Genomic DNA, 99751 nt, shown 5'->3' on the forward strand with positions numbered 1-99751 from the left:
CACACCAGCAAGGTTCTGGACAGCTACAACAGCCCGGACAAGGGCGGAAACGTCGACATCGTGGCGACGGCCGAGGCCGGAGCGCCGGAGCAGATAGTGGACAATCCAGGGTCGACCCTCAACAGGTTCGCCGTGCCGCCGGGCTGGCTCGTCCGCGGCCTCTGGATTACCGGCCCGCAGGGACCACTAGGCACCAACGAGTTCAAGGTGACCAGCCAGTACGGCGACGAGCCATACCTCGGGGTCGAGGAGGACCCGGTCCAGCGGCTCCGGAAGATCCTCGACGTCGGGCTGCACAAGCGCTACGTCCTGCTGTATCGCGTGACGACCTTCACCTTCCCCGACGCCGAGGGCCGGGACGTTGTTCGGGCCGACGTGTTCCTCGCCGACCTGGAAGAGGGCGACCTGCCCTGCCAGTTGGTCGCGGACGGCTCTCGTTACGGCACGAGCGGTGGACCGGTGGGCTGGGTCTCGCTCACCCCGTACGAAGACATGCAAACCAGTCTTCAGATCCACATCAGCGACAAGCTGAGGTCCCTGACCCGCCCCTGACTTCCGACGCGGCTGACCAGGGCCACCGCGCGCCGTCGGGAGGGGACCCTTCTGTTTCTGCAGAACAGGTCACTGCGCGATCCCCGGCAGCGCCTCAAACGGTAGGGGTGGCCGCATGGTCGAGATGGGGGCCAGCGTCAGTGCGTCCCAACGCTCAGCAGGACAGGCTCGAGGCTATTCGCATTCGTGTCTGGAGGAACTCATGTCAGGTTCAGAAGGCTTTGTCAGTCGACGCGCTGTGCTTCGTGGCGCTGCCGTCGGTGTAGTGGGAGCCGGGCTGGCGTCGGCCCAGGCGGCGTACGCGGGCAACGGGTCGGCTGCTGGCCTGCTAGGCGAGGATGCGGTGGACGCCGTGGCCTCTGGGCTGGACCGTGACCTGATCGAGTTGCGCCGTGACATCCACCGGCACCCGGAGACCCCGGGCCAGGAGCAGCGGACCGCAGAGGTGGTGGCCCAGCGACTTCGCGCGGCCGGCCTCGACGTCACCACGGGTGTCGGCGGCCATGGGGTCGTGGGAGTCCTCAGCGGTGCCCGTCATGGCCGGACGGTCGCCTACCGGTCGGACATGGACGCGGTACCGCCGAGCGATCAGGTGGGAGGTGGCACGCAAGCGGCTCACCTGTGTGGGCACGATATGCACACGGCTGTGGGCGTGGGTGTCGCGGAGGTCCTGGCGCGTCTGCGCAACCGGCTCGCGGGCACGGTGGTGTTCGTTTTCCAACCTGCCGAGGAGACGCTCACCGGTGCCGCCGCGATGCTCGACGATGGCGTGTTCGCCCGAGTCCGTCCATCGGAGATCCATGCCATGCACTGCGGTCCTTTCCCGGTCGGCCAGTTCGTTGTCACGCCCGGGTTCGGACTTCCTGGCCAGGACCGCGGCGTCATCACGCTCGTGGGGCGTGATGCGACGGCGCGGGCGCGACGGCTCGCCGCCGAGATCGGCGGGCTCAGCACCGTGTCCCGCCCAGCGACCTCCGAGGACCTCGAACGGCTCGTGGCCGACATCCAGGCACCTGACGGGCCGTTGGCCGAGTTCGTCTTCATGCAGGCCCAGGTCTCCGAAGCCGAAGGCCGGGCCGAGGTGCGGTTGTCGTACCGTTGCTGGCCGGAGGACCGGCACATCGCCATCCGCGAGGACATCCGTCGACTCGCAAGCTCCGACGGCCAGGCATCGGTGGCGTTTCCGAACGACCCGTTTCCCGCCATGGTCTGTCCCGAGCGGGAAGGCCAGGCCCTGAAGCGGTACCTCCGACAGGCAGCAGGGCGCGACCGGGTGCGGACGTTGCATGCCGCGATCCCGTTCAGCGGCGAGGACTTCGCGCTGTTCCTGGACCGGCTTCCTGGCACGTACACCTTTCTCGGCGTCCGTGCGCCCGGCGCCGCCATCGAAACGAGTTATCCGCATTTCGGCGCCTTCGACCCGGACGAGCGGGCCATCGGCCACGGCGTCCGCGCGATGGCGGGTTGGCTCGCTCGGCGCACCCGCTAGCGGCGCACGGACGACCCCGCCAACGCGGCCCGGGTCCTGCTGCGCGCCGAACGCATCGCACCCGCTGAGATTCGCCACCGGCCACCGGTCAGCGGCACGGAATCTGGTTGCCCAGTTCACCCTCGACCCGGACGCCCCGCGGACGATCACGCAGCTCGCCATCGGCCTCGGGCGCTGTGAGCGTGATGGTCTACCCCAGATGGTTAGGCCAACCGGCCGCGCCGTGAATCGGTAATCAGGAAGCCGACACGGCGGAAGCGCGCATTGCTGCGGCCAGCCACTCGTACGGGAACCGCTCCGGCGGCAGGTTGTTCACGACGGTGACCAGCTCCATGTACCGGTCGAACGGCCCCTCCTGCTCCGGCGGCGTGCGGTCCCACTCCGCGCCCTTCAGCATCTGGTCGGCGGCGTACGGCCTGCCGGACCTCGGTGTCCCGGACCAGTTCGGCCAGCTCGATCCACGCCTCCAACTGGGCCGCGGTGGGATGGTCGGGCAGCTCCGGTCGGGCCGCCCGCCACCACTCGACCATCCGCTCCGGTGGCTCCCAGCCGGCGGAGACCTCGGTCCAGAACTCGTCGATGAGCCGGTCGCGTTCCTCGTCCGACATGCCGACCAGTTTGTGCATCAGCGTGACCTGCTCGGCCGTGGAATCCTGCCGCAGGATGGCCGACAGCACCGCGCGCCGGCTGCGCAGCCGTGCCTCCTGCCGTTCCAGCAGGGCCAGGTGGGTGGTGGCCAGTTCGCGCAGCGTCGCCTCGCCGGCCAGCACCCGTCGGATCTCGTCCAGGCCCGCGTCGAGTTCCCGTAGCGTCCGGACCAGTTCCAGCCGGGCGATGGCCGACACGTCGTACAGACGGTGGCCGGCCGGGGTGCTGGCGGCCGGCGTGACGACACCGGCGTCCGCGTAGTACCGGACGGCGCTGACGCTCAGGCCGGTCCGCCGGGCGACATCCCCGATGGCGTACAGCTCGTTCCTGTCCACGACGCCCACTATGCGATCTCAAGCGGCTTGAGATGCAAGCCCGTCGCGCGAGCGGCATGGTCCCGGTGGAGCGCGACGGCCGGCCTTTCGCCGGCGGATCAGGGGACGATCACCACGCCGCCGCGTACGCCGCCTTGGGCCAACCGCTCGTGGGCGGTCGCCGCGTCGGCGAAGGGGTACACGTCAGCGACCCGGAGCGGGATGAAGCCGCTGGTGACGAGTTTGACCAGTTCGCCCAGCCGGGTTCCGTCCGGTAGCACCTCCAGCGCGAAGGTCCGGATTCCGCGCACCGGCTCCGGGCGAAGCGGGGGTGACGCGGCCACGTAGCCGCCGCCGTCCCGAATGAGGTCCAGCAGCGAGGAGCCGATCACCGCCAGGTCGATGACCGCGTCGAACGTCCCCGTCGGATCGTCGGTGCGCGACAGGAACGCCGCGCCCAGCGACTCGACGAACTCGCGGTCGTCGGCTCCGGCGAGTCCGGTGGCGTGCAGACCGGCCGCCCGGGCCAGCGCCAGAACGAAACCACCGACCTGCCCGGCGGCACCGGTGACGAGCACTGTCGAACCTGCCGGGAGCGCGAGCAGGTCGAGTGCCTGGGCGGCGGCGAGGCCATTGGTCGGCAGGGTCGCCGCTTCGGTGGCGGGGACGCCGGCGGGCGCGGAGGTCAGCCAGGTGGCGTCGAGGACTACGTACTCGGCGTGGGCGCCGACAGTGGTTTGCAGCCAGGGCGAGAAGCCGATGACCTCGTCGCCGATCGTGAACTCCTGAACCGATGGGCCGACCGCGTCGACGGTGCCGGCGACGTCCCAGCCGGGCGTGTACGGCAGACCGGTCGGCAAGGGGGCAGGGAACCGACCGGAGCGGACCATCAGATCGACCGGATGGACAACTGACGCCGCGACCCGCACCCGCACCTGCCCCGGCCCGGGCTCGGGCACCGGCACGTCGGCCACGTGCAGGACCTCCGGCCCTCCGAACTTGTCGTAGCTGACTGCCCGCATCGTCGTCTCCTTCGTGGGATTTCGTGATCACCACGACGGTACGAATCGTCGGCACTGTGAGAAAGTAGGTACCTTAAAGTGCCTAGGGCGCCGAAGGAGTGAAGAATGGCGACGTCGACCGCAGCGCAACGCCGCGAGCAGGCCAAACGCGACTACGACGCGTTCCTGGAACAGTGCCCGACCCGTGAGCTGCTGAGCAGGCTCACCGACAAGTGGGTCGCCCTGGTGATCCCAGCGCTCGTCGACGGCCCGCGGCGGCACGGCGAGCTCGCCCAGCGCATCGCCGGTGTCAGCCAGAAGATGCTCACCCAGACCCTGCGCACCCTGGAGCGCGACGGCCTGGTCACCCGCACGGTCACTGCCTCGGTGCCGGTCCGCGTCGACTACGAGCTCACCCCGCTCGGCCACGAGCTGTTCCCGGTCATGATCGCGATCAAGAACTGGGCCGAGACGCACATGGACCGCGTCTTCGAAGCCCGGACCCGATACGACGAACGCCCCTGAAACCGACGGCGCCGATCACTTCAGATATCGCCGCCGCCCGCCGTTGTGCGCAAGAGGTCCGGGAGCTCATGCCGGACGCCGAACAGGACGCGATGCTCCGCCAGGCGAACACTCGCGGGCCCGGCGTAGCCGGAGATCAGAGAAGGTGGGTACGGAGGAAGTCGAGTTCCAGGGGGAGCAGGCGCTCGGCGGTGCCGTTCGCGGCCATGTGGGTGGCACCGGTCAACGGCAGCACGGAGTGCGGTCGGCTGGTGGCCAGCAGAGCCGCGGAGAGCCGCAGGGTGTGCGCGGCCACCACGTTGTCGTCGGCCAGGCCGTGCACCAGCAGCAACGGCCGGGCCTGGTCCGGGGCGGTGACCGGCTCGGCGGCCATCTCGACCAGTGAGTGGTGCGCGTAGACCTCCACCCCGTCGTCCGGCAGACCGAGATAGCGCTCGGTGTACGCGGTGTCGTACAGCGCCCAGTCGGTCACCGGGGCGCCCGCGATCCCGCACCGGAACAGCTCCGGGTGGCGCAGCACCGCGAGCCCGGCCAGCCACCCCCCGAACGACCAGCCGCGAACCCCCACCCGACCCAGGTCCAGGTCGGGGTGCTTGCCGGCGAGTGCGGTCAGCGCGTCGATCTGGTCGGTCAGGATCACGTCGGCCATCCGCCGGTGGATCGCCTTCTCGAACGACGGCGCCACCCCCGGCGTACCCCGGTTGTCGATGGTCACCACCGCGAACCCGGCGTCGGCCCACCACTGCCGCTCCAGCCAGGCAGCCCGGGCGGCCACCACCTCCTGGTGCCCCGGGCCGCCGTAGATGTCCAGCAGCACCGGCAGCCGCCGGCCCGTCACGTGGTTGTCCGGGTAGAGCACCGCCGCCGGCAGCCGCCGGTCGGTCACCCGCTCCAGCAGCGGCAACGGCGAGTACGGAGGGGTGGCCGCGAACGACCGCAGCTCGGCCAGCTCCTGATCGCCGCGACGCACCGTCCAGCGCACCCCGGCATGGTCCAGCGACGCGACACCGACCGCCAGCACGTCGCCGCCCACCGCTGCGGTGTACCAGCCGGAGTCGGTGGTGAGCCGGCGCGCGTCCACCCCGCCGCCGATCGTCGTCCGGACCCGGAACAGGTGTCGCTCGCTCGGCTCGCCGTCGCTCGCCTCGACCAGCAGATCCGCCGGGCCGGGGCCGTTCGGCAGCCGACCCACCACCCGTCGCACGTACAGCGAGGGCGGCGTGAGCAGGGTGCCGTCGGCGAACAGGCACCGCGCGTCGTACCCGTCGTGGGCCAGCTCGCCGCCGACCAGCACCCGGCCGTCCGGCAGGTGTGCCGGCGTGCCGGCGATGGGCTCCACCCAGCGCGGGTCGGCCAGCTCGGCGTGCACCTGCGTCTCACCGGTCCGCGGGTCCACCGCCAGCACCAGCCCGTGCTGCTGCGAGCGGCGCAGCACGGTGATCAGCGGGCTGCCCTCGCCCCAGCTGACCGCCGTCAGGTACGGGTAGGTCTCCCGGTCCCAGTGCACGTCGACCCAGCCGTCGTCCAGGTCCAGCAGGTGCAGGCTGACCTCCGCGTTCGGCCCACCCGACCGGGGGTACGCGACGGCGGTCGGCGGGGTGGTCGGCTCGGCCGGGTCGTGCAGGTGCCAGCGGTCCAGCCGGGACTCGTCGACCCGGGCGGCGAGGATCGAACGACCGTCCGGCGCCCACCAGTAGCCCCGGAACCGGCCGAACTCCTCGGCCGCGATGTGCTCGGCCAGACCCCAGCTCACCCCGGCGTCCTCGCCGGCCAGCAGGGTGTCGGTGCCGTCGGACTCGATCACCCGCAGCTCGCCCCGGCGGACACCCTCGGCCGCGTCGGTGACGTACGCCAGGCGCTGCCCGGTCGGGTCCGGTCGTGGGTCCAGCACCGGGCCGAGAGCCGCCACCTCCACCACGTCGCCGTGGACCAGGTCCGCCCGGAACAGCCGGCCGGCCAGCGCGAACACCGCAACCCGGCCGGCGGCGTCCAGCGCGTACGAGCCGATGCCCGAGGCGCTGAGCCGCAGCCGCTCGCGCAGGGCACGCTCACCGGGGGAGAGCGAGCGGGGGTTGTCGGCGTCGCCGAGCAGGGTGGCCGGGTCGGCGACCAGCCGCTCCTCGGCGGTGGCCACGTCCAGCAGCCAGAGCGCGTCCGCCGGGTCCTCGGGGCCGGCGGAGCGCAGGAAGATCACCCGGGAGCCGTCCTCGGCCACGGAGACAGCACGCGGTGCGCCGTGGCTGAACCGGCGGGTGCGGGCGGCCAGCTCCGGAAAGTCCACAGGCCAAATCGTAGAGCCGTGCCGGGCGTGATGTGGCCGACCTGGGCGGACGCGTCAGCGACTCCCGGGCGGAACCGCCGGTTAGAGTGACCGTCGTGACGACGTTGCCCGACCGCCGCCTGCTGCTGGTCCACGCGCACCCCGACGACGAGTCGATCGGCACCGGCTCGACGATGGCCCACTACGCCGCCGCCGGTGCGCACGTCACGCTGGTGACCTGCACCCTCGGCGAGGAGGGTGAGATCCACGTCCCGGCGCTGGCGCAGCTCGCCGCCGCCGAGGCCGACCAGCTCGGTGGGTACCGGATCACCGAGTTGGCCGCCGCCTGTGCCGCGCTCGGCGTCAGCGACCACCGCTTCCTCGGCGGCGCCGGCCGCTACCGCGACTCGGGGATGATGGGGCTCGCCACCAACGAGCACCCCCGCGCCTTCTGGCAGGCCGACCTCGACGAGGCCGCCGGGCACCTGGTGGAGATCATGCGGGAGGTACGCCCGCAGGTGCTCGTCACGTACGACCCCAACGGCTTCTACGGCCACCCCGATCACATCCAGGCGCACCGGGTGGCGATGCGCGCCGTCGAGCTTGCCGCCGTCGAGGGCTGCGCCCCGCTCAAGGTCTACTGGACGGCCCTGCCGCTCAGCGTGCTGGAAGCCGGCATGACGCACTTCGCCGAATCCTCGGACAACCCGTTCGCCGGCATCGAGGACCTCGCCGACCTGCCCTTCGGTACTCCGGACGACCAGATCGCCGCCCGGATCGACGCCACCGACCAGCACACGGCCAAGGAGGCCGCGATGCGGGCGCACGCCACCCAGATCCCGGCGACCTCGTGGCTCTACTCGATCGCCGGCAACTTCGGGGGCGAGTTCATGGGCGTGGAGTTCTTCACGCTCGCAGTCGGTGAGAAGGGGCCGGGCGCTGGCCCGTACGGCTGGGAGGACGACCTCTTCGCCGGGCTGCCCGAGGCCACCGCCCCCGACCGCTCCCCGGTCGCCGCGGCCGGTTCCCGGTGACCCTGCCCGCCGCGCCGGTGTCGGTCGTGGAACACCAGGACACCCCGCCTCCGGCGGGGCCACCGCCGCGACTGCTGGACCTTGGCCTGCGCATTGCCGGCGCGATCGTCGTGGTGGTGGCCGGCGTGCTGACCGGGGTGCTGGAGCTGTTGTTCGCCACGGCCCGCGTCGGCGGGCAGTTGATCGGCGTGTCGGTGCTGCTCGCCGTCGGCGCCAACATCGCGCTGAGCTGGTTCGCGCACGAGGTCGTCGGCCGCCGGTGGGCGGTGGCGCTGCCCGCGGTGCCGTGGTTCGCGCTGATGGCGGTGGCCGCCGTCCGCACCACCGAGGGCGATCTGTTGCTGGCCGGTGACAACTGGGTCGGCCTGGCCATGATCGTGGCCGGCGCGATGACCTTCGCGGTGATGGGCTTCCGGCAGATCCTCGCGCCGCCCGCACTCGGAGGCTGATGACGCCACCCAGGTACGGGTGGTAGATATTCCTGCCAGAGATGCGGCCCCGCAACGGGGCGTACGGCAGGAGGTCGTGCGATGGACAGACGGTGGCGTGACGTCGGAGTGCTCGCGGGGGCGCTGTTCGCGGTCAACGTGGTCGCCCGGCTGGTCATCCGGCTCGGCTTCGACGGTGACGACACCGCCGCCGACCGGGTGTCGCTGGCGATGTTCGCGGTGATCGGGCTGATCCTGGCCGTGGTCGCCTTCCGCTGGGGCCGCCGCCGACCGCTGGGCGACTGGGCGGCCGACACGGCGGTTGTGATCCTGGTGGCGATGGCGCTGACCGTGCTGGTCGGGCCGCTGCTCGTCGGCCACAACCCGTTCGCCGGCGGTGCGGGCACGTTCTTCGCCCAGATCTGGCTCTACCTGCTCGCCAGCGGCGCCGGCGTGCTGGCCGGGTACCTGGTCCTCACCGCGCTCGGGCGTGACTACCGCTCCCAGCAGCTCAAGCGGTACGCCGAGGTCAAGGCCGCCAAGCCGCGCCGGGTCGTCCGCCGCTGAGCGGCCCTCGACGGGCCGGCCACCCAGCGGGGTCAGTGCGGGGCGACGCGCGTCAGGTAGGTGTGGTGGGTGGTGAAGCCGAGCCGCTGGTAGAGCGCCACCGCGGCGGTGTTGCGCTGCTCGACCTGGAGGAACGCGTGGGTCGCGCCCAGCGCCGCGCCCCAGTCGGCCAGCGCGGCGATCACCGCCTGCGCCAACCCCTGCCGGCGCGCCGCCGGCAGCACCTCGATCAGGCTGAGCCCGAGCCAGCGGCCCTGCCCCGTCACCGTGCCCCGGCCGATCGCCACCAGCGTGCCGTCGGCGGCGTACGCGTGGGCGAAGCGGACCTCGTCCACGGCGGTGAGCACATGCCGGGCGGCGTCCGGGAGGCCGCCCTTGCGGCCGGCCGCGACGGCCAGCCACGCGTCCGACGGCGCGGCGACCAGCTCGATGCTGGTTCCGGCGGCCGCTGACCCCGTAGCGGCGATCCCCGCCCCCGCAGCGGGGCGGGCGGCCAGGGGGAGTGGCGCGGTCTGCACGAGCGTGGGCGGGCGGCTGCCCCAGCCCCGGTCGTCCAGCTCGGCGCCGACCGGCGCGGCGAGCGGCAGCGGTGTGTTGATCATCGCAGGCTGGCCGTGCGCGGCGTACCAGCGCTCGACCGCGTCCACCGCCGCCGGCAGCGGCCGGTCCGGGTCGCCGATCGGCAGGGCCGAGTTGGCCCGACCGGTCCAGCCGTCGGCCGTCCGGAGCAGCCAGTCGCCGAGCCGGTCCCGCGTCGGTGCCGGCCAGGCCTCGTCGGCGGCGCGCTCCAGCGCCACCACGGCGGCGGCGGTCGGCCGGCGGGTCGGCGGCACGCGCTTGGCCCGGTGCACCTGCGTGACCGGAACCCGCAGCGGACCCTGCGCCGTGGCCAGCGTGAGATGAGTCTCGCTCAGCTCCACCAGCTCGCCCAGGGCGTCGGAGAAGAGCGGGCGGCCTTCGCGAATCCCCACAATCCGGCGGACCACGATCCGGTGTCCCACATCCTGCTGTCGGAGCACGATCGACCCCCTCCCCGGCGAGATACTAGGCTCTTACCGTCGCGGGAGATCGCGGCGTGTCTTGCGGAGGAGAAGACCGGTGACCTACATCATCGCCGAGCCGTGCGTGGATGTGCTCGACAAGGCATGCATCGAGGAGTGCCCGGTCGACTGCATTTACGAGGGCAACCGGATGCTCTACATCCACCCCGACGAGTGCGTCGACTGTGGTGCCTGTGAGCCCGTCTGCCCCGTGGAGGCGATCTTCTACGAGGACGACGTCCCGGAGCAGTGGAAGGACTACACCGGCGCCAACTACGAGTTCTTCGAGGACCTGGGCTCGCCCGGGGGCGCCTCGAAGATCGGCAAGGTCGAGAAGGACGCGACCTTCGTCGCCGCGCAGCCGCCGCGCGGCGAGGGCCACTGAACCGGCCCGCGCCGGTCTCGTCGCGGCTGCCCGAGTTCACCTGGGACACCCTGGACGCCGCGGCCACGCTGGCCGCGGCGCATCCGGAGGGCCTGATCAACCTCTCCATGGGCACGCCGGTCGACCCGGTTCCCGAGGTGATCCGGCAGGCGCTCGCCGACGCGTCCGACGCCCCCGGCTACCCGCTGACCGCCGGCACGCCCGCACTGCGGGACGCGATCGCCGCGTGGGTCGCCCGGGCCTGTGGCGCGGGGGTCGATGGCCTCGGCGTGTTGCCGACCATCGGCTCCAAGGAGCTGGTGGCCTGGCTGCCCACCCTGCTCGGCATCGGCCCGGACGACGTGGTGGTGGTGCCGTCGGTCGCGTACCCCACCTACGAGGACGGCGCCCGGCTGGCCGGCGCCACCGTCGTCCGCGCCGACTCGCTCACCGCGGTCGGGCCGACCCCCCGCGTACGGCTGGTCTGGGTCAACTCGCCCGGCAACCCGACCGGTCGGGTGCTGCCCGCGGCGCACCTGCGCAAGGTGGTCGACTGGGCACGGGAGCGTGGCGCGGTGGTCGCCAGCGACGAGTGCTACCTGCCGCTCGGCTGGTCGGCCGAACCGGTCTCGGTGCTGTCCCCGGAGGTCTGCGGCGGCAGCTACGACGGGGTTCTCGCCGTGCACTCGCTCTCCAAGCGGTCCAACCTCGCCGGCTACCGGGCCGGCTTCGTGGCCGGCGACCCGGCGCTCGTCGCCGAGCTGCTGAAGGTCCGCAAGCACGCCGGCATGATCGTCCCCGCGCCGGTGCAGGCCGCCATGGTGGCCGCGTTGCAGGACGAACGGCACGCCGACGAGCAGCGGGAGCGCTACCGCGCGAGGCGTTCGGTGCTCACCGACGCGTTCACCGGTGCCGGCTTCAGGGTCGAGCACTCGGAGGCCGGTCTCTACCTCTGGCTCACCCGCGGTGAGGACTGCTGGCAGACGGTCGACTGGCTGGCCCGACGCGGCATCCTGGTCGCCGCGGGCGTCTTCTACGGACCCACCGCCCGCCAGCACGTCCGGGTGGCGCTGACCGAGTCCGACGAGCACGTCGCCGCGGTCGCCGGCCGGCTGCGGGCCTGACCCCGGGCGGCCCGGCGATGACCGACGGCGTGACCGGGCGGTACGCCGGAGTGCGGGCGGCCGTGGTCGGCACCGGCCTGATCGGCGGTTCGCTGCTGCTGCGGCTGGCCGACGCCGGCCTGGACGTGGCCGGTTGGGATCCGGACCCGGCGACCCGCGAGCAGGCCACTGCCCGCGGCGTGACGGCCCCGGCCACGATCGAGCAGGCCGTGGCCGGCCGGGACGTGGTCTTCCTCTGCGGCCCGCTGCCCACGCTGCCCGGGACGCTGGCCCGGGTGGCCGCCGTGACCGCGCCCGGCTGCGTGCTCACCGACGTCGGCAGCACCAAGGTCGAGGTGGCCGAGGCCGCCGCCCGGCTCGGGCTCACCGACCGATTCGTGCCCGGGCACCCGATGGCCGGCGCGGAGTCCGCCGGCCTGACCGCCGCCGTCGCGGACCTGCTGGCCGGTGCCGCCTGGGTGCTGTGCCCGGCGCCCGGCGCCGCGACGGGCGCGTTCCGGTGGCTGACCGGGCTGCTGGTGGAGCTGTTCGCCGCCCGGGTGGTGCCGATGTCCGCACCGGCCCACGACTCGGCGGCGGCGCTCGCCTCACACGTGCCGCATCTGCTCGCCGGTGCGCTCGCCGGGGCGGTGCAGCGGGCGCCGCTGCGCGACGCGGTGCTGGCGCTGGCCGCGGGCAGCTTCCGGGACGGCACCCGCGTCGCGGGCACACCGGCGGAGCGGACCGCGAACATGCTGCTCGGCAACCGGGACCGGGTGCTGCACGAGCTGGCCGAGGTCCGGATGTTCCTGGATGAGCTGGCCGACGCACTGACCGCCGGAGACGCCGACGCGCTCACCGCCCGGTACGCGGAGGCCCGCGCGGCCCGGTCGACGCTGCTCGACCGGCGCTTCTCCGCACAGAGCCGCGAGTTCCCCGCCGGCGGCGATCGTGCCGCCGAGGTGACCTGGCTACGCGGGCTGGGCGACGACGGCGGGCACCTGACCGGGTGCCGGGTCGGCCCGGACGTCGTCGCCTACACGGCATGGCTTCCCGTGGCTGGCTAGGGTGAGGGACATGGCGGTCGACGGTCCGGTGGTGCAGGTGCGCGGCGAGGCGTACCGGGAGGTGCCGCCCGAGCTGGCCCGTTTCGCGGTCACCGCGACGGCCCGGGACCGGGACCGGGAGGCGACCCTGACCCGGCTCGCCGAGCGGGCCGCCGCGATCCGGGTGCTGCTGGAGGGCGCCGGGCCGGTGGTGGCCCGGCGGGAGACCGGTGACCTGCGGGTCCGGCCGGAGACGCGGCGCTCGGGCGAGCGGGTGGTGGCCTGGCACGGCAGCGTCACCACCACGGTCACCGTCACCGACTTCACCGCCCTCGGCGAGCTGATGCTCCGGCTGGCCGACCAGGACCAGGTCGAGGTGGCCGGTCCCTGGTGGGAGCTGCGCCCGGACAGCCCCTCGCACCGCGAGGCGCGGCACGCCGCGATCAGCGACGCGATGCTGCGCGCCCGGGAGTACGCGGAGGCGCTCGGCGCCCGGGTCACCTCGCTGATCGAGCTGGCCGACGCCGGTCCGGGCGACCGACCGATGTTCGCCCGCGCGGCGTACGCCGGGGATGCGGGTGGCGGCCCACCGGAGCTGGAGTTGGATCCGCAGCCGCAGACCGTCCAGGCGGCCGTGCGGGCCAGGTTCACCATCAGCGACCCGGTTCTGAGCTGATGCCGCCAGCCCGGGTGCTGTCGATCGACGAGTTGGTGGCCCGCGCGCGGTCGTTGGCCGAGGGCGGGCCGCGACAACTGCTCGGCATCGCCGGGGCACCGGGCGCCGGGAAGTCGACGCTGGCCGAGCAGATCGTGGCGGCGGTGGGCCCGAGCGCCCGGCTGGTGCCGATGGACGGCTTCCACCTGTCGCAGTCGCAGCTGCTCCGGCTGGGCCGCGCGGACCGCAAGGGCGCGGCGGACACCTTCGACGCCAACGGGTACGTCTCGCTGCTGCGCCGGTTGCACCGGCTGGAGCCGACCTCGGTCTACGCGCCGGAGTTCCGCCGGGAGCTGGAGGAGCCGGTGGCCGGGTCGATCGAGGTGCCACCGTCGGTCCGGCTGGTGGTGACGGAGGGCAACTACCTGCTGCTGCCGGACGACCCGTGGCAGGAGGTCGGGCAGTTGCTGCACGAGGTGTGGTTCCTCGACCTGGACGCCGAGGTGCGACAGCGTCGGCTGACCGCCCGGCACGAGGCGTTCGGGCGGTCGCCGGAGGAGGCGCGCGCGTGGGCGCTGGGCACCGACGAGGCCAACGCCGCCCTGGTCACCGGCACCGCCGACCGGGCCGACCTGGTGGTCCGGCTGCCCGAGCCGCCGCCGGTCTGAACGGAGCCGCGGCGGATCAGTCGAGCTGACGCACCGCCCGGGCCGGGTTGCCGACCGCGACCACGTTGGCCGGCAGGTCCCGGGTGACCACTGCGCCGGCGCCGACGACCGTGTTCGCGCCGATCGTCACCCCGGCCAGCACGATCGCGCCGCCGCCGAGCCAGACGTTGTCGCCGATGGTGATCGGCTTGGCCGCCTCCCACTTGTCGCGGCGCGGGCCGGGCTCCACCGGGTGGGTCGGGGTGAGCAGCTGCACGTTCGGTCCGACCTGGACGTCCGCGCCGAGGGTGATCGTGGCGACGTCCAGGAAGACCGCGTTGTAGTTGACGAAGCTGCGTGGCCCGACACGGATCTGCCAGCCGTAGTCGCAGTAGAACGGTGGCCGGACCCAGGTGCCCTCGCCCACCTCGCCGAGCAGGTCGCGCAGCGCCGCGAGTCGAGCCGCCTCGTCCGCCGGGGGGCTGGTGTTGAAGCGTTCCATGAGCCGGGCGGCCCGGCCCAGATCAGCGATGATCTCGGGATCGTCGGCCAGGTAGGGCTCGCCGGCGAGCATGCGGTCCTTCATGAAGGTCACCGCTCGATCATGCCGGCCCGGGGCCAACAAGGTTGTTTAGTTCGTCATATTTGCGGGCTTCCATCCGCATACTCGGTATGCAATCCTGACGGTTGTCAATGTGGTTCCTGTGGTAACGACGCTCCACCGAGGAGGATCCGTTGCACCACGCAAGAAGAATCGCCACACTCGGCCTCGTGTCCGTACTGGCGCTCTCGGCGCCGGTCCCCGCCGCTGCCTCCGCCGCCGCGCCCGCTACGCCGGGCCGGGCGGACCTGCCGACCCGCCCGGCCGCCCCCGGCGGACCCATCGCCGACCGATCGGCCACGGTCACCCTGATCACCGGCGACCGGGTGACGGTCACCGCGTCCGGTGCCGCCGTCCAACCGGGCGCCGGCCGGGAGGACGTACGGTTCCTCGTCCGACGCGAGCGGGGCCACCTCTCGGTGACGCCGCAGGACGCGTTGCCGCTGCTCCGCTCCGGCCGGGTGGACCGGCGGCTCTTCGACGTCACCGCGCTGGTCGAGGCGCGCTACGACGACGCCCACCGTGACACCCTGCCGCTGCTGGTCTCGTACGGCTCGGCGGGCACCGCCCGGAGTGCCCCGGGCACGCTGCCCGGCGCGCGGGTCACCCGCGAGCTGCCGGCGATCCGCGGCGCGGCCCTGAGCACGGGCAAGTCCTCCCTGGGCGCGGTCTGGGCGACGGTCACCACCGGCCCCGGCGCCGCCCGGCTCGGCGCGGCGGGGGGCGTCGAGCGGATCTGGCTGGACGGTCGCCGCCGGGTGACTCTCGACCACAGCGTGCCGCAGATCGGCGCGCCCACCGCCTGGTCGGCCGGGTTCACCGGCAAGGGCGTGTCCGTCGCGGTGCTGGACACGGGCGTCGACGCGAGCCATCCCGACCTGGCCGGCAAGGTGGCCGAGGCGCGCAACTTCACCGAGGTCCCCGACGGCCGGGACGTGATCGGTCACGGCACCCACGTGGCCTCGACCATCGCCGGCAGCGGCGCGGCCTCTGACGGCCGGTACCGGGGCGTCGCGCCGGACGCGACCCTGCTCGACGGCAAGGTCTGCGAGGACACCGGCTGCAGCGACTCGGCGATCCTCGCCGGCATGCAGTGGGCCGCGGTGGAAAAGAAGGCCGCGGTGGTCAACATGAGCCTCAGTGGCTGGGACACCCCCGAGGTCGATCCGTTGGAGGAGGCGGTGCAGACCTTGACGGCGCAGACCGGCACGCTCTTCGTGACCGCCGCCGGCAACGACGGCGCGGACGGATCGGTCGGCTCGCCGGCCAGCGCTGACGCCGCGCTCGCCGTTGGCGCGGTGGACCGCGATGACGAACTCGCCGACTTCTCCAGCCGGGGCCCCCGGGTCGGCGACGACGCGCTGAAGCCGGACATCACCGCGCCCGGCGTCGACATCGTCGCCGCACGCGCCGCCAATGGTGTGATCGGCGAGCCGGTGGGGGAGCGCTACGTCACGCTCTCCGGCACCTCCATGGCCACTCCCCACGTGGCCGGGTCGGCGGCGCTGCTGGCCCAGCAGCATCCGGGCTGGCGGGCCGACCGGCTCAAGGCCACCCTGATGGCCGCCGCGAAGCCGCACGCGACGCAGACCGCCTACCAGCAGGGCGCCGGGCGGGTCGACGCCGCCCGCGCGATCACGCAGACGGTCAGCACCGATCCGGTGAGCGTCTCGTTCGGTCGCACCCTCTGGCCGCACGGCGACGACACCCCGATCACCCGCACGGTGACCTGGCGCAACGACGGTCCGGCCCCGGTCACCGTGGACCTGAGCATCGAGGGCGCCGGCCCCGGCGGTCGCGCGCTGCCGGCCGGCCTGTTCCAGTTGGGCGCCAACCAACTCACCCTGCCGGCGGGCGGCACGGCCGCCACGACCGTCACCACGGACACCCGGCTCGGCGACGCCGACGGTTACTGGACCGGGCGGATCGTGGCCCGGTCGGGTGCGGCGGTCGCGGTCACCCCGCTGGCCGTGAACCGGGAGGTGGAGAGCTACACGCTCACCGTGGAGCACCTGAACCGCGCCGGCGCGCGCACCGCGGACCACTGGACCCTCCTGCTCGGGATGGACACCTTTGGCTCCTGGGACCTCGTCAGTTCCGACGGGGTGGCCACCGTGCGGGTGCCCAAGGGGCGCTACGGCCTGAGCGGCCTCGTCTTCGAGCCCGGTCCGGATGATGAGCAGCGCGGGATGTCCCTGTTGATGCAGCCCGAAGTCACCATCGAGCGGGACACGCGGATCGTCGTGGACGCCCGCCGGGCCAAGCCGGTGCGGACGACCGTTCCGGACCGGACCGCCGTCCCACAACTGATCGATCTCAGCGGCAACTTCAACGCCGACGACGGCAGTGGGTACGGGGTCGGGCTCTGGGCGGACACGTTCACCGGCCTGACCAGCGGTCAGCTCGGCAAGCCGATCTCCGCCGACCGGTTCGTCGCCACCGTCAGCAGCCAGTGGACCAGGTCGGACCCGGCCAACAGCCCGTACCTGTACGCGCTGGCCGAAGCGATCCCTGGCCGGATGCCCACCGGGTTCGTCCGTGACTACACCCGACGGGACCTGGCCACCGTCGTGCACCGGTTCCGCGGCGGCTACCCGGGCATGGAGGCCGAGCGGATCGTGTACCCCGCGCTGGGGTACAACGTCGGCGGCTCTGCTCTGGTCCTGCCCACCGTCGTGCCCGGTCAGCGGGTCGAGTACTACAACACCAAGGGCGTGAAGTGGGAATCCGAGATCTACTTCGGAACGGTGGACGAGGACGGGTGGTTGATCCCGCAGGCAGCGCTCTTCTCCACCCCCACCGCGTACCGGGCCGGGCGGACGGTGCAGGAGATCTGGAACCAGGCGCCGTACTCGCCGTCCTTCCCGGACCCGCGCTGGCCGCACCAGAGCGTCAGCCGGGTCGGCGACACCATCGTGGTCGACGTGCCGATATTCAGCGACGCGGCCGGGCACCCGGGCGGCTCACTGAGCGACAGCGAGCACACCAAGCTCTGGCGCGACGGCAAGCTGGTCGGCGAGAGCGAGTACGCCGGCTACGGGGAGTTCACCGTGCCGCCGGGTAGGGCGGACTACCGCCTCGTCACGTCGTCGAAGCGAAGCTTCACCGACCTGAGCACCGAGGTGGAATCCAGCTGGACCTTCCGGTCGGGGCACGTCGCCGGTGAGACGCCGGCCCGACTGCCTCTGTCGGCGATCCGCTTCGCTCCGCCGTTGCGGGTCGACAACAGCGCTCCGGCCGGTCAGGGCTTCGTCGTCCCGGTGCGAGTGCAGCGGCAACCCGGCGCGCCGGCCGCCCGGGTGGAGAAGCTCGCTGTCGACGTCTCCTACGACGGCGGGAAGAGCTGGGGCAAGGCGAAGCTGGTCCGCACCTCCACCGACGGCTGGTCGGCCCTGTTGCAGCATCCGGCTGGCACCGGCTACGTGTCGCTGCGGGCCACCGCCCGGGACACCGCCGGCAACACGGTGACCCAACAGATCATCCAGGCGTACCGGCTGCGCTGAGGCGTACCCCGTCCGGGTCCGCGGCGCGGTGCCGCGGACCCGGCTGGGCCGTCAGTCGTTGGCGTGCAGCGCGGCGTTCAGCTCGATGCCCCGCCCGGTGCGCGGCCGGGCCTCCAGCGCGCCGGTCACGGAGTTGCGCCAGAACAGCAGGCCGTCGACGCCGGACAGCTCCCGGGCCTTGACCACCCGGCCGTCCGGCAGAGAGATCTTGGAGGCGGCGGTGATGTAGCAGCCCGCCTCGACCACGCAGTCGTCGCCGAGGGAGATGCCGACACCGGCGTTCGCGCCGATCAGGCTCCGCTCGCCGATGCTCACCTTCTCGGTGCCGCCACCGGAGAGCGTGCCCATGATCGAGGCGCCACCGCCGACGTCGGAGCCGTCGCCGACCAGCACGCCCTGCACGATCCGCCCCTCCACCATCGAGGTGCCCACGGTGCCGGCGTTGAAGTTGACGAAGCCCTCGTGCATCACGGTGGTGCCGGCGGCCAGGTGGGCGCCGAGGCGGACCCGGTCGGCGTCGGCGATCCGCACACCGGAGGGGACCACGTAGTCGGTCATGCGGGGGAACTTGTCCACCCCGTACACCGCCAGATGGCGACCGGCGGCCCGCTCGATCACCCGCAGCTCGTCCACCCGCTCCGGGGGGCACGGCCCGGCGGAGGTCCAGGCCACGTTGGCCAGCTTGCCGAAGATGCCGTCCAGGTTGAGCTGGTTGGGCCGGACCAGACGGTGCGAGAGCAGGTGCAACCGGAGGTACGCGTCCGGGGCGTCCTTGATCGGGTCGTCCAGTGAGCCGATCACGGTGACCACCTGCACGGTACGCAAGCCGGGCAGCGGCCGGTCGCCGAGCGCGGCCGGCGGCAGGTCCAGCACGTCCGCCTTGTCCTCACCGGCGACCAGCGGCAGCTCACCCAGGCCCAGCTTGCCGGTCGGGTACCAGGTGTCGAGCACCTGTTCGTCTGCGGTGACGGTGGCAAGGCCGATGCCCCAGGCGGAATCTGCGGACGTCACTGTGTCACCTTTCGGTCGCGGCCGGGCCGGCCTCTGCTCACGACTTAGGGGCTCGCGAACTCACCGCCCGCGCTCGCCTCCGAGGCACGCACGCTCACTCTTCGCGCTGCCAGACCTGAAGGTACCGTGCGAACCATGGAGAACCCGCTGACCCCCGAGGTCCTCGCCGATCCGGTGGCGCTGACCCGCGCACTGGTTGACATAGAGTCCGTGTCCCTCAACGAGAAGGCGATCGCCGACTGCGTCGAAGAGGTGCTGCGGGGCGTACCGCACCTGACCACCCACCGGCACGGCAACACGGTGATGGCGCGCACCGACCTGGGTCGGTCGCAGCGCGTCGTGCTGGCCGGGCACCTGGACACGGTGCCGCTGAACAACAACTTCCCGTCGACCATGCGCGGCGACCTGATGTACGGCTGCGGCACCTCCGACATGAAGTCCGGTGTCGCGTACGCCCTGCACCTCGCGGTGACGCTGCCCGATCCGCGCTACGACGTGACGTACTTCTTCTACGAGGCCGAGGAGATCGAGTCGAAGTACAACGGGCTGAACCTGGTCGGCCAGGCGTACCCGGAGTGGCTGGAGGCGGACTTCGCGGTGCTGCTGGAGCCCACGTACGGCATCGTCGAGGCGGGCTGTCAGGGCACGATGCGGGCCATCGTGACGACCACGGGGGAGCGGGCTCACGCGGCGCGCTCCTGGCACGGGGTGAACGCGATCCACGCCGCCGGTGAGGTGCTGCGGCGGCTCCAGGCGTACGAGGGGCGCCGGGTCACCATCGAGGGGTGCGACTACCGCGAGGGTCTGAACGCGGTCCGGATCACCGGCGGCGTCGCGGGGAACGTGATCCCGGACCACTGCGAGATCGAGGTCAACTACCGGTACGCCCCGGATCGCGACCCGGCGGCGGCGGAGGCGCACCTGCGGGAGGTCTTCGCGGGATTCGAGCTGGCCGTGACCGACGCGGCGGCCGGCGCGGCCCCGGGGCTGGAGGCGGCCCCGGCGAAGGAGTTCCTGGCGGCGGTCGGCGCGGCGCCGATCGGCAAGCTGGGATGGACGGACGTGGCCCGGTTCGCGGCCATGGGCATCCCGGCGCTGAACTTCGGCCCGGGAGACCCGAACCTGGCCCACCACAAGGACGAGCACGTCGAGATCACCAAGATCCGTGACGGCGCCGCAACCCTGCACCGCTGGCTGGCCCCGGCCTGATCCCGCTCCCGGTGATCAAGAGGTTTGCGTCAGCCGGGCCCGTTGTCGGCGACGCAAACCTCTTGATCAGCTCCGGAGGGTGCGGGGGCGGCGAGGGGCGGGTCCAGTTGGCGGGTGCGGCGGCGCTCCGCCACCACGTCTCGGATCCGTCGCTGCATCTGGCGACGGATCCGGATCATCTCGCTGTTGCTGATCACGCTGTCTCCTCCCCCGAAGGCGCGCGCCCGGGCATACCCGGTATGTGAATAGTAAGACGTACGGGGAAGCCGATTAGTTGCCCAAGATCTCAAACTATTTCTCGGCGTCCCCGCCCCGGCCACCCGACAGGTGCCGCTCCACTACGGTTGCTCCATGAGCCAGAGCAACCGGCGGGAGGCCGGCCGCGGTCCGGGACAGGAGCGGCACCGGGGCGCCGTCACGCTCCGCCGGGGAGCCATCCCGAGCAGCACAGCCGATCAGCGGCTGCTCGACTCCAGCGGGCGGGGCGACTGGAAGACCAGGGACGCCTGGCGGGCGCTGCGCATCCTCTCCGAGTTCGTCGAGGGGTTCGACACCCTCGCCGACCTGCCTCCCGCGGTGAGCGTCTTCGGCTCCGCGCGCAGCGGCCCGGACACCGCCGAGTGCCGGTTGGCCGAGGAGTTGGGCGGCGCGCTGGCCCGGGCCGGCTACGCGGTGATCACCGGAGGTGGGCCGGGGGTGATGGAGGCCGCCAACCGGGGCGCCAGCGAGGCCGGCGGGCTCTCCGTCGGGCTCGGCATCGAGCTGCCGTTCGAGCAGGGCATCAACGAATGGGTCGACCTGGCCATCGACTTCCGCTACTTCTTCGCCCGCAAGACCATGTTCGTGAAATACGCGCAGGCGTTCGTCGTGCTGCCCGGTGGGTTCGGCACCATGGACGAGCTCTTCGAGGCGCTCACCCTGGTGCAGACCGGCAAGGTCACCCGGTTCCCGGTGGTGCTGATGGGGGTCGCCTACTGGCAGGGGCTGCTCGACTGGCTACGCGACACGATGGCTGCCGACGGCAAGATCGGCCCGGTCGACCTGGAGCTGATCTGCCTCACCGACGACGTCAACGCGGCGGTCCGGCACATCGTCGAGTCCGAGGCGGCGCTCTCCGCCGAGCAGGAGGCGGTCCGCGACGAGGCCCTCGCCCGTACCGCCGCCGACCAGCAGACCGCCGCCGAGCAGGCGGCCGAGCAGACGCGGGAGGGCTGATGGCGGCCATCTGCGTCTTCTGCGCCTCCTCCCGCACCCTCGACCAGCGCTGGCTGGACCTGGCCACCGAGACCGGTGCCGAGCTGGCCCGGCGCGGGCACACGCTGGTCAGCGGCGGCGGCTGTGTCGGCATGATGGGCGCGGTCGCGGACGGCGCCCGGTCCGCCGGCGGGCGCACGCTGGGCGTGATCCCGCAGGCGCTGGTCGACCTGGAGGTCGCCGACCTGCGCTCGGACGAGCTGCTGGTGACCGACTCGATGGCCAGCCGCAAGACCCTCATGATCGACAAGTCGGACGCGTTCCTCGCCCTGCCCGGCGGGCTCGGCACCCTGGACGAGCTGTTCGAGGTCTGGACGACCGCCACTCTCACCCTGCACACCAAACCGATGGTGCTGGTCGACACCGACGGCTTCTACCGGCCGCTGCTGGACTGGCTCGGCACGCTCGCCGACCAGCACTTCCTCAAACCGGCCGGCCTCGACCTCCTCACCGTGGCCGACTCCATCCCCGCCGCCCTGCGGGCACTGGAGTCCCGCCTAACCTGACCCCGCACCCTCCGGCCTCCGGCCGACCCACCGGTCGACCATGAACGTGGCAGCGCCGCCGTCGGCGTGTCGCACCGCCAACCTCATGATCGATGGAGGTGGATGGGGTGGAGTGGTGGGACGGGTTCGGTGTCGTATGGGCGTGATGGGATGAGCTGATGCAGGCGTACCGGTTGGTGCGGCGGTCCGGGGGGCCGGCGCGGGGGGACGGGGACGCGCAGACCGGCGGCACCGTGGCCGCCGGTGGCGTCGACGTGCCCGACGGCGGTGCGGCGGTCGGCAGCCGTGACGACGAGCGCGCAACCGAGGCCCGGGTCGGCGGGGCCGGCCGGCGGGTCGATCCGGCGCAGGCGCAGGTGGTCGGGCACACCGACGGGCCGATGCTGGTGTTCGGCGGTCCGGGCACCGGCAAGACCAGCACGCTGGTCGAGGCCGTCGCCGCCCGGGTTGCCGAGGGGGTCGACCCCGAACGGATCCTGGTGCTCACCTTCGGCCGCCGAGGAGCCACCGCCCTGCGCCAGCGGATCGAGGCGCGGGTGGCGCAGGACGGCCACCGTGTGCTGCGCGAGCCGCTGGTCCGCACCTTCCCGGCGTACGCCTTCGGGCTGCTCCGCCGGGCCGCCGCCGAGCGTGGCGAACCGTCGCCCCGCCTGCTCACCGGCCCCGAGCAGGATCTGATCATCCGTGAGCTGCTGGACGTGGTGGGTGAGGAGCCCGAGGACGACCCGGTCGGCTGGCCGACCGATCTGCGCCCTGCCCTGCGGACCAGGGCCTTCGCCGGCCAGCTGCGCGACCTGCTCATGCGCGCCGCCGAACGCGGCGTGGGCCCGGTCGACCTGGCCCGGCTGGGCGAAAAGCTCGGCCGCGCCGACTGGCCGGCGGCCGCCCGGTTCCTCCGGGAGTACGTCGCGGTGCTCGCGCTGCGCGACGTCAGCAACCGCGGCTCGATCGCGTACGACCCGGCCGAGCTGGTCCGGGCCGCCACCGGGCTGCTGCGCGACGACGAGGAGCTGCTGGCCGCCGAGCGTCGCCGGCTCGCCCACGTGTACGTCGACGAGCTGGCCGACACCGACCCCGCCCAGCTCGAACTGCTCTCGGTGATCGCCGGTGGGGGCAAGTCGCTGGTCGCCTTCGCCGACCCGGATTCCTCGACGTACGCCTTCCGGGGCGCCGATCCGGCCGGCGTGACCACCTTTCCGCACCGGTTCCGGACGGCCTCCGGGGCGCCGGCCGCGCAGGTGCTGCTGACCACCTCCTACCGCGCCGGCCCGGGCCTGCTCGCCGCGATCGCCCGGCTGGGCCGCCGGCTGCGGGGGCCGGCGGCGCACCGCCGGCTGCATCCCCTGCCGGACGCCCCGACCGGCGTGGTCGAGGTGCACACGTTCCGCTCGGCGACCAGCGAGGCCGCCTGGCTGGCCCACGCGCTGCGCTCCGCCCACCTGCTCGACGGCGTGCCCTGGTCGCGCATGGCGGTGCTCGTGCGGTCGACCGCGTTGCAGCTGCCCAGCCTGCAACGGGCACTGCACGCGGCCGGCGTGCCCACCGTGGTGCACGGTGAGGACCTGCCGCTGCATCTGCAGCCGGCGGTGGCACCCCTGCTGCTTCTGCTGCGCTGCGCCCTGGAACCGGACCGCCTGGACGAGGAGGCGGCGGTCGCGCTGCTGCACTCGCCGCTCGGCGGGGCCGATCCGCTGGCCGAGCGGCGGCTGCGGCAGGGCCTCCGCGCGTTGGCGCTGGCCGGCGGTGACCGGCGCCCGTCCGGGGAGCTGATCGTCGAGGCGTTGCGTGACCCGGCCGAGCTGGCCGACATCGACCGGCGCTGGGCGGAGCCGGCGCAGGCGGTGGCCGGGCTGCTGGCCACCGCCCGGGACACCGCCGCCCGTCCCGGGGCGACCGCCGAGGACGTGCTCTGGGCCGTCTGGCAGGCCAGCGGGCTGGCCGAACGGTGGGCCGGCGCCATCGGGCAGGCGCCGCCGGCGGCCGGTGAGGGTGATCTGGCCCGACGGCGACGGGCCGAGGCGGCCGACCGTGACCTGGACGCGGTGCTGGTTCTCTTCGACGCGGCGGCCCGGTTCACCGACCGGCTTCCCGGCGCCCGCACCGAGGTCTTCCTCGACCACGTGCTGGGCCAGGACCTGCCGGCGGACACCATCGCCCCGACCGCCGACCGGGGCGCGGCCGTCCGGCTGCTCACCGCACACGCCGCGAAGGGTCTGGAGTGGGACCTGGTCGCGGTCGCCGGGGTGCAGGAGGGCATCTGGCCGGACCTGCGCCTGCGCGGCAGCCTGCTCGGCTCGGAGCGCCTGGTCGACGTGCTGGCCGGCCGTTCCGTCGGCGGCGCGACCGTCGCGAACGTGGTGGGTCAGACCTCCGCGCTGCTCGACGAGGAACGCCGCCTCTTCCACGTGGCCGTCAGCCGGGCCCGGCACCGGCTGCTGGTCACCGCCGTGGCGTCGGCGGCGGTCGGCGGCGACGACCACGAGGAACAGCCGAGCCGCTTCCTCCACGAGCTGGGTCCCACCGCGCCGCCGAGCCCACCGGGCGGCACCGGGCCGGTCGACCCGCCCACACCACCCGGGCCCCGCACCGGCCCGCCGACCAGCGGTCCCACCGACGACGGCAGCCCGGCCGCGCCACCCACCGGCGACGGCACCCCCGGCGCCGCGCCCACCAACGGCGGGTCGGCCGAGGTGAAGACCGCCGATGCGGCGGCGGGGGAGGACGGCGAGCCGGCCCGGCCCGGTGCGCTGCCGGTCACCCGGCCACCCCGGGCGCTCACCCTGCCGGCGCTGGTGGCCGAGCTGCGTACCGCGATCACCGACCCGAATGCGCCGGCGGCCCGGCGGCGCGCCGCGGCCACCGAGCTGGCTCGCCTCGCCGCCGCCGGCGTGCCCGGCGCGCACCCCGACGACTGGTGGGGGCTGCGGGCGCTCTCCGACGACCGTCCACTGGTCGATGAGGGTGAACCGGTGCGGGTCACCCCGTCGGCCATGGAGAGCGCGCTGCGGTGCAGCCTGCGCTGGCTGCTGGAACGGCACGGCGGCAGCGGCCCGACCAGCACCGCCCAGGGGGTGGGCAATCTGGTGCACGCCGCCGCGATGCTCGCCGAGGACGCCAGCGCCGACCGGGGCGCACTGCTCGACTACGTGGCCGCGCGGTTCGACGCGATCGAGTTGGCGGCCCGGTGGATGGCCGGCCCGGAGCGGGAGCGCGCCGAGGCGATGGTCGACAAGCTGCTGCGCTGGCTGGCGACCAACCCGCGCCGGCTGCTCGCCATCGAGCACGAGTTCGCGGTCCGCCTGGACGACCCGCACCGGCCCGTCGACCTGACCGGTCGGGTCGACCGGCTGGAGGTCGACGACGACGGGCGGCTGGTGGTGATCGACCTCAAGACCGGCAAGTCCACCGCGGTCACCGGCACCGACCTGGCCGAGCACCCCCAGCTGGGCGCGTACCAGGCGGCGGTGGAGGCGGGGGCGTTCGCCGAGTTCGGCGACGAGTCCGGCGGCGCCGCGCTGGTGCAGCTCGGCACGTCGGCCAAGGACGCCCGGGAGCAGAACCAGCCGGCGGTCGGCGAGGGACCGGCGGCAGGCTGGGCGACCGCGCTGGTCCGGCGGACCGCCGATACGATGGCAGCCGCCACGTTCGCCGCGGTGGCCAACTCGAAGTGCCGGGTCTGCCCGGTGCGCACCAGCTGCCCGGTCTCCGGGCAGGGGCGCCAGGTCGTCGAACCGCCGACCACCCGGAGCTCCCGTGAGGGCGAGGAGTGAGCGTGCGATTCGCGCAGTCACGAACGACGTCGCCGTGAGCGCGAGGTGTATGCCGGTCCTGCGCGCCCCGCAGCCGCGAGCCGAGGCGGCGCCGTGACCCAACCCACGCTCTTCGGCACCGGTCCCGCGCCGGCGCCCCGACTCGCCGACGCCGGCCCCCGCTACACCCCGGTGGAACTGGCCAAGCTGCTGCGGTTGCCGGCGCCCACCCGGGAGCAGGCCGCCATCATCGCCGCGCCGGTGGAGCCGCTGCTGGTGGTCGCCGGGGCCGGGTCCGGCAAGACCGAGACGATGGCCGCGCGGGTGGTGTGGCTGGTGGCCAACTCGTACGTGCGCCCGGAGCAGATCCTCGGGCTGACGTTCACCCGTAAGGCGGCCGGCGAGCTGGCCCACCGGGTACGGACCCGGCTCGACCAGCTGATCCGCCGCCTCGGCCGGCAGGGCCGGGACCCGCTGGACGATCCGCTGGCCGGCGAGCCCACCGTCTCCACGTACCACTCGTACGCCGGGCGGATCGTCACCGAGCACGGGCTGCGGGCGGGCTACGAGCCGTCCACCCGGCTGCTCACCGAGGCGTCCCGCTGGCAGCTGGTCGACCTGCTGGTGCGTAACTACGACGGCGACATGTCCGAGGTGGACCGGATGCCGAGCACCATCACCGACGCGGTGCTGGCGCTCGCCGGGGAGCTGGACGAGCATCTGGTCGCCCCGGACGAGCTGGCGGCCTGGACCGGACGGTTCTTCGCCGAGGTGCAGTCCCGGCCGGGACGGGTCTACGCCGACGTGCGCAAGGCGCTCGCCCTGCAACAGACCCGGCTGCGCCTGCTGCCGCTGGTGCGGGCGTACGCCCGGCGCAAGGAGGACTTCGAGGCGATGGACTTCGCCGACCAGCTCGCCCGGGCGGCCCGGGTCGCCCGGGACCACCCGGCGGTCGGCGAGATCGAGCGGGACCGCTTCCGGGTGGTGCTGCTCGACGAGTACCAGGACACTAGCCACGCCCAGGTGGTGCTGCTCAACGCGCTGTTCGGCGGCGGGCACCCGGTGACGGCGGTGGGGGACCCGTGCCAGTCGATCTACGGCTGGAGGGGGGCCAGCGCGGGCACCCTGGACCGGTTCCCGACCGAGTTCGCCCGGGCCGACGGCGAGCCGGCCGTGGCGCTCGGGCTCACCACCAGCTGGCGCAACCGGCCGGAGATCCTCCGGGTGGCGAACGCGCTGTCCACCCCGCTGCGCGCGGCCGGCGCCCGGGTGCCGGAGCTGCGCTCCGCGCTGACGGTCCGGGACCCGATTCCGCACCGCAGCCCGGGTGGGGCCGCGGGTGGCACCGTGCACTGCGCGCTGCTGCCCACGTACGCCGACGAAGCGGACTGGATCGCCGACAGCGTGCTCGCGGCGTGGCGTGGCGCGGCCCGGATGCCCGGCGCGGCGCCCGAGCACATCCCGGTGGCGCAGCGCCCGACGACCGCGGTTCTGGTGCGGGTCCGCAGCCAGATCCCGGCCATCGAGTCGGCGCTGCGCGATCGTGGCCTCCCGGTCGAGGTGGTCGGGCTGGGTGGTCTGCTGGACACCCCCGAGGTACGCGACGTGGTCTGCACGCTGCGGGTGCTGGCCGACCCGACCGACGGCGCCGCCCTGCTGCGGCTGCTCACCGGTGCCCGCTGGCGGATCGGGCCGCGCGACCTGGTGGCCCTGCACCGGCGGGCGCGGGCCATCGCCAACGCCCGGCGGCAGGTGGCCGCCGACGAGGCGTCCGAGATCAGTCCCGACCTGCTGGACGAGGCGACCCTGGTGGAGGCGCTGGCCGACCTCGGCCCGGCGCAGGCGTACTCGGCGGAGGGTTTCGCGCGGCTGCGCGCGTACGGCCGGGAGTTGGCGCTGCTGCGCTACCGCCTGGACCAGGCACTGCCGGACCTGATCGCGGACATCGAGCGGACCATCGGCCTGGATGTGGAGGTCGCGGTGCGCGCCGGCCGGGACGGCGCCGGCGACGCCGGTCTGGCCCGGGGGCACCTGGACGCGCTCGGCGACGTGGCGGCCCGCTTCAGCGGCGAGACCCCTGGCGCGACACTCGCCGGCTTCCTGTCCTATCTGGCCGCCGCGGAGGACGAGGAGCGCGGCCTCGCTCCCGGCGAGGTCGAGGTGGTGGAGGGCGCGGTGCAGGTGGTCACCGCGCACGCCGCCAAAGGGCTGGAGTGGGACGTGGTGGCGGTGGCGGGGCTGAGCCGTGGGCTGTGGCCGGGGCCGGTACGCAACTCCGACCACTGGCTGGGCGGGCTGGGCGTGCTGCCGTTCCCGCTGCGCGGCGACGCCGACGGGTTGCCCGAGTTGGCGCTGGACGAGGCGGCGGACCAGCGGGCCGTGGCCCGGGCGGTGACCGACTTCACGGACGCCTGGCGGGCGCACGACGAGCGGGAGGAGCGCCGGCTGACCTACGTGGCGGTGACCCGGCCGCGCCGCCTGCTGCTCTGCTCGGGCTACTGGTGGGGCGAGGGGACCAAGCGGCCGCGCGGCCCGTCGGTCTTCCTGCGCGAGGTGTACGACGCCTGCCTGGACGGCGGCCCGGGGCACCTGGTCGACGCGTGGGCGCCGGAACCGACCCCGGACGCGACGAATCCGACCGCCGAGGTGGTGCTCCGCGCCGAGTGGCCGGCCGACCCGCTGGGCGGGCGTCGGCCGGCGCTGGCGGAGGCGGCCGCGCTGGTCCGCCGTCTGATGAGCGACGGGCCGGCGGAGGTGGTGGTCGCCGGTGTGCCGGAGGTGGACCCGGAGGTGGCGCGTTGGCAGCGCGAGGCGGATCTGCTGCTGGCCGAGCGGGCCGAGTTGACGCGGCTCTCCGGCGCGGTCGAGGTGGCCCTGCCCGGCCAACTGAGCGTCACCCAGTTGGTCGCGTTGCGCCGCGACCCGGCGGCGCTGGCCCGGACGCTGCGTCGTCCGGTGCCCACCGAGCCCAACCCGTACGCCCGTCGCGGTACGGCCTTCCACGCCTGGCTGGAGCAGCGTTTCGGCGCTGACCGGCTGCTCGACCTGGACGAGTTGCCGGGTGCGGCCGACGCGGATGCCGCCCCGGACGAGGCGCTCGTGGAGCTTCAGGAGCGCTTCCTGGCCAGCGAGTGGGCCGACCGGGCGCCGGTGGAGGTGGAGGTGCCGTTCGCCACGGTGATCGCCGGGGTGGTGGTCCGGGGACGGATGGATGCCGTCTTCGCCCGGCCTGGCGGCCGGTTCGACGTGGTCGACTGGAAGACCGGTGCGCAGCCCTCCGGTCCGGCGGCGGAGGTGGCCGCGGTGCAGTTGGCCGTCTACCGGCTGGCCTGGGCGGAGCTGGCGGGTGTGCCGGTCGACCGGGTGGGTGCGGCGTTCCACTACGTCCGGCACGGGGTGACGGTGCGCCCGGCCGACCTGCTGGACGTGACCGGGCTCACGGCCCTGATCGCCAGGTTGCCCGAAGATTCCGTCCAACATTGACCTCGGGGCGAAAATCCGTGGTAGGTTGAACGGGTTGCAGTTTTGGTTACCAGAGACTCTGTGTGCGCCTGGCGGGATTGTGGCCCCAGGCGCTCTTTGTTGTGTCCGGAGTTCTCCGGGCGGGGCGACCAGAAGCGACAGGCGATTCGCGCATTCCCGCGCGGAGCGCTCCTCTTCGGGCTCGCAACAAGTGCGAGTCCGACGTTCCGTCAAGGAGACGAAACACATGGCTATTGGCACCGTGAAGTGGTTCAACGCTGACAAGGGCTTCGGCTTCATCACCCCGGACGGCGGCGGCGCTGACGTCTTCGCACACTTCTCGGCGATTCAGTCCTCCGGCTACCGGAGCCTGGACGAGAACCAGCGGGTCGAGTTCGAGGTGACCCAGGGCCAGAAGGGCCCGCAGGCGGAGAACATCCGCCCGATCTGATCTTCGGATCGGTCGGCACTACCCGCTGCGCCCTCCGGGCGCGGTGGTGACGGGACCGGCCCGCCCCGCCGTCGACCTGCGTGAGCAGGCGGCGGCCCGGCGGCGGGCCGGCCCGTACAACCTTCGGTTCGTGCTTGTGAGTCCTGGCGGTCTTTGTCCGCCGGTGACAGCGCCGTCCTCGGCGCCCTCCCTCGACACGTGCCGCGTCGAGGAAGGCTTCTGCGTGACCACTGTTATTCCTTCGTTCGCCCATACCGGTCTGGCGCCCGCGCTGCTCAGCGCGCTGACCGCGCAGGGCATCACGGAGCCGTTCCCGATCCAGTCGGCCACGCTGCCCGACTCGCTCGCCGGTCGGGACGTGCTCGGCCGGGGTCGCACCGGCTCCGGCAAGACCCTCGCCTTCGGGCTTCCGCTGCTCTCCCGCACCGCCGGCCGCAAGGCCCGGCCGGGTCGCCCGCTGGCCCTGGTGCTGGTGCCGACCCGGGAGCTGGCCCAGCAGGTCACCACCGCGCTCGCCCCGTACGCACGGGCTGTCGGGCTGCGCTGCGCCACCGTCGTCGGCGGGCTGTCGTTGCAGCGTCAGGCGGACGCCCTGCGCGCCGGCACCGAGGTGGTCGTGGCGACCCCCGGCCGGCTGCACGACCTGATCAACCGTGGCGACGCCCGGCTCGACCAGGTCGAGATCACCGTGCTGGACGAGGCCGACCAGATGGCCGACATGGGCTTCCTGCCGCAGGTCACCAAGCTGCTGGAGCAGGTCGCGCCGCAGGGGCAGCGGATGCTGTTCTCGGCGACCCTGGACGGCGGCGTGGACCGGCTGGTCCGGCGCTTCCTGAGCAGCCCGGTGACGCACTCCGTCGACCCGGGCACCGCCACGGTGACCGCGATGACCCACCACGTGCTGCACGTCGACGCGGTGGACAAGCCGGACGCCCTGACCCGGATCGCCGCCCGCGAGGGCCGCACCATCCTGTTCATGGGCACCAAGCACCGCGCCGACCGGCTCGCCCGCCAGTTGCTCTCCAAGGGGGTACGCGCGGCCGCGCTGCACGGCGGCAAGTCCCAGCCGCAGCGCACCCGGATCCTGGAGCAGTTCCGCAACGGGCAGGTGACCGCCCTGGTCGCCACGGACGTGGCGGCCCGAGGCATCCACGTCGACGGCCTGGACATGGTCGTCAACGTGGACCCGCCGACCGAGGCGAAGGACTACCTGCACCGGGGCGGCCGCACCGCACGGGCCGGTGAGTCCGGCAGCGTGGTCACCCTGGTCCTGCCCGAGCAGCGCCGGGACGTGTCCCGCCTGATGGCCACCGCAGGCATCCGGCCCGAGTCGGTCCAGGTGCGCCCGGGCGACGGGGCGCTGGCCCGGGTGACCGGTGCCCGCGAGCCGTCGGGCGTGCCGGTGACCATCGCCGCACCGCCGCCGGCCGCCGGCCGGGGACGTACCGCCGGTGGCCCGGTCGCCGACGGTGGCGCCCGCCCCGCGCACCGCGCGTCGGGCCGGTCCCGCCGCCCGCGCCGCCCGCGCACCGTCTGATCCGTACACCGCAGACCGACCCGCCCCGCTTCGGCCGGGCGGGTCGGTCTGTCTGTGCCGCCGTCCTGGTGCGGGTGGTTGCCCGTCCGGCCGGTCGGCTGCGTCGGTAATCAGCCCCGGAGGGGTCGGTTGCCTGACTGTGCCACGGCCGTCGGTGGTCGAAGCTGACCCGCGGGGGGAGGTCGGGCGGGGGACCCGGCACGGGAGGGGTGACCATGGCGGGCGAAGCCGGCTCGGGGGCACTGCGCGAACTGATCCTGGTGGTCGCGGTCGCGCTCGCCGGGCTGTTGCTCGCCATGGTTGCGGCCTTCGCACCCTGGCATGCCACCCCGGCGGGTAACCCTCCCGCCGGTCTGGTGGAGCTGCACACCCCCGGCGACCCGGGCTCCGGTCCGACGGTCGCACACGTGGGTTGAGCAGCGGCCGGACCGACCGGTGCCGGCGGAGGGGCAGGCCCGGTCAGGATCGGTACGAGGTGTGGTCGGGTCGGCGGGGCACCGGCCCGACCACACCGCCTCGTCGCGGTCAGAAGGCCGTGGGGGCGCGGTCGGTGAGCAGGTCGGCGAGGGTGGTGCTGTCGACCACGGTGGCGATCGCCCCGTGCACCGCCAGCCACACGTCGGTGAGCCCGGCGGCCACCCCGTGATATCCGGCCCGCTCGGCCGGCAGCCCGCGCACCGTGGTCAGCGAGCCGCCGACCGCTCGCAGCACGTCCCCGACGGTGATCTCGTCGGCGGGGCGGGTCAGCGCGTACCCGCCGTCGCTGCCCCGGTGGCTGAGCAGCAGGCCCGCCCGGCGCAGGTCGAGCAGGATGCCCTGGAGGAAGCTGAGCGGTATCTCCTGCACCTCGGCGAGACTGGCCGCCTTCACCAGTTCGCCGCCACCACCCTCGCCGCCGCCGCCGTGACCGGCGGCGACGGCGAGCATCGCCCGGAGCGCGTAGTCGCTGCGCGCGGAGACGTACACGTCACTGACCAGCCTGGTCCAGTACGCCCCAGCGGCGTCGGATCGCCTTGTCCGCCGCACCGAAGGCGGCGTCCACGACGAGGCCGAGCACCAGGATGACGATCATGGTGGAGAGCAGCCAGGGCGCGTCGGACAGCTCGCGGGAGTAGGTGAGCTGGGCGCCGAGTGAGGTCTGCGAGATGCCGACCACGATCAGCTCACCCGCCATCAGGCTGCGCCAGGAGAACGCCCACCCCTGTTTGAGCCCGGCGACGATCGCCGGCAACGCGGCGGGTGCGATCACGTACCGGTAGAGGTTGAGACCCCGTGCGCCCAGGTTGCGACCCGCGCGCAGCAGCAGCGGGGGCACGTAGTCCACACCGGAGATCACCCCGTTGGCGATGGACGGTGCCGCGCCGAGCACCACCACGAAGAAGATCGCCTTCTCGCTCAGCTCGAACAGCAGGATGGCCAGCGGGAACCAGGCGATCGACGGCATGGTCTGCAACGCGGTGATCATCGAGCCGATGGCGGCGCGGAGCACCGTGGACCGGGCCACCGCCAGGCCCAGCAGCAGGCCGACCGCGACGGAGAAGACGTACCCGACGGCGGCTCGGCGCAGCGTGGTGAGCAGACCCTCCCAGAGCTGCGGCCCCTGGGCCTGGGCCAGCAGCTCACGGCCGACGACCAGCGGCCCGGGCAGGGAGTACGGCGGTTTCCAGCCCGACCACACCACCACCTGCCACGCCGCGATGACGATGGCGAGGGCGGCCAGCTTGGGCCAGGTGGCCGCCCAGAGCCGGCTGCCCCGGGATGTTTCCTTGTCCCGGCCGGCGATCTCCAGCGCGTCGAGGCCGGATATCTGCGCGTCGGTGCGCGCCGTATTGGTGAGGGTGTCACTGGCCATGGCGGCCCACCTCCGTACGGAGCCGCTCGGTGACCTCGGCGGCGATGGCGGCGACGTCGGGGGAGTCGATCCGCCGCGGGCGCGGGATGTCCACCTCGGTGGAGTAGATGATCCGGCCGGGGCGGCTGGAGAGCAGGATGATCCGGTCGGCCAGCCGGGCGGCCTCGCGGACGTTGTGCGTCACGAAGAGCACGGAGAGTTTGCGCTCGGACCAGATCCGTTCCAGCTCGTCGTGCAGGATGTCCCGGGTCATGGCGTCCAGCGCGCCGAACGGCTCGTCCATCAGCAGCACCGGGGTGTCCAGGGCGAGCGTGCGGGCCAGTGCGACCCGCTGCCGCATCCCGCCGGACAGCTCGTGCGGGCGCTTGCGGCCGAAGTCGGCCAGGTGCACCGTCCGCAGCAGTTCGGCGACCCGTTCGCGGCGCTCGGCCCGGGGGAGCCCGCGCAGCTTGAGCGGCACCTCCACGTTGGCCTCGACGGTCAGCCAGGGGAACAGCGCCGGCTCCTGGAACATCAGCCCCGGGCTGGCCTGGCCGGCGAGCCCGATCTGCCCGCCGGTTGGCCGGTCCAGCCCGGCGACGAGGTTGAGCAGGGTGCTCTTGCCACAGCCGGACGCCCCGACCAGGCAGACGAACTCACCCGGCGCCACGTCGAGTGACACCCCGTCCAGGGCCAGTACGGCGTTCGCGCCGCGTCCGTACACCTTGGTCACGCCGGCGAGCGCGACCGCGGTGGTCGCGCTCCCCGGCGCCGTCGTGGTCGACGTCATGGCTGGACGACCTCGGGCTTGCCCTGCGCCTTCAGGGCGGTGTTGAGGTACGTGAGGTCGTACAGGCCCTTGAGGTCCACCGGCTCGGTCAGCCCCACGTCGACGGCGTGGTCGAGGCCGGCCTTGAGCGAGGTGGAGATCGGGTCGTTGGTGAACTCCAACGTCGGCCACGCCTGCTTGATCAGCTTCAGGTCCAGCGGTTTGCCGGTGATCTTTCCGATCGCGTCGGAGATGGCCTGCTGGGCCTCGTCGGGCTTGGTGTTGACGAACTCGTTCGCGGCGACCTGACCGTCGACCAGCTTCTGCACCACGTCCGGGTGCGCCTTGAGGAACTTTGTGCTGACCAGCAGGTTGGTGATGACGAACTTCCTGTCCGGCCACAGGTCGCGCTCGTCGACCAGCACCTTGCCTCCGGCGTTGACCAGCCGGGAGACGAACGGCTCGGGCACCCAGGCGCCGTCGATCGCGCCACTGTTGAACGTCTCCACAGTCTGGGCGTTCTCCTGGGGCACGATCTTGACGTCGCCGCCACCCTCCTTGGTGGTGGTCAGCCCCTGCTGCTTGAGCCAGTAGCGGATCGCCACGTCCTGGGTGTTGCCCAGCTGCGGGGTGGCGATCTTCTTCCCCTTCAGGTCCTGGACGCCGGTGATGCCGGGCTTGACCACCAGCGCCACGCCGCCGGAGGCGGCACCGGAGACGACCCGGACGGCCTCGCCCTTGGACTTGGAGAACGCGTTCACGGTCGGGTTCGGGCCGATGTAGGTGGCGTCCAGCGCTCCGGAGAAGACCGCCTCGATGGCGGCCGGGCCGGCGTTGAAGGTCTTCGGGTCCAGCTTCACGTTCGCGCCGAGCTTCTCGGCGAAGATGCCCTTCTCCACGCCGACGACGGCCGGTGCGTGGGTGATGTTGGGGAAGTAGCCGAGTCGCAGCGTCACCGGGCCGGAGCTGCCGCCCGCGCCCTCGCTGTCGTCGCCGCACGCGGCGGTGCCCAGGGTCGCCGCGCCGAGGGCGGCGATGGTGGCCAGGGTGACCAACCGGCGCAGAGGGAGCCGTCTCATCGTCCATCCAATCCGCAGTATTCCTACTTAGTTGGTAGGAAGAGTGGGCCAGACCGTGGTCAGCGTCAAGAGTCATCCACATGCCGGGAAGCCGCGTCTCAGATATGTCGGTATTTCCTACTGGCTTGCTAGGGTAAGCGTCACCTCGGCGACCGGTAGAGAGGCGAATTCCCGATGACCTTCCACTGGTTCCTGCCCACCTCCGGCGACGGCGACCAGGTCGGTGCCGCCACCGTCACAGCGGGTGCCGCCCGACACGACCGGGCCGCCACCGTGGCGTACCTGGCCGAGGTCGGGCGGGCCGCCGAGGCACACGGCTTCGCCGCCGTGCTCACCCCGGTCGGCGCCGGCTGTCCCGACCCGTGGATCGTCTGCGCGGCGGTCGCCCAGCACACCGAGCGCCTCGGCATGCTGGTCGCCGTCCGGGCCGGCTTCGCGCTGCCGACCCTGATCGCCCAGCAGGCCGAGGCGTTCCAGGCCGTCTCCGGCGGCCGGCTGTCGCTCAACATCGTCACCGGCGGCGATCCCGCCGAGCAGCGCGCGTACGGCGACTTCCTCGGGCACCACGACCGGTACGCACGCACCGGGGAGTTCATCGAGGTGCTCCGCCGCGCCTGGGCCGGCCGGCCCTTCGACTACTCCGGCGCGCACTACCGCGTCGACGGTGGTGGCCTCGCCAACCCCCTGACCGACCCGCCGCCGGTCTACTTCGGCGGAGCGTCGCAGACCGCCGAGGCGGTGGCCGCCCGGCAGGCCGACGTCTACCTGATGTGGGGCGAGCCGCCGGCCGCGATCGCCGCGCGGGTGAACCGGATCAGGGCGTTGGCCGCCGAGCACGACCGCACCCTGCGCACCGGCCTCCGGCTGCACGTCATCGCCCGGCCCACCAGTGCCGAAGCGTGGGCCGAAGCCGACCGGCTGCTGGCCGGGATGAGCCGCGAGCGGATCGCCGCCGCCCAGGCCCGGTTCCGCCGGATGGACTCCGTCGGGCAGGCCCGGATGGCCGCGCTGAACGCCGGCCGCACCGACGGGCTCACCGTCGCACCGAACCTCTGGGCCGGAGTCGGCCTGGTCCGCGAGGGTGCCGGCACCGCGCTGGTCGGCAGCTACGCCGAGGTCGCGGCCCGCATCGACGAGTACGCGGCGCTCGGCGTGGACGAGTTCGTCCTTTCCGGCTGGCCCCACCGGGAGGAGGCCGAGCGGGTCGGCGCCGAGGTGCTGCCGCTGGTGGCCAACCCGGTGGCGGCTGCTCCGCGGAGGTCGCCCGTGGCGGGGGTGCCGACGCGCTAGGGTCGATCCCGTGGCGGCGCGGAGATCCAGAATTCCAGCGACGAAGTACCCGGTCGAGCGGTTCACCCTCGACAACGGCCTGCGGGTGGTCCTCACCCCCGATCGCAGTGCCCCGGTCATCGGGGTGGCGGTGGTCTACGACGTCGGCATCCGGTCCGAGCCGGAGGGGCGCACCGGCTTCGCCCACCTCTTCGAACACCTGATGTTCCAGGGCTCGGAGAATCTGGAGAAGCTGGCCCACTTCCGGCACGTGCAGGGCGCCGGCGGCACCTTCAACGGTTCCACCCACCTGGACTACACCGACTACTTCGAGACGCTGCCGAGCAACGCGCTGGAGCGCGCGCTGTTCCTGGAGGCGGACCGGATGCGCGGCCCCCGGCTGACCGAGGAGAACCTGCGCAACCAGGTCGACGTGGTCAAGGAGGAGATCCGGGTCAACGTGCTCAACCGGCCGTACGGTGGGTTCCCCTGGCTGACCCTGCCGCCGGTCATGTTCGACACCTTCCCCAACGCGCACGACGGCTACGGCTCCTTCGACGACCTGGAGTCGGCGACCGTCGCCGACGCCGCGGACTTCTTCCGCCGCTACTACGCCAGCGGCAACGCGGTGCTGGCGGTCAGCGGCGACATCGACGTGGCCGAGGCGACCGAGCTGGTCACCCGCCACTTCGGTGACGTGCCGGCCCGTCCCGCACCGCGGCGGCCTGACTTCACCGAGCCCGACCTGACCGCTGAGCGCCGCACCTCGTACACGGACAAGCTGGCGCCGCTGCCGGCGGTGGCCGGCGCCTGGCGGGTGCCCGACCCGGTCACCGACTTCGCCGGCTACCTGCCGTACGTGGTGCTGGCCGAGGTGCTGACCGACGGCGACGCGTCACGGCTGGTCGAGCGGCTGGTCCAGCGCGACCGCACGGTGACCAGCCTCGGCGGCTACCTCGGTTTCATGGGCGACCCGTTCGACGTGCGCGACCCGACGGCGCTGCTGCTCCAGGCGCACCTGCCGCCCGGCGGCGACGTGGACAAGGTGCTGCGCACCATGGACGAGGAGCTGGACCGACTGGCCACCGACGGGCTGACCGAGGGTGAGCTGGCCCGGACCCAGGCCCGGATGGCGACCCACCTGCTGCGGGACACCGACGCGGTGCTCGGCCGCGCGCTGCGGATGGCCGTGCTGGAACAGCAACGCGGCGAACCGGGGCTGCTCAACGACCTGCCCCGGCTGGTCGGCGAGGTCACCGAGGAGCAGGTCCGGGCCGCCGCGGCCACCCTGCGCCCGGAGCGCCGCGCCGCGGTCGAGGTCATCGCCGGAGGTGCCCGATGACCGCCACTGTCGTTCCCGGGCCGCGTACGCTGCCGCCGCTCGGCCCCACCCGCAAGCTCAAGGTGCCCAAGCAGGCCGAACGCACGTTGCGCAACGGCCTCACCGTGATCGCGGTACGCCGGCCCGCTGTGCCACTGGTCGAGCTGCGGCTCTGGGTCCCGTTCGGCCGGGCCCACCTGGCGCGAGGGGCGATGCTCTCGCAGACCATGCTCTCCGGCACCGAGTCGATGACCAGCGTGCAGATCGCCGCCGAGCTGCAGAAGGTGGGCGGCGGGCTCTCCGCGGGCGTCGACCCGGACCGGCTGATGCTGTCCGGCGCCGGCCTGGTCACCGGCCTGGACCGGATGCTGGAGCTGCTGGCGGAGGTGCTGACCGGTGCCAGCTATCCCGGCGACGACGTGGCCACCGAGCGGGACCGGCTGATCGACCGGATCCAGGTGGCGCAGAGCCAACCGGCGCACCTGGCCCGGGAGGCGCTGCTGAAGCGGGTCTACGGTCGGCACCCGTACGCCACGCAGACCCCGGAGCCCGGCCAGATCCGTGCCGTCCGGCCGGCGGCACTGCGCAGCCTGCACGCCGAGCGGGTCCACCCGGCCGGCGCGCAGCTGGTGGTCGTCGGCGACGTGCAGCCGGAGCGGGCACTGGACGCGGCCGAGCGGGCGCTCGGCGACTGGAAGGGCGCGGGCCGCACGGCCGAACTGCCGCCCACCCCGCCGCTGGAGCCGGGGCCGCTGCTGCTGGTCGACCGGCCCGGCTCGGTGCAGTCCTCGCTGCGGATCGCGCTGCCGGCCGTGTCGCGCACCCATCCCGACCACGCTCCGCTGCAACTGGCCAACCTGGTCTTCGGCGGCTACTTCTCCTCCCGCTGGGTGGAGAACATCCGCGAGGACAAGGGCTACACCTACGGCCCGCACTCGGTGATCGAGCACTCGGTGGCCGGGTCCGTGCTGGTCGCCGCCGCCGAGGTGGCCACCGAGGTCACCGGCCCGGCGTTGCTGGAGACGACGTACGAGCTGGGCCGGCTGGCGTCGTTGCCGCCGAAGCCCGAGGAGCTGGAGCAGGCCCGCCAGTACGCCCTCGGCACCCTCCAGCTCGGCATGTCCACCCAGGCCGGGCTGGCGGCGCTGACCAGCGTGTACGCCGGCAGCGGACTGCGCCTGGACTTCCTCGCCGAGTACGCGGCCCGGCTGGCGAAGGCGACCGTCGACGACGTCGCGCGGGCGGCGGCGCAGTATCTCGCGCCGGCCCGGGCCGCGGTGGTGGTGCTCGGTGACGCCGAGCGGATCACCCCGGGGCTGGCCGCGCTGACCACGGTCCGGACCGAGCCGGTGCCGCAGTGAGCCGGCCGGCCACGCGGGCCGGGGAGGGCGCGGCGTGAGCGGGGAGATGGCGCCGCCGCTGGCCCGGTCCACGCTGGACCGGGCCGCACACCGGCGCGGCGATTCGCAGTGGCTGACCGAGGCGTGGCTACGCGCCCGGGTGCTCCTGCTCGACTCGACCGACGAGGGTCGGACGCTGGCCCGTACCGACGCGTCGCCTCCGGCGCTGGTGCTGTTCCGGGCGGCCGACGTCCCGGCCGGGTCCGAGTCGATCGCGATGTTCCTCGGTGTCGAGCCGGACGGGGTGCCGGTCTTCGCGGTCGACACGCCGCTGCCGGCGTTGCCGGGCACCCGGGCGGTGAACCTGCGCGAGGTGGGCCACCTGCTCGCCGACCGGGAGGCCGGCATCTTCACCACCGCGCTGGCGTTGGTCAACTGGCACACCCGGCACGGCTACTCGGCGGCCACCGGGGCGCCGACGGCGATGGACGAGGCCGGCTGGTCCCGGGTGGACCGCAACGGCGGGCGCGTCTGGCCGCGTACCGACCCGGCGATGATCGTGCTGGTGCACGACGGTGTCGACGGTCCGGACGGGCACTGCCTGCTGGGCAACAACGCCGGCTGGCCGGGCACCCCGGGCGGTCGGCGCTATTCCTGCCTGGCCGGTTACGTGGAGCCGGGGGAGTCGGCCGAGGCCGCCGTGCTGCGCGAGGTCCGCGAGGAGGTGGGCGTCGGGGTCGAGCGCATCGGGTACGTGGGCAGCCAGGCATGGCCGTTCCCCGGTTCCCTGATGCTCGGGTTCCTGGCGACCGCCGACCCGGCCGACCCGGTGCGGGTCGACCCGTCCGAGATCGCGTACGCCCGCTGGTTCTCCCGCCGGGAGATCGGGGCGGCGCTGGCCGGGCGGACCGTGGACGTGGGCGACGGCGCGCAGTTGATCCTGCCGCCGCCGTCGTCGATCGCGCTGTTCCTCATCCATCGCTGGCTGGACGGCTGGGTGGACACCGACCGTTGAGCACGGTCCCGGCCCGCGGCCGCCGTTGCCGCGGCGGTCGCGGGCCGGGAACACGGGCCGTCGTGATCGGCTGGGGCGAGAAACGCGGCGGGGGAGCCGATCCGATCACGACGGACGTCTGGTGGGTCAGGTGCCGGTGCGGCCCGGTCGGAGCCGGAAGGCGGGTCGGGCGTCGCCGAGTGGCAGGACCTTGACCCGTTGCTTGCCGGCGCGGACCGCGCCGACCGTGGCCAGGGCCCGGGCCAGCAGCAGCGCGGCGTCCCGGTCCTCGGCGTGCACGGTCTGCCGGCGTGGTTCGGGCGTGGTCGTCTCGTCGCGGAGTCGGTGGCCGTCGGCCCAGGCGGCGGCGATGTCCCCGTCTGCGACGGCGCGGATGTCGGTGCGAACGATCAGGAACCGCATGAGGGTCTCCGGATGAACGGCGACGGATGAGCCAGTGTGGAAGTTCCACGTACTCGAAGGCCATGTTACGCCGCGTGTTCATCTCAGCAACTGAAACGCGCCTATCGGTTTCGAGCCTCGTCTGATCGGCGGATGGCTGGTCAGCGGGGTCGGCGGCCGGTAACGCGACGGGGCCGCCGGCAGTACGCCGACGGCCCCGTTCCGGTTACCGGATCAGTTCAGATCGAACTGGCCCTTCTTGGCTCCGGTGATGAAGCCGAGCCATCCCGCCCGGTTGAACAGCAGCACCGGGCCGCTCCGGTCCTTGCTGTCGCGCAGTGCGACAGCCGACGGCCCGGTGCCCAGCGGGGCGACCTCCACGCAGTTGGAGGTCTGGCTACGCGTGCTGGTACGCCACGGGGCATCCGCCAGGTGGTGGGCGGGAACGGACGGCGTGTTGCGGATGTCGTTCATGGTTCGCTCCTGATGTGAACCGCTCCGATGGGACGAGTGGTGCCGCACGCCCGACGGAGGGTCCCGCGTGGATCACCGTTCCGTCAGCCGCCCCGAGGCCCGGCGGCGTTGGGTCGGCGCCGTTGTCGGCCCGAACGCCACTGTGGATGGGGGCGGCGCCTCGGTCAGCCGTCCCGTCGCCTCGATCAGCCAGGAGAGGGTGTCCGAGGCGTTCAGTGCCGCCGTGCATAGCCACTCGAACACCACTTTATAGCGATTTAGTGCGATTGCCTCGGTCGACATGACGTCGGTGAACCCCCCTTCGATGGTCAGCGTCTCCGGATCGAGCGGATCGGCGAACCGGTAGAGGGAGAACGCGGTCGGCGGAAGGTACCAATGGCCGATCTGGGTGTCCCGCAGCAGCACGTGCAGCGTCACGTTCGGCAGAAGGGCCAGCTCGCAGAGCTGGACCAGTTGCTCGCGCAGCACCTCGGGTGGCCCGGCCCGACGGCCGAGGGCCGCCTCCTCCAGTACCGCCGTGTAGCGCGGCGCGTCGGGCTCGCGGGTCAGCAACGACTGGCGGGCCAGCCGCGCCTGCACCTCGGTCTCCGGCTCCTCGCCCGGCGCCGGCTCGCCAGCACCCTCGGCGACCTGACGGGCCGAGACGATCCGGACCTGGGCGTACCCCGGGGTCTGCAACAGCCCCGGCACCAGCACGGGGTTGTACTCGGAGATCTCCACGCAGCCCGCCTCCAGCTCGGCCCAGCCGCGCTGCTGCTGGGTCATCACCGGAAAGTTCTTCAGCCAGCCCCGCATGTCGCCGGCCTCGCCGGTGATCCCGAGCAGCTCCGTCCGCAGTGCCTCGTCGGCGCCGTAGAGGGTGAGCAGATCGGCGACATCCTGTGGGTCGGGTCGGCTGCGACCGTTCTCCAGACGGGACAGTTTGGACGCGGAGGCCCAGCCGATCCGCTCGATGACCTGATCCCCGGTGAGGCCCGCGGCCTCGCGCAGGCGGCGCAGCTCTACGCCCAACCGGCGACGACGCAGGATCGGGCTGGGTGCGGCAGGAGGCACGGTGTCCTCTTTCCCGTCGACCGCCGCGGACGCGACGGTAACTGTATGAAATTCGGCCCCCACGGTCAGTATGGACGGCGCGACCGGCGTCGGACGTTCCGGCGGGGGCGTGTCTTGCAGAAAAACAGGACCACGGGTACGCCGGAGGGCGGCGGACCCGTGGTCGCGGCCCCGTCGACCACGCTCACCCGCGTACGCCATCCCGCCGGAGGGACCCATGCGCACCGTCCTGCGCCGACCCGACTTCCGCCTGCTCTTCGGCGGTCTGCTGGCCAGCATGACCGCCGAGTCGATCCTGCTGCTCGCGCTCGCCATCTGGGTCAAGGACCTGACCGGCTCCGACGGGCTCGCCGGCGCGACGATCTTCGCGGTCATCGCCCCGATGACGCTGGCGCCGCTGGTCGGCTGGTTCGTCGACCGCTACCCGCGCCGGCCCTTCTTCGTGGCCGCGAACCTCGTCACCGCGGTGCTGCTCACCCCGTTGTTCACGGTCCGGGACTCCGGCGACGTCTGGCTCGTCTACCTGGTGGCCGCCCTGTACGGCCTGTCCTACATCACGCTCAGCGCCGCGCTCAGCGGGCTGATCCGGCAGTTGGTGCCGGTGGAGCTGCTGGCCGAGGCCAACGGCGTGCTGCAGACCGTACGACAGGGGCTGCGGCTGATCGGCCCGCTGGCCGGCGCGGCCCTCTACGCGGCGATCGGCGGGTGGGCCCTGGCCGGGATCGGGATGGTCGGCTTCCTGACCGCCGCGGCGGTGGTGGCCGCGCTGCCCACCCCCCACCCGGCGCCGCCGACCGTGCGGCTGCGCTGGCCGGCCGAGCTGGGTGCCGGGCTGCGACACCTGGCCGGCGAGCCGGCCCTGCGCCGGGCACTGCTCGGCTACGGGCTCGGGTCGCTGGTGATGGGCTTCAGCGAGTCGCTCATCTTCGCCTACGTCGACCAGGGGCTGGACCGGGACGCCGCCTTCGTCGGCGTGCTGGTCACGGTGCAGGGCGTGGGCGGGCTGCTCGGTGGGCTCTGCTCGCCGACGCTGGTCCGCCGGCTCGGCGAGGTCGGCACGCTGGCCGCCGGGGTCGCGCTCTTCGGGCCGGCCGCGCTCGCGCTCGCGTACCCCGATCTGCGGCTCGGGTTCGCGGCGGTGCTGCTGGCCGGCGTCTCGCTTCCGCTGACCATGGTGGGCCTGCACACGCTGATCCAGCGGCGTACCCCACCGGGGCTGGTCGGCCGGGTGGCCGCGGCCACCGAGGCGGTGGTCAGCGGGCCACAGGCGTTCTCCATCGGCGCGGGCGCCCTGCTGGTCGGGTTCGTGGACTACCGGGCACTGTTCGCGCTGATCGGGGTTGCCACCATGGCCGCCGGCGGCTTCCTCTGGCGGGGCCGGCACCTGAGCGCGCCGTCCGGTGCCCGCCCACCCACGCCACCGACCCGCCCGACGCTCCCGGCGCTCCCGGCGCCCCGCCGCCCGGCCGACGACGCCGACCGGCAGGTGGCGACCGGTACCCAGCGGCCACCGGGCCTGTGACGGACAGCGGACACGACGAGCGGCCGCCCCACGCGGGGCGGCCGCTCGTCGATGGTGACCCGCCGTCAGGCGGTGAGGGTCGCCAGGTGCTGCTTGACCTGAGTGATCGAGGGGTTGGTCAGGGCGCTGCCGTCGGCGAAGCGCAGCGTCGGCACCGTCTGGTTGCCGCCGTTGACGCTCATCACGAACTCCGCGGCCTTCGGGTCCTGCTCGATGTCGACCACCTCGTACCCGATGCCCTCCCGGTCGAGCTGCGACTTCAGCCGGTGGCAGTAGCCGCACCAGGGGGTGGAATACATCGTCAACATGCGGATCCTCCAACTCCTCCGGCCGCCGGCTTGCGGATCAAGCCGAGGCTGTTCGCTGCAACGTCCGGGGTAGCTGAGATGATTCCTGGTTGTGGTGGTTCACTCAGCGTCGGAACGCGTGCTCGCCGGGCTGGACCCGGAGCAACGCTCCGCCGTGACCGCACCCGCCGGCCCGGTCTGCATCCTGGCCGGCGCCGGCACCGGCAAGACCCGCGCGATCACCTCCCGGATCGCCCATCGGGTGCTCTCCGGTGAGATCTCCCCCCGGCACGTGCTCGCGGTCACCTTCACCGCCCGGGCGGCCGCCGAGATGCGACACCGGATCTCCCTGCTCGGGGTGCACGGTGTGCAGGCGCGGACGTTCCACGCCGCCGCACTGCGTCAGGTGCGCTACTTCGCTCCCCGGCTGCTGGCCGGCCGGGCCATGCCCGAGCTGCTGGACAGCAAGGTGCGCCTGGTCACCCTCGCCGCCGCCCGGGTGGGCCTGCGTACCGACCGGGCCGCCGCGCGCGACCTCGCCGGCGAGATCGAGTGGGCCAAGTCGTCGCTGGTCGAGCCGGGCGAATACGTGGTGGCGGCGGCACGGGCGCTGCGCGACACCCCGCACGAGCCGGCGAAGGTGGCCGACGTGTTCGCCGCGTACGAGCAGCTCAAGCGCTCCAACGGCGTGATCGACTTCGAGGACATGCTGCGCGCCGCGGTGTGGGGCATCGAGGAGCATTCGGACGTCGGCGAGCAGGTCCGTGGCCAGTACCGGCATTTCGTGGTCGACGAGTACCAGGACGTCAACCCACTCCAGCAGCGGTTGCTGGACGCCTGGCTGGCCGGCCGGAACGACCTGACCGTGGTCGGTGACGCCAGCCAGACGATCTACTCGTTCACCGGGGCGACCTCGGCATATCTGGTCGACTTCCCGCGCCGGCACCGCGGCGCCACCGTGGTCCGGCTGGTCCGCGACTACCGCTCCACCCCGCAGGTGGTCGGGCTGGCCAACGCGGTGATCTCCCAGGCTCGGGGCACCGAGGCGCGGCTGCGACTGGAGTTGAGCGGGCAGCGCCCGCCCGGTCCCGAGCCGGACCTGCGGATCTTCACCGACGAGCCGGCCGAGGCGAACGCGGTGGCCGCCCGCTGCCGGACGTTGATCGACTCGGGCACGCCGGCGAAGGAGATCGCCGTCCTGTTCCGGACCAACGCGCAGTCCGAGGCGTACGAGAAGGCGCTCACCGAGGCCGAGGTGCCGTACGTGGTGCAGGGCGCGGAGCGGTTCTTCGAGCGGACCGAGGTGCGCCAGGCGATGGTCGCGTTGCGCGCCGCCACCCGGTCGATCCCGGGTGAGACCCCCCTGCCGGCCGCCGTCGTCGAGGCGCTCACCGCGGTCGGCTGGGCCCCGGACGCGCCCCCGGCCGGCGGTGCCGCCCGCGAGCGGTGGGAGGCGTTGGCCGCGCTGGTCCAGCTCGCCGAGGAGTACGCGGCCACCCCCGAGGTGCTGCCGATCGGCGAGGCGGCGTCGGTGGAGCGCGCGGTCACCCTGTCCGACTTCACCGAGGAGCTGGCCCGCCGGGCCGCCCAGCAGCACGTGCCGACGGTGGACGGGGTGACACTGGCGTCCCTGCACTCGGCCAAGGGGCTGGAGTGGGACGCGGTCTTCCTGGTCGGGCTCGCCGAGGGCACCCTGCCCACCACGTACGCCAAGACCGTCGAGCAGGTCGAGGAGGAGCGCCGGCTGCTCTACGTCGGGATCACCCGGGCCCGGCAGTGGCTCTGGCTGTCGTACGCCGCCGCGCGCTCGCCGGGCGGACGTGCCCGGCGGCCGTCGCGGTTCCTGCCCCAGCTGGACCGCTCCGGTGGGACCGAACGGGCTGGCTCCGGTACCGGCCCGGCCCGGCGGCCCGAACGGCGCCGGACCCAGATCGTCTCCTGCCGGATCTGCGGGGCCACGCTGCTCGCCGGCCCGGACCGGAAGCTGGGCCGCTGTCCCACCTGCCCGTCCGATATAGACGATGAGCTGCACGAACGCCTGCGGGAGTGGCGTCAGCGGGTGGCCGGTGCGCAGAAGGTGCCCGCGTACGTGGTCTTCACGGACGCCACGCTGACAGCGCTGGCCGAGCGGCGGCCGGGCCGGCCGGAGGAGCTGATCGCCATCGCCGGCATCGGCCCCCGCAAGTTGGGCCTCTACGGCGAGTCGGTTCTGGCGCTGGTGGGCGGCGCGGGGGTGGACGACGTCTGCCCGGAGAAAACTTTCGAAATCTCGTCGTAAATTCGTTTGCCCTCGCCCCGGCGCGAGGAATAGCCTCAGGACACACCACGCGAGCGGCGCCATTCCGGCTGCTCACGAGGTTGGTCCAGTCGATTCGAGGAACGTGAGGGAGGTGGCACCCGTGAAGATCTTCACCTATGAGCGTCTGGCGGCGATGCCCGCTGCCCACGCTCCGCTGTCGGCTGTCCGGGTGGCCCTCACGGCCCCACGACCGTCGGTTCCGCAGGTGCACCAGGTTCAGGCCGAGCTGACCCTGACCGTCGGAGTCAACGGGACCAGTGGCATCACGGGCAAGGGCATTCAGGGCGCCAAGAAGCGCATGGATGTCCGCGGCGTTCCACCTCGAGGTAGACCGGTCTGACCATCAGACACCGGCTCACCTCGAGGCCGCGGAACCCGCTTACCGGGATCCGCGGCCTCAGTTTTTTGCCCCGCCGAAGTACGTCGGAATGCGATCCACGAGATCGAAGTGTGAGAGAGAGGTGACCGGGCGATGAGTCTGGCGTTGGCCCCCATCGACGTGAGCGTCGAGATGGAGGCGAACCTGCCCTGCCGGAAGTTCGACCCCGACCTGTGGTTCTCGGACTCGCCTGCACAGCTCGAGCTGGCCAAGTCGCTCTGCGGGGACTGCCCGCTGCGCGTCGAGTGCCTGGCCGGAGCGGTGGAGCGAGCGGAGCCGTGGGGCGTCTGGGGCGGCGAGATCTTCGAGCGTGGCGCGGTCGTCCCGCGCAAGCGGCCCCGTGGCCGTCCGCGCAAGGAGGACGTCGCCCGTGACGCCGAGCTGCGGGTCGAGGCCGAGGCACGCCTGGCGGCCAGTGGGCTGTCCGAGGTGCGTGGCGCGGTCCGGTTGGCGGCCTGACATGTTCCCGATCCGTACCAACTACGCCGGTGTCACACCGGCAGCGAGTGAGAAGACGATGCTGCACGTACCGACTGGAGCCTTCGAGATGCAACTACTCCACGAAGCGTTGTCGAGGGCTCGAATGCGCCGGCCTCAGGCCGGTCGTACCACCACGAGCACTGAGGCAACCCGTTCCGCCCGTACCGTCGCCATGAACAGCCGTAACCAGTCGGCGCGCGACCTGGGCGTTCTCTAGTACCAACCCACGAAGAAGGGCGGGTGCCACCGGCACCCGCCCTTCGCGGCGTGAGAGGCGGTGCTCAGGCCACGGGTGCGAAGCCGGGCAGCCAGCGCTCCAGGATGCTCCGGTACGGGGCCTTCGCCTCCAACTGGCAGAGCACCCCGATCGACCCGAGGGTCACCCGGTGGATGAGCAGGTAGGACGGCGGCAGGTTGAGCTGCCGACTCAGCTGGTAGGCGGGGGAGCGGGGGCTGGCCAGTCGGGCCGCCTCGGCCCGCAGCCACGCCCGGGTGAACCGGAACCCGTCGGCGGCGATGGGCTCCAGGATCGGACGGAGGAAGTCGAGCACCTCCTCGGCGTCGATCTCCGTGGTCGCGCCGATGAAGCCCTCCGACCGCAGCCCCGCAACGACCCCGTCGGCGTCGTTGCGCAGGGCCAGCGCCGCGATGCGACCGATCGGCTCCGGTGTGCCCTCCGGCATCCGGGCCACGGCACCGAAGTCGATCACCCCGAGCCGGCCGTCGGGCAGCAGCCGGAAGTTGCCCGGGTGCGGGTCGGCGTGCAGCAGCCCGGCCCGCTGCGGCGCCGACAGGTGCAGGGTGGCCATCAGCCGGCCCGCCTCGTCCCGCTGCTCCTCGGTGCCCTCCCGGATGATGTCGGCCAGCGGCGTGCCCGTCACCCACTCGGTGACCAGCACCCGGGGCGACGCGGAGACCACCGCCGGGATGTAGATCTCCGGGTCGTCGGCGTACGCGGCGGAGAAGGTGCGCTGCGACTCGGCCTCCAACTCGTAGTCCAGCTCCTCGGTGATCCGCTCGCGCAGCTCGGTCAGGAGCGGCTTGACGTCCAGGCCCGGCTGGATGGCCCGGAACATCCCGCCCAGTCGGGAGAGCTGCTTGAGGTCGGAGAGCAGCGCGTCACCGGCGCCCGGGTACTGGATCTTGACGGCCACGTCGCGGCTGTTGGGCTCGCCGGACGGCCCGTACCCCGGTTCGCGCCAGCGCGCCCGGTGCACCTGACCGATGCTCGCGGCGGCGGCCGGGGTGTCGTTGAACTCGACGAACCGGTCCCGCCAGTCCGGGCCGAGCTGCTCGGCCAGCACCTTGTGCACGCTGGCGGCCGGCAGCGGCGGCGCGGCCTCCTGGAGCTTGGTCAGGGCCTGGCGGTAGGGGGCGGCGATCTCCTCCGGCAGGGCCGCCTCGAAGACGGACAGCGCCTGCCCGAACTTCATCGCACCGCCCTTGAGCTGGCCCAACACGCTGAAAAGTTGCTCGGCGGTGCGCTGCTGGATCTCTGCGGAGATCACGTCGGAGGCGAGCCCGGTGACACGCTTACCCATGCCGAGGACGGTCCGGCCGGCGAAGCCGAGCGGCAGAGCGGCGAGCTTGGCGGTCCGGGACACGGCCCGGCGCGGGATGTCGGTCACCCGGTCATTGTTACCGACCGGAGGGCCCCGCTGCTGCTCTGCGGCTGGGCTGGTGCCCACACCCGGCTCCCGGAACACCCGCACGCCGGATGTGGCGGCCAGCCCCGGCGGCGGAAACGGCCCGCGCCGACGATCTCCATGGCGCCGCCCAGCGTCTCCGGGCTGCCGCCGTCGAGCTGCGTGAGCGCTTCGGCCAGCGCGTACCCGGTGGCGGCGAGGAGCGTGCCGGTCGCGCCGGCGGCCACCGGCTCGGCGGCGGCGAGTTGGGCGGCGAGCCGTGGCCAGGCCGGGTCGCGGTCGGCGCGGTGCAGCTCGACGCAGTGCAGGCAGGGGCCGACGGGCGGGCGGACCAGTGGGCCGATGACCGGTACGCCCTCGCGCAGGGTGACCAGCAGGTGCGGCTGGCGGCGCTGGGCGAGACCGGCGGCGAGCAGCGCGGGTGGGCGGTCCGTGCCGAGCTGGATCACCAGGTCGACGCGGGTGGGCCGGCCGGGGTGGGTGCCGGTGCCCGGGGCGGCGCGGTCGACGGCGGCTCGTACCGCCGGGGCCAGCGGCCGGCCCAGCTCGGCGGTGGGGATGCCGGTGCCGATCAGGTCGATGGGGCGGACCGGGCCGGTGAGGTGGGGGATCACCTGCCCGACGCCGGACTGGGCCAGCGCCACCGCCAGCGGGCCGCCGAGCGCACCGGTGCCGGTGAGCAGCACGCGGGCGGCCAGCCGCCGGCGCAGGACCTGCGCAGGTGTGCCGGGCAGTCGGGCCGCGGCCAGGGCCAGCGCGGCGGACTCGGCGGCGAGGCGGGCGCGGGTCTGGCCGGTCAGGTCGCGGGGGAGCAGGTGGTGCGCGGGCACCAGCAGGCCCGCCGCGCGCAGGGCGTCGAGCAGGCTACGCGCCTCGTCGGTGGAGACCTGGGTGGTGACCGCGTACGCCAGCACGGCTCGCTCGCTGCGGGTGCCGTCCAGTAGGTCGAGCAGGTGGGCGGCGCGCGGGTTGGCCAGCTCCAGCAGCACGGCCGGCCCCGGGCCGACGCCGAGCTGAAGGGTGTGCCGGTCGCGCCAGAGCCGGCTGAGGCCGGGCAGCAGCGTGGGACGGGGAAGGGCGGAACGACTCATGATGACGAATCGTGACCGTCTCCCTGCGCTCGGTCGATCGTTGTCCACAGGTGGCCGGGCGGCTGTCCAGCGCTGTCCACAGGATTCGCCGGGTTATCCACAACCCGCCGGTAGTCGTGTCGGTCACCCGACAGGCCGTCGGTCGACCGATCGCGGAACGGCAACGGGGGCGGGGTGGCCGCCGGCCACCCCGCCCCCGTCCACCCGTACGGGTCAGACCTTGGCCTTGCCGAGGATGCGGTTCACTGTTGTGCCGCACACCGGACACTTGCCCTTGGCCATGTTCATTCCGGTCTTCGAGACCTCGACGTGCCCCTCGAAGTCCCGCTTCTCCTTGCACTTCACGCAGTAACCGTTGTAGGTCGTCTGGGCCTGGTCGGCCACGGTGCCCTCCTCGTCTCGTCCGCCGGTCGATGCCGTCCCGGCGGGGTGCCCGGCGGCGGGCCACAGGGGGCGCCGACGCTGGGTCTCACTGCGCGGTCACCACTGTGACCGCTGGTCCGCGGACCCTACCCAGGTCTGGGCGGTTCCATGTCAGCTGTGCATCGACACTGTGAGCTAGTCGACGTCGAGAGTGTGCATGGCGAATTAGGTCTGATAAGTCAGTTTGGCGGGGACACGCCGGCCAAACCCTCTCAGCCACCCGTGCGGGTGCCCCCGCGGAGGCGCCGGGGACAGTGATCACCTACGGTGGAGGGGAGTCGCGAGGTGCCGCCATCGCTGTTCACCAAGGGTGACGAGATGGCGTGCGGACGGCCCGGTCAAGAAATTTTCGGGACGCCTGGCGACCAATCACCATTTTCTGGGCGCGTGTCGTGCGGTTGACTCTTGCGGACCCCTGGTCAGTACGCATTAGCTTTCCTTCGTGACACGTAGCCGAGGCTGCGCGGGCCAGTGATGGCGGGGACGCGTAAGCCGGTCGTCGAGGTGCGGCGCAGCCAGCGTCGGCGACGCACGGTGTCTGCGTACCGTGACGGTGAGCGGGTCGTCGTCCTCATCCCGGACCAGTTCTCCCGGGCCGAGGAGAGCGAGTGGGTCGACCGGATGCTGGCCCGGCTCGCCGCCCGGGAGGGCCGGCTGGCCCGCTCCGACGACGAGTTGCTGGCTCGCGCCACCCGGCTGATCGATCTCTACCTCGCCGGGTACGGCGCGAAGGCGGTGCCGGCCAGCGTACGGTGGGTCACCAACCAGAACGGCCGTTGGGGCTCGTGCACCCCCGCCGACCGCAGCATCCGGATCTCCCACCGCGTGCAGGACATGCCCGACTGGGTCATCGACTACGTGCTGCTGCACGAGCTCGCCCACCTCATCGTGCCCAGCCACAACGCCCGGTTCTGGGCGCTGGTCGGCCGCTACCCGAAGGCGGAGCGAGCCCGCGGCTACCTCGAAGGCGTCGCCGCCGCCTCCTGTGCCCCCCTGCCGTCCTGACCTGGGGTCGCGCCTCTGATGATCGACTCGGGGTTCCCTGATACCGCGGTGTCCGAGACTCGGGTCGCCGCGACATCACTGACACGGAGTCGATCACCGGTCCGGCACAGGGCGGGGTCGGGGCGCTAGGGTCGGACCGTGGCACGACGAGTGGTGGTGGCGTTGCTCGGGCCGGTGCACTGGTCGCCGCCCGGCGTCGACCGGGCGGCCTGGCGGGCGGCGCTCGCCGAGGACGTCGTCGACCTCCTCGCCACCCTCAACGAGGTCGAGGTCGCCGTCGCGGTGACCCCGGCCGACCGCGCCCTGGCGGACTCGCTGGTCTGGCCCGGCACGGTCGTCTACGAGGTGCCCGAGCCGACGACGGCAGCGGTGTTCGCCGCGCTGGAGGGCTACGACCAGGCGGCCGTGCTCGCCGGCGACGTGCCCGACCTGCCCGCGCTGACCGTCGGCAAGCTGCTGCGCCCGCTCACCACCCGGCCCGTCGCGGTCGCCCCGGTGGAGGGTGGCGGACCGGGCCTGCTCGGGGTGGCCGTGCGGCTACCCGTGCCCGGCTGGCTCGCCCCGCTGGACCTGGACACCGCGACCCCGGCCGACGCGCGGGCCGGTGCCCCCCGACCGCAGGACGTGGCGGTCACCGCCGGCTGGCGGCGGCTGCGCGGCCCGGCCGACCTCGCCACCCTGGACCCGGCCTTCGAGGGCTGGGAGGCCACCCGCGCCCTGCTCTCCGGCTCGAGCCGGCCGGCCTGACCCGCTCATCAGCCTGACCGGCCGGGTGCCCGCCGCGGATCGGCGCGGGCACCCGCTCCGTCGTCAGGGCTTGGCGTCGCCGTCGGTGTCGGTGTCGTCCGGCTGACCCGGGGCCTTCTCCTCCGCCCCACCGGGCGCGGTGAAGTCGAAGCTGTCCAGCTCGCTCAGGTCCATGTCGTTCATCGCGAAGGCAACCGGGTCGGCGAAGTCGTCGTCGGACGGCAGCAGGTCCGGGTGGCCCCAGACAGCGTCGCGGCCCTCGATGCCACGGTGCTGGGTGAGCGCGGCCCAGAGCGCCGCCGCCTCGCGCAGCCGGCGGGGGCGTAGTTCCAGACCGACCAACGCGGCGAAGGTCTGCTCGGCGGGACCGCCGGCGGCCCGGCGACGGCGGAACGCCTCGCCCAGCCGGACGACGTTGGGCAGCCGGTCGCTGGCGGCGCTGTCCACCACGTGGCACACCCAGCCCTCGACCAGGGCCAGCGCGGTCTCCAGGCGGGCCAGCGAGGCCTTCTGGGCCGGGCTGTCCTCCGGAGTGAAGATGCCCTCCAGGGCGATCGCCTGCATCGACTCCGGGTCGGTCGGATCGACCCGGCCCATCGCCTCCTCGATCGCCTCCCGGTTGACCCGGATGCCCGAGGCGTACATCTCCACGGCGCTGAGCACGTGCCCGCGCAGCCACGGGACGTGCTGGAACAGCCGCTGGTGGGCGGCCTCGCGCAGCGCCACGTAGAGGCGTACCTCGTCCTCGGGAAGCTCCAACCCCTCGCCGTACGCCCGGATGTTGGCCGGGATCAGCGCGGCCGTGCCGGCCGGGCCGAGCGGCAGCCCGATGTCGCCGGCGGAGAGCACCTCCGCGGCGAGGGAGCCGAGAGCCTGACCGAGCTGGCCGCCGAAGAGCGCACCACCGAGCGTGGCCACCATCGACTGCATCGGGCCGAGCTGGGCTCGCGCCTCCGGTGGCACCAGGTCGCCCATCGCGCCGACCATCCGGCTGGCCACCGGGTCGCAGAGCTTGCGCCACACGTCCAGCGTCTTGAAGATCCACTCATTGCGGTTCCAGGCCACGGGGGACTGGATGCCCGACGGCCACGCCGAGGCGGGCTCGAGCCACAGGTCGGCCAGGCGCAGCGCCTCCTCGACCGCGTTGCGCTCGTAGGGCGACACCGCCGGGTCGCCGGCGGCCGCGAGCTGGCTGGCCGCCACCTGGCGAGCCAGGTCCCAGTTGACCGGCCCGCTGCCCGGCGCGGAGAGCAGGTGCTGCAACTGCGACATGAACTGCTGCATCTGCGCGGGATCGTTGGGGTCTGGTGGTTGCCCACCCGGGAGCGCGAAACCGAACGGAATATCAGGCACGACGTCTACGGTACGCGCGCGACGCCCCAGGTCGCCGCCGCTGGCGTTGCGCTGAGGGCGAAGTCGCGCGGCGCATCCGGCAGGCGGACCCGAAGCGGTCGGTACGCTCTGCCGCATGAGACGTCGTGGCCTGACGGTCCTGCTCGGTGCCCTGTTCACCGCCCTGCTGAGCATCGGGGTGCTCCGGGCGCCGATCCCGTACGTGGTGCTCGGCCCGGGCCCGACGGTCAACACCCTCGGTGCGGCCGACGGCAAGGAGGTCATCCAGATCTCCGGGCGGGAGACGTCCACCTCCGCCGGCCAGCTGCGGCTGACCACGGTCGGGGTGCAGCCCACGGTGCGGCTGCGGGGGGCGATCGCCGGCTGGTTCTCCGACGACGAGGCGGTGGTGCCGCGCGAGCTGGTCTATCCGCCGGGGGAGTCGACGGAGCAGGTCGAGCAGCGCAACGCGGAGGACTTCAAGGCGTCGCAGACCAGCGCCGAGACCGCCGCGCTGCGCGAGTTGGGCTTCCCGGTGCAGGTGGTGATCAAGTCGGTGGCCGCGGACGGCCCCTCCGCCGGGGCGCTGAAGGTCGGCGACGTGGTCACCTCGGTCGACGGTCAGCCGGTGCCGCTGGCATCGAAGCTCACCGAGCTGATCCGGGCGAAGCCGGCCGGCACGGCCCTGACCATCGGCTACACGCGCGACGGTGTTCCGGCCACCGCGACGGTGACCAGTCGCGAGCAGGACGGCCGGCCGCGGATCGGCGTCGAGATCGACCAGCAGCAGCCGCACCCCTTCACGCTCGGAATCGATCTGGAGGACATCGGCGGACCGAGCGCCGGCCTGATGTTCGCCCTGGGCATCATCGACAAGCTGACGCCGGCCGACCTCACCGGCGGCAAGATCATTGCTGGTACCGGCACCATCGACGACGCGGGCACCGTCGGCCCGATCGGCGGCATCGCCCAGAAACTGGTCGGCGCGAAGCACGCCGGGGCCAAGGTTTTCCTGGTGCCGGCCGACAACTGCGCCGAGGCGGTCCGCAATCCGCAGCCCGATCTGCCGCTGCTGCGGGTGGGCTCCCTGGACGAGGCGCTCACCGCGCTGGACACGCTGCGTTCGGGAGGCCAGCCGACCCGCTGCTGACTCGCGTGACCGTGCCCCGACACGTTCAGGAACACCCCGTACTCTGGGTGCCTGGTCGGAGCCGATCACATCGAGCGTGCGGAGCCAACAGTGGTCATGCGTAGCAGCAGCCCCCTTCCGAGGATGAGCCGGCGCGGGCGCGTCACCATCGCTGTCCTGGTCGGGGTGTTCGTGCTCTTCACCCTGCTCGGCTGGGGTGTCCAGGCGTGGACGGACTGGCTCTGGTTCGACGAGGTCCGCTACACCGAGGTCTTCACCGGTGTGCTGGTCACCCGGCTGCTGCTCTTCCTCGCCATCGGCCTCGGCATGGCCGTGATCGTCGGCGGCAACCTGTGGCTGGCCCACCGGCTGCGCCCGCGGCTGCGTCCGCACTCGGTCGAGCAGGCGACCCTGGAGCGCTACCGGATGGCGCTCAGCCCGCGCCTCGGCACCTGGATCGCGTTGACCGCGGCCGTGGTCGGGCTCTTCGCCGGTCTCTCCGCGCAGAGCCGGTGGAACCAGTGGCTGCTCTTCCGCAACGGCGGCGACTTCGGGATCAAGGACCCGGAGTTCGGGGTGGACATCGGCTTCTACGTCTTCCAGCTGCCGTTCTGGCGGTACCTGCTCGGTGTCGCCTTCACCGCCGTGGTGCTGGCCGTGATCGGCGCGCTGGCGGTGCACTACCTCTTCGGCGGCGTCCGCCTCCAGGGCGTCGGGGACCGGATGAGCAACGCGGCCCGTGCCCACCTGAGCAGCCTGGTCGCCGTCTTCGTGCTGCTCAAGGCCATCGCGTACGTGCTGGACCGGCGGGCGATGCTGCTGGAGTACAACGAGGGCGCCAAGCTGTACGGCGCCGGCTACGCCGACGTCAACGCCCTGCTGCCGGCGAAGGAGATCCTGGCCTACATCTCCATCGTGGTGGCGATCGCGATCATCGTGTTCTCCAACGCCTGGATGCGGAACCTGGTCTGGCCGGGCATCTCGCTCGCCCTGCTCGGCGTCTCCGCGGTGGCCATCGGCGGCATCTATCCCTGGGCGGTGCAGACCTTCGAGGTCAAGCCGAGCGCCAAGGACAAGGAGGCGCCGTACATCCAGCGCAGCATCGACGCGACCCGGGCGGCGTTCGGGCTGGCGACGACGGAGACCACGCCGTACGCGGCCAGCAACCTCACCCCACCGGCCAACCTCGCGACCGACACCTCCGTGGTGTCGAACGTGCGGCTGCTCGACCCGCAGCTCGTCAGCGAGACGTACACGCAGCTCCAGCAGGTGCGCGGCTTCTACGACTTCGGCCCGAAGCTGGACATCGACCGGTACGGGGTGAACGGCAAGACCTCCGACTACGTGGTCGGCGTCCGTGAGATCAACTACGGCGAGCTGACCGACCAGCAGAACACCTGGATCAACCGGCACACCGTCTACACCCACGGCTACGGCCTGGTGGCGGCCCCGGCGAACCAGGTGGTGTGCGGCGGGCAGCCGTTCTTCGTCTCCGGTTTCCTCGGTGAGAAGGCCCAGGAGGCGTGTTCCTCGCAGACCGAGCAGATCCCCGCCAAGCAGCCGCGCATCTACTACGGCGAGCGGATGGCGCCCGACGACTACGCGATCGTCGGCCAGTCCGACCCGAACCGGAAGGCCGAGTTCGACCGGCCGGTCGGTGAGGGTGGCGGCGAGTCCTACACCTACACCGGTGAGGGCGGCGTCGAGATCGGCTCCTTCACCCGGCGGCTGCTGTACGCCATCAAGGAGCAGGAGTCGAACTTCCTGCTCTCCGAGGCGGTCAACAAGGACTCGAAGCTGCTCTACGTGCGCAACCCGCGGGACCGGGTGGAGAAGGTCGCGCCGTTCCTCACCCTGGACGGCGACCCCTACCCGGCCGTGGTCGACGGGCGGGTGCAGTGGATCGTCGACGGCTACACCACGGCGGCCACCTATCCGTACGCGGAGCGCGTCAACCTCCAGACGGAGACCACCGACGAGCTGACCAACCGGGGCACCTTCCAGCTGGCCCGGGAGAACGTCAACTACATGCGCAACTCGGTGAAGGCCACCGTCGACGCGTACGACGGCACCGTGAAGCTCTACGAGTACGACGACACCGACCCGGTGCTCAAGGCGTGGAACAAGGCGTTCGGCGGTGACCTGGTGCTGCCGAAGGCGGACATCCCGGTCGAGCTGACCGAGCACCTGCGCTACCCGGCGGACATGTTCAAGGTGCAGCGCAACCTGCTCACCAAGTTCCACGTGACCAACCCGGGTGACTTCTACTCCGCCCAGGACTTCTGGCAGGTGCCCAACGTGCCGGACGCGCCGGACAGCGGCCAGAAGCAGCCCCCGTACTACCTGTTCACCCAGTTCCCGGGGCAGGAGAGCCCGCGGTTCCAGCTCACCTCCGCGGTCACCCCGAACGGTCGTCAGAACCTCGCCGCGCTGATCTCCGGGTCGTACGTCGAGGGCAAGCCCCGGCTGGAGGTGCTGGAGCTGCCGGATCAGACCCGGATCTCCGGCCCGGTGCAGGTGCACCAGCAGATGACCAACAACGCCAACATCCGCCAGCAACTCAACCTGCTGTCCAGCAACCAGGCGCAGGTGCAGTACGGCAACCTGCTCTCGCTGCCGTTCGCCGACGGCATGCTCTACGTCGAGCCGGTCTACGTGAAGAGCAACCAGCAGGACGCGTACCCGCTGCTGCAGAAGGTGCTGCTCTCGTACGGTGACGGCGGCTCGTTCGTGGCGCTGGCCGACAACATCAACGACGGCATCAAGCAACTGGTCGAGCAGGGCAAACGGGCCGGGCAGGGGGCACCGCCGCCGCCGACGGCCGGTGGCAACCCGACGGCGCCGACGCCCACACCGACGCCGACGCCGAGCGCCGGCACCCCGCCGCCGACCGGCGAGCTGGCCACCGCCGCGGATCGGGTGCAGAGCGCGATCACCGAGGTCCGCGCCGCGCAGACCTCCGGTGACTTCGAGCGGTACGGTCGCGCGCTGAAGGCGCTGGACGAGGCGCTCACCGCCTTCCAGCAGGCGCAGCAGGCGGGGACCCCGGGCGGTACACCCAGCGGTGGCCCGTCGCCGGGTGTCAGCCCGACCACCGGCGCGGGAGGCTGAGCGCCTCCCCGGGAGCAGCTTTCGGAGCCCTCGCCGTCGGACCACACCGGTCCTGACGTCGGGGGCTCCGTCGCGTCCACCGGTTCCTTTTGTCGCCCCTCCGACACGGTTTGTCCGATCCGGTCCGCAACCTGCGACGCCGGTGGGCCGTCCTCTCTGCAACGGGGTGTGGACGAGGGGGAACAGTCGTGAGGGACGCGCAGAGCTTCGACGACTTCTACCGCAGCACCGCCCGGCGGATGCTGCGGTACGGCTACGCGGTCACCGGCGACCACACCGAGGCGCAGGACCTCGTGCAGGAGGCCTTCGCCCGGGCCTGGCGGCAGTGGGGTCGGCTGGGGGCGCATCCGGCACCCGAGGCGTGGCTGCGGCTGGTGGTGGCCCGACTGGCGACCGACCGCTGGCGGCACCTGCACCGCTGGAGGGCAGCGCTGAGTCGTACCGGCCCTCCGCCGGTCGCCCCGCCACCCAGTGAGGACGGGGTGCTGCTGGTCCGGGCGCTCCGCCAACTGCCGGCCGCCCAGCGGCAGGCGCTCGCCCTGCACTACCTCTTCGACATGTCCGTGGAGGAGATCGCCCGGGAGACCGAGGTCCCCGTCGGCACCGTGAAGTCCTGGCTGTCCCGGGGCCGGTCCCGACTCGCCGCGCTGCTGCCCGACCTCTCCACCGTGGAGCTGGAGGCGAACGATGTCAGCTGAACTGTCCGACCTGTACCGGTCGCTCGCCACCGTCGCCGACGGCCAGGAGTTGACCAACCCCGAGCTGGTCCGGCGGCGCGCCGACCACCGGGCCCGTACCCGGATCGCCGGCACCGCCGTCGCGGTGGCGCTGCTGCTCGGCGCGGTGGCCGTCGGCGGGTGGCTGGCAATCCCGGCGGACGGCTCCGCGCCACTGCCACCGCCCGCCGACACCCCCGGTCCGCTGCCGACCAGTGCGGCTCCCCGCCCGTCGCCGTCGCCGTCGGCGTCGCCGCCGCCGTCCCCCACGCCGGCGCGCAGCACGTCGAGCGCGACGCCAGAGGCCCCGACCACCGGTGCGGCGCCGCCCCGGCAGCCCACCTCGATTCCGGACCGCGCCTTCTTCGTCCTACCGTCGGCCAACCGGACGGGCCTGGAGTCGCAGGTGGAGGGGCCGGCACTGCCGATGCTCTGCGGGGCGCGCCATCCCAGCGACTCCGCCGTGGTGCAGCGCCGCGGGCGGTACCTGGCCTACAAGCGGCCGGAGACCCCGGCGGGGTACGTGCCGGCCGGCAGCTACCGGCACACCATCACCATCTACCGGGCCGGACGGGCCGACGACGCGCTGCGGGAGCTGCGGCAGGCCGTCCGCGACTGCCCCGAGCAGAAGCTGGCCGACGACACCAGGACCTGGCGGCAGCGGGTGCTGGACCCGGGGAGGTACGGGGACGAGTCGGTGCTGTTCGAGATGCGGGCCCCGTACCCGGATGGCATGGGCGAGCCGGGTGCGGACGAGGTCCGGCTGATCCGGGCGGTCCGGATCGGCGACGTCGTGACGGTGCTCTGGGAACAGGGCTGGGAGTACACCGCAGCCGAGCGCGCCCAGGTGGATGCGGACAGTCGACGGGCGGTGGCCGCGATCGTGGCCTGGCTCGAGTGACGGCGGTGCAGGTCAGCGGGGTCGGCGGCGACGGAATGCGGGTCGCTTTGCGGTGCCCCCGGTCGGTGCGCTACGGTTAGTGAACCGACGCGGGGTGGAGCAGCTCGGTAGCTCGCTGGGCTCATAACCCAGAGGTCGCAGGTTCAAATCCTGTCCCCGCTACCACGACGAAACGGCCCCCGAGGATCACATCCTCGGGGGCCGTTTCGCATCTCCCGGCCCAGCTCGACCCGCCGCCGATCCGGTCCACGAGGGCCGCCGGCCGGATGGCGACCCCGCTGATCATCGCCGGAACGGATGGGTTAGGGTTAACCAGTCGACGCGGGGTGGAGCAGCTCGGTAGCTCGCTGGGCTCATAACCCAGAGGTCGCAGGTTCAAATCCTGTCCCCGCTACAAATGACAGTGCAGGTGAAAAACCCGGCCCCAGATCATGGGGCCGGGTTTTTCGTATCCGGCGCGACCAACCGCTGCCTTCCTGCGATGTCAGCGCGAGTGACAGGCGTGGCGACGCGTGCCCGGGCCGTTCCGCCTGATCTCTGTCCCGCGATTCGGTGTGGACCACCGTGCCGAGGTTGCGCAGTTCGGCGAGGATGGGGACATGTCTTCATTCAGCAAGTGGTGGGGCCGGCTCAGCGCGGTCCTCGGTGCGGTCGTGCTGGCGGTCTTCGTGCCCGTCGCGGCCTGGGCGTCCACGGGTACCGGCGAGCTGGTGGTGGAGGCCGCCCGGCGGCGGTCCCGCGGCGGCGGCTTCGGTGTCTTCGGCCTGCTCTGCTGCCTGGTGGTGGTGGTCGTCATCGTGCTCCTGGTGCTGCGGTTGATGCGTAACCGTCGGGGCGGCCCGCCGCGCTGAGTGGTCGCTCGCACCCGGTCGGCCGCCAGCGGCGGGCCGATGGTCGGCCGCCGGTGGTCACGCCGCGAGGGCGGCGTTCGCCTGGCCGATGAAACGCGAGGTGGCCGCGCGGGTGCCGGCCCGCCCCGCGCGGATGCTCTCCGCGGCGGCGACCAGCAGGGTACGCACCTTGCCGTGTCCCTTCGGCGGTGGCGCCGGCGCCGGCCCGAGCCGGTCGGCGATGCTGGCGCCGAACGCGGCGGCGCGCCGCTGGGCCGGGTCGGTGATGCTGCCCTCGGTGTAGCGGCGGACGGCGAGACTGGCGTTGAGGCCGCGGTCGTGACCGAGAACGGTGCCGGCCTCGCCGTTCGTGGTCAGGAAGTTGATCACGTCGACGACGGTGTCCGGGTGGCGGGTGCCGCGGAACCCCGCCCAGTACATCGGTGCCCGCGCCCACTGCGCGCCCGGTGGACCCGGGAAGCCGATCACACCCAGCTCGGCCTCGGTGAGCCGCTGCAGCTCGGGCAGCTGGTGGGACCAGGCGAACGACGCGGCGGTCAACCCGGAGACCACCAGTTGCCGGGCCGGCTCACCGCTGTCGGCCTGCTCGACCAGGGCCGCGCTCGGTGTGGCCCGGCCCCTGCGGGCCCCCTGCCACAACTCGAACCAGGCGATCAGCTCGTCCGCGCCGAAGCCGAGCTGGCGCCCCCGGTAGAACTCGCCGCCCTGTGAGCGCAGCCAGAGCCAGAGCGCCCGGTAGTCGCCGGACGGGTCCATGGTGCCGGCCACCCGGCCGTCGCTGGCGTCGGTGACCTGCTCCGCCCAGGAGATGTAGTCGGCCCAGGACATCCCGGTGCGTGGCTCCGGCACCCGGAGCTCCTGGAGCAGGTCGCGGTTGAAGACCACGGCGGCGTGGGTCTGCCCACCGGCCACGGCCATCGTCCGCCCGTCCACGGCGCCGTAGCGGATCAGACCCTCCGGCAGGCCCCGCAGGTCCAACCGGTGGTCGGCGACCCGCTCGCTCAGGTCGAGGATGATCTGGCGCTCGGCGTACTCGGTCAGCACGGCGTCGTCGAGCTGGATCAGGTCGGGCACGTTGCCGCCGGCCGCCTGGGTGGCCAGCCGGTCGTAGTAGCCGTCGGCGCCCTGCCAGGTGACCCGGAAGGTGACCCGGGGGTTGCGCTCGGAGTAGAGCCGCAGCACCTTCTCGGTGAGCTCGGCCCGCCTCGTTCCACCCCACCAGAAGACCGACAGCTCGACCGGCCCCTCCTCGGTCGACGTCGCGGCGTCGTCGCTGCATCCGGTCAGCCCACCCGAGGCCAGCAGGGGGGCGCCGAGCAGTGCGGTGAGGAGTCGGCGCCGCCCCGGGTCGGCGCCGAGGCGGTCGAGCGGGGGTCGAACAACGGGCACGGGGTCTCCTGGCACCTGCGGGCGGGGTCGGACCATTCACGCAGGCGGCGCAGGAGGGTGTCAACGTCCGTCCGGTCACCCCTGCGCGCGACCCGGTGCGGGTGGTCGAATCGGGGCACCCGATCCCGCGTGGTGTACTAGGGCGCGTGGAACTTCTGCACTCGGGCAAGGTTCGGGACGTCTACGCCGACGGCGACGACCTGATCCTGGTCGCCTCGGACCGGATCTCGATCTACGACGTGGCGCTGCCGACGCCGATCCCGGACAAGGGCCGCCTGCTCACCGCGCTCTCGCTGTGGTGGTTCGAGCAGCTCGCCGACCTGGTGCCGAACCACGTCATCTCGGCCACCGACGTGCCGGCGGAGTTCGCCGGGCGGGCGATCCGTTGCCAGCGGCTGGACATGGTGCCCGTCGAGTGCGTCGCCCGGGGCTACCTCACCGGCGGCGGCCTGCGGGAGTACGAGCGCACCGGGGCGGTCTCCGGCGTGCCACTGCCCCGAGGGCTCGGCGAGGCGTCGATCCTGCCCGAGCCGATCTTCACGCCGTCCAGCAAGGCGCCCGTGGGCGAGCACGACGAGCCGATCACGTTCGACGACGTGGTGGACAAGGTCGGGCAGGCCACCGCCGAGCGGCTGCGACAGATCACCATCGACATCTACCGGCGCGGCGCGGAGCTGGCCGCCGACCGGGGCATCCTGGTCGCCGACACGAAGATCGAGCTGGGCTGGGCGCCGGACGGCACCCTGGTCCTCGCCGACGAGCTTCTCACCTCCGACTCGTCGCGGTTCTGGCCCGCCGAGTCGTACCAGCCGGGTCGGGTGCAGTTCTCCTACGACAAGCAGTACGTGCGGGACTGGGCCACCGGCAGCGGCTGGGACAAGCAGGGCCCGGCGCCGGACATGCCCGCCGAGGTCGTCGAGGCGACCCGCGCCCGCTACGTCGACGTCTACGAGAAGCTCACCGGCAACCGCTGGAGCTGAGCCGGGCGGTGGCACCGATCTGGGCGGTTGGCGATCGCTCGTCACTCCACCCAGTCGAGGGTGCGCTGCACGGCCTTGCGCCAGTTGCGCAGCTCCCGGTCGCGGTGCTCCGGCGCCATGGTCGACTCCCACTGCGCGTCGGAGCGCCACTGCTCGCGCAACGTGGCGAGGTCCGGCCAGAAGCCGACCGCCAGACCGGCCGCGTACGCGGCACCCAGGCAGGTCGTCTCGGTGATCCGGGAGCGGATCACCGGCACGTCGAGCACGTCGGCGAGGAACTGCATGAGCAGGCCGTTGGCGGTCATCCCGCCGTCCACCCGGAGCCGGCGCAGCGCCACGTCGGAGTCGGCGTCCATCGCGTCGACCACCTCGCGGGTCTGCCACGCCGACGCCTCCAGCACGGCCCGCGCCAGGTGCCCCTTCGTGATGTAGCCGGTCAGGCCGGCGATCACGCCGCGCGCGTCGCTGCGCCAGTGCGGGGCGAACAGCCCGGAGAACGCGGGCACCACGTAGCAGCCGCCGTTGTCGTCCACCGTGCGGGCCAGGTCCTCCACCTCAGCGGCCGTGGAGATCAGACCGAGGTTGTCCCGTAGCCACTGCACCAGCGACCCGGTGACCGCGATCGCCCCCTCCAGCGCGTACGCCGCCGGTTGGCCGTCGATCCGGTAGGCGACCGTGGTGAGCAGCCCGTGCGTCGACGGGACCGGGCTGGCGCCGGTGTTGAGCAGCAGGAAACTGCCGGTGCCGTAGGTGCACTTCGCCTCGCCCGGCTGGAAGCAGGTCTGGCCGAAGAGGGCGGCCTGCTGGTCGCCGAGCGCGCTGGCCACCGGCACCCCGGCAAGCACACCGGTGGCGGTGCCGTAGACCTCGGCGGAGCTGCGGATCTCGGGCAGCATCGCCGCCGGCACACCCATCGCGTCCAGCAGCTCCGGGTCCCAGTCGAGGGTGGCGAGGTCCATCAGCATGGTCCGGCTGGCGTTGGTCACGTCGGTGACGTGCGCGCCGGTCAGTTTCCAGATCAGCCAGCTGTCCATGGTGCCGAAGAGCACCTCGCCGCGTTCGGCGCGCTCGCGCAGGCCGTCCACCTCGTCGAGCAGCCAGCGCAGCTTCGGCCCCGCGAAGTAGGTGGCCAGGGGCAGGCCGGTGCGGGCACGGAACCGCTCCTCGCCGTACGCCGCCGCCAGCTCGCGCAGCAGCGGCCCGGTCCGGGTGTCCTGCCAGACCACGGCGTTGGCCACCGGGCGGCCGGTGGCCCGGTCCCAGACCACGGTGGTCTCGCGCTGGTTGGTGATGCCGACCGCCGCGAGCCCGGCCGCGTCGGTGCCGGCGGCCGACAGCGCCTCCCGGACGACCCGCTGGACGTTGTCCCAGATCTCCTCGGCGTCATGCTCCACCCAACCGGGCCGGGGAAAGATCTGCCGGTGCTCCCGCTGGGCCGCGGCGACGATTTCCCCGGCCCGGTCGAAGACGATGCACCGCGAGGAGGTGGTGCCCTGGTCGATGGCGGCGACGTACTGGGGGGTCACGGCAGCACCGTACCCGGCCCGGCGGCGCGGTGCGACCGGCGTCACGGCCGGTGGCGGCCCGCCGCCGTCCAGCCCCGGCCGCGTCGCCTACGATGTGCGAACGTGCGCGACATCGCCGTTTTCAGTGGAACAGCCCATCCCGAGCTCGCCGCCGAGATCTGTGCCCACCTGGGGGTGCCGCTGCATCCGGTGCGCGTCTCCCGGTTCGCCAACGACTGCCTGGAAGTGCAGTTGCAGGCCAACTGCCGGGAGCGGGACGTCTTCCTGATCCAGCCGCTGGTGCCTCCGGTGCAGGAGAACCTGGTCGAGCTGCTGCTCATGATCGACGCGGCCCGGGGCGCATCCGCCGGCCGGATCACGGTGGTGCTGCCGCACTACGCGTACGCCCGCTCGGACAAGAAGGACGCGCCGCGGATCTCGATCGGCGCCCGTCTGGTCGCCGACCTGCTCGTCTCGGCGGGGGCGGACCGGGTGCTCGCGCTGACCCTGCACTCGCCGCAGGTGCACGGCTTCTTCAGCGTTCCCGTCGACCACCTGCACGCGCTGCGTGAGCTGGCCACCCACTTCCGGCGCTACGACCTCAGCAACACCGTGGTGGTCTCGCCCGACCTGGGCAACGCCAAGGAGGCGGCCGCCTTCGCGCGGCTGCTCGGCACCCCGGTCGCGGCCGGGGCGAAGCAGCGGTTCAGCGACGACCTGGTCAAGATCAGCGCCGTGATCGGTGACGTGACCGACCGGGACGTCATCGTGCTGGACGACGAGATCGCCAAGGGCAGCACGGTCGTCGAGCTGATGGAGCACCTGCGCGGCCTGAACGTCCGCTCGATCCGGCTGGCCTGCACGCACGGCCTGTTCTCCGGCGACGCGCTGCGGCGGCTCAGTGACCAGGAGGGCGTACTGGAGATCGTCTGCACCAACACGGTCCCCATCCCGGCGGCCAAGCGGGTTCCCAAGCTCCAGGTCCTCTCGGTGGCCCCCGCCCTGGCCGAAGCCATGCGCCGGATCCACAACGGCGAGTCCGTCTCCGCCCTCTTCGCCTGACCCGCCGCCCGCGGGTGCGGGTCAGTGCGGGGTGTGGTTGGAGGCGAGGGCTGTGGTGATGCGGACGGTGGTGCCGGCGGCGCCGGTGGCGACCTCCATGGCGTCGGTCAGCTCCCGGGCCAGCCAGAGGCCCCAGCCGCCGGCGGTGTCCGGCGCCGGCCGGCGCCGGTCGCCGAGCCGCTGCGCGCTGATCCCGTGCCCGTGGTCGGCGACCTCGCAGACCAGCATCCCCGGCTCCACCCAGAGCCGCAGCCATCCCCGCCCGCCGCCGTGCCGCACCGCGTTGGTGATCAGCTCGTTGATCGCCAGCACGAAGTCGTCCAGCCGCTGCCCGGCGAGCCCGGAGGCGTGCGCGCAGGAGGTGACCGAGTGTCGAATCTCGGTCACCTGGGCCTGGTCGAAGGCCTCGGCGATCAGGAGGGCAGGTTCGATGGGCACAACCGTACGCGGTGCGTGCGGATCTGCGTTCGTCATGGCCCCGTCCCGACGGCGGATCTCGGAGTATTTCGCGGCTTTTCCACCGTACGTCAGGGTTCCTCAGGTCGCACTCCGCGCCTCCCGGCCGGATGGCCCGGCTGTGGCATCCTGACCGCCATGCCGTCACCGCCGGGTGGTTACGAGGTGCCGCTCTGGCGCGCCCTCACCGTGTTCCGGCTGGCGTCCCTCGCGTACGTCTGCGTGCTCGCGGTCCGCGACGCCGACCGGTACGCCCACCCGTACGCCGTCGGCGCCCTGGTCCTGGTGATGATGGCCTGGACCGGGGCGACCGCCGTCGGGTACGCCCGGCCGGCCTGGCGGCGCTGGCCGCTGCTGCTGGCCGACCTCGCCGTCGTGATGGCCATCGTGCTGGCCACCCCGTGGGTGGTCGGCCGCGCGGCGCTCGCCGCCGGCGTACCCACCCTGGGGGTGGCCTGGATGGCCGGCCCGGTGCTGGCCTGGGCCGTGTCCGGTGGCCGGCGGCGGGGCACGGTGGCCGCGCTGCTGGTCGCCGGCGCGGACCTGGCGACCCGGGAACGGATCGGCCAGTCCTCGTTCACCGGTGTGATCCTGATGCTGCTCGCCGGAGTGGTGGTCGGCCACATGGCCCGGCTCGCGGCGACCGCCGAGGAGCGGCTGCAACGCGCGGTGGAGTTGGAGGCGGCCACCCGGGAGCGGGAGCGGCTGGCCCGGGGCATCCACGACTCGGTGCTCCAGGTGCTGGCGCTGGTGCAGCGGCGCGGTGCGCACCTGCCCGGCGAGGCCGGCGAGCTGGCCCGGCTGGCCGGCGAGCAGGAGGCCGCGTTGCGTGCGTTGATCGCCGGCACGGCCCCGGCCGGCGACACCGGCGCGGAGGTGGCGGACGCCGCGGCGGCGGTGGACCTGCGCACCCTGCTCGGCCGGTACGCCTCACCGGCGGTGTCGCTCTCCGCGCCGGCCACCCCGGTGCCACTGCCACGGCGGGTGGCCGGGGAACTGGCCGCCGCGACCGGCGCGGCCCTGGACAACGTGGGACTGCACGCCGGCGGGCGGGCCTGGGTGCTGATCGAGGACGAGGGGGAGACGGTGACCGTGTCGATCCGTGACGAGGGGCCGGGCATCCCGGACGGGCGGCTGGACGAGGCGGCCGTCCAGGGACGGCTCGGCGTGACCCAGTCGATCCGGGGCCGGGTGTCCGACCTCGGCGGGACGGTACGGATCGTGTCGACCCCCGAGGCCGGCACCGAGATCGAGTTGACCGTGCCGAGGGCCGACCGGTGACGCCGGTGCGGGTGATGGTGGTCGACGACCATCCGATGTGGCGGGAGGGGGTGGCCCGCGACCTGACCGAGGCCGGTTTCCTGGTGGTGGCCACCAGCGGTGAGGGGCGGCAGGCGATCCGGGTCGCCGCGGCCGCCCGGCCCGACGTGGTCGTCCTCGACCTGCAACTACCCGACATCTCCGGCGTCGAGGTGGTCCGCGGGTTGCGCGCGGCGCTGCCCGACGTGCGGGTGCTGATGCTCAGCGCCAGCGGAGAGCAGCAGAGCGTCCTGGACGCGGTCAAGGCGGGGGCCACCGGCTACCTGGTGAAGTCGACGGCGCCGGCCGAGTTCCTCGACGCGGTCCGCCGGACCGCTGCCGGCGACCCGGTCTTCACGCCCGGACTGGCCGGGTTGGTCCTCGGCGAGTACCGCAGGCTGGCTGCCGCCGGGACCGGGCCGGGTTCGGGGGCCGGCCCGGCCGACGGCGCGGAGCCCGGGGCGCCCCGGCTCACCGAGCGGGAGACCGAGGTGCTGCGCCTGGTGGCCAAGGGGATGTCGTACAAGCAGATCGCCCAGCGGCTCGGGCTGTCGCACCGCACGGTGCAGAACCACGTGCAGAACACCCTGGGCAAACTGCAACTGCACAACCGGGTCGAGCTGACCCGGTACGCCATCGAGCGCGGTCTCGACGACTGACGCGGTCGGCGTGGCGGCGGGTCAGACCGAACGCGGCGGCTCCGTCTCGTGGATGGCCAGCTCCTCGGCGGTCGCCCCACCACCGGCCGAACCCGCGTCGTACGCCACGGAGTCGGTCTCCTGGTCGGTGTGGGCACCCTCGTCCGGTTCGACCAGCCGGCCCACGGTGGCGTCGGCCACCGTGCCGAGCTGGCCGTGGTCGTAGAGGGAGACCGGCGAGTTCGGGTCCGAGGTGGGCCCCGGGTCCATCACGTCGGCGTCCAGCTGTGCCTCCGCCGCGGCCGCCTCATTGTCCGCCTCGAAGGCGATCTTCGGGTCGACCGGGCCGGCCAGCGGGTCGTCCACCGGGCGTTCGAAGCTCTCCCGCTGGAGCTTGTAGTCCAACGACTCGCCGTCGAGCTGCTCCTCGGCGGTGGTCCCGAACCGATCCACCGCCACCGGCGTCCGGTCGCCGGGCAACTGGGCCGGCTCCGGGCCGTCCGCCTCGCGCCCGGTGAGCACGTCGTCGTTGGCCGTCGAGTCGTCGTCGGCGGTGTCGGGCAGCCCCTCCGCCTCGGTGTCGGACACGGGGGTCGGGTACTCGTTGTCACGCATGTCTGATCACTACCCGCTGCCCTCCCGCCATAACCGGGGCAATGCCGGCTGTGCGGTGGTGAGTCGGACAACACGGCCACAACGGCCCGTCAGCCGAGGGCACCCGCCTCGTCCTCGGGGTGCAGCACGCACCAGACGACCTTGCCGTCGGGAACCGGGCTGCTGCCCCACCGGCGGGACACCGTGTCGATCAGCAGCAGGCCCCGACCGCCGGTACGGGTCGGCGGTGCCAGCCCGGCGAACGCCGGCCGGCGCGGGGAGTGGTCACGGACCGCCAGGCGCAGGGTGTCGCCCTGCGGAGCCACCCGCACGGTCATCGGTGTCCGCGCGTGCGCCACCACGTTGTTGACCATCTCGGTGACCGCGATGGACGCCGGCTCGGCCAGCGACGGCATGTCCCAGCGCTGGCAACCGGTGGTGACCAGCTCGCGGGCCTGCCGGGCGGCTCCGACCGTCGGGGCCAGTTCGGCGGTGAGCACCGCCGCCAGCGGCGCCGCCGCCGCGGCCAGCGCCCCGTCCAGGGTCGGCCAGGCCGGCACGCCGCCCAGCGCGGCGTCGGCCCGGCTGGGCCCGGGGACCGCCGGGTCGCAGAGCAGCAGGTCGGCGGCCGGCCAGTCGGCCACCTCCCGGCGGACCTCGGCGAAGACGCCCCGGCCGTCCGCGTCGGCGACCCGCAGCCCGGTCACGTCGGCCACCACCGGGCCGGGACGGTCGCAGAGCCGGGCGAGCAGCGCGTCGCGGACGGTCTCGGTGCCGGCGGCGTCGAGCACACCGGTCACCCGGACCACCGGGAAGGAGTCGTCGATCTCCACCAGACAATGCACGCCTGTCGACATGATCGGCCCATTGTGCCCCCTGGCGACGGACGTCGCATCCGGTCGCTCGATGCCCGTCATCAGCGGTCCAGCCGGGACCGGCGGCTCATCGCCGCCATCGTGCCGACCGCCGTGCCGGCCGCGGCGAGGCCGAACGCGGCGGTCATCCGCACCAGTTGCCGCCGCCGACCGTGCCAACCGCCGTCCCGGCGGCCCTGCCCGTCGGCGTGGAACACGTTGCCGCTGCTGTCCAGCCGGGCGCCCGGGCCGAACTGGGTGCGGTGGGCGTACCAGCCGAGGGCGCGCTCCGCCAGCGCGGGCGCCAACCGCCACTGCAGGCCGATCAGCCGGGCCGCGCCGCCGGCGTACGCCTCGCGGCGGGGTCGGCGCAGCAGCCGGACGATGGTCTCGGCGACCACCTCCGGCGGATAGATCGGCGGTGGTGGCACCAGCTCGTGTCCGCTGTGGTTGGCCGCGTGCCGGAAGAACGGGGTGTCGATGGTGGCCGGCAGCACGGTGCAGATGGAGATCTGTCCCCGGCCGGTGACCCGCAACTCCTGCCGGACAGTGTCGGCCAGGCCCCGGATGCCGTGCTTGGTGGCGTTGTACGCCGACTGGTACGGCATCGCCACCTCGGCCAGCACCGAGGCGTTGTTGACCAGCACGCCGCCGCCGGCCGCCCCCAGGTGCGGCAACGCGGCCCGGATGCCGTGCACCGCGCCGAGGAGGTTCACCTCCAGCACCCGGCGGAACTCGGCGACCGGGATCTCGTCGAAGAGGCCCACGGCGCTCACCGCGGCGTTGTTCACCCAGGCGTCGATCCGCCCGAACTCGGCCGCCCCCCGGTCGGCCAGCCGTTGCACCGACTCCAGGTCGGTCACGTCGGTCGGTACGGCCAGCGCGCGGCCGCCCAGTTCCCGGCAGCGCTGCGCGACCTGCCGCAGGGCAGGTTCGCTGCGGGCGCCCAGCACGACGGCTGCGCCCCGGCGGGCCAGCGCGTACGCGGTGGCCGTGCCGATCCCGCTGGAGGCGCCGGTGATCACCACGGTCGAATCGTCGAGGCTGCGGGTCAGCGGCATTCCTGAGCGGTACCCCCGGCCCGCCCTGGTCATACCACCGGACGCTCTCCGATCGTCGTGGGACCGTCCGGCAGAGGGACGCGCGGGGGTTCTGTGATTGCCGTGGCGCAAGTTTCGGTGGCACTCGCGGGCACTGTTCCCGATCTGCCAGGTTTCGGCTCCCGACCTCCGGGTTAATGGGACGCTCTGACCGGGAGGACCACCGCCGAGGAAAGATCGCAGGGAGGTGACCCATGCGCGTTGGCCTCGTCTGCGCGCACACCAGCTCGTACCGGCACGCCGACGGCCCGCCGGTCGGCACCCAACAGCACATCAAGCGGGTCGCCGCCGAGCTGGCCGGCCGAGGCCACGACGTCCGGATCTACGAGCGCCGGGACGACCCCGAGCTGCCGGTGATCGTGGACGTCGACGGCTACCAGGTGCAACGAATCTCGGCGGGGCCGCCCACTCCGCTGTCGACCGCCGAGCTGATCCCGCACGTGACCGAGTTCGGCCGCTGGCTGGCCGACGAGTGGGCCGGCGCCTGGCGTCCCGAGGTGGTGCACGGGCACTACTGGATCGGCGGCCTGGCCGCCGCGCACGCCGTCCGGGAGACCGACATCCCGGTGGTGCAGACCTTCCACTCGCTCGGCGTCGAACAGCTGCGCCACCTGGGCGGTCGCTACGACGGGCCGGGGGAGCGGATTCCGCTGGAGCGCGCGCTGACCCGCGCGGTGGACATCGCGGTGGCCCAGAGCAACGACGAGGTGGACGAGCTGACCAGGATGGGCCTGCAGCGCAGCTCGGTGGCGATGGTGCCCGCGGGGGTGGACATCGAGCAGTTCCACCCCGACGGGGAGGCGGCGCCGCGCGAGCAGCGGGCCCGGATCCTCTCCGTGGGCGGGCTCTCCCCGGGCCACGGCCAGGAGGACCTGATCCGGGCGATGCGGCTGGTCGGTGACGCCGAGCTGGTGATCGCCGGCGGGCCGCCGGCTGACCAGTTGGCCAACCACGCGGAGGCACGCCGGCTGCGCGAGCTGGCCGAGCAGGCCGGGCTGGCCGACCAGGTACGGCTGGTCGGGGCGGTGCCGCACGACCAGATGGCGACCTGGTACCGGTCAGCGGACGTGGTCGCCTGCACGCCGCACTACTCCTCCGCCGGGCGCGTCTCCCTGGAGGCGATGGCCTGCGGGGTGCCCGTGGTCGGTTACGCGATGGGCGGTCTGGCGGACGCCGTCGTCGACGAGGTCACCGGCCGGCTGGTGCCGCCCGGCGACGTACGGACGCTCGGGGTCTCCCTGCGCCGGCTGCTCGCCGACAACGCCAACCGGTTCGCCTACGGTCACGCCGCGGTGGACCGGGTCCGGAGCAGCTACACGTGGGAGCGGACCGCCGGTGCGCTGGAGCGCCTCTACGAGCGGGTGGTGAGCCGGCGCAAACCGGTCGAGGCGTGACCCCGACCGGTATCGCCTCGCCGGTCGTGGCGGGGCGTCGGCTCAGCCGGGCCGGCCGGCGGCGACCATGGCGCGGTCGCGGCGGTGCGCCATCGCGCGCTGCTGCTGCGGCTCGGCGTACCGGGTCAGCCCGATCACCGCGGCCAGCGTCACCAGGAAACCCACGCCGGCCAGCCACTCCCGCCCCGGCCAGATCTTGTCGTTGAGCAGCAACAGGCCGACGATCGCGGCCGGCACCGCCCCGGCGGCGTCCATGGCGGCGACCGCTGCGGTCGTCGAGCCGCGCTGCATGGCCAGGCCGAGCAGGAGCTGGCCGACGATCGAGTGGACGATCAGCAGGTAGAACAGCGGGTGGGCGAGGAACGCCTCGGCGGACGGCGCGGAGGCCAGTGGTCGCGCGGCCACCGCGGCCGAGGAGAACGCCAGCCCGGCCAGCGAGCCGAGAGCCACCGACCCCGGTGCTCCGTGCAGCCGCACGGCGAAGACACCCAGCACCGCGATCAGGACGAGCGCCGCCAGCAGGGCGACCGAGCCGGCGGTGCCGAGCTGCCGCGACGGCGCCGGCCGGGCGGACAGCACCAGCGCGGTGATCCCGGCGAAGAGCAGGGCCAGCAGCGCCACCTCCGCCAGCGGCAACCGCCACTTCAGCACCAGCACGCCGAGGATGGCCGTCACCCCCAAGCCGGCGGCCACACTGGCCTGGACCAGGAACAGCGGCAGGTCCCGCCGGGCCAGGAAGGCGAGCACGAAGCCGCCGATCTGGCAGCCCAACCCGATCAGGTACGTCCGGTGCCCGGCCAGCCGCAGCAGCAGCCCCGGATCGAAGGTGTGGTGCACGGTGGTGCGGGCCGCCGCCACCGACTGGAGCAGGTTGGCGAAGCCGTACGCGACGATCATCGCCGCGAGAAAACACCAGCCGGAGGAGACCACCTGGCGAGGATAGAGGTTGCCGGGGGTCAGCGCTCGGCTGGTCGATCGAGCCGGGTCAGGATGTCGGCGTGCAGCACACCGTTGGTGGCGACCACACTGCTCTCGGTGCCCGGGGCGCCGGTCGGAGCCGGTTGACCAGCCAGATCCGTGACCGTGCCACCCGCCTCGGTGATGATCGGGACCAGCGCCGCCACGTCCCACAGCGACAACTCCGGCTCCACCATCACGTCCAGTGCGCCCTCGGCCAGCAGCATGTAGCCGTAGAAGTCGCCGTACGCGCGGCTGCGCCAACTGTCGCGCATCAGGTCGAGCATCGCGTCGAGCCGTCCGGCGTTCTCCCACCCCGTGAGGGACGAGTAGCAGAAGCTGGCGTCGGCGACCCGTCGCACCGCGGACACGCCGATCCGTTCGCCGGCGGCGGGGCCCGGTCCGGCGTACGCGCCCGCGCCCGCGCTCGCCCACCAGCGCCGGCCCAGAGCCGGGGCGGACACCACGCCGACCGCCGGCCGGTCACCGTCGAGGAGCGCGATCAGGGTGGCCCACACCGGCACGCCGCGGACGAAGTTCTTGGTGCCGTCGATCGGGTCGATGATCCACCGCCGGCCGTCCGGGGTGCTGGCCGGCTGGTTGCCGTACTCCTCGCCGAGCAGGCCGTCGCCCGGCCGGTGCTCGGCCAGCAGAGCGCGGATCTCCCGCTCGACGGCGGTGTCCGCGTCGGAGACCGGGGTCAGATCGGGCTTCGCCTCGACCCGCAGGTCGAGCGCGCGGAACCGGGCCGTGGCGATGGCGTCGGCCCGGTCGGCGAGCAGGTGGGCGAGGGCGAGGTCGTCGGCGTACCCGGTCATGCCGGCAACCTAGCCGACGCCGGGTGGCTCACTCGTCGGGGCCGCGCCGGTCGCCTTCGCCGGGGCCGCGCTGGTCGGTCTCGCCGCGCTGGTCACCCTCACCGGCACGGGAGGCGAGCAACCGGCGGTACGAGGCCAGCCGGCGCGGGTCGGCCTTGCCGGCGGCCACCCAGGCGTCCAGCCCGCAGTCGGCCTCGTCGGCGGTGTGCGGGCAGTTGGGCGGACAGGTCTCGGTGCCCTCGACCAGGTCGGGGAAACCGTGCAGCAGGCTGTCGGCGGAGACGTGCGCCAGCCCGAAGCTGCGGATCCCCGGAGTATCGATGATCCAACCCGGGTCGGTGTCGACGCCGGGGATCGGCGGCAGCCGCAGCGCCACCGCACTGGTCGAGGTGTGCCGGCCGCGGCCGATCGCGCTGACCACACCGACCGCCCGCGCGGCGTCCGGGACGAGGCGGTTGACCAGCGTCGACTTGCCCACCCCCGAGTGCCCGACCAGCACCGACACCCGGCCGGCCAGCAGCGCGCGCAGCGCGTCCAGGTCGGAGTCGGGGCGGTTGAGCACGTACGGCAGCTCCAGCTCGGTGTAGTAGCCCAGCACCTCCTCCGGCCCGGCCAGGTCGGCCTTGGTGAGGCAGAGCAGCGGCTCGATGTCGGCGTCGTACGCGGCCACCAGGCAGCGGTCGATGAACCCGGTGCGCGGCGGCGGGTCGGCCAACGCGCTGACGATCACCAGCTGGTCCGCGTTGGCCACCACCACCCGCTCCAGGCGGCCCTCGGCGGTGGTCTCGTCGTCGTCGGCGGTGCGGCGCAGCACCGAGCGGCGGTCGGCGATCCGGACGATGCGGGCGAGGGCGCCCTCCGCGCCGGAGGTGTCCCCGACCAGGCTGACCCGGTCGCCCACCACGACCGACTTGCGCCCCAGCTCGCGGGCCCGCATCGCGGTGACCGTCGGCAGCTCGGCCTCGGCCGTCCCGTGCTCGGCCCCGGCCAGCACGCAGGTGTAGCGGCCCCGGTCGACGGCGATGACGAAGCCGTCGACCGCGTCGGCGTGCTGGGGTCGGGTTCGGGTACGCGGACGCGAGGACTTCCCGGGCCGGACCCGTACGTCGTCCTCGTCGTACTCGCGCCGTTTGGTCGCCAGGACCGCCCCCTGTCGCGTCAGCTCTTGCCGGTCACCATCGCTGACCATAGTGCCGGGAACTCGGGCATGGTCTTGGAGGTACACCCGACGTCGTCGACCTCGATGCCCGGCACGGCGAGCCCGGCCACCGCGGCGGCGTGCGCCATCCGGTGGTCGTGGTAGGTGCGGAACACCCCGCCGCGCAGCGGCCGGGGCCGGATCTCCAGCCCGTCCGGCGCCTCGGTGACGTCGGCGCCGAGCGCCGTGAACTCCCGCGCCAGCGCGGTCAGTCGGTCGGTCTCGTGGCCGCGGATGTGCCCGATGCCGGTGAAGGACGACGGCGAGTCGGCCAGCATGGCCAGTGCGGTCAGCGCCGGGGTCAGCTCGCTGACGTCGGAGAGGTCGGCGGTGAGGCCGTGCACCACGCCGGTGCCCCGGACGGTCAGCCCGGTGGTGGAGAGGGTGACCTCGCCGCCCATCCGTTGCAGCAGCGAGCGGAGCTGCTCGACCGGCTGGGCGCTGCTGCGCGGCCAGCCCTGGAGGGTGACCTCACCACCGGTGACCAGGGCGGCGGCGAAGAACGGCACCGCGCCGGAGAGGTCCGGTTCGATCTCCCAGCCACGCCCGGTGAGCGGGCCGGGCTCGACGGTCCACACGTCGGGGGTGGTGTCGTCGACCGCCGCTCCGGCGGCCCGCAGCATCTGCACGGTCATCCGCAGGTGCGGGGCGGACGGCACCGGAGGGCCGACGTGCCGCACCACGACGCCCCGGTCGAAGCGCGGCGCGGCCAGCAGCAGGCCGGAGACCAGCTGACTGGAGGCGGAGGCGTCGATCACCACCTCGCCGCCGGTGACCCGGCCGGTGCCGAGCACGGTCAGCGGCAGGCTGCCCGCGCCGCTGGCGTCGATCCGGACACCCAGCGAGCGCAGCGCGCCGATCAGCGGGCCGAGCGGCCGGGTGCGCGCGTGCGGGTCGCCGTCGAAGGTGATCCGCCCGTCGGCCAGACCGGCCACCGGCGGGACGAACCGCATCACGGTGCCGGCCAGGCCGACGTCCACGTGCGCCGGGCCGGCCAGCGGGTGTGGCCGGACGAGCCAGCGCTCGTCGTCGCTGATCGACATGTGCGCGCCCATGGCGCGCAGGCCGGCGGCCATCAGCTCGGTGTCCCGGGCACGCAGCGGCCCGGCCAGCGTCGACGGGCCGGCGGCCAGTGCGCTGAGCACCAGGGCACGTGCTGTCATCGACTTGGACCCGGGCAGGCGCAACGTGGCCGCCACCGGGTCGGACGCGGTCGGTGCGGTCCACGGCTGCGGCGGCCGGGTCGCGGTCAGATTCCCCACGGTTACATTCTGCCGTGTCGGACGGTGGGCGGCGCCGGCCGGCGGTCGTACTCCCGGTTGGCGGGACAGCCGGCGGGCCTCCGACGGGTTAGCGTGTGCCCATGTGCGGCAGGTACGCGACGACCCGGAGCTCCGGCGAGCTGAGCGCGCTGTTCGAGTCGTCGGACGACACCGACGGCCGGGTCCGCCCTGACCACAACGTGGCGCCCACCGACCCGGTGCCGCTGGTCCGGCTCACCCCGGAGGGGCACCGCAGCCTCTGCGTCGGCCGCTGGGGCTTCCTTCCGCACTGGTCCCGGTCGGCGGCCGGCGCCGCCCGCATGATCAACGCCCGGGCGGAGACGGTGGCCACCAGCCGGGCGTACGCCGGCGCGTTCGCCCGTCGCCGCTGCCTCGTGCCGGCCGACGGCTGGTACGAGTGGGTCCGCCAGTCCGACGGCGGGCGCCAGGCGTACTACATGACCCCCACCGACGGCTCGGTGCTCGCCCTGGCCGGGATCTGGTCGGTCTGGGAGTCCGGCGCCGACAGCCGGCTCACCTTCAGCGTGCTGACCACCGCGGCGCTCGGCGAGCTGGCCGAGGTGCACGACCGGATGCCGGTGCTGCTGCCGCCCGAGCGGTGGTCGTCGTGGCTGGCGTCGACCGACGAGCCGGACCGGCTGCTCGCCCCTGCGACGGCGACCCAGCTGGCGGGGTTGGAGGTCCGCCCGGTCGGGCCGGCGGTGGGTGACGTCCGCAACGACGGGCCGCAGTTGATCGCGCGGATGCCGGCGGTGACGCCGCAGGAGCTGACCCTGTTCTGACGCGCATCCGCATCGTCGGGCGCCGATTTGCCAGGGTTGCGCGCGATTCGTCTCCTGGCCGTTCAGTCATGTTCCCGGTAGCCCCTTGTCCCGGTGTCCGGAAGTGCGATAGAACACAGCGCCGGTAGTGGGTGTCGATTCGCACGGGGCGGACGGCATCCATCGATCTTGCCGGTCCCACGGGGGAGGTGGGTGGATGACACGGGCGCGTATGCCCCGCCCGCACGAGGTGGCTGCGGCGCGGCGAGATCCGCGACTGCTGCGGGCCTTGCAGGAACGACAACAGGATGACGCGTGGCGCACCAGAGGCACATGCCAGAGCGTCGACCCGGAGACATTCTTTCCGGCGCCGAACGAGCCGGCCGACGCCGCCGTCGCGCTCTGCCGCGGTTGCGACGTCCAGGGGTCCTGCCTGGCCTGGGCGCTGGAGGTGGGTGACTGCCACGGCGTGTGGGGCGCCACCACGCCCCGCGAGCGGCGGGCGATGCTGGTCGCCTGGCGCGGCGAGGTCCAGCCGGATCCGGACGCCGCCGACGGGCCCGGCCCGCCGGTACGCGACCGCCTGCTCACGCTGGTCCCGCTGAGCTGACCAGCGGCCGGGTCCTGTCCCGGGTGCCGACCTGGCGGCGCAGAATGGGTCGGTGCAGCCCAGCGACGAGATCGAGACTCCGCGCGGCCCCGCGCGGGTCGACACCGACCTGCCTGCCCGGCCGGCTGCCGCCCTGTTGGTGCTCGGGCACGGCGCGGGCGGCAGCGTGGACGCGCCCGACCTGCTCGCCGTGCGGGACACGGCGGTCGCGGCCGGCCTCGCGGTGGTCCGGGTGACCCAGCCCTACCGGGTCGCCGGCCGCCGCGCGCCGGCCCCCGCCGGGCACCTCGACGAGGCCTGGGTCGCGGTGCTCGCCGTGCTGCGCGACCGACAGCCCGATCTGCGGACACTGCTGGTCGGCGGTCGGTCCAGCGGCGCGCGGGTGGCCTGCCGGACGGCCCGTGCGGTGGGCGCCGCCGGTGTCGTCGCGCTGGCCTTTCCGCTGCACCCGCCCGGCCGACCGGAACGCTCCCGGGCGGCCGAACTGGACACCGGGCTGCCGACACTCGTGGTCAACGGCGACCGGGACCCGTTCGGGGTGCCGGAGCCGGGGCCGACCGTGCAGGTGGTGACCCGGCCGGGGGAGACGCACGACCTGCGGCGCGATCCGGCCGGCACGGCGGCCGTGGTCCGGGACTGGCTGCGCGCCCAGGGCTGGGCGGCCGGCTGATCCGGCGCGGCCGGGCGAACCGTGTCCGGCGCCGGGCGCGGGTCGTTGCATCGGATGGTGCCGCCGGTCCGGTTCGGACGGGCGGTGCCAATCCTCCCAGGCCCTTCCTGGTCCCAGCGCCGGCGGTCGTCGGCGCCGGGACCAGGATCGGGAGGGCCGGCCGGAATGCCCCACCCGTTGTCCCGCGTTACTACCCCCGGACGAGTTTTCTGCGAGGGGGGTGACGGGTGCCAACCGATACACGGAGCCTGGAACGGGACGAACGGGACGCCCGGCAGCTGAAGCGGCTGTTGGCTGGCCCGGACTGGCCCGCGACGGCGGGACCGGGCGGGGTGGGTGCGGTGAGCACGAGCACACCGGCCGGAAGTGAATCTGTGGGTAGGGCGGTGCGCGTATCCTCGGCGGGAAAGCATCCGACGCGAGGGGATGTGCGGTTGACCACCGAGAAGACGGACGAGCGCAGGGCCCGTTTCGAGCGGGACGCGATGCCATTCGTCGATCAGCTCTACGCTGCTGGGCTGCGGATGACGCGCAACCCGGCGGATGCCGAGGACCTGGTCCAGGAGACCTACCTGAAGGCGTACGCCGCCTTCCACCAGTTCGAGCAGGGCACGAACCTGAAGGCCTGGCTCTACCGGATCCTGACCAACACCTACATCAACTCCTACCGCAAGCGGCAGCGCCAGCCGATCCAGGCGCCCACCGAGGAGATCACCGACTGGCAGCTCGCCGAGGCCGAGTCGCACACCTCCAGTGGGCTGCGCTCCGCTGAGACCGAGGCGCTGGACCGGCTGCCGGACAGCGACGTCAAGGAGGCCCTCCAGCAGTTGCCGGAGGAGTTCCGCCTGGCGGTCTACCTCACCGATGTCGAGGGCTTCTCGTACAAGGAGGTCGCCGACATCATGGGCACGCCGATCGGCACCGTGATGTCGCGCCTGCACCGGGGCCGTCGTAATCTGCGCAAGCTGCTCGAGCGCTACGCCGCGGAGCGGGGCTTCAGCCCGGCCCGTTCCTCGAAGGGTTCGACCGCTGCCGCTGCCGGCCGGGAGGTGTGACGTGAGCTGTGGGGAGCCGCACGAGACGGACTGCCGCGAGGTACTCGCGGAGGTCTACCTCTACCTGGATCTGGAGTGCGCCGACGAGCGGCGCTCGCTGATCCGGCACCACCTCGACGAGTGCGGGCCCTGCCTGCGCGAGTACGGCCTCGAGCAGGAGGTGCGGGCGCTGGTGGCTCGGTGCTGCGGCAACGAGACCGCGCCGGACGAGCTGCGCGAGCGGCTGCGGGTCAAGCTCACCGAGCTGGTGGTCTTCGAGACCAGCGATTCCCGCGAGTTGACCGACTGACGTCGGCGTACCGAACGGACAAACCGGTGGCCCGGGTCGATGTCGACCCGGGCCACCGGTGTACCCGGCCTCGGCCGGGTTGGTCTGACCGGTGACGGGCCGTCGGCCCGTCGGCGCGTTCAGGAGTTGGGACGCTTGCCGTGGTTGGCGGCGTTCTTCTTCCGAGCCTTCTTCTTGCGGGACTTCTTCGCCATGCTGACCTCCTCGTGATGGGTCGGATCCGCCCTGCGCACGACCTCGCGCCGGTGCAGCTACCGGCGGTCCGGCGTCGGGTCCGACCCGCTGATGGTAGTGCGGCCGGCACCCGACACCTTCCCCCGGGGCGGCCGGGCACGCGGGGCGTACCGCTCCACGCCCACGGTCCGCCGCCACATGATTGGATACGTCGGCAGGCACATCGGGATGAGGGAGGGCCGTGGACATGGCCGAGGAGATCCGCGCCGAGATGGTGGCGAACGTCTGGAAGGTCGTGGCGACGGCCGGCGACACCGTGTCCGAGGGCGACACCCTGGTGATCCTCGAGTCGATGAAGATGGAGATCCCCGTTGTCGCCGAGTCCGACGGTGTGCTCAAGCAGCTCGCCGTCAACGAGGGTGACGTCGTGCAGGACGGCGACCTCATCGCGGTGATCGATTGACCGGCCTGCGGGTCCGGCGCGCCGAGCCGGCCGACTACCCGGCGGTGGCCCGGCTGACCGTTGCCGCGTACGAGGCGGACGGCCAGCTCAAGGGCGAGAACGGGTACGGCGCGGTGCTGGCCGACGTGTCGACCCGGGCCGCCAGTGGCGAGGTGCTGGTCGCGGTGGACGAGGCGACCGGTGCGGTGCTCGGCTCGGTCACCTTCGTGTTGCCGGGCACCCCGTTCGCCGAGCTGTCCGCCGCGGGTGAGGCGGAGTTCCGGATGCTCGCGGTCGACCCGGCCGCGCAGGGCCGAGGTGTCGGCGCGGCGCTGGCCCGGGCGTGCGTCGACCGCGCGGCCGAGCTGGGCTGCACCGCCGTGGTGATCTGCGTCCGCGCGGGCATGGCCGCCTCGGCGCACCGGCTGTACGAGCGGCTCGGTTTCGTCCGGTCGCCGGCGCAGGACTGGTCGCCGGTGCCGGGCGTGGACCTGCTCGGCCTGCGGCGAGAGCTGCCCCGAAGCTGAGGCGCGGTCGCGCCGGTCGATCAGCCGGCCGGGGTTGCCGGGGCCGCGTCCTCGTCGGGTTGCGCGCCGATGGCGGCCAGCAACTCGTCGGCCACCTCCAGGGCGATGCGGCGGCGGTCGGCGTCGGTGATGTCCGGCGCCCGGACGGCGAACCAGCTGCTGTGCACCGCGAAGAGCGACAGCACGGCGCGTAGTTGGGCGGAGGGGGAGTCGTCACCCCGGCAGAGCGCGTTGGCGAGCTGCATCATCCGGCCGCGCATCTGCTGGCCGGAGGCGAGGCTCTTGAGCACGGTCTGGTTCTGCTCGAAGAAGCGCATCACCGACGGCTGGTCGCCGGCGAACATCGTGTCGGCGTACCGGGAGATCAGCGCGCGCCGGGTGGCCAGGGATGCCGGCTGCGACTCGGCCCAGGCGGTCAGCGCGTCCATCCGCTCCAGCCGGTCCTCGACGAAGCTGGCGACGATGTCGTCCTTGCTCTTGAAGTGGTAGTAGAGCGCTGCCTTGGTGACGTTGAGGCGCTCGGCGATCTCCCGCAGCGAGGTCTTCTCGTACCCCTGCTCGGTGAAGAGCTCCAGTGCGACGGCCTTGATCCGTTCCCGAGTGCCGCCTGTGCTCTCCCTCACCCACGCCCCCTATTCGGCTTGACCGTCAGTTGGTACCCAACTTACCGTGCGGCTAGTAAGGTGACTAGCCGGGCGGCAAGTAAGTATGGCAATCCTCGGGGGGAGCTTACCCATGACTCAGGCAACCCAGGCCGGCGCGCGACCCAACGTACGGGTCGTGCTGTTCGGACTGATGATCGCGATGATGCTCGCGATGCTCGACAACATGATCGTCAGCACCGCGTTGCCGCGGATCGTCGGCGAGTTCGGCGGGCTCGACCACTTCACCTGGGTGGTCACCGCGTACGTCCTGGGCACCACCGTCTCCACCCCCATCTGGGGCAAGCTCGGTGATCTCTACGGCCGCAAGTCGGTCTTCCTGACCTCGGTCGGCATCTTCCTGCTCGGCTCCGCGCTCTGCGGCATGGCCGGCTCCGCGATGCTCGGCGGCCCGCAGGACGGCATGGTCCAGCTCATCGCCTTCCGGGCCGTGCAGGGCCTCGGCGCCGGCGGCCTGATGGTCGGCGTGATGGCGATCATCGGTGACCTCGTCCCGCCCCGCGAGCGGGGGCGCTACCAGGGGATGATCGCCGGCATCATGGCCATCGCCATGGTGGCCGGCCCGCTGGTCGGCGGCTTCATCACCGACCACCTCTCGTGGCGCTGGGCGTTCTACGTGAACCTGCCGCTGGGCGGCGTCGCGCTGCTGGTGCTGATCACCACCATGCACCTTCCCAAGTACCGCACCGAGCACCGGATCGACTGGCTCGGCGCCGGGCTGCTCTCGGTCGGCATCACCGCGATCGTCCTGATCACCACCTGGGGTGGCAACCAGTACGACTGGACCTCACCGCAGATCCTCGGCCTGGCCGTGCTGTCCCTGGTCGCGCTGGTGGCGTTCGGCCTGGTCGAACGCCGGGTCCCGGAGCCGATCCTCCCGCTGGCGCTCTTCGCCAACCGCAACTTCGCACTGATCTCGCTGATCGGCTTCCTGCTCGGCTTCGCGATGTTCGGCGCGATGAACTTCCTGCCGCTCTACCAGCAGACGGTGCAGGGGGCGTCGGCCACCAACAGCGGCCTGCTGCTGCTGCCGCTGATGTTCGGCATGCTGGTCGTGTCGCTGGTCATCGGGCGGGCGATCACGAAGACCGGCAGGTACCGGGCGTACCCGATCATCGGTGGCGTGGTGATGACCGCGGGCATGGCGCTGCTGACCATGCTCGACACCGACACCAGCAAGCTGCAGTCCTCGCTGTACATGGTCGTGCTGGGCGCCGGCATGGGCTTCCTCATGCAGACCTCCATGCTGATCGCGCAGAACAGCGTGGAGCAGAAGGACCTCGGCGCGGCCAGCGGCGCGGCCACCTTCTTCCGGTCGATCGGCGGCTCGTTCGGCATCTCGCTGTTCGGCGCGATCTTCGCCAGCAGGCTGGCCGGGTCCACCGCGGGTGGTGCCTTCGGTGGCGGCGAGGGTGGCGCCATGGACCTGGAGAAGCTCAAGGAACTGCCCGCCCAGGCGCGCGAGCTGGTGCTCGGCGGTCTCTCCGACGCGATCTCGCACGTGTTCGGATGGGCGGTGCTGTTCACCATCGCGATCCCGGTGCTCGCCTGGTTCATCAAGGAGATCCCGCTGCGCACCGCGAACGAGGCGCCGGCGCAGGCCACCCCGGAGGAGGAGGCCGAGATCGCTCTCGGCAAGGCCCCGGTCGCCTGATCCCGGATTCCCCGCCGCGCCGCGCCGTTCCCCTGGGAGCGGCGCGGCGCGTTCGTTTTCAAGGGATCAGTGGCGGTGGCGGTGGGCCGTGAGGCGTTGCCAGAGGCGGCGGAGCGGATTGCGGGGGCGGGGGACCTGGGGTGACTGGTCCCCGAGCAGTTCGGTGGCGAGTGCCGCGGTGGCCGGGTCCAGCGCAGGTGCGGCCAGCGCCAGGTGGGCCAGTGAGGCGGCGATCGGGACCGGCCGGACCCGGGCCACCGCCGCCGCGTCCGCGAGCCGCTCGGCCACCACCCGGGCCACGTCCGGCCGTACCGCCGGGTCCACCCAGGCGGCGGTGACCAGGGCGAACAGTGCGGCCTCCGTGACCCAGTCCTCGACGCCCCAGACCAGGTCCAGCAGCACCTGACGTCGGGTCGAGCCGTCCCACGGCTCGTCGGTCCGGTGGTGCAGCAGCCCCAGGCAGGCCCACACCTGGACGCCGCGTACCCAGATCGACGGGTCGTGGGCGGCCAGCAACCGGCCCACCGCGTTGGCCGGCGCCGCCGGGGGGTGCACCAGCAGCCCGAGCAGGTCCGCCACATCGAGACCGGCCAGGCCCACAGCGGCGTCGTAGGCCGCCGGTGGATGGGGCCAGGCCGGGTGGGCGACCTGCGCGATCCGTTCGACCGCCGCCGCCGACGGCGCCGGCAGCGCGGGCGTCGGGACGGTGTCCGCGTAGTGCCACAGCCGTTGGACGGACTCCCGTCGAGGTTCGCGCGGGTCCGGCTCCGGCACGCCGGCGATCTCGATCCGCAGCCCGGGCGCCACCGAGGTGGCCGTCCGCACAGCGCTCGGCGGGGCCGCAGCCGTGAGGCGCACCGCGCTGCCGAGCCCGTTGTCGTCGTCGACGACCGCCTGGCGCAGTGCGTCGACCAGCGGGCCGCCGGCCGGCGTCAGCTGGCCGAGCCAGGGCCGGCCCCGGCAGCACTGCGCCAGGTCACCGTGCTCGTGGCTGTCGTCCGGATGGTCACGGACGAAGTCGGCGAGCGCCACCAGGTGCGCCAGGTCGCCGTCACGCAGGTGCCGCAGGCGGTGCGCGGTGTGCACCGCGCAGTCGAACGACGGGTCGCGGGCCAGCGCCCGCTCGGTCCACTCCAGCGCCTCGTCGAGCCGGCCGGTCTCGGCCAGGGTGCCGGCGATGTCGGCGTAGATGGCCAGGTCGTCGGGGTCCAGCGCGACGGCCCGACCGAGCGCCGCGAGGGCCTCCCGGGTCCGGCCGGCGCTGCGGTACGCGTACCCGAGCCAGACCTCGCCCATCTTGGACGGCTCGGAGCGTACCCCCCGGGCGGCCCAGCGGACCGCCAGCGTGACCTCGCCGAGCCGCCGGGCCAGCGCGGACGCCGCTCCCAGCAGCAGGCCGTGCTCGGGGCGGACGGTGATCGCGTTGCGGGCCAGCGTGAGGTACGGCGCCAGCGCGCCCCGGCCGGCCCGCGGCACCGGGTCGGGTAGCGCGGCGCACACCTGCATGAGGACGCGGGCGATGTGCTCCGGGTCCAGCCGTTCGGCCAGCTCGGGCGCGGTCACCCACGGCACGCCGGCCCACTGGGTGCCGGGTGCGTAGCCGGTCGCCGCGGCCAGCAGCTCCAGCCCTTCGGCGGGGCGGCCGACGGCGGCCAGCAGGTGCGCCCGGGCCACGACGGCGCCGACGAAGGTGTGGTGGTTGATCGGGAAGAGGTCGAGCCCGCCGCCGCCGACCGCGGCCAGCCGGGCCAGCGTCTCGTGCACCTCCGGCAGTGTCGGCGCCCGGGCCAGCGCGCCGGCGAGGTGGCCGGCGGCGTGGTGGAGGTCGCCCTCGTCCAGTGCCAGCCGGGCCAGGGCCAGCTCCTCCGTCGCGGAGAGCGCGGGGTCGTCCCTTCCGTCGGGCACGTCGTCCTCTCGTCGCAGCGACACCGGGTGAAGCGGGGGCAAGTCTAGTTGATATTGAGATTATTCGGTGATCAACTGCGCACTGCTGCTCGTTCGATTGCTCAGAGCCGGCCAAAGGTGCAAGACTGAGCAGGAAACGCGCGGCAACCGCGCAAAGGGAGGAGTGTTCGTGACACGTGCAGGGGCCGGAATGGCCGCCGACATCGACGAGCAGCCGGCCGGCTACGCCCGCCTGCTCTCCACGGCCAACGCCGGCGAGATCGCCCGGGTGGCGGCGGCCGTCGCCGAGCGCCGGCCGCGGCACGTGGTCTTCACGGCACGGGGCACCTCCGACCATGCTGCCCTCTACGGGGCGTACCTGACCGAGATCCGGCTCGGCCTGCCCGCCGGGCTCGCCTCGCCCAGCGCGGTCACCCTGTTCGGTGCCCGTCCCGACCTGTCCGACGCGCTGGTCGTCGGTGTCAGCCAGAGCGGCGGCTCGCCCGACCTGGCCGAGGTGCTGCGCGCCGCGCGGGCCTCCGGCGCGCTGACCCTCGCCGTGACCAACGACCCGGCCTCCCCACTGGCCGAGGTGGCCGAGCTGAGCGTCGACATCGCCGCCGGTCACGAGCGGGCGGTGGCCGCCACCAAGACGTACACGGCCGAGCTGCTCGCCCTGCTGATGCTCGTCGAGGGGATCCGGGCCGGCGACGGGGTGCTCCCGGCGGCCGAGCGGGAGGCGCTGGCCGCGCTGCCCGACCTCGCCGCCAGCACCCTGGCCGACGACACCCCGGCCCGGCTCGCGCCGCGCTACCGGTTCGCCCGCCAACTGGTCACGACCGGGCGCGGGTACGCCTACCCGACCGCCCGGGAGGCCGCCCTGAAACTGATGGAGACCTCGTACCTGCCGGCGCTCGCCTTCTCCGGCGCCGACCTGCTGCACGGTCCACTCGCGATGACCGACCCCGAGGTCCCGGTGCTCGCCGTGGTCGGGTCCGGCCCGGGCGGCCGGTCGATGGGGGAGGTGCTGCCCCGCCTCGGCGAACGCCGCGCCGACGTCGTGGTGGTCGGCTCCGCCGACGTGCCCGGTGCCACCCGGCTCGCCGTCCCCGAGGTCGACGAGCGGTACGCCCCGCTGCTGGACATCCTGCCGTTGCAGCGCCTGGCGCTCGCGCTGGCGCTGACCAGGGGCGAGGACCCGGACGCACCGCGCGGGTTGAAGAAGGTCACCGCGACGATGTGAGACGTGGCGTGGCACCCTGGTCACCGTGTCCACGCTGCGCGACCTCGCCGAGGAGCACACCCATCTCCGTCCGGCCGACATCGACCACCTGCACCGGATCGCCGGCGACTGGCAACTGCTCTCCGACCTGTCCTTCGCCGACCTGCTGCTCTGGGTGCCGGTCGACGCCGAGGGCACGTTCCTCTGCGTCGCCCAGGTCCGCCCGACGACCGCGCCCACCGCGTACCAGGACGACCAGGTGGGGCGGATCGTCGGCGGGCCGGAGGTGGCCCACCTCGGGGTGGCGTACTCCCAGGGCCGGATCTGGCGGGAGGGCGACCCGGTCTGGTACGGCGACGTGCCGGCCCGGCACGAGGCGATCCCGGTCCGGCTGCGGACCGCCGAGGGGGAGGCCGGCGAGGTGGTCGCCGTGGTCGGCCGGGACACCAACCTCTCCACCGCGCGTACCCCCAGCCAGCTGGAGCTCAACTATCTGACCACGGCCGACGACCTGGCGCAGATGATCGCGGACGGCACCTTTCCGCCGCCCCGGCACCCGGGCGAGACCACGTCGGCGCCCCGGGTGGGTGACGGCCTGGTCCGGCTCGACGCCGGCGGCAAGGTCACCTACGCCAGCCCGAACGCGCAGTCCGCGTACCGCCGGTTGGGCTACGCCTCCCACCTGGTGGGGGAGGACCTGGCCGCGCTGCACCGCCGGTTGGCCGGCGACCCGCTGGACGGCACGGAAGCGGCGAACGGGATCCTGGCCGCGCTGCGTGGCGAGGCGCCGCCCCGGCGGGAGATCGACGCGCGCGGTGCCACGATGCTCACCCGGGCGCTGCCGCTGATGCCCGCCGGGGTGCCGATCGGCGCGCTGGTGCTGGTCCGGGACATCACCGAGGTCCGTCGGCGGGACCGGGCACTGATCACCAAGGACGCCACCATCCGGGAAATCCACCACCGGGTGAAGAACAACCTCCAGACGGTGGCCGCGCTGCTGCGGTTGCAGGCCCGCCGGGTGTCCATGCCGGAGGCCCGGGTCGCCCTGGAGGAGTCGGTCCGCCGGGTCGCCTCGATCGCCCTGGTGCACGAGACGCTCTCCATGTCCAGCGACGAGGCGGTCGAGTTCGACGGCATCGTCGACCGGGTGGCGAGCGCGGCAACCGAGGTCGCGGCGACCGAGGTGAGCGTCGGCATGCGCCGGCGGGGCAGCTTCGGCGTGCTGCCGGCAGAGATCGCCACCTCCCTGGTGATGGTCCTCAACGAGCTGCTGCTCAACGCCGTCGAGCACGGTTTCCCTCCAGCGGATGAGGCGGACGAGGTGGGCGTCCCGGCCACGCCCGCCGCCCCGTCCATGGTGCCCGCCGCCGTTCCCGAGACCGATCCGTCGGCTCGGCCCGAGGTGGTGGTCTCGGCGCACCGGTTCCGCAAGATGCTGCACGTCTCGGTGGCGGACAACGGACGCGGGCTGCCGCCCGACTTCGACGCCGAGAGCGGCAGTCGGCTCGGCCTCCAGATCGTCCGGGCACTGATCACCGGGGAGCTGCGCGGCACCATCGAGCTGCGTGCCGGTGCCAACGGCGGCACCGAGGCGGTGCTGGTCATCCCGCTGGCGCGCAGTGCGCCCGACGGGCGCTCGCAGCCCTGACGCTCGGGGGTCCGGTCGTTCCGGGCGGGCCGCGTCCGGGAAGCAGTGCGCCGGTGACCCTGATACCTGTGAGTCATCTTCATGCCTCAGGGGTATCGCGCTCGTCGATGTGTGCCTGACCCTGGCGGCCAGAGCCATGGTTGGGTCAGCGGCCGGGGCTGCTGGTCAGCAGGGCGACGGTCAGGCCGGAGCGCTGCCAGACCCGTGCGACGCCGAAGCCCGCCCGCAGCGCCTCGCCCTTGGCGCCGGTCACCGTGGCCACCGGGTCGGCGTGCCGCCCGGCGACCACCAGCCAGACCCGTGGCGTGCCGGCCAGGCACTGCGCCGGGCGCTGGCACTCCGCCGCCCACAGATCGCCCCGACGGACCTCGTCCTCGGTGACCAGCACGTCCCGCGGCTGGTCGGCGAGGTGGTACCCGACGCCCAGATCGAGGAAGAGCCAGCTGTTCCTGGGCGAGTAGACCACCACGTCCCCGGGCCGTTGCCCGTCGGCGATCACCCGGGCGGCACCCGCGTAGTCCACCGGCGCGCTGCGCGGCCACTCGTGGGTCCGCCGCAGCGCCTCCTGGTCGGGCAGGCCGAGCAGCCCGGCGAGCACCACCACGGCCAGCGCGGCCGGCGCGCTCACCCCGGCCAGTGCCGCACCGGCCAGCAGGCAGGCGAAGGGCACGACGAAGACCAGGTACCGGGGTACCCACAGCGGTACGACCGTGCCGGCGGCGAAGAGCAGCAGGACGGGCAGCAGCACCGCGCCCACCGGCAGCAGGGCCCGTCGGCCGAGGCGAGCCGCACCCAGCGCGGCGACCCCGACCACCAGCCCGCCCACCACGGAGCTCTGGGCCACCCCACCGGGCAGCGCGCTCAGGTCGTCCAGGTGGGCCGAAGCGACCCAGTCCAACTGTCGCGAACGCTGTGTGGCGGCCCTCAGCAGCAGCGGGCTCACCAGCAGCGCCGCCGGCACCAGCGCGACCAGCCACCGCCACGCCCGCCGATCCACCGCACCGGTCCCGTCCGAGTCGGCCTTCTCCGGTCCGGTGGCTGCCGCAGCGGCCACCCCGGCCGCCGGGGCGCCCCGCCACCAGGCGAACAGCACGACCAGCGCGTGCGCGGCGAGCAGGGTGAGCGCGATCAGATGCGTGAGCCCGAGCGCGGCCACGGCTGCCGCGTACCCGGCCCATCGGGGCCAGCTCGGTCGGCGCAGCGCCGCCACCAGCAGCAGGGTGGCGAGCACCGCGAACATGCTGGCCAAGGCGTACGGGCGGGCCTCCTGCCCGTACCGGGAGGTGCCGGGGAGCAGCGCGAAGAGCAGCCCGGCGAACAGGCCGGTACGCCCGTCGGCGAGCCGCGCGCCGAGCACGGCGAGCAGACCGGCGGCGACGGCCATGGCCAGCGCCGCCGGCGCGCGTAGCGCCACCGTGGAGTCGCCGACGATCGCCAACCAGCCGTGCATCAGCAGGTAATACGGGCCGGTGGCGGCGTCGATGGTGCCGGCCAACCGGGCCAGGTCGCCCGGTGACCGGGTGGCCGCGCTCCACGTCGCCAGCTCGTCACGCCAGAGCTGGGCGGAGCCCAGCCCGGTGCCGGTGACCACCAGGGTCAGCAGCGCCGGAGGGAGCCAGACCGGGACGCGGTGCAGGCGACTCCGCCACACCGGGTTCGACCTTTCGGACAATATGCCCACGGTGCGAGCCTGCCACGGTCGCCGCGTGAGCTGGCCACGTATCCCGGCCCGTGATGTGGGATCCGGCACGCGGACATTGGCCCGCCCTCATGCGGTGTGGCAGCATGAGCCCATGACCGCCGCTGTCGTCCGCCGCTTCGTGGCTCGTCGCCACGTTGATTACGGCCGCGTGCGCAGCGCGATCTGTCCGGCCAACTGACGACGCCCGACCCATCTGTCTCGGGCGCGCTCCGCGCCGGCTGTCTCCGACACCGTTGTCCCGCCCGTTCCGCACGGGCCGGCCGCCGCGCCCCGCGCACCGCCCGAGGCACAGCAGACAACGGAGGACGCCGCGATGGCGGTCAGCAGCATCCCGGCCCGTTCCGAGGACCCGACGACCCGCCCGACCCGGGCGCCGCGCCGGCCGCGGGGTGAGGGTCAGTGGGCGCTCGGCCACCGCGAGCCGCTCAACCCCAACGAGCGGATCAAGAAGGACGACGATCCGCTGAACGTCCGGGCCCGGATCGAGAACATCTACGCCCACCGCGGCTTCGCCTCCATCGACCCCCAGGACCTGCGGGGCCGGTTCCGCTGGTGGGGCCTCTACACCCAGCGCAAGGCGGGCATCGACGGCGGGCGCACCGCCGTGCTGGAGCCGCACGAGCTGGAGGACGAGTTCTTCATGCTCCGGGTCCGCATCGACGGCGGTCAGCTCAGCCTGGCCCAGTTGCGCGTGATCGCGGACATCTCCCGGGAGTTCGCCCGGGACACCGCCGACATCACCGACCGGCAGAACATCCAGTACCACTGGATCCGGGTCGAGGACATGCCGGAGATCTGGCGCCGGCTGGAGTCGGTCGGCCTGCAGACCACCGAGGCGTGCGGCGACTGCCCCCGGATCGTGCTGGGCAGCCCGGTCGCCGGGGTGGCCCGGGACGAGCTGCTCGACCCGACCCCGGCGATCGACGAGATCGTGGCCCGGTACGTCGGCGACAAGCAGTTCTCCAACCTGCCCCGCAAGTTCAAGACGTCGATCTCCTGGCTGGTGGACACCCCGTACGAGTCGAACGACATCGCCCTGCTCGGCGTCGACCACCCCGAGCACGGCCCCGGCTTCGACCTCTGGGTCGGTGGCGGTCTGTCCACCAACCCGATGCTGGCCCAGCGACTCGGGGCCTGGGTGCCGCTGGCCGAGATCCCCGACGTGTGGGCCGGCGTGGTCGGGATCTTCCGCGACTACGGCTACCGGCGGCTGCGTAACCGGGCCCGGCTGAAGTTCCTGGTGGCCGACTGGGGCGTGGAGCGTTTCCGTGAGGTCCTGGAGAAGGAGTACCTCGGCCGGACGCTGCTCGACGGCCCGGCTCCGGAGCTGCCGGCGAAGCCGATCGACCACGTGGGCGTGCACGAGCAGGCCGACGGGCGGCACTACGTGGGCGCCGCCCCGGTGGTCGGGCGGGTGTCCGGCGGGCAGCTCGCCCAGCTGGCCGACGTGGTCGAGGCGCACGGCAGCGACCGGGTGCGGCTCACCCCGTACCAGAAGCTGCTGGTGCTCGACGTGCCGTCGGAGCGGACGGAGTCGCTGGTCGACGCGCTGCGCGGGATCGGCCTGGAGGCCCGGCCGTCGGCCTGGCGGCGCGGCACCATGGCGTGCACCGGCATCGAGTACTGCAAGCTGGCCATCGTCGAGACCAAAGCCCGCGGCGAGGAGCTGGTGGCCCGACTGGAGCAGCGGCTGCGCGACTTCGACGCGGACATCTCGATCCACATCAACGGTTGCCCGAACGCCTGCGCCCGCACCCAGGTCGCCGACATCGGGCTCAAGGGCCAACTGGTGGTCGGCCCCGACGGCCGGCAGGTCGAGGGCTTCCAGGTGCACCTGGGTGGCGGGCTGGGCATGGCGCAGGGCCAGACCGCCGGCTTCGGGCGCAAGCTGCGCGGCCTGAAGACCACCGCCGACGAGCTTCCGGAGTACGTGGAACGACTGGCCCGCCGCTACCTGGCCGGCCGGAGCGAGGGCGAGACGTTCGCCAACTGGGTGATCAGAGTCGACGAGGAGGAACTGCGATGAGCAGCGAGAACCGAGCGGCACCTCTGTACTGCCCCTACTGCGGCGAGGAGGACCTGCGGCCACACGAGGCGGGTCACGGCGCGTGGGAGTGCCACGCCTGCACCCGGGTCTTCTCGGTGAAGTTCACCGGGCTGCTCTCGCGGGCGGTGACCCGATGAGCCTCATCTCCGCCGCGGGCCTGGGCCTGGTCGGTCCGGGCGGTCCGACGCCGGCCGACCCGACCCGGCGCAGCCCGGACGAGCTGCGGGCGCTGGCCGAGCAGGCTGGTCGGGAGCTGGAGGGCGCGCCGGCGCTGGAGATCGCCCGCTGGGCGGCGCAGACCTTCGGTGAGCGGTTCTGTGTCACCAGCTCGATGGCCGACGCAGTGCTGGCGCACCTGGTGTCCCGGGTCGCCCCGGGGGTGGACGTGGTCTTCCTCGACACGGGCCTGCACTTCCCGGAGACGCTGCGGGTGCGCGACGAGGTGGCCAGGACGCTGCCCGTGAACGTCCGGTCGATCCGGCCCCGGCTCACCGTGGGGCAGCAGGACGGCCAGTACGGGCCGCGACTGTTCAACAAGTCGCCGGACGACTGCTGCCAGCTGCGCAAGGTGGAGCCGTTGGAGCGGGCACTGACCGGCTACGACGCCTGGGCCGCGGGCCTGCGTCGGGACGAGTCGCCGACCCGGGCCAACACGCCGGTGGTGACCTTCGACCCGCGACGCGGCAAGGTCAAGGTCAACCCGATCGCGGCCTGGTCGCAGGGCGACGTGGACGCCTACATCGCCCGCTGGAACGTGCCGGTCAACGAGCTGTTCAAGCAGGGTTACGGCTCGATCGGCTGCTGGCCGTGCACCCGTCGGACCAAGGCCGGCGAGGATCCGCGGGCCGGCCGGTGGGCCATGTTCGAGAAGACCGAGTGCGGACTGCACGTCTGACCCCCGGGACCCCGACCCCGACCGGTGTGGCCGGCGGGGCGGATCCGGTGGTGCTGGTCGCCCACGGCAGCCGTGATCCGCGGGCGGCCGAGGCGACGCGGGCACTCGCCCGGGCCGTGGCGGCGGCCCGGCCCGGCACCCCGGTGTGGGCGAGCTGGCTGGACCACACCGAACCGGGTCCGACCGAGGTGCTGCGCGAGTTGGCCGTGGCCGGCCACCGCGGCGCGGTGCTGGTGCCGCTGCTGCTGACCGCCGCGTACCACCATCGTGTGGACATCCCGGCGGCCGTCGCAGCCGCGACGCAGGCCGGGCCTCCGCTGGCGGTACGGGTGACCGACGTCCTCGGCCCGGCCGACGGGAGGGTGGACCCGGCGCTGCTGGCCGGGCTGCGGCGTCGGCTCGGTGAGTCGCGTCCGGGCCGGTTCGACGCGCTGGTGCTGGCGGCGGCGGGCACCCGGGACGCGCGGGCCCGCGGCTCGGTGGGCCGGGTGGCGGATGCGCTTGGCGCGGAGTTCGGGGTGCCCTGCCGGGTGTCGTACGCCTCTGCGGCCCCGCCGTCGACCGGTGTCGCCGTGTCCCTGCTGCGGGCGGCGGGTGCTCGCCGGGTGGCGGTGGCCGGGTATTTCCTGGCGCCGGGCCTGTTTCACGACGCGGTGACCGAGGAGGCCCGGGCGGCCGGCGCGGTGGCGGTGGCCGCCCCGTTGAACGACGCTCCCGAGCTGGTCGAGCTGGTGCTGCGCCGGGTCGACGACCGGTCCGGCCGCTGCGCCCTCGCGCCAGCGGTGTGACCGAGGTCGCCGACGGCGAACGCGCAAAGTGGGCGGCAGCGGGTATCCGTGGTCGGTGACGGGGATCTGGCCGGACCGCGGGGACGAGCGGTGCGGCCCTGGACAGCAGAACGCCCCGGCGGGCGAACCCGCCGGGGCGTTGCAGCTGTGTGTGGGATCAGGCGGAGTGAGCGCGCAGCACCCGGAGGCCGCCGCGCCGCTTGACAGCGCGCCGCTCCTCCTCGCTCATCCCGCCCCAGACGCCGGCGTCCTGACCCGACTCAAGTGCCCACTGCAGGCACTGGTCGGTCACGGAGCAGCGCCTGCAGACGGCCTTGGCCTGCTCGACCTGCAGGAGAGCCGGTCCGGACGTCCCGATCGGGAAGAACAGCTCCGGGTCCTCGTCGCGGCAGACAGCATGGTGACGCCAGTCCATGGCGGCAACACTCCTCATTCTGGATGGGTGGCAATTATTGCTTGGTCGTGCTTTTCCTATATGCATCCGCAGTGCCGGTGGTGACAGTTAGCGTCTGTCCATTCGGCAGTGCGTGAGCAGGCAGTTAGCCCCGTGGACCTGCTGGAACAGCTCAACCTGACGAGCATATCCAGGCAATGTCCCGGCAACTCAAGTTCGCTTGTGAATACTTTCACGAACGCTCGCGATGTCAAGGGTGACGCTCGGAAAAACTCCGGGCGGTGAGCAAGCCCACAACCCATTTGTCCGGGTTCCAGTGCCTTCCTGGTTACCCGCCGTGCCACAGTCGAGGATCAATATAGTACAGTCCGCGTGACATTGCTGACATTTCCGGCACCTGCCCCTCGGTGTGGCGGCGACCGCGCCGATACGGTGTGGCGGCCGCGTCGACCTAGGGCAGTACCCGAGACCTAGCAGATTACTCTCAGTGCGGCGGGAACGGATGTGAATCTGACTTTCTCCCGCTCGCCAAGGTAGTCGCCGTCGAGCTGGAACGCCTGCGGTCGGCTGGAGAGCAGGGTGAACTCCGCTGTGTCATGGAGTCGTAACACCTGCCGCCCCCGGGGATCCGGTCGCCGGGAGAAGAACTGACTCACTGTCCGTGTGGTGCTGGCCACCCGGAGCTGACGCAGCGCCAGCACATCCAGCCCGAGGTCGAACGACGCCTCCGGGTTCGGGTTGATCTCCCGGTCGCCCAGGTACGTCCACGGCGCGGTGTTCTGGATGATGACGGTGGCCAGCTCGCCCTCGGCCGTCTCGCCCGGTCGTTCCAGGACGATCGCCGGGTGCCGCCGGTCGGAGGCGAGGAAGTACTGGTTCATGATCGAGCGCAGGTAGAGCGCCGGGGTGGAGACCCGCCCCCGACGGCGAGCCTGCTCCACCCGGTGGATCACCGCGGCGTCCAGGCCGAACCCGGCGCAGAACGTGAAGTACCGGTCGTCCGCGCGACCCAGCCCCACCGTCCGGTGCCGACCCAGGCGCAGCCCTTCCAGGATCATGCTGGTCGCCTCGGGCCACTCCCGGGGCAGGCCCACGGCGCGGGCGAAGACGTTGGTCGAGCCGCCCGGAACGGTCGCCAGCGCGGGCAGCCGCTCGGCCGACGTGGCGCCGTCGGCACCCGGTGGGGGCTCGGCCGTCATCAGGCCGTTCACCACCTCGTTGACGGTGCCGTCACCACCCAGGGTGACGACGAGATCGACCCCCTCCGCGGCGGCCTCCCGGGCCAGCGCCATGGCGTGCCCGCGTCGGCGGGTGTAGCGCACACTGAGGTCGACTTCGCTGCGCAGCGCCCGGACAAGCACGTCCCGGCTGCGTTCGCTGGTGGTGGTGGCCTTCGGATTGACCACCAGGACGGCCCGCATGGGCGGCACTGTACCTCCCGGTAGCCCAGGTATCGTGTCGCGCGTGACCATCGACTCGGACCCGATTCCCGTCACGCTCCGCTGGGCGGTCCGGCTGCTGTGGGCGGAGGCGGTCGCCGTCGGGCTGATCGCCGCCTGGCTGGTATGGGCCGATTTCACCGCCACCACCGCCGATCTCCCGTCGGCGTTGCTGGTGACCGCGCTCGCCGTCGGAGCGGCGGTCGCGCTCTGGGCGCTTAGCCGCGCGCTGCTGCGCCGCCGAGCCGGCGCACGCGCTCCCGCGATCGTGCTTCAACTGATGCTGCTGCCGATCGGGTGGTTCATGATTCAGGCCGGGTTGGGCTGGCTGGGCGTGCCGCTGATGGCGCTCGGCCTCGGCGTCGGTTGGCTGCTGGTGAGCCCTCCGACGACGCGGGCTCTCGGCTTCGAGTGACCGCGCCCGGCAGGTGACGGCGCGGCGGGGCCGGGCAACTACCCGCCGGAGCGGCGGGTGAGCAACGAGATGGTGGCCCGGCCGTCGGCGGCCGTGGCGGACGCCGACGTGGTCAGCGCGGTGAGCACCTTCCAGGCGAAGGACGACTCGGAGGGCAGCGTGGCGCCGCGCACGGTCGGCACGGTGACCTCGACGGTCAGCGCGTCCTCGGTGACCGCGAAGCGGCACTCCAGCTCGGCGTCGCGGGTGGCGATGGCGAGCAGCATGGCGCACGCCTCGTCAACCGCGATGCGCAGATCCTCGATCTCGTCGAGCGCGAACTGCAACCGGGCCGCGAGACCGGCGGTGGCGGTACGGAGCACGCCGAGGTAACCGCCATCGGCGGGCACCGTGAGGTGCACCACGTCGTCGTCGGTCGCTGGCTGGCCGGTCAGTTGAGTCACGCCTCATCCCCCCGGTCGGGGACTCTACCCGGTCAGCCGTTCGGACGCGTGCCGGCGGCCGCCGCCTGACCGGCCAGGTGGCGCAGTGCGTCGCCGCTGAGCCGGTAGGAGACCCACTCGCTCATCTGCTCGGCGCCGATCGAGGCGTAGAACCCGGCCGCCGGGTTCCAGTCGAGCATCGACCACTCCAGCCGTCGGTAGCCGCGGCGTACGCAGATGTCGGCCAGGGTGGCGAGCAGCAACCGGCCCGCCCCGGTGCCCCGGGCGGTCGGACGAACGTAGAGGTCCTCCAGGTAGATGCCGTGCACCCCGGCCCACGTGGAGAAGTTGAGGAACCACAGCGCGAAGCCGACCGGTTGGTCGTGCGCGTCCACCGCGACGTGCCCGTAGAGCGCCGGCGCGGGGCTGAACAGGGCCGAGGTCAGCTGCTCGGTGGTGAGGTGGCACTGGTCGGGGGCGCGTTCGTACTCCGCCAGCTCGTGCACCATGGCGACGACGGCCGGCACATCCTCGGGACGTGCCGGCCGGATCGTCGGAATGACCGGGGAGGTCACGCCTTCTTGGTCTCCCAGAAGATCTTCGAGATCTCGTCGATCTTCCCGAGCAGCTTGTCGGCGGTGGCCGGGTCGAGGCTGCCCTTGACACCACCGGCGCCGGCGAGCTTGGTGGCCTCGTTGAACAGCTGGTGCAGCTGCGGGTACTTCTCGAAGTGCGTGGCCTTGAAGTAGTCGGTCCAGAGCACCCAGAGGTGGTGCTTGACCAGCTCGGCGCGCTGCTCCTTGATGATGATCGCCCGGGTGCGGAACTCCGGGTCGGTGTTCGCCTGGTACTTCTCGCAGATCATTTTGACCGACTCGGCCTCGATCCGGGCCTGTGCCGGGTCGTAGACGCCGCACGGCAGGTCGCAGTGAGCGCTCGCGGTGACGCGGGGCGCAAGGATGCGCGGAAGTCGCATCGGGATCCTCCATGGGAAGTTTGCGATGATCAAAGGCGACATTACTCCTGGGAATGCTCCCCGAACCGGGTGGAGGTGAAACCAGTGCGGGCCGATCACCCGGCGGAGGTGCCAAGGCTGCGGCGGCCGCTGACGGCCGTCCTGATCACCGGCCCGTCCATGGCGCCCACGCTGCGGCACGGCGACGCGGTGCTGGTCCGTCCCGGCGGCCGTCCGATCCGCTCCGGTGACGTGGTGGTCGCGGTGTTCCGGACCCGCCCGGACCTGCTGGTGGTGAAGCGGGCGGTCCGACCGCAGGACGGCGGTTGGTGGCTGCGCGGGGACAACGACCTGATCACCGACGACTCCCGGGCGTACGGCGTCGCCGACGTGCGGGGGAGGGTGGTGGCCCGCTACTGGCCGCGCCCCGGACGGGTCTCCCGTCGACCGTTATGACCCTGCTCACATCCGCAGGGCAGTGTCGACACTATGCTCGGAAAGTGCCCGGGTGACCCCCCGCACCGCGTGCCACCGCTCGCCGCCAACCTCGCGGCCGGGCCGGCCGCCCCGTCTGCTCGACAGATCCTGGAGTCACCACCATGTCTTCGTCCACCGTGGACCCCGCTGATCCCGTCTTCCAGCTGCACCGCGGCGGCAAGATGGCCGTCACCTCGACTGTGCCGCTGACCAGCCGGGAAGACCTCTCCCTCGCGTACACCCCGGGGGTTGCCCGGGTATGTGAGGCGATCGCCGCCGACCCCGGCCTGGCCGACGACTACACCTGGGCGTCGCACGCCGTCGCCGTGGTGACCGACGGCTCGGCGGTGCTCGGGCTCGGCAACATCGGCCCGCGCGCCGCGCTGCCGGTGATGGAGGGCAAGGCGGTGCTGTTCAAGCAGTTCGCCGGGGTGGACGCGGTGCCGATCTGTCTGGACACCCAGGACGTCGACGAGATCGTCGCGGTGGTGCGGGCGCTGGCGCCCTCGTTCGGCGGGATCAACCTGGAGGACATCAGCGCGCCGCGCTGCTTCGAGGTCGAGCGACGGCTCGACGAGGCGCTGGACATCCCGGTCTTCCACGACGACCAGCACGGCACGGCCATCGTGGTGCTCGCCGCGCTGCGCAACGCCGCCACCCTGCTCAACCGCAAGCTCGGTGACCTGCGGGTCGCCGTGAGCGGTGCCGGCGCGGCCGGTGTGGCCGTGACGAAGATGCTGGTCGCCGGGGGCGTCAACCCCGACCAGGTGGTGGTCTGCGACTCCAAGGGGATCATCGGCCGACACCGCACCGAGCTGACCGGCACCAAGGCCGAGCTGGCCGCGAGCACCAACGCCGACGGTCGCCAGGGCGACATCACCGAGGCGCTGCGCGGCGCCGACGTGCTGATCGGCGTCTCCGGCGGGCAGATCCCGGAGGCCGCGGTCGCCGGTATGGCCCCCGGCGGGATCGTGTTCGCGCTGGCCAACCCGACCCCGGAGGTGCACCCCGAGGTCGCCGCCCGGCACGTCGCGGTGGTCGCCACGGGTCGTAGCGACTACCCCAACCAGATCAACAACGTGCTGGCCTTCCCGGGGGTCTTCCGCGGTGCGCTGGACGCCCGGGCCACCCGGATCACCGAGGGCATGAAGGTCGCCGCCGCGGACGCCATCGCCGGCGTGGTGGCCGAGTCGCTGACCGCCGAGGCGATCGTCCCGTCTCCGCTGGATCCCCGGGTCGCTCCGGCCGTCGCCGAGGCCGTCGCCGAGGCGGCGCGCCGCGACGGCGTCGCCCGCCGGTAGGGAAGGACACTTCTTAACGGGCGCTCAGCTTGTTACCGTGCCGATCATGCGTGCCGCCTTCGCCTCCCGCTTCGACGACGCCGATCCGCTCGCCGCACTCACCGTCGGTGAGCGGCCCGAGCCGACCCACCCGGCCGACGACTGGGTGACCGTGCACCTGCGGGCCACCTCGCTCAACCACCACGACCTCTGGTCACTGCGCGGGGTGGGGCTCACCGAGGCCCAGCTGCCGATGATCCTCGGCTGCGACGCGGTCGGTGTGGACACGGCGGGCAACACGGTCGTCGTCTACCCGGTGGTGGTCACCCCGGGTGACCCGCGCGGGGTCTCCATCCTCTCCGAGCACTTCCCCGGGACCATCGCCGAGCGGGTCGCCGTACCCCGGTCGAACCTGGTGCCGCTGCCCGACGGGCTGAGCGTGACCGACGCGGCCTGCCTGCCCACGGCCTGGTTGACCGCGTGGCGGATGCTGACCACCAAGGGCCGCGTCGCGGACGCCGACAGCGTGCTGGTGCAGGGCGCCGGCGGCGGCGTCGCCACCGCGGCCGTCGCGCTCGCCGTCGCCATGGGCAAGCGGGTGTACGCGACCAGCCGCGACGCCGTGAAGCGTGAGCGCATCACGGCGCTCGGCGCCACCGCCGTGGAACCGGGTGCCCGGCTGCCGGAGCGGGTCGACGTGGTGATCGAGACGGTCGGTGCGGCCACGTTCGACCACTCGCTGAAGTCGGCCGCGCCGATGGCACGGATCGTCGTCTCCGGCGCGACCGCAGGGCACGAGCCGTCGGTGAACCTGCGCCGGGTCTTCGCCATGCAGTTGGAGATCCTGGGCACCTCGATGGGCACCCCGGGCGAGCTGTACGAGCTGCTGGCGTTCTGCGCCGACAGCGCCGTGCGCCCGGTGGTGGACAGCGTGATCCCGTTCAGCCGCGTCGAGGACGCCTTCGCCCGGATGCAGTCCGGGGACGCCTTCGGCAAGATCGTCATCGACCACACCGCCTGACGGCGCCGCACATCAACAGGGAAAGAGTGGCCCCCGGCGGTGCTGAGGCCACTCTTTCCCTGATGGTGGTGGATCGCGCCAGTGCTCAGAGGTGATCGTCGAAGGTGGCGATGTCGCCGCGCGTCGCGTCGGTGGAGATGCGCCCCTTGGCCTTCGCGTCGCCGTAGAGCGTCCAGCGCAGGAACTCCACCGAGGTGTCCGACACCACCCGCAGCGCCGCACCGTCGCTGAGCAGGGCACGCCCGTGGTCGCCCTTGGGCAGGCTCAGCATCGCCTTCGGCCAGGGCACCTTGTCGTACGCGGCCCGGCCCGCCGCGTAGTCGACCACCTCGTCCAGCTCGCCGTGCACGAACAGCTGCGGCGCGGCCGCACCGGCGAACGCGGTGCCCACGCCGAGCGCCGTGCCGGCGAACACCACGCCGGCGTCCAGCCGTTCGTCCCGGGCGGCGGTGAAGAGACCGATGGTGGTCACCCCGCCGGCCGAGTGCCCGGCGGCGGCCACCCGGTCGCCGTCCAACCTGCCTCGCAGCGGATCGCCGGCCTTGTCGTCCAGGGCCAGCACCTCGGTCAGCGCGTGGGACACGTCGGCCGGCTGGTTGAGCACGTCGAGGACGTTGCCGTCGGCGCCCCGGGAGGTGTGCGGGAAGGTCGGCGCGGCCACCACGAAGCCCGCCGCCGCCCAGCGGGTCAGGAGCGTGGCGTAGTCCTCCGGCCGCCCGGTGAGGCCGTGGCTGAACATCACCACGGGAAACCGGCCCTCGGCGGCCTTCGCGGACCGCTTGGCCGCGCCGCCGGCATCCCCGGCCGCCGGATACCAGAGCGTCACCGGCAGCGCCCGGCCGTCCCGGTTCAGCTTCAGCTGGCGTACGCCGACGGCGAAGGCGCGCTGTGGGGCGGTCCCGACGGCCACCCGTGGTGTCGCGGAGGCGGTGGGCTGGGGCTCCGCTGACGGCGCCTGGCTGCTCCCGGCCGGGCGGGCATCCGCGGAGCAGCCCACCAGGCTGGCCGTGAGCAGGGCGCTGGCCAGGAGCGCGGGGGTGACGCGACGTGACATGAATTCGATTGTGCCCTGTCCGGCTGAGGGGCTCGGTCGGGTTCGGCGTGGCGTGCGCACCCGGTGACGCAACGCTCAGCCGGCCGGGCGGGACTCGTAGTGCGTCAGGGCGGGGGTGCGGGCGTCGGTGGGGAGGCGGGCACCGGCCGCCCGGTCGTCGTAGAGGGTCCAGCGGAGGAAGTCGGTGGTGGTGGCGAGGACCGGGGTGAAGCCCGGGTGGCCCGGGGTGAGGTATTCGCCGTGGTCCTGCCCGAGCAGGCTGAGGAACGCCGCTGGCCCGGTCACACGCCCGTACGCGGCCCGGCCCACCGCCACCGGGACCACCGGGTC

97 protein-coding genes, 2 tRNA genes and 2 pseudogenes (1 of these 101 only partly in view) are annotated in these 99751 nt (G+C 73.0%); 60 read left to right on the top strand and 41 right to left on the bottom strand.

Going from position 1 to position 99751, the window contains the following annotated elements:
* Positions 1-552 carry the end of a tetratricopeptide repeat protein gene (locus M8C17_RS25030; RefSeq protein ID WP_252419007.1) on the top strand. The gene continues 603 nt to the left of window position 1, outside the view, so 552 of the gene's 1155 nt are visible here — the last part of the coding sequence; its start codon lies beyond the left edge, outside the window; it ends in the stop codon at positions 550-552.
* 328 nt (positions 553-880) lie between these two features.
* Here M8C17_RS25030 and M8C17_RS25035 read toward each other — a convergent pair whose 3' ends face one another.
* On the bottom strand, positions 881-1090 hold the full coding sequence (locus M8C17_RS25035; protein ID WP_252419097.1) for a hypothetical protein: 210 nt from the start codon (positions 1088-1090) through the stop codon (positions 881-883).
* A gap of 27 nt (positions 1091-1117) precedes the next feature.
* On the opposite strand from M8C17_RS25035, the gene M8C17_RS25040 reads away from it, so the two are divergent.
* Positions 1118-2041: a M20/M25/M40 family metallo-hydrolase gene (locus M8C17_RS25040; RefSeq protein ID WP_252419089.1), complete on the top strand. Its 924-nt coding sequence runs from the start codon at positions 1118-1120 to the stop codon at positions 2039-2041.
* A gap of 235 nt (positions 2042-2276) precedes the next feature.
* Here the strand turns inward: M8C17_RS25040 and M8C17_RS25045 are convergent.
* Together M8C17_RS25045 and M8C17_RS25050 are read right to left on the bottom strand one after the other, a co-directional pair.
* Positions 2277-3024 (bottom strand): annotated as a pseudogene (locus M8C17_RS25045) (MerR family transcriptional regulator).
* 98 nt (positions 3025-3122) lie between these two features.
* Positions 3123-4025, bottom strand: coding sequence for an NADP-dependent oxidoreductase (locus M8C17_RS25050; protein WP_252419008.1), 903 nt, complete (start codon positions 4023-4025; stop codon positions 3123-3125).
* A gap of 105 nt (positions 4026-4130) precedes the next feature.
* Between M8C17_RS25050 and M8C17_RS25055 the strand changes: the two genes are divergently transcribed.
* On the top strand, positions 4131-4529 hold the full coding sequence (locus M8C17_RS25055; RefSeq protein WP_252419009.1) for a helix-turn-helix domain-containing protein: 399 nt from the start codon (positions 4131-4133) through the stop codon (positions 4527-4529).
* Positions 4530-4665: 136 nt separating this feature from the next.
* Here the strand turns inward: M8C17_RS25055 and M8C17_RS25060 are convergent, their stop codons facing one another.
* The gene (locus M8C17_RS25060) at positions 4666-6810 is read right to left on the bottom strand and encodes a prolyl oligopeptidase family serine peptidase (RefSeq protein ID WP_252419010.1); all 2145 of its coding nucleotides are present in this window, start codon (positions 6808-6810) and stop codon (positions 4666-4668) included.
* Positions 6811-6896: 86 nt separating this feature from the next.
* Between M8C17_RS25060 and mshB the strand changes: the two genes are divergently transcribed.
* From mshB to M8C17_RS25075, 3 genes are all read left to right on the top strand, one after another.
* Positions 6897-7823, top strand: coding sequence for an N-acetyl-1-D-myo-inositol-2-amino-2-deoxy-alpha-D-glucopyranoside deacetylase (gene mshB, locus M8C17_RS25065; protein WP_252419011.1), 927 nt, complete (start codon positions 6897-6899; stop codon positions 7821-7823).
* The gene (locus M8C17_RS25070) at positions 7820-8272 is read left to right on the top strand and encodes a hypothetical protein (protein WP_252419012.1); all 453 of its coding nucleotides are present in this window, start codon (positions 7820-7822) and stop codon (positions 8270-8272) included. The genes mshB and M8C17_RS25070 overlap by 4 nt, the downstream gene beginning before the upstream one ends.
* 81 nt (positions 8273-8353) lie before the next feature.
* Entirely contained in the window at positions 8354-8818 is a 465-nt protein-coding gene (locus tag M8C17_RS25075) for a hypothetical protein (protein WP_252419013.1), read from the top strand.
* Positions 8819-8850: 32 nt separating this feature from the next.
* Here M8C17_RS25075 and M8C17_RS25080 read toward each other — a convergent pair whose 3' ends face one another.
* Complete coding sequence (locus tag M8C17_RS25080; RefSeq protein WP_252419014.1) at positions 8851-9837, bottom strand: N-acetyltransferase; 987 nt, start codon at positions 9835-9837, stop codon at positions 8851-8853.
* Positions 9838-9916: 79 nt separating this feature from the next.
* Between M8C17_RS25080 and fdxA the strand changes: the two genes are divergently transcribed.
* Genes fdxA through M8C17_RS25105 form a run of 5 tightly spaced genes read left to right on the top strand, consistent with a single transcriptional unit; the run spans position 9917 to position 13694 of the window.
* Complete coding sequence (gene fdxA / locus M8C17_RS25085; RefSeq protein ID WP_007464872.1) at positions 9917-10243, top strand: ferredoxin; 327 nt, start codon at positions 9917-9919, stop codon at positions 10241-10243.
* A complete protein-coding gene (gene dapC, locus M8C17_RS25090) occupies positions 10240-11346 on the top strand; it encodes a succinyldiaminopimelate transaminase (RefSeq protein ID WP_305884721.1) in 1107 nt (368 codons plus the stop codon). The genes fdxA and dapC overlap by 4 nt, the downstream gene beginning before the upstream one ends.
* Before the next feature lie 17 nt (positions 11347-11363).
* Positions 11364-12392 (top strand): prephenate dehydrogenase/arogenate dehydrogenase family protein, encoded by a 1029-nt coding sequence (locus tag M8C17_RS25095; RefSeq protein WP_252419015.1) that lies wholly within the window; start codon positions 11364-11366, stop codon positions 12390-12392.
* A 10-nt stretch (positions 12393-12402) separates the two neighbouring features.
* Positions 12403-13047, top strand: coding sequence for an SIMPL domain-containing protein (locus M8C17_RS25100; protein WP_252419016.1), 645 nt, complete (start codon positions 12403-12405; stop codon positions 13045-13047).
* Positions 13047-13694: a nucleoside/nucleotide kinase family protein gene (locus M8C17_RS25105; protein ID WP_252419017.1), complete on the top strand. Its 648-nt coding sequence runs from the start codon at positions 13047-13049 to the stop codon at positions 13692-13694. Before M8C17_RS25100 ends, M8C17_RS25105 begins: the two co-directional genes overlap by 1 nt.
* 16 nt (positions 13695-13710) lie before the next feature.
* Here M8C17_RS25105 and M8C17_RS25110 read toward each other — a convergent pair whose 3' ends face one another.
* Positions 13711-14268 (bottom strand): sugar O-acetyltransferase, encoded by a 558-nt coding sequence (locus M8C17_RS25110; RefSeq protein WP_252419018.1) that lies wholly within the window; start codon positions 14266-14268, stop codon positions 13711-13713.
* Positions 14269-14444: 176 nt separating this feature from the next.
* Between M8C17_RS25110 and M8C17_RS25115 the strand changes: the two genes are divergently transcribed.
* Positions 14445-17777: a S8 family serine peptidase gene (locus M8C17_RS25115; RefSeq protein ID WP_252419019.1), complete on the top strand. Its 3333-nt coding sequence runs from the start codon at positions 14445-14447 to the stop codon at positions 17775-17777.
* 51 nt (positions 17778-17828) lie between these two features.
* Here the strand turns inward: M8C17_RS25115 and dapD are convergent, their stop codons facing one another.
* Positions 17829-18788 carry a 2,3,4,5-tetrahydropyridine-2,6-dicarboxylate N-succinyltransferase gene (gene dapD, locus M8C17_RS25120; RefSeq protein WP_252419020.1) on the bottom strand — a complete coding sequence of 320 codons (960 nt, stop codon included), beginning with the start codon at positions 18786-18788 and terminating at the stop codon, positions 17829-17831.
* 135 nt (positions 18789-18923) lie between these two features.
* Between dapD and dapE the strand changes: the two genes are divergently transcribed.
* Positions 18924-19997: a succinyl-diaminopimelate desuccinylase gene (gene dapE, locus M8C17_RS25125; protein WP_252419021.1), complete on the top strand. Its 1074-nt coding sequence runs from the start codon at positions 18924-18926 to the stop codon at positions 19995-19997.
* Between the two features lie 29 nt (positions 19998-20026).
* Here dapE and M8C17_RS25130 read toward each other — a convergent pair whose 3' ends face one another.
* The gene (locus M8C17_RS25130; RefSeq protein WP_252419022.1) at positions 20027-20194 is read right to left on the bottom strand and encodes a hypothetical protein; all 168 of its coding nucleotides are present in this window, start codon (positions 20192-20194) and stop codon (positions 20027-20029) included.
* 154 nt (positions 20195-20348) lie between these two features.
* Between M8C17_RS25130 and M8C17_RS25135 the strand changes: the two genes are divergently transcribed.
* The 7 genes from M8C17_RS25135 (at position 20349) to M8C17_RS25165 (ending at position 31372) form a co-directional block, all read left to right on the top strand.
* Positions 20349-21212, top strand: a complete 864-nt coding sequence (locus M8C17_RS25135) for a TIGR00730 family Rossman fold protein (protein WP_252419023.1) — start codon at positions 20349-20351, stop codon at positions 21210-21212.
* Entirely contained in the window at positions 21212-21757 is a 546-nt protein-coding gene (locus M8C17_RS25140; RefSeq protein ID WP_252419024.1) for a TIGR00730 family Rossman fold protein, read from the top strand. Before M8C17_RS25135 ends, M8C17_RS25140 begins: the two co-directional genes overlap by 1 nt.
* A gap of 158 nt (positions 21758-21915) precedes the next feature.
* Positions 21916-25527 (top strand): ATP-dependent DNA helicase, encoded by a 3612-nt coding sequence (locus M8C17_RS25145; RefSeq protein WP_252419025.1) that lies wholly within the window; start codon positions 21916-21918, stop codon positions 25525-25527.
* Positions 25528-25620: 93 nt separating this feature from the next.
* Complete coding sequence (locus M8C17_RS25150) at positions 25621-28989, top strand: ATP-dependent helicase (RefSeq protein WP_252419026.1); 3369 nt, start codon at positions 25621-25623, stop codon at positions 28987-28989.
* 226 nt (positions 28990-29215) lie between these two features.
* Positions 29216-29419, top strand: coding sequence for a cold-shock protein (locus tag M8C17_RS25155; RefSeq protein WP_101369720.1), 204 nt, complete (start codon positions 29216-29218; stop codon positions 29417-29419).
* 223 nt (positions 29420-29642) lie between these two features.
* Positions 29643-30956, top strand: coding sequence for a DEAD/DEAH box helicase (locus M8C17_RS25160; RefSeq protein ID WP_252419027.1), 1314 nt, complete (start codon positions 29643-29645; stop codon positions 30954-30956).
* Between the two features lie 215 nt (positions 30957-31171).
* Positions 31172-31372: a hypothetical protein gene (locus M8C17_RS25165; RefSeq protein WP_252419028.1), complete on the top strand. Its 201-nt coding sequence runs from the start codon at positions 31172-31174 to the stop codon at positions 31370-31372.
* 109 nt (positions 31373-31481) lie between these two features.
* Here M8C17_RS25165 and M8C17_RS25170 read toward each other — a convergent pair whose 3' ends face one another.
* Genes M8C17_RS25170 through M8C17_RS25185 form a run of 4 tightly spaced genes read right to left on the bottom strand, consistent with a single transcriptional unit; the run spans position 31482 to position 34635 of the window.
* Positions 31482-31922, bottom strand: coding sequence for an Rrf2 family transcriptional regulator (locus tag M8C17_RS25170; RefSeq protein WP_252419029.1), 441 nt, complete (start codon positions 31920-31922; stop codon positions 31482-31484).
* 1 nt (position 31923) lies between these two features.
* On the bottom strand, positions 31924-32808 hold the full coding sequence (locus tag M8C17_RS25175; RefSeq protein ID WP_252419030.1) for an ABC transporter permease: 885 nt from the start codon (positions 32806-32808) through the stop codon (positions 31924-31926).
* Positions 32798-33577, bottom strand: a complete 780-nt coding sequence (locus tag M8C17_RS25180; protein ID WP_252419031.1) for an ABC transporter ATP-binding protein — start codon at positions 33575-33577, stop codon at positions 32798-32800. The genes M8C17_RS25175 and M8C17_RS25180 overlap by 11 nt, the downstream gene beginning before the upstream one ends.
* Entirely contained in the window at positions 33574-34635 is a 1062-nt protein-coding gene (locus tag M8C17_RS25185) for an ABC transporter substrate-binding protein (protein WP_252419032.1), read from the bottom strand. Before M8C17_RS25185 ends, M8C17_RS25180 begins: the two co-directional genes overlap by 4 nt.
* 174 nt (positions 34636-34809) lie before the next feature.
* On the opposite strand from M8C17_RS25185, the gene M8C17_RS25190 reads away from it, so the two are divergent.
* From M8C17_RS25190 to nudC, 4 genes are read left to right on the top strand one after another with little or no spacing between them, the layout of a single operon-like run.
* On the top strand, positions 34810-35925 hold the full coding sequence (locus M8C17_RS25190) for an LLM class flavin-dependent oxidoreductase (protein ID WP_252419033.1): 1116 nt from the start codon (positions 34810-34812) through the stop codon (positions 35923-35925).
* Between the two features lie 10 nt (positions 35926-35935).
* Positions 35936-37246: a pitrilysin family protein gene (locus M8C17_RS25195; protein ID WP_252419034.1), complete on the top strand. Its 1311-nt coding sequence runs from the start codon at positions 35936-35938 to the stop codon at positions 37244-37246.
* The gene (locus M8C17_RS25200; RefSeq protein ID WP_252419035.1) at positions 37243-38586 is read left to right on the top strand and encodes a pitrilysin family protein; all 1344 of its coding nucleotides are present in this window, start codon (positions 37243-37245) and stop codon (positions 38584-38586) included. The genes M8C17_RS25195 and M8C17_RS25200 overlap by 4 nt, the downstream gene beginning before the upstream one ends.
* 46 nt (positions 38587-38632) lie before the next feature.
* Positions 38633-39580, top strand: coding sequence for an NAD(+) diphosphatase (nudC, locus tag M8C17_RS25205; RefSeq protein WP_252419091.1), 948 nt, complete (start codon positions 38633-38635; stop codon positions 39578-39580).
* Positions 39581-39706: 126 nt separating this feature from the next.
* Here the strand turns inward: nudC and M8C17_RS25210 are convergent, their stop codons facing one another.
* The 3 genes from M8C17_RS25210 to M8C17_RS25220 form a co-directional block, all read right to left on the bottom strand.
* On the bottom strand, positions 39707-39982 hold the full coding sequence (locus tag M8C17_RS25210) for a hypothetical protein (RefSeq protein ID WP_252419036.1): 276 nt from the start codon (positions 39980-39982) through the stop codon (positions 39707-39709).
* Positions 39983-40195: 213 nt separating this feature from the next.
* The gene (locus M8C17_RS25215; protein ID WP_252419037.1) at positions 40196-40435 is read right to left on the bottom strand and encodes a DUF397 domain-containing protein; all 240 of its coding nucleotides are present in this window, start codon (positions 40433-40435) and stop codon (positions 40196-40198) included.
* A 72-nt stretch (positions 40436-40507) separates the two neighbouring features.
* Positions 40508-41488, bottom strand: a complete 981-nt coding sequence (locus M8C17_RS25220; RefSeq protein ID WP_252419038.1) for a helix-turn-helix transcriptional regulator — start codon at positions 41486-41488, stop codon at positions 40508-40510.
* Positions 41489-41705: 217 nt separating this feature from the next.
* On the opposite strand from M8C17_RS25220, the gene M8C17_RS25225 reads away from it, so the two are divergent.
* The gene (locus tag M8C17_RS25225; RefSeq protein WP_252419039.1) at positions 41706-43010 is read left to right on the top strand and encodes an MFS transporter; all 1305 of its coding nucleotides are present in this window, start codon (positions 41706-41708) and stop codon (positions 43008-43010) included.
* A 65-nt stretch (positions 43011-43075) separates the two neighbouring features.
* On the opposite strand, the gene M8C17_RS25230 is transcribed toward M8C17_RS25225, so the two are convergent.
* Entirely contained in the window at positions 43076-43318 is a 243-nt protein-coding gene (locus M8C17_RS25230) for a mycoredoxin (RefSeq protein ID WP_151492942.1), read from the bottom strand.
* A 91-nt stretch (positions 43319-43409) separates the two neighbouring features.
* On the opposite strand from M8C17_RS25230, the gene M8C17_RS25235 reads away from it, so the two are divergent.
* From M8C17_RS25235 to M8C17_RS25245, 3 genes are all read left to right on the top strand, one after another.
* The gene (locus M8C17_RS25235; protein ID WP_252419040.1) at positions 43410-45575 is read left to right on the top strand and encodes an ATP-dependent DNA helicase UvrD2; all 2166 of its coding nucleotides are present in this window, start codon (positions 43410-43412) and stop codon (positions 45573-45575) included.
* Positions 45576-45696: 121 nt separating this feature from the next.
* Positions 45697-45936: a hypothetical protein gene (locus tag M8C17_RS25240; protein WP_252419041.1), complete on the top strand. Its 240-nt coding sequence runs from the start codon at positions 45697-45699 to the stop codon at positions 45934-45936.
* Between the two features lie 132 nt (positions 45937-46068).
* The gene (locus tag M8C17_RS25245; RefSeq protein ID WP_252419042.1) at positions 46069-46434 is read left to right on the top strand and encodes a WhiB family transcriptional regulator; all 366 of its coding nucleotides are present in this window, start codon (positions 46069-46071) and stop codon (positions 46432-46434) included.
* Between the two features lie 302 nt (positions 46435-46736).
* Here the strand turns inward: M8C17_RS25245 and M8C17_RS25250 are convergent, their stop codons facing one another.
* The 3 genes from M8C17_RS25250 to M8C17_RS25260 form a co-directional block, all read right to left on the bottom strand.
* A complete protein-coding gene (locus tag M8C17_RS25250) occupies positions 46737-48083 on the bottom strand; it encodes an AarF/ABC1/UbiB kinase family protein (protein WP_252419043.1) in 1347 nt (448 codons plus the stop codon).
* On the bottom strand, positions 48080-49192 hold the full coding sequence (locus tag M8C17_RS25255) for a TOMM precursor leader peptide-binding protein (protein WP_252419044.1): 1113 nt from the start codon (positions 49190-49192) through the stop codon (positions 48080-48082). Before M8C17_RS25255 ends, M8C17_RS25250 begins: the two co-directional genes overlap by 4 nt.
* 213 nt (positions 49193-49405) lie before the next feature.
* The gene (locus tag M8C17_RS25260) at positions 49406-49576 is read right to left on the bottom strand and encodes a DUF5679 domain-containing protein (protein ID WP_167457767.1); all 171 of its coding nucleotides are present in this window, start codon (positions 49574-49576) and stop codon (positions 49406-49408) included.
* Positions 49577-50089: 513 nt separating this feature from the next.
* On the opposite strand from M8C17_RS25260, the gene M8C17_RS25265 reads away from it, so the two are divergent.
* Positions 50090-50620, top strand: coding sequence for a M48 family metallopeptidase (locus M8C17_RS25265; protein WP_252419045.1), 531 nt, complete (start codon positions 50090-50092; stop codon positions 50618-50620).
* Positions 50621-50758: 138 nt separating this feature from the next.
* Positions 50759-51367: a hypothetical protein gene (locus tag M8C17_RS25270; protein ID WP_252419046.1), complete on the top strand. Its 609-nt coding sequence runs from the start codon at positions 50759-50761 to the stop codon at positions 51365-51367.
* A gap of 63 nt (positions 51368-51430) precedes the next feature.
* On the opposite strand, the gene M8C17_RS25275 is transcribed toward M8C17_RS25270, so the two are convergent.
* Positions 51431-52651: a zinc-dependent metalloprotease gene (locus M8C17_RS25275; protein ID WP_252419092.1), complete on the bottom strand. Its 1221-nt coding sequence runs from the start codon at positions 52649-52651 to the stop codon at positions 51431-51433.
* 184 nt (positions 52652-52835) lie between these two features.
* Here M8C17_RS25275 and M8C17_RS25280 point away from each other — a divergent pair, with 184 nt between their 5' ends.
* From M8C17_RS25280 to M8C17_RS25310, 7 genes are all read left to right on the top strand, one after another.
* Positions 52836-53849, top strand: a complete 1014-nt coding sequence (locus M8C17_RS25280; RefSeq protein ID WP_252419047.1) for a PDZ domain-containing protein — start codon at positions 52836-52838, stop codon at positions 53847-53849.
* A gap of 96 nt (positions 53850-53945) precedes the next feature.
* Positions 53946-56939, top strand: a complete 2994-nt coding sequence (locus M8C17_RS25285) for a UPF0182 family protein (RefSeq protein WP_252419048.1) — start codon at positions 53946-53948, stop codon at positions 56937-56939.
* 188 nt (positions 56940-57127) lie between these two features.
* Positions 57128-57637 carry an RNA polymerase sigma factor gene (locus M8C17_RS25290; RefSeq protein ID WP_252419049.1) on the top strand — a complete coding sequence of 170 codons (510 nt, stop codon included), beginning with the start codon at positions 57128-57130 and terminating at the stop codon, positions 57635-57637.
* Positions 57627-58556 carry a hypothetical protein gene (locus M8C17_RS25295; protein ID WP_252419050.1) on the top strand — a complete coding sequence of 310 codons (930 nt, stop codon included), beginning with the start codon at positions 57627-57629 and terminating at the stop codon, positions 58554-58556. The genes M8C17_RS25290 and M8C17_RS25295 overlap by 11 nt, the downstream gene beginning before the upstream one ends.
* Positions 58557-58644: 88 nt before the next feature.
* Positions 58645-58721: transfer RNA gene (locus M8C17_RS25300), tRNA-Met, on the top strand.
* Positions 58722-58876: 155 nt separating this feature from the next.
* A tRNA-Met gene (locus M8C17_RS25305) sits at positions 58877-58950 on the top strand.
* Between the two features lie 205 nt (positions 58951-59155).
* Positions 59156-59407 (top strand): hypothetical protein, encoded by a 252-nt coding sequence (locus M8C17_RS25310; protein ID WP_252419051.1) that lies wholly within the window; start codon positions 59156-59158, stop codon positions 59405-59407.
* 57 nt (positions 59408-59464) lie between these two features.
* Here the strand turns inward: M8C17_RS25310 and M8C17_RS25315 are convergent, their stop codons facing one another.
* Positions 59465-60796, bottom strand: coding sequence for an ABC transporter substrate-binding protein (locus M8C17_RS25315; protein ID WP_252419052.1), 1332 nt, complete (start codon positions 60794-60796; stop codon positions 59465-59467).
* 146 nt (positions 60797-60942) lie between these two features.
* Between M8C17_RS25315 and M8C17_RS25320 the strand changes: the two genes are divergently transcribed.
* Positions 60943-61776 carry a phosphoribosylaminoimidazolesuccinocarboxamide synthase gene (locus M8C17_RS25320; RefSeq protein WP_252419053.1) on the top strand — a complete coding sequence of 278 codons (834 nt, stop codon included), beginning with the start codon at positions 60943-60945 and terminating at the stop codon, positions 61774-61776.
* A 41-nt stretch (positions 61777-61817) separates the two neighbouring features.
* On the opposite strand, the gene glpK is transcribed toward M8C17_RS25320, so the two are convergent.
* Entirely contained in the window at positions 61818-63302 is a 1485-nt protein-coding gene (glpK, locus tag M8C17_RS25325) for a glycerol kinase GlpK (RefSeq protein ID WP_252419054.1), read from the bottom strand.
* A gap of 102 nt (positions 63303-63404) precedes the next feature.
* Between glpK and M8C17_RS25330 the strand changes: the two genes are divergently transcribed.
* Positions 63405-64343 (top strand): ribose-phosphate pyrophosphokinase, encoded by a 939-nt coding sequence (locus M8C17_RS25330; protein ID WP_252419055.1) that lies wholly within the window; start codon positions 63405-63407, stop codon positions 64341-64343.
* A 21-nt stretch (positions 64344-64364) separates the two neighbouring features.
* Here M8C17_RS25330 and M8C17_RS25335 read toward each other — a convergent pair whose 3' ends face one another.
* Complete coding sequence (locus tag M8C17_RS25335) at positions 64365-64817, bottom strand: ATP-binding protein (protein ID WP_252419056.1); 453 nt, start codon at positions 64815-64817, stop codon at positions 64365-64367.
* Positions 64818-64937: 120 nt separating this feature from the next.
* Between M8C17_RS25335 and macS the strand changes: the two genes are divergently transcribed.
* The gene (macS, locus tag M8C17_RS25340; RefSeq protein ID WP_252419057.1) at positions 64938-66080 is read left to right on the top strand and encodes a MacS family sensor histidine kinase; all 1143 of its coding nucleotides are present in this window, start codon (positions 64938-64940) and stop codon (positions 66078-66080) included.
* A 14-nt stretch (positions 66081-66094) separates the two neighbouring features.
* Complete coding sequence (locus M8C17_RS25345) at positions 66095-66757, top strand: response regulator transcription factor (protein WP_252419093.1); 663 nt, start codon at positions 66095-66097, stop codon at positions 66755-66757.
* Between the two features lie 21 nt (positions 66758-66778).
* On the opposite strand, the gene M8C17_RS25350 is transcribed toward M8C17_RS25345, so the two are convergent.
* The 3 genes from M8C17_RS25350 to M8C17_RS25360 form a co-directional block, all read right to left on the bottom strand.
* The gene (locus tag M8C17_RS25350) at positions 66779-67351 is read right to left on the bottom strand and encodes a DUF5709 domain-containing protein (protein ID WP_121653218.1); all 573 of its coding nucleotides are present in this window, start codon (positions 67349-67351) and stop codon (positions 66779-66781) included.
* A gap of 89 nt (positions 67352-67440) precedes the next feature.
* Positions 67441-68187 carry an ATP-binding protein gene (locus M8C17_RS25355; protein WP_252419058.1) on the bottom strand — a complete coding sequence of 249 codons (747 nt, stop codon included), beginning with the start codon at positions 68185-68187 and terminating at the stop codon, positions 67441-67443.
* Between the two features lie 59 nt (positions 68188-68246).
* Positions 68247-69245, bottom strand: coding sequence for an SDR family oxidoreductase (locus M8C17_RS25360; protein WP_252419059.1), 999 nt, complete (start codon positions 69243-69245; stop codon positions 68247-68249).
* 233 nt (positions 69246-69478) lie between these two features.
* Here M8C17_RS25360 and M8C17_RS25365 point away from each other — a divergent pair, with 233 nt between their 5' ends.
* Positions 69479-70678 (top strand): glycosyltransferase, encoded by a 1200-nt coding sequence (locus tag M8C17_RS25365; RefSeq protein ID WP_252419060.1) that lies wholly within the window; start codon positions 69479-69481, stop codon positions 70676-70678.
* Positions 70679-70720: 42 nt separating this feature from the next.
* Here the strand turns inward: M8C17_RS25365 and M8C17_RS25370 are convergent, their stop codons facing one another.
* From M8C17_RS25370 to aroA, 4 genes are read right to left on the bottom strand one after another with little or no spacing between them, the layout of a single operon-like run.
* Complete coding sequence (locus M8C17_RS25370; RefSeq protein ID WP_256483314.1) at positions 70721-71575, bottom strand: hypothetical protein; 855 nt, start codon at positions 71573-71575, stop codon at positions 70721-70723.
* Between the two features lie 59 nt (positions 71576-71634).
* Entirely contained in the window at positions 71635-72453 is an 819-nt protein-coding gene (gene hisN / locus M8C17_RS25375) for a histidinol-phosphatase (protein ID WP_252419062.1), read from the bottom strand.
* A gap of 28 nt (positions 72454-72481) precedes the next feature.
* Complete coding sequence (rsgA, locus tag M8C17_RS25380; protein WP_252419063.1) at positions 72482-73642, bottom strand: ribosome small subunit-dependent GTPase A; 1161 nt, start codon at positions 73640-73642, stop codon at positions 72482-72484.
* Positions 73612-74913, bottom strand: a complete 1302-nt coding sequence (gene aroA, locus M8C17_RS25385; RefSeq protein ID WP_252419064.1) for a 3-phosphoshikimate 1-carboxyvinyltransferase — start codon at positions 74911-74913, stop codon at positions 73612-73614. Before aroA ends, rsgA begins: the two co-directional genes overlap by 31 nt.
* A gap of 101 nt (positions 74914-75014) precedes the next feature.
* Between aroA and M8C17_RS25390 the strand changes: the two genes are divergently transcribed.
* The 5 genes from M8C17_RS25390 to rsrA all read left to right on the top strand — a co-directional run bounded on the left by M8C17_RS25390 (position 75015) and on the right by rsrA (position 78319).
* Entirely contained in the window at positions 75015-75716 is a 702-nt protein-coding gene (locus tag M8C17_RS25390; RefSeq protein ID WP_252419065.1) for an SOS response-associated peptidase, read from the top strand.
* A gap of 196 nt (positions 75717-75912) precedes the next feature.
* The gene (locus tag M8C17_RS25395; RefSeq protein WP_252419066.1) at positions 75913-76305 is read left to right on the top strand and encodes a WhiB family transcriptional regulator; all 393 of its coding nucleotides are present in this window, start codon (positions 75913-75915) and stop codon (positions 76303-76305) included.
* 52 nt (positions 76306-76357) lie between these two features.
* Positions 76358-76975: an alpha/beta family hydrolase gene (locus tag M8C17_RS25400; RefSeq protein WP_252419067.1), complete on the top strand. Its 618-nt coding sequence runs from the start codon at positions 76358-76360 to the stop codon at positions 76973-76975.
* A gap of 227 nt (positions 76976-77202) precedes the next feature.
* Positions 77203-78030 carry a sigma-70 family RNA polymerase sigma factor gene (locus M8C17_RS25405; protein ID WP_308209589.1) on the top strand — a complete coding sequence of 276 codons (828 nt, stop codon included), beginning with the start codon at positions 77203-77205 and terminating at the stop codon, positions 78028-78030.
* Position 78031: 1 nt separating this feature from the next.
* On the top strand, positions 78032-78319 hold the full coding sequence (gene rsrA, locus M8C17_RS25410) for a mycothiol system anti-sigma-R factor (protein WP_252419069.1): 288 nt from the start codon (positions 78032-78034) through the stop codon (positions 78317-78319).
* Between the two features lie 119 nt (positions 78320-78438).
* Here the strand turns inward: rsrA and M8C17_RS32365 are convergent, their stop codons facing one another.
* Positions 78439-78552 carry a 50S ribosomal protein bL37 gene (locus M8C17_RS32365; RefSeq protein WP_374102192.1) on the bottom strand — a complete coding sequence of 38 codons (114 nt, stop codon included), beginning with the start codon at positions 78550-78552 and terminating at the stop codon, positions 78439-78441.
* A 182-nt stretch (positions 78553-78734) separates the two neighbouring features.
* Here M8C17_RS32365 and M8C17_RS25415 point away from each other — a divergent pair, with 182 nt between their 5' ends.
* Both M8C17_RS25415 and M8C17_RS25420 read left to right on the top strand, forming a co-directional pair.
* Entirely contained in the window at positions 78735-78956 is a 222-nt protein-coding gene (locus tag M8C17_RS25415) for a biotin/lipoyl-binding carrier protein (RefSeq protein WP_252419070.1), read from the top strand.
* Positions 78953-79462 carry a GNAT family N-acetyltransferase gene (locus M8C17_RS25420; RefSeq protein WP_252419071.1) on the top strand — a complete coding sequence of 170 codons (510 nt, stop codon included), beginning with the start codon at positions 78953-78955 and terminating at the stop codon, positions 79460-79462. The genes M8C17_RS25415 and M8C17_RS25420 overlap by 4 nt, the downstream gene beginning before the upstream one ends.
* Before the next feature lie 20 nt (positions 79463-79482).
* Here M8C17_RS25420 and M8C17_RS25425 read toward each other — a convergent pair whose 3' ends face one another.
* Entirely contained in the window at positions 79483-80085 is a 603-nt protein-coding gene (locus tag M8C17_RS25425) for a TetR/AcrR family transcriptional regulator (RefSeq protein ID WP_252419072.1), read from the bottom strand.
* A 112-nt stretch (positions 80086-80197) separates the two neighbouring features.
* Between M8C17_RS25425 and M8C17_RS25430 the strand changes: the two genes are divergently transcribed.
* Complete coding sequence (locus M8C17_RS25430; RefSeq protein ID WP_252419073.1) at positions 80198-81778, top strand: MDR family MFS transporter; 1581 nt, start codon at positions 80198-80200, stop codon at positions 81776-81778.
* Between the two features lie 66 nt (positions 81779-81844).
* Here the strand turns inward: M8C17_RS25430 and M8C17_RS25435 are convergent, their stop codons facing one another.
* The gene (locus tag M8C17_RS25435) at positions 81845-83683 is read right to left on the bottom strand and encodes a tetratricopeptide repeat protein (protein ID WP_252419094.1); all 1839 of its coding nucleotides are present in this window, start codon (positions 83681-83683) and stop codon (positions 81845-81847) included.
* A 190-nt stretch (positions 83684-83873) separates the two neighbouring features.
* Here M8C17_RS25435 and M8C17_RS25440 point away from each other — a divergent pair, with 190 nt between their 5' ends.
* Together M8C17_RS25440 and M8C17_RS25445 are read left to right on the top strand one after the other, a co-directional pair.
* Positions 83874-84905 (top strand): SIS domain-containing protein, encoded by a 1032-nt coding sequence (locus tag M8C17_RS25440; RefSeq protein WP_252419095.1) that lies wholly within the window; start codon positions 83874-83876, stop codon positions 84903-84905.
* 25 nt (positions 84906-84930) lie between these two features.
* Complete coding sequence (locus tag M8C17_RS25445) at positions 84931-86532, top strand: PAS domain-containing sensor histidine kinase (protein WP_252419074.1); 1602 nt, start codon at positions 84931-84933, stop codon at positions 86530-86532.
* Between the two features lie 145 nt (positions 86533-86677).
* On the opposite strand, the gene M8C17_RS25450 is transcribed toward M8C17_RS25445, so the two are convergent.
* Entirely contained in the window at positions 86678-88183 is a 1506-nt protein-coding gene (locus tag M8C17_RS25450) for a glycosyltransferase family 39 protein (RefSeq protein ID WP_252419075.1), read from the bottom strand.
* Positions 88184-88547: 364 nt separating this feature from the next.
* Between M8C17_RS25450 and M8C17_RS25455 the strand changes: the two genes are divergently transcribed.
* The 4 genes from M8C17_RS25455 to M8C17_RS25470 are packed head-to-tail and all read left to right on the top strand — an operon-like array spanning position 88548 to position 91964.
* Positions 88548-90260: a nitrite/sulfite reductase gene (locus M8C17_RS25455; protein WP_252419076.1), complete on the top strand. Its 1713-nt coding sequence runs from the start codon at positions 88548-88550 to the stop codon at positions 90258-90260.
* On the top strand, positions 90257-90418 hold the full coding sequence (locus tag M8C17_RS25460) for a hypothetical protein (protein ID WP_167393614.1): 162 nt from the start codon (positions 90257-90259) through the stop codon (positions 90416-90418). The genes M8C17_RS25455 and M8C17_RS25460 overlap by 4 nt, the downstream gene beginning before the upstream one ends.
* Positions 90415-91176: a phosphoadenylyl-sulfate reductase gene (locus M8C17_RS25465; RefSeq protein ID WP_252419077.1), complete on the top strand. Its 762-nt coding sequence runs from the start codon at positions 90415-90417 to the stop codon at positions 91174-91176. The genes M8C17_RS25460 and M8C17_RS25465 overlap by 4 nt, the downstream gene beginning before the upstream one ends.
* On the top strand, positions 91158-91964 hold the full coding sequence (locus M8C17_RS25470; RefSeq protein ID WP_374559117.1) for a sirohydrochlorin chelatase: 807 nt from the start codon (positions 91158-91160) through the stop codon (positions 91962-91964). Before M8C17_RS25465 ends, M8C17_RS25470 begins: the two co-directional genes overlap by 19 nt.
* Before the next feature lie 157 nt (positions 91965-92121).
* Here the strand turns inward: M8C17_RS25470 and M8C17_RS25475 are convergent, their stop codons facing one another.
* Both M8C17_RS25475 and M8C17_RS25480 read right to left on the bottom strand, forming a co-directional pair.
* Entirely contained in the window at positions 92122-92379 is a 258-nt protein-coding gene (locus M8C17_RS25475; protein ID WP_007072794.1) for a WhiB family transcriptional regulator, read from the bottom strand.
* 449 nt (positions 92380-92828) lie between these two features.
* A complete protein-coding gene (locus M8C17_RS25480) occupies positions 92829-93779 on the bottom strand; it encodes a diacylglycerol kinase family protein (RefSeq protein WP_252419078.1) in 951 nt (316 codons plus the stop codon).
* 43 nt (positions 93780-93822) lie between these two features.
* Here M8C17_RS25480 and M8C17_RS25485 point away from each other — a divergent pair, with 43 nt between their 5' ends.
* Positions 93823-94212, top strand: a complete 390-nt coding sequence (locus M8C17_RS25485; protein ID WP_252419079.1) for a hypothetical protein — start codon at positions 93823-93825, stop codon at positions 94210-94212.
* A 38-nt stretch (positions 94213-94250) separates the two neighbouring features.
* Here M8C17_RS25485 and M8C17_RS25490 read toward each other — a convergent pair whose 3' ends face one another.
* The 3 genes from M8C17_RS25490 to sodN are packed head-to-tail and all read right to left on the bottom strand — an operon-like array spanning position 94251 to position 95610.
* Positions 94251-94655: an ATP-binding protein gene (locus M8C17_RS25490; protein WP_252419080.1), complete on the bottom strand. Its 405-nt coding sequence runs from the start codon at positions 94653-94655 to the stop codon at positions 94251-94253.
* Positions 94656-94687: 32 nt separating this feature from the next.
* Positions 94688-95209: a GNAT family N-acetyltransferase gene (locus M8C17_RS25495; RefSeq protein ID WP_252419081.1), complete on the bottom strand. Its 522-nt coding sequence runs from the start codon at positions 95207-95209 to the stop codon at positions 94688-94690.
* Positions 95206-95610, bottom strand: coding sequence for a superoxide dismutase, Ni (gene sodN, locus M8C17_RS25500; protein WP_203149355.1), 405 nt, complete (start codon positions 95608-95610; stop codon positions 95206-95208). The genes M8C17_RS25495 and sodN overlap by 4 nt, the downstream gene beginning before the upstream one ends.
* A gap of 84 nt (positions 95611-95694) precedes the next feature.
* Between sodN and M8C17_RS25505 the strand changes: the two genes are divergently transcribed.
* From M8C17_RS25505 to M8C17_RS25515, 3 genes are all read left to right on the top strand, one after another.
* Positions 95695-96045 (top strand): S24/S26 family peptidase, encoded by a 351-nt coding sequence (locus tag M8C17_RS25505; protein ID WP_252419082.1) that lies wholly within the window; start codon positions 95695-95697, stop codon positions 96043-96045.
* 143 nt (positions 96046-96188) lie between these two features.
* A complete protein-coding gene (locus M8C17_RS25510; RefSeq protein WP_252419083.1) occupies positions 96189-97367 on the top strand; it encodes an NADP-dependent malic enzyme in 1179 nt (392 codons plus the stop codon).
* Between the two features lie 37 nt (positions 97368-97404).
* Positions 97405-98367: a zinc-binding dehydrogenase gene (locus tag M8C17_RS25515; RefSeq protein WP_252419084.1), complete on the top strand. Its 963-nt coding sequence runs from the start codon at positions 97405-97407 to the stop codon at positions 98365-98367.
* Between the two features lie 85 nt (positions 98368-98452).
* Here M8C17_RS25515 and M8C17_RS25520 read toward each other — a convergent pair whose 3' ends face one another.
* A complete protein-coding gene (locus tag M8C17_RS25520; protein WP_252419085.1) occupies positions 98453-99421 on the bottom strand; it encodes a chlorophyllase in 969 nt (322 codons plus the stop codon).
* A 75-nt stretch (positions 99422-99496) separates the two neighbouring features.
* Positions 99497-99751: pseudogene (locus tag M8C17_RS25525) on the bottom strand (alpha/beta hydrolase); the annotation flags it as partial.

This window comes from Micromonospora sp. RHAY321, assembly GCF_023896955.1.
Classification (GTDB): domain Bacteria; phylum Actinomycetota; class Actinomycetes; order Mycobacteriales; family Micromonosporaceae; genus Micromonospora.

Excerpts from the sequence above, each read along its gene's own strand:
- M8C17_RS25395 (WP_252419066.1), top strand. The coding sequence starts at position 75,913 with ATGACACGGGCGCGTATGCCCCGCCCGCACGAGGTGGCTGCGGCGCGG.
- M8C17_RS25275 (WP_252419092.1), bottom strand. The coding sequence starts at position 52,651 with ATGCAGCAGTTCATGTCGCAGTTGCAGCACCTGCTCTCCGCGCCGGGC.
- M8C17_RS25440 (WP_252419095.1), top strand. The coding sequence starts at position 83,874 with ATGGCCGCCGACATCGACGAGCAGCCGGCCGGCTACGCCCGCCTGCTC.
- M8C17_RS25040 (WP_252419089.1), top strand. The coding sequence starts at position 1,118 with ATGGACGCGGTACCGCCGAGCGATCAGGTGGGAGGTGGCACGCAAGCG.
- M8C17_RS25230 (WP_151492942.1), bottom strand. The coding sequence starts at position 43,318 with ATGTTGACGATGTATTCCACCCCCTGGTGCGGCTACTGCCACCGGCTG.
- M8C17_RS25135 (WP_252419023.1), top strand. The coding sequence starts at position 20,349 with ATGAGCCAGAGCAACCGGCGGGAGGCCGGCCGCGGTCCGGGACAGGAG.
- M8C17_RS25095 (WP_252419015.1), top strand. The coding sequence starts at position 11,364 with ATGACCGACGGCGTGACCGGGCGGTACGCCGGAGTGCGGGCGGCCGTG.
- M8C17_RS25355 (WP_252419058.1), bottom strand. The coding sequence starts at position 68,187 with ATGTCGACAGGCGTGCATTGTCTGGTGGAGATCGACGACTCCTTCCCG.
- M8C17_RS25265 (WP_252419045.1), top strand. The coding sequence starts at position 50,090 with ATGGCGGGGACGCGTAAGCCGGTCGTCGAGGTGCGGCGCAGCCAGCGT.
- M8C17_RS25510 (WP_252419083.1), top strand. The coding sequence starts at position 96,189 with ATGTCTTCGTCCACCGTGGACCCCGCTGATCCCGTCTTCCAGCTGCAC.
- M8C17_RS25455 (WP_252419076.1), top strand. The coding sequence starts at position 88,548 with ATGGCGGTCAGCAGCATCCCGGCCCGTTCCGAGGACCCGACGACCCGC.
- sodN (WP_203149355.1), bottom strand. The coding sequence starts at position 95,610 with ATGCGACTTCCGCGCATCCTTGCGCCCCGCGTCACCGCGAGCGCTCAC.
- M8C17_RS25200 (WP_252419035.1), top strand. The coding sequence starts at position 37,243 with ATGACCGCCACTGTCGTTCCCGGGCCGCGTACGCTGCCGCCGCTCGGC.
- M8C17_RS25285 (WP_252419048.1), top strand. The coding sequence starts at position 53,946 with ATGCGTAGCAGCAGCCCCCTTCCGAGGATGAGCCGGCGCGGGCGCGTC.
- M8C17_RS25295 (WP_252419050.1), top strand. The coding sequence starts at position 57,627 with ATGTCAGCTGAACTGTCCGACCTGTACCGGTCGCTCGCCACCGTCGCC.
- M8C17_RS25370 (WP_256483314.1), bottom strand. The coding sequence starts at position 71,575 with ATGATCGTCGCGTACGGCTTCGCCAACCTGCTCCAGTCGGTGGCGGCG.
- M8C17_RS25140 (WP_252419024.1), top strand. The coding sequence starts at position 21,212 with ATGGCGGCCATCTGCGTCTTCTGCGCCTCCTCCCGCACCCTCGACCAG.
- M8C17_RS25360 (WP_252419059.1), bottom strand. The coding sequence starts at position 69,245 with ATGCCGCTGACCCGCAGCCTCGACGATTCGACCGTGGTGATCACCGGC.
- M8C17_RS25365 (WP_252419060.1), top strand. The coding sequence starts at position 69,479 with ATGCGCGTTGGCCTCGTCTGCGCGCACACCAGCTCGTACCGGCACGCC.
- M8C17_RS25430 (WP_252419073.1), top strand. The coding sequence starts at position 80,198 with ATGACTCAGGCAACCCAGGCCGGCGCGCGACCCAACGTACGGGTCGTG.
- M8C17_RS25460 (WP_167393614.1), top strand. The coding sequence starts at position 90,257 with ATGAGCAGCGAGAACCGAGCGGCACCTCTGTACTGCCCCTACTGCGGC.
- M8C17_RS25145 (WP_252419025.1), top strand. The coding sequence starts at position 21,916 with ATGCAGGCGTACCGGTTGGTGCGGCGGTCCGGGGGGCCGGCGCGGGGG.
- M8C17_RS25175 (WP_252419030.1), bottom strand. The coding sequence starts at position 32,808 with ATGGCCAGTGACACCCTCACCAATACGGCGCGCACCGACGCGCAGATA.
- M8C17_RS25335 (WP_252419056.1), bottom strand. The coding sequence starts at position 64,817 with ATGACGAACGCAGATCCGCACGCACCGCGTACGGTTGTGCCCATCGAA.
- M8C17_RS25245 (WP_252419042.1), top strand. The coding sequence starts at position 46,069 with ATGAGTCTGGCGTTGGCCCCCATCGACGTGAGCGTCGAGATGGAGGCG.
- macS (WP_252419057.1), top strand. The coding sequence starts at position 64,938 with ATGCCGTCACCGCCGGGTGGTTACGAGGTGCCGCTCTGGCGCGCCCTC.
- M8C17_RS25480 (WP_252419078.1), bottom strand. The coding sequence starts at position 93,779 with ATGCGGGCCGTCCTGGTGGTCAATCCGAAGGCCACCACCACCAGCGAA.
- M8C17_RS25210 (WP_252419036.1), bottom strand. The coding sequence starts at position 39,982 with ATGCGGTTCCTGATCGTTCGCACCGACATCCGCGCCGTCGCAGACGGG.
- M8C17_RS25520 (WP_252419085.1), bottom strand. The coding sequence starts at position 99,421 with ATGTCACGTCGCGTCACCCCCGCGCTCCTGGCCAGCGCCCTGCTCACG.
- M8C17_RS25390 (WP_252419065.1), top strand. The coding sequence starts at position 75,015 with ATGTGCGGCAGGTACGCGACGACCCGGAGCTCCGGCGAGCTGAGCGCG.
- M8C17_RS25075 (WP_252419013.1), top strand. The coding sequence starts at position 8,354 with ATGGACAGACGGTGGCGTGACGTCGGAGTGCTCGCGGGGGCGCTGTTC.
- M8C17_RS25100 (WP_252419016.1), top strand. The coding sequence starts at position 12,403 with ATGGCGGTCGACGGTCCGGTGGTGCAGGTGCGCGGCGAGGCGTACCGG.
- M8C17_RS25165 (WP_252419028.1), top strand. The coding sequence starts at position 31,172 with ATGGCGGGCGAAGCCGGCTCGGGGGCACTGCGCGAACTGATCCTGGTG.
- nudC (WP_252419091.1), top strand. The coding sequence starts at position 38,633 with ATGGCGCCGCCGCTGGCCCGGTCCACGCTGGACCGGGCCGCACACCGG.
- M8C17_RS25190 (WP_252419033.1), top strand. The coding sequence starts at position 34,810 with ATGACCTTCCACTGGTTCCTGCCCACCTCCGGCGACGGCGACCAGGTC.
- dapE (WP_252419021.1), top strand. The coding sequence starts at position 18,924 with ATGGAGAACCCGCTGACCCCCGAGGTCCTCGCCGATCCGGTGGCGCTG.
- hisN (WP_252419062.1), bottom strand. The coding sequence starts at position 72,453 with ATGACCGGGTACGCCGACGACCTCGCCCTCGCCCACCTGCTCGCCGAC.
- M8C17_RS25255 (WP_252419044.1), bottom strand. The coding sequence starts at position 49,192 with ATGAGTCGTTCCGCCCTTCCCCGTCCCACGCTGCTGCCCGGCCTCAGC.
- M8C17_RS25310 (WP_252419051.1), top strand. The coding sequence starts at position 59,156 with ATGTCTTCATTCAGCAAGTGGTGGGGCCGGCTCAGCGCGGTCCTCGGT.
- M8C17_RS25350 (WP_121653218.1), bottom strand. The coding sequence starts at position 67,351 with ATGCGTGACAACGAGTACCCGACCCCCGTGTCCGACACCGAGGCGGAG.
- M8C17_RS25185 (WP_252419032.1), bottom strand. The coding sequence starts at position 34,635 with ATGAGACGGCTCCCTCTGCGCCGGTTGGTCACCCTGGCCACCATCGCC.
- M8C17_RS25050 (WP_252419008.1), bottom strand. The coding sequence starts at position 4,025 with ATGCGGGCAGTCAGCTACGACAAGTTCGGAGGGCCGGAGGTCCTGCAC.
- M8C17_RS25180 (WP_252419031.1), bottom strand. The coding sequence starts at position 33,577 with ATGACGTCGACCACGACGGCGCCGGGGAGCGCGACCACCGCGGTCGCG.
- M8C17_RS25345 (WP_252419093.1), top strand. The coding sequence starts at position 66,095 with ATGGTGGTCGACGACCATCCGATGTGGCGGGAGGGGGTGGCCCGCGAC.
- M8C17_RS25225 (WP_252419039.1), top strand. The coding sequence starts at position 41,706 with ATGCGCACCGTCCTGCGCCGACCCGACTTCCGCCTGCTCTTCGGCGGT.
- M8C17_RS25280 (WP_252419047.1), top strand. The coding sequence starts at position 52,836 with ATGAGACGTCGTGGCCTGACGGTCCTGCTCGGTGCCCTGTTCACCGCC.
- M8C17_RS25215 (WP_252419037.1), bottom strand. The coding sequence starts at position 40,435 with ATGAACGACATCCGCAACACGCCGTCCGTTCCCGCCCACCACCTGGCG.
- M8C17_RS25475 (WP_007072794.1), bottom strand. The coding sequence starts at position 92,379 with ATGGACTGGCGTCACCATGCTGTCTGCCGCGACGAGGACCCGGAGCTG.
- rsgA (WP_252419063.1), bottom strand. The coding sequence starts at position 73,642 with ATGGTCAGCGATGGTGACCGGCAAGAGCTGACGCGACAGGGGGCGGTC.
- M8C17_RS25055 (WP_252419009.1), top strand. The coding sequence starts at position 4,131 with ATGGCGACGTCGACCGCAGCGCAACGCCGCGAGCAGGCCAAACGCGAC.
- M8C17_RS25035 (WP_252419097.1), bottom strand. The coding sequence starts at position 1,090 with ATGACGGGCACCGCTGAGGACTCCCACGACCCCATGGCCGCCGACACC.
- M8C17_RS25105 (WP_252419017.1), top strand. The coding sequence starts at position 13,047 with ATGCCGCCAGCCCGGGTGCTGTCGATCGACGAGTTGGTGGCCCGCGCG.
- M8C17_RS25465 (WP_252419077.1), top strand. The coding sequence starts at position 90,415 with ATGAGCCTCATCTCCGCCGCGGGCCTGGGCCTGGTCGGTCCGGGCGGT.
- M8C17_RS25155 (WP_101369720.1), top strand. The coding sequence starts at position 29,216 with ATGGCTATTGGCACCGTGAAGTGGTTCAACGCTGACAAGGGCTTCGGC.